Here is a 115,343-nt window from a genome sequence, read left to right as displayed (position 1 = left end):
TCTCAGCAAGGCAAAGGGCCAGCGATGTGTCATCGCTCCATTCTCCGGCTTTTAAACCGTGAGGTCCTCCACTTCTAAAATCGGTTACGGGTTCAAATGTTCCGGAAGGCATAAATTCTATGGGAACACCTAATGCATCGCCTACTGCAAGTCCGATTAGGCAGCCGCGGAACCTGTCTTTTAATGAGTTATTCTCCATTTTTTCCACCAATTATTATCTTTATTTCCTAAAAATAAAAGTTACTTTTCATATCTGAATGTCTAAAAGTATTAAAAAGGTAATTTAGGCCATATTATTTAATAGTAATTAATATTATTATTAAATGAAGCAATAAAATTAATGATAACATGATATACACTATAGGCCATAGCAATATTACTCAAGAATCATTTATTGAGTTACTGAAATCATTTGAAATCCAATTAGTTGTAGATGTGCGTAGTTCGCCCTATAGTAAGTTTGTTCCTCATTTTAATCGTGATAATATCAAAAAAACACTAAAAGAAAATAATATTGATTATACCTTCATGGGAAATTATGTAGGTGGAAAACCCAAAGATGAGAAGTATTATACGGATGGAAAAGCGAATTATGATTTAATTGCCGAAAGTAACCATTATAAAGAAGGGATAGACAAAATAATTGAATTAAATAAAGATAAAAACTTAGTTCTTATGTGTAGCGAAGAAGATCCTAAAAGCTGCCATAGACATAATCTAATAACTCAAACTCTAATTAAAAAAGGTTTAAAAGTAATTCATATAAGAAAAAAGGGTAAAATAGATAAAGATATCCAAATAACCCTATTTTGATAGAATATGATAATTTATACAATTGGATTTACTCGGAAAACTGCAGAAGAATTCTTCAAAATACTTGAAGACAATAAAATAGAGCAGATAGTGGATGTTAGGCTTAATAATACTTCCCAATTAGCTGCATTTACTAAAAAACGTGATTTGGAATTTTTTTTAAAAAAAATTGCTGGTATTGACTATTATCATTTTGAATTTCTAGCTCCAACTAAAGAATTAAGAAAAAAAGTAAAAGATTGGGATGCTTATTCTAAAGAATATTTAGAGCTCTTAGAAAAAAGAAAAGTGTTAGAGAAACTGGATAAAAACTTTTTTAAAAAGAGAACCTGCTTCCTTTGCAGTGAACCTTCAGCAGAAGATTGTCATAGAGGCATTTTGGCTGATTATCTAAAACATAATTGGGGCATAAAGGTGGTGCATCTTTGAAAAACTCTTCTGAAATCATAGAAAATAAAAATTATGAAAAATATTCCAATAACAATATTGGTAATAGATTTTTTCCTAATGATGGAGTAATATTAACAATAACTGATGTAAGCCGTATGAAAGGTGATAAAGTTTGTATATTTGGTTTTGATAGTGAATTAAACCATATAAGGCCTATAATTCCTTATAAAAATGTTCATGAACGTTATCTTTTTGATATTGAAGGTAATAGAGTAGTTAAACCTTTTGCAAAGATTGAATTTGATTTAATAAGACCTTATCCAATTTCTCCACATACTGAAGATTATTTATTGAATCCTTGCTCTAAACCAGTTTTAAAGGGTAGTCTAAACGAAAAAGAAAGTAGGAATTTCATTGAATCAATAATAGATCCTGATATAAGTAGTATATTTGGAACAAAGATCATTAAGAATCAATATATTCTTAAAAACCATGGGAACCGTTCTATAGGTACTATAAAAGCTAAAAAAGTTAATAGAATTAAATTCATTAAATGGAAAAAACAGCATAGAATATTATTTTCTGATTTATCAGGAGAAGAATACGATTTACCAATTACTGATTGTGCTTTTCATAAATATTTCAATACTCATCTTGATAGAAATTTAAATCCAGAAAAATTAAACTTTCATGTTGAATATTTACTCAATAAAAGCCTTCTTTATCTTAGAATAGGATTATCTCGTATTATTGGAGAATATAAAAACCATTATCTTTTAGTAACTGGTATTTATAGTTATCCTGATTATAAAAAACAGATTATTCCCTGAAAAATCAAGTTTGGTGGATAATGTTAACTACCGATGAAAAAATTGAAAAAATACTTGAAAATCTCAAATTTGATAAGAATTTCATTGATAAAATCGAATACATAGACCAAAGACCATCTAAAAAAGGAGAATATTGTTATTTAGAAGATTTAAATCCCAGATTAATTCAATATCTTAATAAAAATAATTTTAAACTTTTTAAACATCAATGCAGAGTTTTTGAACTTGTAAAAGATGGAAAGAATGTAATAATAACAACTCCTACAGCATCTGGAAAAACTTTAGCATTTAATTTGCCAATTTTAGATACTTTAGCAGAGGATAAAAATGCCACTGCCCTCTATATTTACCCTGCCAAAGCCTTAAGCAGCGACCAGCTTCTTAAGATTAAAGAGTATGAAAAAGAAACTCAAATAAAGATTAATCCTCATAAATATGATAAAGATATAGACAGTGTAGAAAGAGCATTAGCGCGTCTAGAGGCCAGGATCATAATTACAAACCCTCATATGATTCACCAAACGCTTTTTTGGCATTTTCAATGGTGCCGATTTTATTCAAATTTAAAGTATATTGTTATTGATGAAGCACACAAATACAGAGGCGTTTTTGGATCCAATGTTGCACTATTAATTAAGCGTTTAATGAGAATATGTAATTATTATGGTTCAAATCCTCAATTTATTCTATCTTCTGCCACATTAGCCAATCCAGTTGAATTTAGCGAGAAATTGATTGGGAAAAAAGTTGAACTTGTTGATAAAGATTATTCAAATAAAGGGGAAAAAACTTTTGTATTTTTTAATCCATTTAATGTTAAAGATAATTCCATTTTATTTGATACACGTGATTTAATCTCAATGTTTGTTTTAAATGATATTCAGACCTTATGTTTTTCTAGAACTAGAAATATGGCAGAAACCATAAGTTCAAAAGTCAAAGAGTATCTTAAAGATAAAAATAAAGATATATATAATTCTATAGCTCCTTATAGGGCCCAATATCCAGTTAAAGAAAGAAGGGAAATTGAAAGTGGTTTAAAAAATAGAAAATATTTAGGAGTTATAAGTACTAATGCTCTTGAATTAGGGATAGATATAGGTAGTTTAGATGCAGTTATAATTTCAGGATATCCTGGAACTTTAATTTCAACTTGGCAGCAATTAGGAAGGGCAGGAAGAGGTAATAATAGTTCAATAGCTGTTTTGATGGGTACAAATGATCCTTTAAATCAGTTTATTATGAAAAATCCAAATTATGTTTTAAAGGGTTCTAATGAAAATGCAACATTAGATTTAGATAATGAAAAAATAATAGCTAATCATCTTATATTTGCTGCTTCTGAATTACCTCTTAGTGATAACGATTTTAATTTTTTTAATGTTAATGAATCAGCAATGGATAAAGCAATAGCTTTAGGCTTACATAAAGGAATTTATGGCTGGGAATATACAAAAATAGGAAATAATGGACCTGATAATCCTTCCGTTGATATTCCCTTACAACAAATTGCTGTTGAAGAATTTAAAATAATATATAATCGAAAAGTATTGGAATCATTAAATAGAGAAGATGCCTATTTAATCTCTTTTAAAGGTGCTACGCGCCCATATCAAGGTAATACATATATTGTAAAGAATTTTGATCATCATAATAAAAAAATATTCGTTGAAAAACAAAATATTGAATTTAGAAAAAATTCTGAAAAACGAATTGATTTAAATATTATTAGAGTTATTAAAACTGAAAAAATCGGGTTTTTAGATTTATATTATGGAGAATTAGAATTAATTATTGATTTTTATAAATTTGAATATGATAAAAAACGTAAAATTAATTATGAAAAAATTGATGTTCCTACTTTAAAATTTAAAACTAAAGGAATCTGGTTTAATATTCCAGATTCAACTCTTAATGACTTAGAAAAATTATCTAAAGACCCTGAAATAGTTAAATATTCAATTTCAGGAGCCGAAAATTTACTTTCCACTATGCTACCTCTAAAGGTTCTTTGTGATAGATGTGACATTGGTACTTTTTCTACTGATTTCCATCCCTATACTAATACAGCAACTATTTTCATTTATGATTCATATGAAGGTGGTATAGGATTATCAGAAAAATGTGTTGACATTTTTGGTGATTTAACTAAAATTGCTCTTAATCTTGTTAAAAAATGTGGTTGTAAGAGAGGTTGTGGTCTCTGTATTTATTCCTTTTCATGTGGCGCCAAAATAAAACCAGCCCATAAAAAGGGTTCTGTTTTATTATTAAATAAATTATTAAATGAAATGGGAGAAAAAGAGATAATAGACATAACCACCGAATTTGATTCTAATGAGATATTTAGGTTAATAGAAGAAGGATTATCATTTGAATATAATGGTGACCATCATAAAGCAATAAAATCTTATGATAGTGCTTTAAAATTAGATCCACAAAATTCTTTAGCTCTTTACAATAAAGGAGTGTCGCATCTGAATTTAGAGGATTATAATGAAGTAATAAAGTGTGCTGTTAACTGTATTGAGATTAATTTAAAAGATTTTAACGCATGGTATTTACTTGGAGCTTCATTTCACTATCTTGAAGAATACCAAACGGCAATGTATTGCTATAACCGAGTTTTAGAGTTTTTCCCAGATCATGAAGAGGTAAAAGAATGTATAAATATTTTAAAAAAATGTAATCAAGATGAAAATTATGAAATTAGTGAGGAGCATCAAGAGATTGTTAATACGCTTCAATATAGTCTTCTTGGAAAAAAACGAGCTGATGCTGCATATAAATTGGGGAAAACTAAAAATCCATATTTTGTTAATGTCTTATGTGATGCCTTAAATGATGAAGATGGAAATGTTAGGCGTTTAGCTGCATCAGCACTTGGAAAAATTAAAGATCCTAAAGCAGTTGATTCGTTGATTGATCTTTTAAATGATGAAAAGCCCCAAGTTCGTCAATATGCAGTTAAGGCATTATCTAAGATTAATGATCCTCGAGCATTACCTTATTTAGAAAAAATTGAAAATGATCCTGTTTATTATGTTGTGAAAGCAGTCCAGATTGCTATTAAAAATATAAAATCATGAATTTAACTAATTAATTCTCCCAGTCTTAGCTTTTATTTTAGATTCTAAATAAACGCTCTATAATATTTTCTTTACCTTCTGCTTTTCTTTTACATTTCCGGCAAATATTATATTCAATTTTATTTTTTACAAATTTATGTTTTGGTTTAGTTTTTCCACAACCAAAACATTTCTTTTCTTTTTTGCAATCTATACAGTATTTTGATTCTTTTCCATTTATACGAAACTTTCGACGGGGTTTAAATTCTCCACAACTTCTACACATCTTCTTTTTAAAGCAATATTTACAAACCGGAAGTTCTTTTCCATTTTTATAAAATTTTCTACGAGGTTCTAGTTCTCCGCATTCTAAACATCTTTTTTCTTTTATACATAAATTACAATATTTTATTTTTTTACCATTTTTATAAAAGTTATAACGAGGTTTAATCTCTTTACATCCTTTACATTTCTTTTCTTCCATGCAGATATTGCAATAATCAGTCACAATTCCATTTATTACGTATCTTCTTAATGATTTAGTGTTTCCACAACTCTTACATCTTTTCTTTTCCCTACAATATCTACATTTTGAAAGCTCTTTGCCATCTTTAAGAAATTCATAGCGAGGCTCGAGATTATCGCATTTTTCACATCTTTTCAACCTAAGGCAAGAAATACAGTATTTTTGTTTCCTGCCATCAATAATGAATTCATGAGAATTCTTTAATTGTCCACATCCTAAACATCTTTTAGTTTTAGTACATGAATTACAGTATTGTTGTTCTATGCCATTTTTAATGAAATCACGTAGGGATTTGGTTTCTCCACATTTTAAACAAACTTTATCATCTACACAAAACTTGCATACAGAAAGTTCCATATTAAATGAAATAAAATTATATCTGGGCTCTATACGTCCACAAGTATTACATTTTTTCTCTTCCACGCAATAAATGCAGTAATCTCCTATTTTTCCATCTTTATTAAATTCACGCAATGTTTTAATCTTATTACAACCAATACATTCCTTCTCTTCGCTACAAAGATTACATATATCAGTTTCTATACCATTTTTTAAGAAACTATAACGAGGTTCCAATTCTCTACAAATACTACATTCCTTTTCATCAAAACAATATCTACAATATCTTTGTTCTATTCTATTTTCCATAAATTCATATATTGGTTTAGTATTTCCACAACTTGGACATTTCTTTTCTTTGCGGCAATTATCACAATAATCCTTTTCTATTCCGTCTAAAAAGAAATTATAACGTGGTCTAAGTCCATCACAACCTTTACATTCTTTATCTTCACGACATGATTTGCAATAATCTTGTTTTACCCATTCATCATTAATATAATAGCGGCTAATTAATCTTGCATTTTCAAGAAAATGATAATAAGGCTTAATTTCTCTACAACTTGGACATATTTCTTCTTCTAAGCATGATTTACAATATTTTTGTTCTAAATCTTCTCTAAAGAAGATGTAACGTGGTTTAAATTGATTGCATCCGATGCATTTTTTTTCTTCCATACAATAGGAACATTTATCGCTTTCTATACCATTTACAATAAATTCATATTTAAATTTCTTTTGTTTACATATTATGCATTCTTTTTCTTCTAAACAATCTACACAGTATTCTTGAACTTTTAAGTTTTTTATAAATTGGTAATGATGCTTTGATTCTCCACAACCTTTACATTCCTTATTTGATAAACACTCTAAGCAATATTCTTGTTCTTTTTCCATTCTTATGAATTTAAACAATGGTTTAATTTCATTACAACCTTTACATTTCTTTTCTTCAAGACATGATGTGCAGTATCTTTTTTCATTACCATTTTTAATAAAATACATTCGCGATTTGGTTATTCCGCATGCTGGACATTTTATTGTTTCTCTACATTTATCACAAATTGATCCTTCAGAATCATTTTTAATAAATTTATATCGAGGCTTAAAATCCTTACATATGTTACATTCTTTTTTTTCTAAACATGAAGGGCAAAATGTTTGCTCTAATCCTTCCATAATAAAATTGTAACGTTGTTTAAATTCACTGCAGCCTTCACATTTCTTCTTTTGTCTGCAACTTTCACAGTATTCATTTTCTATCCCTTTATCCATAAAGTTCAAATGAGATTTAGTCTCTCCACATCCTATGCATATTTTCCCTTCTGTGCATAAAATGCAATTAGGAAGTTCTATTCTGTCTTTAATGAATTCTCTCAATGGTTTAGTTTCTCTGCATTTTTTACAAGTTTTCTCTTTTAAGCAATATCTACAGGTAGATAATTCATAACCTTCTTTTAAAAACTCATAAATGGGTTCATATTCACCGCAAACTTCACATTTTTTCTCTTTTAAGCAAGAATAGCAATAAATGCTATTTTCATTAGGAAATTTATCTAGTGATTTAAAACTCAAACAACCTTTACATTTTATCTTTTTTTCAGGTTTAATTAGAGGCCCAATCTCTCCTAAAGGATGATTGCAATATTTTTCTTTCACATTTGCTATAAAATTCCTAGCTATACTTTCATGTTCATGATTAATTGGAGAAATTCCTTCTGGAATAAAACTAATAATATTTAATAGATTATAACTTATATAATCATTAATTGGTTCAATAGGCAATTTTAAATTAGTTTTTGAGGATTTAAATAACTTATGAGGCTTTTTATCATGTGAAACTGACTTTATACGAGACCAATTTAATTCAAGGTTCGATACATCAATTTCAGGTGGACTAAAATTCCCAAAATAGTAACCATCGTAATCTAATTCTAATTCCTCAATTTCACCACAATTCGGGCAGCTAATTTCATCAATAGAACAATAGACGCCACATTTTAGACATCTTAAGATTAGATCACAACCATGATTAATTAATAAATTAAAGGTTCAAATAATCATATTCTTAACCTCAATTTATCCTTTAATTGTATTTATTTAAAGTATTTTTCCATTTCTTTTTAATTGAATCAAAAAGATGAGTAATAGAACTTAAATATAAGTTAATAAGCAGATTTAAATTATTTCTCAATATAATCTAACCCCAATAGGGCAATGATCAGACCCCATAACATCAGAAAGAACATAAGCAGAACCAATATTATCTTTTAAGCTCTTACATACAAAAAAATGGTCCAGACGCATCCCTATATTCTTTTCCCTGCAATTGTGGCCATAAGCCCACCATGTAAAGTTTTCATGATCTCCATTAAACATCCTAAAAGTATCAATATACCCAAAATCCATTAACTTATTTAAAAATGCTCTTTCTTCAGGTAAAAAGCCTGCATTTTTTGCAGCATTTACTGGATTTACAAGATCAATCTCGTTATGGGCTATATTAAAATCTCCGCAAATTATTACCTTTTCATCCTTTAATTCTCTCATTTCCTCAAGAAAATCCTCATAGAATTTAAATTTGTGTTCAAGCCCTTCTTTTGTGCCTTGGGCTGATGGAAAATAAATATTATATAAAATAAAAATCTCAAAAATAGCTTTTAGTATTCTTCCTTCATCTTCATAATCAGAACTGCTAAGCTCTTTTCCACACTTTCTGGTTTTTCTTTAGTGTAATTGCAACGCCAGCAAAACCTTTCAACTTTTTTGAGGATTGAAAATAGGAATAATATCCTTCAATTTCTTTTAATTCTTTTGGTAGTTGTTCTTCTGTTGATTTTACTTCCTGGAAGCATAAAATATGGGGATTTAAATCAAAAACTTGTTTTAGATATCCTCCTTTAAATCTACTTCGCAGTCCATTAACTTTCCATGATAATATCTTTAATTTATTCATTTCTTCACCATAATCTGTTATATGGACTGGTGATATTTAAATTAATTCAAAATTAGATTAGAAAATGTTAATGCATGGATTTACAATGCACTCATCGCCTTCTGATATAAATGCCATCCAGTATCTGCTAAAACCAGAATATAGGATGTATCTTCTGAAAGAAACCATGTAGTACCGTCTACTTCAAATACTTTTACAAAGCCGATTTTTTCTATGTTGGTTTCTAATTCTTCGGGGTCGCTGTTTTCAATGGTATCAACCACTTTAATTTCAAACTGCATGTATCTAATGTGTTCATCTATAAATCCATCGTCAATATCATCCCTTACCATTGAACTGCCCCTTTTTCTTTTAATCTTAAAAAACAATAATTTTTCTTAATTAGCTATTATTCTGTGTGATATACATCAAATAATTATTCCCTAGATCCATTCGATTATAATTTTTAAAATTTTTAAGCTTTATGACAAGATGCCAAATATGCCTTATATATCTCTAATTCTATTGATTCGGATTTATTCTCATTAAATCCCTTAAAATAATTGAAGAACAGATTAATTCATTATCAGAAAAAATCAAGTCTGGAAGGATTAAAGATCCCAAAAATGAAGAAATTAAAATAAAGATGATTAGAGCCCTTGGATATCTATCTAAAACCTACATTGAATTAATAGAAGCCAAAAAAATGGAAGAACTTGCAGATGAAATAGAGGAAATTAGAGAATTCATTCAAAAGGAGTAATCAGAAAAATAAAAATAAAAAATATTTTTAAAGCTTCATTAATAATGCTTTAAATCGAAAATAAAGGCTCCTAAAAGCTTTCAGAGAATCCTTATCTGTCCCTTATCTGCACCTTAAAAAAAGTTGTGGTAGAAAATTATCCAACAAATAACCATTTAAATACAGAACTAGCAAAAAAATATGTACTTAAACATTCTAAATATGGTTAAGATACCTTAAATTTTAATATAACTCCTATAATGAAGAATAAAATATTTTTAAGACTATATTAAATCTTTATAATAACACAAGAAAAAACAAAATTTTACACTTGAAATGTATGTCTAAGTCTATATTTATTGATCCTACAATCAAATAATAGTTTCGTTTTTTTCCTAATAAAAAATAATATATCCAATTTTACTAAAAAATTTATTATAATAAATGATTAAATCTAAATCTTAATTATTAAGCTATTCTGCCCATAATAAGTTGATAAAATTGCTAAAAAAGAAAAATTTATCTTTTTAATCTTTAAATATGGATGTGAAAATTCCAATTACACTTAAAGCAGCAATAGCAACCAGTGACATTCTAAGACTCATAATCAGCCCTGGATAATTGGATGGCATAATCTGGGCATCTCCCAAAACAGCAGCGATAAATAACGTTACTATGCTCATTCCAAATATCTGTCCAATGGATCTCATATCGCTTAATGTTGCTGAAGCTACTCCAAAATACTTTTTATCCACTGCACTAAGAACCACCTTGGTATTTGAAGCATAGAATAAACCTATTCCTGCCCCAAAAATAATTAGAGAAATTCCCCCCAAGTATAGGGCATTTTGGAAATTTATCAACGTCATTAAAGCTACACCAATGGTTGTTAGAACCATTCCCACGGTTGATACATTTGCTGGGTCGATTTTATCCGATAATCTCCCTGCAAATGGAGATATGAGCACCATCATAATCGATTGAACAGAAACTATTAGACCAGCATTAAGGGGATGATAACCTTTTAGATACTGCAAGTAGAGGGTTAGAATAAACCCTACAGATACGAATGCGCCGTAATTTATAAATGCGGTGATGTTTCCAAAGGTGAAACTTTTACTTTTAAACAAGTCTAAATTAATTAAAGGAAATTCAACTCTTTTTTGAGCTAAATAAAATAATGATAGTGTGATTATTCCTCCAATTAAAAGGAATATGCCATATCTGTGGGTTAGATTCGAAATACCGTAAATTATGGCTATAATGGAGGCGCCCAAAAGAAATGAACCTATTAAATCTAATTTCTCTCCTTCTGCATCTACCCAATCATATTTAAATCGTGTTATGGCATATACTGCTATTATCCCTATTATGGTATCTAGGTAGAACAGGGTTCTCCATCCCACAATTTCTGTGATGGCCCCTCCAAGTATTGGCCCAAATATTAGGCCTACAAAGACTCCCATCGATGTTAATCCAAAGGCCTTACCTCTTTCATTTTCAGGAAATGCTGATGATATCATGGCATTCAAGTTAGCAAATATCATTGCGTTTCCTATTGCCTGAAAAATCCTGATTAAAAGGAACATTTCCCCAGATATGGAGAAGGCGGATATAAATGAGCTTAAGGTGAAAATTATTAATCCATATTGGAATATGCGTTTTCGCCCGTAGATATCCCCAATTCTACCAAATGGAATGTATAGTATGGCATTAACTAGCAGATATATTGTGGATATCCATGTTAAAAATAGGGCAGATAAATCAAATTCTACTGCTAGAGAAGGTAGTGCCAGATTAATGGATGATCTTACAAATGGTGTAAGGAATGAGACTAAAATTCCCACTATTAATAGATCTCTTTTTAGTTTATTATCCACTAAAGCATCCGCCCCTCTAATACCATATTAAAATTATATTACAATCTCAAAATATAAATTATGACTAGGTGATGGATGTTCAAAGTTAAAGCCCATGTAATAATTTCTGGAAGAGTCCAGGGAGTATACTTCCGCGGAAACACCAAAAACGAAGCCAAGAAGTATGGTGTAAATGGTTGGGTGCGCAATCTCCCCGATGGGCGCGTTAAGGAGACTTATGGTTTTGATACTGGCAAAAAAAATGAATATTCATTAGCAAGTTCTAATTTATAAATATCAAAATAATATATACAATCAATAAAGTTTTAATAATTCCATTACATATAGTTAAATGGTTAAAATGAACAGAAAAAGAATAGCTGAAGAGTTCTCAAATTCACTTGATTATCCTGAAATAGAAGAAATAATATTATTTGGTTCTGTTGCCCGTGGAGAGGATACAGATGATTCAGACATAGATCTTCTAATAATATCTGGTAAAAAAAGAGAAACAAAGAACAAAATCATGAAAAAAGTAAGCGAGGCACTGCTTGAGTCTGGTACTTATATATCAGCCAAAGTTATTTCTAAAAAAGAATATGAAACACTAAAAGATACCCATTTTATTTCTACTATTAAAAAAGAGGGTGTAGTGCTTGGATGAAGCTGGAATTCTAATGAAAAATGCATATGAAAAGCTTGAAGCAGCCAGAACTCTTTTTAAAAATGAATTCTATGGTGATGCGGTGAGTAGAGCATATTATGCAATGTTTTTTGCAGCCAAGGCTTTATTAGCAGAAAAAGATATTTATCCAAGGACACATAGAGGATTAATTTCACAATTTGGGCTTGAATTGGTTAAAAAAGGGGAATTTAAAAAAGAACTTTTTGATTTGCTAACAAGAGCTCAAGAAGATCGCGAAGAAGCTGATTATGGTTTATTTCCAAAATTAGATGAAGAAGAAGCAAAGATTATAATTGATGGTGCTGAATTGTTTTTAGAAGAATGTAAATCAATTTTATTATAATATTATCTAAATTGAGTTGGTAAATTGAAAGTTAGAGCCCATGTAATAATTTCTGGAAGAGTCCAGGGAGTATACTTCCGCGGAAACACCAAAAACGAAGCCAAGAAGTATGGTGTAAATGGTTGGGTGCGCAATCTCCCCGATGGGCGAGTTGAAGCTGTCTTTGAGGTTGAAGAAAATCAAGGATTTTCTGAACCACAAAAATCGAAGATTTTTGAGGGCGAAAAAGAAGCCGTGGATAAGGCTATTAAGTTCGTTAAAAAGGGACCTTCTTATGCCAAAGTAACTGACTTAGATATCAAATGGGAAAAATATACTGGAGAATTCAACGATTTCCGCGTTTTATATTAATAATTGAATTCTATTTACCGCAGCGAAAAAAACAATAATTTGTGAGCGATGCTTACAAATCTTTGATTTGTGCCCCCCGAAAATCGAAGCATGCAAATCTTCCAATTTGCTGCGTCAAAATTGAAAATTTTGACAGATTTTCGAGAGATCATTTTGATCAATCCGCTCAAAATTCGTAGAATTTTTGCGCCCAAAACACTCTGTGTTTGAGGACTTTTTTCAAGGAAAAAAGGTTGAGGGCGAATTTAAGGATTTCATGATACTTTATTAAGACAAAGATTTTTTGAATTAATACCTTACTAAATCCTTTAAAATTTGAATATTTAGCGTTTTTATCCAGCAGCTTTTAAGTAAAGCCAATGAATCATAATATTTCTAATAATACACTAATTCCTTTATGTTCATTCCTTAAGTGATCATTTTATCCCTTAATGGGCTTATGCATAACTTTTCTTTATTCAAAGGAGGATTAGCTTTTAGAGATAAATTCCATTTATTTTGTGTATAATTAGTTTTAAGGAACTATTTTCGATCATTTTTAAGTAAAAAGAATATTTTCGATTTAAATTTGAGATTAGGGATGAATTTGGGATAATTTATATATAGTAGGTTCGTTCATTACAATGTACCCAACATGAAGGAGGTGAGACATATGAAGAGATCAATAGCTTTATTATGTGCTCTAGCTATGTTGGTTAGTATAATACCTGCATTTGCAGCAAACAGTGACACACCACTTAAAACTCAAACTCAGCTCCAAAAACAGGTGAAGACACAAGATAGCAATTGCACCACAAATCAGACCAGAGATCAGAACAGAACAGGATCTCAAATCCAAAAGCAGTTGAAAGTAAAAGATTGTGATGGTACATCTGTTAAAAAACAGAACCAAAACAAGACTCAGCTTCAAAAGAAGTTGAAAATTAAAGATTGCGATTGTATGGCTGATAAAAAACAGAACCAGAAGAAAATTCAGCTTCAAAAAAAGTTGAAAGTAAAAGCCAAGACAACAAGTAAAGTTCAGCAAAAAACACAAAAACAACTGAAAAAACAAAATAAATCTGTTAATACATTGAAAAAACAGGATCAAACCCAAAAAAGGCTTAAAAATGGTTCATGCAAAGCAATTTAAAAAGCTGCAAAAATAGGTATTTACCTAAATACCTATTTAACTATTTTTTTTAGAGGCGAATTAGCCAAACCAGCAGATATATAATACCTGGCAATAAATAACTTAATATTACTCTTTAGTTCAGGCGGTAAGATGAATATCCATTTCTATAACTGGATCCTTTTAACAGGTATTGGGATTTCAATTTTAATAATCATATTTATCCTGTTCCCAAATTCCTCTTATTTAGGCACTCTTATTGTTCTTCTGGGTGCACTGCTGGGTTATTTAGTTGGAGAATCCCTCTATAAGAGTCACGTAGAAAAAAATAGGGAAACGTTTTTGCAAAAAATAAACCCCATTATTAGAGGTAATATTGAATTAGCCCAATTAAACATGGATATTATTAAAGATAAAACTGCAGGTAGCAAGTTGAAATTATTGAAAAAATTATGGGAAAAAGATAACCCTGCAAGGTTAGGTCTAAAAGAGGAGCTAACCAGAGATTTATTGGTTTTAAAAGAAAGCTCAGAAGAAATCAATAAAAACGTCCTTCATATTAACGATTTAAAGGTTAAATTCAATAAACTCAAAGATTCAGCTGAATTTAAAGATTTAATGGGAAGAATCATCAGTTTTGAGGATGATTTAGAGGTTAAATTGGTTGAATTTATTGAAAATTCTGAAAAAATGTCCATTGAGATTGAAGAAATAATTTCTGCAGAGTAAAAATATGTTAAAAGATTAATAGCATCTATTTCTTTTTATAATCAAAAATCTTAAAGTTTTTTCTGGTTTAAATTCTTTTTTTAAAGTTTTTGTATCTTAATTTATTTTAATTTGATTAATTCTATTTTATTTCCGTTTAATATAGTTACAAAAGGTAATAATATCTCTATTTTTAGTTCGCGACCTTTAAAATAAAGTTTTTTTAAAAAATTTTTTATAGGATTTCATACTAATTATTTATAAGGTATTATCGGAGGTGAAAATGTGAAGACAAAAATTGCTGTAATGCTATTTACCCTCATAATAGCATTAGGACTTACTGGAGCAATATCCGCACACCCAGTTGAAAAATGCAATACACATAAAGAATTTAAGTCCAAATACAGCGATAATAAGAATATAAAACATGATAAGGACCATAAATGGAATAAAAAATGTAGTTATAATTTTTTTAATTGTAAGCAAAAATGCCAAACAACTACACCCGTAAAATGGTTTAAACATGTAAATAAATGTAAAAAACATGTAAATCCATGCTTTAATAAAACATGTAACAAAACATGCCCACCATGTCCACCATGTCCACCATGCAATCAAACAAATCAGACTAACCAGACAAATCAAACAAATCAGACTAACCAGACTAATGAAACACCAAGCGCTGCTGGAGGTAAAGAGCCCCCTATTATTAATCCGGGAGCTGCTGGAGGTGAAGAGCCCCCTATTATTAATCCGGGAGCTGCTGGAGGTGAAGAAATCATTTCTGAAGAAATTGCAGCTGCTGGTGAAGAAGCACCCAGAGTAACTGTTGCTGCTGCTGGCGAACCACCAACAGTATCTGCTGCTGAAGTACCCATGCAGGAAACAGGAATGCCAATAAATTATTTATTAATAGCATTGCTAATGATACTGGGAGGATTATATAGATTTAGAAGATAAATCACCTCTTCTTCTTTTTTTGAGAGTTAAGAAAGACTTTAATATCTGCAAAAACTCTTTAAATTATATTATACAAAAAACAGCTTATTTATTGCATTTAAGCATGAATAAAGTCTATAATTGCGTTATTTACCAATCAATGACTAAAGCATATGTTTATATGGTTAACTATATATAACTAAATCATGGCAGTAAAAAATGATGAAATAAAGCATGCTAAAACCGTGGGGACTAAATTAACACCCCGCGAATATGAAGAAATATCAAACTTGATAGAAGCAGGAATCTTTCTTAGCATGTCTGATTTTATAAGAGAATCTGTAAGAGATAAATTAAAGGCCACGAAAGTAATTAAAATTCGTGATATTGACTATGAAGATGCTAAAAAGGAAATTTTAGGTTATTATAGAAGTTATGATGAAGCCTACATATCTGAAGTGGCTGAAGATTTAGAGCTTGATTTAGAATTAGTGCTCCAGATAACAGAAGAACTGGAAAAAGAAGGTCGTTTAAAAGGGATCTAAATGTCAAATGTTTACAAAGATATTGGAACTATCATAAAAAGAGATAGAATTATCGGAGAAGCCAGAAGGATATCTGATATCAAAGTTATTGTTAAATCTGGAAAACATAAAGCTCAAAGGGTTATTTTAAGAGATAATGCAATGTGTTTAGTAGATAAGAAACTCAAATTTATTAAATAAGATTCTGAATAATTTATTTTAAAGAACGTGACTATGGAAAAGGAAACCGCATATAAAAAGCTCGTAGAAAAGCGTAAAAACTATAAATTCCCTGAAGGACTTGTAAACCCCTCAAAAGTAGATAACGGATTATATGACCAGAAAACCCATATAGGGCCATGGTGCAGATGGCAAGGGAACCTGAATGCTGATATCATGCTCATTGGACAGGATTGGGGCACAGTCAAATACTACAGGGAAACAAAAGGCGCACATAAAGATAATACTCCGACAAATACCAGTTTAAGGATTCTTTTTAATGAAATAGGAATAGATATAGGTACTCCAAGTAAACCCAACCATGAAGCACCCTGTTTTTTCACCAATGTAATTTTGGGACTTAAGGAAGGTGAAGAAATGGCAGGGAAAATAAAAGCTCAATGGATAAAAGAAAACGCCGCAGAATTTTTAAAACCCAATATAGATATCATAAAGCCCAAAATCATAATCACCCTTGGAAAAAAGGCATACGATGCCATGGCCCATATTTACGGGTTAAGAAATGACCCAATGAAGAAACTGGTGACCCAGAATCCAATAAAGCTTTATGATGGAATTCTTCTTTTTGCGATGTACCATTGCGGAGGGCTTGGAATGGTTAATAGAAAACTTCTACTACAGATAGAAGACTGGAAGAAGATAAAAAATTATTTATGAGCTTTTAAATCCAATTTAAGCCTCAGAAAGGGATTTAATTTTTTTTAAAATGGAATCATAAATTATTTAGATTTAAAAATTTAAAAATATAGTTGGTGCACGCTAATGAAAAGTACCAAAAAAGGCATAAAGGACTCTAAATCAGGGGATGAATTTAAGGAAATATTCCTTAAATCCCCCATAGGAATTATTTTATTTGGTAGGGATGCAAATATATCTAATGCCAATGAATCCGCTCTTAAAATGTTGGGAACTCCAAAATTAGAAGATATAATTGGAAGAAACATCTTTGATTTCGTTCCTATTGCAGAAAAGAAGGATAAACTGCTTAAAGAGGGTCTTATAAAATTTCAAGCACCTTTAGATTTAAAATGGCTTAAAGATTTTGATTATTACCATCCCACTAAAGAAGGAGTTTTATTTTTAGATTTTACTGTTTCTGTTATTGATTCTGGTTTTTTGGTGCAAATTCAAGATATTACAGAACGTAAAAAAACTGAAGAAGCATTAAAAGATAGTGAAAATAGATTAAAAAATATAATTCATGGTTCGCCTGTTCTTACCTTTGTCATTGATAGGGATCATAAAGTTCTTTATTGGAATAAAGCCATTGAGGAATACAGTGGGGTCACTGCTGAAGAAGTTGTAGGCACAAAAAACCATTGGAAAGGATTTTATGAAGAAAAAAGACCATTATTAGCGGATCTGGTTATGGAAGAGAAGTTTGAAGAAATTCCCATTTGGTATCCTTCATACAATGCCAAATCCAAAATTGTGAAAGGAGCATATGAAATTGAGGCCTATTTCCCAACAATATGTGCATCTCCAGCAATTGGTAAAAAAGGAAGGTGGCTACGAGCTACAGCAAGTGCAATCAATGATCCTGAGGGAATAAGTGGAGCGGTAGAAATTCTTGAAGATATTACAGAACGCAAAAAAGCTGAAGAAGAGTTAAAAGAGAGCGAAGAAAAGTTCAGGATACTTGCTGATTCCTCCCCTGCAGCAATTGGAGTTTACCAAGATAAAAGAATTATTTATGCGAATCCGGCCTCTGAATCCATCTTAGGCTACACTAAAGAAGAACTATTCAAAATGGATTGGTTTGACATTGCACATCCAGATTACAAGAAAATTGCAAAAAATGCAATCAAGGCAAGAATGGCTGGTAGCAAAGAAAAATCATATAACGAAATGAAAATAATCACAAAAGAAGGAAAAGAGAAGTGGTTGGATGTATCATCGAATCTAATCCAATATGAAGGTTCACCTGCAGGATTATTAATTGGTACGGATATTACAGAACGTAAAAAAATGGAAGAAACATTAAGAAATGCCCGTGATAATCTTGAAGAACAGGTTAAAAATCGTACAAAAGAACTTGAAGAAGCTTATAAAGCATTGAGTGAAAGTGAAGAGAAATTCCGTGAATTATTCAACAATGCAGAGGATACTATAACATTAGGAGAACTGATAGATGGAAAACCAGGGAAATTTATAGAGGTTAATGAAGCTGCCACAAGAAAATTGGGTTATAGCAAAGAGGAACTGCTGAATATGACTCCTTTAGATCTTACACAAAAAAGCATTGAAGAATCACCAAAAGATGTATTTAAAATCTTAGAAACAGGCAGCGCTACATTTGAAAACGTTCATGTAGCCAAAGACGGGTCTAAAATACCTGTTGAAGTTAATACCCATCTTTTTAAATTGAAAGGAAAAGATGTGATTCTTGGGATTTCCCGTGATATTACAGAACGTAAAATGGCAGAAGAAGAACTAAGAGAAAGTGAGGAAGTATATCGTAAATTGCTCAGAGAATCATTTGATGCTTGGGGCATCCACTCTGATGGTATACTCTTAGCTGCCAATAATTCTGCAGCAAAAATCTTAGGGGGAGACATAGAAGATTTTGTTGGAAAACCAGTAATCGATTTTGTGCATCCTGACTACAGAGAAGAGGTAGAAAAAAGAAATTTAAAAATGTATGAAGAGGGAGGTTCAGAGCCCTTCGAACAAAAATTTTTAAAATTGGATGGAACGGTTATCGATGTAGAAGCTGTGGCCACATCACTAACTTATAAAGGAAAACCCGCAGTTCAGGTCGTTTTTCGTGATATTACAGAACGTAAACAGACCGAAAAAGCTCTTATTGAGTCAAGAAATTATCTGGATAAGATTATAAATTCCATTGCTGATCCCGTCTTTGTTAAGGATAATCAGCATCGTTGGGTGCTTTTTAATGATGCTTTTTGCCAGTTTATGGGATATCCACGAGAAAAACTTCTTGGAAAATCTGATTATGATTTCTTACCTTCACATGAAGCAGATGTCTTCTGGGAAAAAGATGAAGAAGTACTCAAAACTGGTATGGAAAATGTAAATGAAGAAGAAATCACAGACCCTGATGGTAATGTGCATTACATAGTCACTAAAAAAACCCTCTACACTGATATTACTGGAGAAAAATACATAGTGGCAATTATTAGAGATATAACTGAACTTAAAGATGTTGAAAAACAATTAAAAGAAACAATAAATGAATTAGAACGCTCAAATGAAGAACTGCAGAGTTTTGCATATATCACAAGCCATGACTTGCAGGAACCATTAAGGACTATGGGAAATTATGCTGGTCTTTTAAAGCGGCGTTATGAAGGAAAATTAGATGAGGACGCCGATGACTTCCTGGAATTTATGACTGGCGGAGCAACAAGAATGAAGGATATGATACAGGGTTTACTTGAATATTCACGTGTGGGAACCCGCGGCGGTGAATTTATGGAATTTAACGCCGGAGATGCTTTAAATGATGCCTTAATTAATTTGAAATCCGCAATTGAAGAGTGCCCTGCTGAAATAGTTTATGATCCTTTACCTGTAATTAATGGAGATAAAGACCAGATAAGCCGTGTTTTCCAGAATCTCATTGGTAATGCTTTAAAATTCCGCAGGGAAGGAGTGCCGCCTGAAATCCGCATTAAAATCAGTAAAGGAGATGATGAATATGTATTTTCTGTAAGTGATAATGGAATAGGTCTTGAAGAGGAATATTCAGATAAAATCTTTGAAATATTCAAAAGATTGCATGCAATTGGGGAATATCGTGGGGCAGGCATTGGACTTGCCATTGTTAAAAGGATTATTGACCGTCATGGTGGGCATATTTGGGTAGAATCCGAATTAGGTAAAGGTTCAACCTTTTATTTTACTGTACCAATAAAAGACGGCTCAGAAGTCAATGATAATTAATAAAAGAATTATTTTTAAGTTTTTGGCATTCTTATATTTTCTTAGATTTTTAATAAGGCAACTGTTTTATCCTACTAACATTAAAATAGATACAGAATTCTACTTATTTTAAAACAAGTGATTACATTGCAGGCCCATAGTAGTACAGAGTATGTGATAGATCTTAAAGAAAAAGACCTTCAGATTGAAAAAATTGGAGGTAAAGCATTTAATCTTGCTAAAATGTCACATGCAGGATTCAATATCCCTCCAGCATTCATCGTATCGGTGGATGCATATGATTTTTTTATTAAACAGGAATTAGAAGCTAAAATTTCAAAAATACTTGATAAGATTGATTTTAAAGATGAAAATTCTATATCTAAGGGATGTTCACAAATAAGAGGTATAATAAAAGGAGATAAGCTTCCAGAAAACCTATTTTTAGAGATTAATAATCAGATAGAGAGTCTCCCTGAAGGGTTTTATGCTGTTAGATCAAGTGCAGTGGCTGAAGATCTTCCTGATGCAAGCTTTGCAGGGCAATTAGACAGTTTTTTAAATATTAAAAAAGATGATATCCTGGAAAGAGTCATTGAATGCTGGGCATCTTACTGGAATGCGAGAGCAGTTAAATACAGACATGATTCTGCAATCAAGCAGCTAGATTCAGATACAAAAGCTGCAGGAATCGCTGTAGCGGTACAGAAAATGGTCAATGCAGATGTAAGCGGCGTTACATTCACTGCAAATCCTGTTAATGGCAATAATGACGTTGTTATCGAGTCTACATGGGGGCTTGGCGAGGCAATAGTCTCCGGAATAGTTACACCTGACATTTATGTTTTAAATAGAGATGGAAAGTTACTGGAAAAGAATATTAAAAGAAAAGAAAAAGGATATTTCCTGAAAGAGGGTAAAAACACTTTAAAAGATATAGATGTAGAACTTATAGAAAAAACAAGCCTTAATGAAGAAAGCCTCAGAAAATTATTAAAAACAGCAGTTGAGCTTGAAAAATTCTTCGATGCCCCTCAAGACATTGAATGGGCCATAGAAGATGGAAATGTTTATATCCTCCAGTCACGCCCCGTAACCACCCTCAAAGATGATAATGATGATATTTTATGGACCCGGGCGTATGGGGATGAGTACTGGGCTGATGCAACAACACCGCTCTTTTTTGATGTTATGGGTAAAATGCTCACAGATTATGTGAACCATGAAGGCGCCCGTATAATGGGATACAGGGAAATTACAGATTCTAAACTATTAAAACTCCATAAATCAAGGGTTTACTTTAATAGTTGGGTATTAGAGAAGGCTTTCTCATATTACCCTAAATTTGCAAGGTCTAAAGAGCTATTAAACTATTTTCCATTAAAGGATCAGGAGAGAATATCAAAGTATCCTTCCATATTACATAAAACCTTGCTTTCACAGATTTTAGTGGCTATCAGAGACCCTGATGGGATGATGCACAAGACAGATAAGGCCTATAGAAAATGGGCAAAGGGATTCATGAAAAAATGTAAATACTTCGACAAAAAAGACCTGGATAAACTAAGTAACGCAGAACTCCTATCGCTTTACAGGGATATTGAAAAATCAGGCATTAAACACTACCAATTAATTAGATACGGTATGGTTTCCCATTCAATAGCCACCAATCTGATGATTAAAAACTGGCTCCTTGATTGGCTGGATGATAATGACGGATCCCTCTATGCTGGCTTAATTTCAGGTTTAGATGACAATAAAACAGTCGCGATGAACATCAGATTTTCTGATCTGGCCAAAATATTAAGGAAAGATAGTAAACTGCTTGCAAAAATAAATTCAGCAGATTTAAGTTCCCAGGATGAATTAGAGATTAATGAATTAATTTCTTCCAATAAAAAATTTAAAAAAGAGTTTAAAAAATTCATTAAGGATTATGGGCACAGATCAAACACCCGCGAAATTCTATATCCGCGCTGGAGAGAAGATAAAGCCTATGTCTTGGAAGTGATTAAATTATTATCTTCTTCTGATCTGGATTTAAGAAAAAAAGAGTCAGAAAGCCGTTACAATAGATTTAAAACAGAAAAAGAAGTTTTGAAGGAAATAAAAAAACAAAAAGGCGGGTTCTTCAAGGCAAAAATCTTTTCCATTGTGCTTAATCTGGCTCAGACCTACCTAACTTTCAGGGAAAACCAGAGATTCTACCTGGATCACCTTCTTTTCCGCCAGAGATTAATGCTCCTTGAGATGGGAAGAAGACTGGTAACCAGAAAAGTTATTAATGAAGTGGAGGATGTTTTCTTCCTCTATGAAGCTGAATTATTTGAAATTTTCAATAAAGAATTAGATGAAAGTTTCGATATAAGTAATATGATTTCAAAAAGAAAGAAGGAATTCTACAGGTATAAATCATCCCTTCCACCAAAATTCATAAAAAATGGGATTGAATTTGATGATACTGTTATGGAATATAACCAGAATGCAGTTTATGGTGCAGCTGCAAGTCCTGGAGTATTTAATGGTGTGGCAAGGGTTGTTGAATCTATTGAGGAATTATCAGAGCTTGAAGATAATGAAATTCTTATTACCAGTAACACAGATCCTGCCTGGACATCAGTATTTTCAAAAGTTGGGGGCCTTATCACTGAAACCGGGGGAATATTATCCCATGGGGCTGTAATTTCCCGCGAATACAGAATACCTGCTGTAACTGCCGTTAAAGGCGCAACTAAACTATTTAGAACAGGTGAAGAGTTAGTTATAGACGGTAATAAAGGAGTTGTATATAAAAAAAGGATAAAGTGATTTTATGGATGTAAAAAAGCATGAAGAATGGAATGAAAGCTATTATTTTAATTTTCATGATAAAAATAATGAGTTAACCGCTTTTATGCGCATAGGAAACAAGGTCAACAAAAACGAAAAATCAGTGTTCTTCTATTTAATGTCTCCAAAGATAATAGCAGGAATTAAACTGGAAACCCCCTGTGATGAGAATCCATGGAGTATTGCAGGCCTAAATTATGAGGAAATCGAATCAGATAAATGGAAACTTAAATATGATGGTTCAATTTTTAATCCAATATCTAAAACAGAATTTAATGTCAAGATGGAAGTTACATGGCAGGCTTTAAATCCAGTTATGGATTATGTTGATTGTGTCAATCAAAAACAGGCTGAAATGTCATCTAATGTTGCTTCTGAACATTATGAACAGTTTGGAAGAGCCATTGGAAACATTGAAGTTGATGGAGAAGTGTTTGAAATTGAAGCACTTGGTGAGAGAGATTTAAGCCGTGGTGTGAGGGAATGGGGATCTCCCAAGATGTGGATGTGGATCAATTCTGAATTTTCAGAAGATGAAGCTTTTAATGTAACCAAACTTTCTGTTGATGAAGGAGATATTGATGCTGGATACTTTTACACAGGCTCAGTTAATGAACCACTTGTAAAATCAGATATAGATGTTGAATTTAGCAATGGAATCCCTTCTAAGTTCCAGATGATATTATTTGATAAAAAAGGGTCTGAATATTCAGTTTCTGGCGAGGTAATTAGATTTGGGATGATTCCGGTTGATGAAAAGATGAACCTCATAGAAACTCTTTCCCTATATAACTGGGAAGGTAAAGAAGGGTATGGTGTAGCTGAGTTTTTAATTCCAAATTTCTAAACCGTCTAGTTTCGCACTAAAGAGCAAAAACTGTTATAAATAAACTGAAACGATTAATGGAAGATTTATAATTCCACATGATATACTTGAATCATATATTTTTTATAGGAAGAACATGGATTATCATGTATGAATGTTACACTGGAACCATTAAGTGAGATTGAAACCGCATTAAAGAATTTTGATTTTATTGAAACAAGTAATCCACAGATCCCTGTTATGGGCAGAATCATCATTGGAACCATCTGGGATGAGCAATCAGAAAAATGGAAAATGATAGTACTTGAAATTGGATTGGAATCAGCGGGCGATGAATATGAATGGTACTGGGAAATCAGCATAAAGGATGATTCCACGACAGAAAGTGTCTCTAAAAACCATAATACTGGATTTAAGACCCAGTATAAGCCAAGCTGTAAGGCCTGCTCCATTATACCCATGAAATTTGATGGACGCACACTAAAAGACTTTTCAGGGCTTATAATTGAAGATATTACCAGAAATTTTAAAGATAACTAGATATTAATTTAGTTAAACAATTCTTTTTTATTAATTTAACCCATGTATATGGTAAAACTGTCTCATTTCCATTACTTTTACTGGTTTGTTTAAATAGAGCCTATTTTATATGGTTGTTATAATTTTAACTAAGATCATGCTTTAAATTCAATAAAAATCAAAACATAAATAATAAATGGGTTTGATATAATAATATTAATTAGTTATTAAAATGATTAAAAATCTATCCTCTTCCTCTAAGAGGGATCTATAATGGTTAAAAGGCATAAAGGGCTTGAAAAAAGAGAGAATAAGATCAAAGAGAAAATATCAGAAGATGAGTTAATCAATAAACTTCAAATTTTTGAAAACCTTTTAGATAGTACCGATGAAGGATTTGCCCTTTGTAAGATTATTCTAAATGAAAATGGCGAAGCAGTTGACTATATTTTTATTCTGATAAACAGTACCTTCGAGAAAATCTTAAAAATAAAAAAAGGGCAGGCAGCAGGAAAAAAGGCAAGTCAGTTATTTCCTGATTTTAAAGATTTCAGCCCCCAATGGCTTAAACTTTATGGAGAGGTTGCAATCAAAGAAAAACCTGCTAAATTAGAAGGATACTCTCCCCAGCTGAATATATGGTTTGAAGTTTCAGTTTACAGTCCAAAAAAGGATTATTTTATCGTTATTTTTAATGATATTACAGGACGAAAGCAGATGGAAGAAAGGCTGCATGAAAATGAAAATAACTTTAAAACAATATTAGAGGCTTTCCCTGAAGGTGCGTTCCTCATAGATCCACAAGGTAATATTATAGTAGCTAATGAAGTTTTAGCAAATAGATTTGGTAAGGACACAGATGAGATTATTGGCTTGAATATATACGATTTACTGCCGAAAGAGATTTCTAAAAAAAGAAAAGCAGTGGTAGAGCAAGCTATAAAGACATGTGAACCAGTAACTTATGTGGACAGAAGGGATGGATTATATATAAAAAGTTATTTGCATCCTGTTTTAAATGAAAGAGGAGAAGTTTCAAAGATAGCAGTAACCGCTGAAGATATTACAGATCGTAAAAAAGCCCAAATAGCACTTCGTGAGAGTGAGGCAGAACTGTCCAGAGCTCAGCATATTGCCCATATTGGAAGCTATAACTGGGATCTGATAACAGGTGAGGTTAAATGGTCTGATGAATCATACCGCCTCTTAGGAATGACTCCTGGAGAAGAAAAACCCTCATATGAATTATTTTTGAGTTTCATTGTGAGTGAAGATCGTGATAAAGTCAAAGATGCTGTAAAGAAGAGTATCGAAACTGGCAAGAATTTTAGCATTACTTATAATACTATTGGTAAAGATGGCATCCCCCGAATTATTTTAAGCGAAAATGAGGTAATTAAAGATGAATCGGGCAGGGTCATCAAGATTTATGGTACTAACCAGGATATTACTGAGCTTAAAAAAACTGAAAAGGCCTTAAAAAAGAGCGAAAAATGGTTTAGAAGTGTTGTGGATACTTCTCCAAGTTTACTGGTTATTTTAAATGCCGTTGGTGAAATCGTTTATGTAAGCCCTAATTCTGAAGAAATGACCGGTTACACTCCTGAAGAAATAAAAGAGAACATGTGGCGCGTGCATCCAGATGAAATACCCAGACTTCAGGAATTATTCACTAACGCATTTGCAAGAGGAGAAGGCACAAAAAGCATAGAATACAGATCAATTAAGAAAAATGGAGATGAATGGTGGACATCGACTACTTCAAGACCTATAAAAGATGAAAAAGGAGAATTTAAGGGCTTTGTAGTACAGCTTTTTGATATTACCGATATTAAAGAAACTGAAATAGAGTTATACTATTTAAATGAACGTTTAAATATAGCCTCTCGAGCTGCGAGAATTGGAATATGGGATTGGAACATTAAAACGGGCCATATTGAATGGTCGCCAGTGATGTTTGAACTCTTTGGACTTGAACCAAAAATTAAAGCTTCATTTGAGGCATGGGATAAAATATTACATCCTGAAGATAAAGAAATAGCCCATAGTCGGATTCAAACATCAATTAAAGAGCATAAAACCTTGGATAGTGAATACAGGATAGTGAGGCCTGATGGCCAGGTGCGATGGATTAATGCTATTGGTAAAACTGAATATGATGAAGATGGCAACCCACTATGGATGATCGGTATTTGCATTGATATTACTAGGAGAAAACATATAGAAGAAGCGCTGCGGGAGAGTGAAGAGAAGTTTAGAATACTTTCAGATGCATCTCCAGCCGCCATCTTTGTTTACAAGGATAAAAGACTTCTTTATGTGAACTTGGCTGCCCTATCCATTTTAGGATATACAAGAGAAGAGTTACTTTCCATGGATTTTATGGATTTTATACATCCAGATTACAAGGAAATAGCGAAGAAAGGTATTAATAAAAGAATGGAGGGCAAAAAAGGAACAGAAAGTTACGAATTAAAAATTATAACAAAGTCAGGTGAGGAGAAATGGTTAAATGTCTCAGCAGATCTTATCCACTATGAAGGTTTATTTGCAGGAATAGTAATTTGCACAGACATTACCGAGCAAAAACAGATTGCGGAAGAACTCAAAAAGTCTGAAGAAAAATCACGCCTGCTCATAAAATATGCGCCCAGCATGATCTATGAAATTGACTTCCGTGGCCCTAAATTTATAAGTGTTAACGATGTAATGAGCTTAACAACAGGCTATACCAGAGAAGAGCTTTTATCAATGAACCCTTCCGACCTCCTTGTAGATGAGAGCAAAAAAATTTTTGAAAAAAGGGTAAATAAATTTCTTGCTGGAGAAGAAATAGATGATTCACTGGAATATACTGGAAGGACAAAAGATGGCCAAATACGCTATGGACTTTTGAACATGTCATTCACCTATGAAAATGGAAAACCCGTTGGAGCATTAGTTGTTGCTCATGATATTACAGATCGTAAAAAAGCAGAGGAAGAACTTAAAAAAGCTTATAGATATAATCGTGGTCTTATTGAGGCCAGTGTTGATCCTCTGGTTACTATTGGTCCTGATGGTAAAATAACCGATGTTAACATGTCAACAGAATCCATTACTGGTTACTTCAGAGATGAATTAATTGGAACTGATTTTTCAGATTACTTTACAGAGCCTGAAAAAGCCAGAAAAGGTTACCAGCAAGTTTTCCGTGAAGGAATCGTGATAGATTATCCATTAGAGATTAAACATAAAAATGGGCATAAAACACCCGTTTTATACAATGCATCAGTATATAAAGACGAATCCGGTGAAGTAATTGGAGTATTTGCAGCAGCACGTGACATTACAGAACGTAAAAAAGCTGAAGAAAAAATTGAGAGGCATGAAAGATTATTAAACGGTATTAACATGGTTTTACGTGGATCATTAACCCTTGAAACTGAAGAGGCAGTTGCAGGTAAGTGTCTTGAAGTTGCAGAAGAGCTAACTGGCAGTGAATTCGGATTTTTAAGTGAAATTAACCCTGAAGGACGTATGGATGCCCTTGCATTTAGTCCCTCTGCATTGGAATCATTTAAAATCCCTCCAGATATGGCCAACAGAATGTTAACCAATATGGAGATTGCCAGTTACTGGGGAAGAACAATAAAAGAAGAAAAAAGCCAGATCGTGAATAAACCTGAATCCGACCCAGATAGAAGGGAATTTCCTGAAGAACATCCGAAAATAAACTCATTTCTTGGAGTGCCCCTCAAAAAAGGCATTGAAACTATTGGGATGATTGGACTGGCCAATAAAAAAGAAGATTATACCACTAAAGATGCAGAAAACATTGAAACTCTTTCTGTTGCTTTTGTTGAAGCTTTAATGCGTAAAAGAGCTGAAATAGAGCTAAAAGAATCATATGATATCCTGGAAAAAAAAGTTAAGGAACGTACAGTCGAACTTGAAGAAGCATATGGGGCGCTAAGTGAAAGTGAAAAAAGATACAGGTCAACTTTTGAAAATTCCAGAGATGCTATTAACGTTTTCTCCAAAGATAAAAGAATTCTAGATGTAAACAAACAATTAATTCAACTTTCAGGATATTCAAGGGAAGAATTACTATCAATGAAACTTGAAGATCTCTATCCTGAAACAGCAGGGTTCCAGACTGAAGAACGGATTAAAAAAATGCAGAAAAACATGGAAATTCCAATTTTTGAAGCTAATTTAAAAACAAAACATGATCAATCAATCCCTGTTGAAATAGGAGTTACACCACTAAAACGCAGCTATGGGGAAGATACAGTATTCTTAAGTAATATCAGGGATATTACAGAACGTAAACATGCCGAAAAACAATTAAAAGAACATGTTAGCCAATTAGATATATACAGTAAAGTTATTACTGCTGCAAATAGCTCTGAAGACTTACAAGACCTTTCTAAAAGAGTATTACATCTATTTTTTGATTTAATGGATTTTCAAGGGGGAGGAATATATTTAATTGATAAAAAAGAGCAGATTGCAAAAATTGTTTACTCTGAAGGCCTTTCTGAAGATTTTGTTCGTACAGTTGGTAATATTGATATTACCCTCCCACGCTACAGTAAAGTTTTAATTAATGGAAATTCATTATTTATGGATAAAATTGATATTTCTAAATCAGGAGTTGATCATCTTAGCAAATACAGTTTAATTGTTGCAGTTCCCATATATTCTAAAGATAAGATTATTGGTTCTTTTAATCTTGCAAGCAATAAAAGAGATTCCATCGATGATAATGAAAAAAGCATTTTAAAGTCGATAGGGAGGGAAATCGGAACTACAATTACCAAATTAAGTTATGAAAAGGAAATGCAGGAATTAATTGAGATTTTAAAGCATTCTAATGAGGAACTGCAGAGTTTTGCCTATATTACAAGCCATGATCTTCAAGAACCGCTTCGTACCATGGGTAATTATGCTGGACTCTTAAAGATGCGTTATGAAGGAAGACTTGATAAAGATGCAGATGATTTTCTGGAGTATATGGTAAGTGGCGCACAACGAATGAAAGAAATGATTCAGGGACTGCTTGATTATTCTCGTGTTGGAACACAGGGAGGAGAATTCAGGAAATTTAGCAGTGAAGAAGCACTCATAAATGCTTTATATAATCTTCAATCAGCAATTGAAGAGTGTCACGCCGAAATAACTCACGATAAACTTCCATTAATAATAGCAGATCCTGACCAGATTACATGCGTATTTGAGAACCTCATTGGTAATGCATTGAAATTCCGAAGGGAAGGAAAAAAACCTAAAATTCATATTTCAGCAAGAAAAGAAGATAACGAATATGTATTTTCTGTAAGTGATAATGGAATAGGCCTAGAAGAGGAATATTCAGATAGAATATTTGAGGTTTTCAAGCGATTACATGCAATTGGTGAATACCAAGGGGCAGGTATTGGGCTTGCCATTGTTAAAAGGATTATTGACCGTCATGGCGGTAAAGTTTGGGTGGAATCAAAATTGGGAAAAGGTTCAACCTTTTATTTTACTGTACCAATTAAAAAGTAATGACCTTTAAAATAATCATTGGGCATAATTTAATATTTTAGATTTCAATCCAGTATTATCTGTCCATTTAATATTATTATCATTTAATGGATTTTACTTCGTTAAACTGTAGTATGGCGAAATAAAATTATCCTTGATAACATGTAAAAATAAAATCATTAAAAAGAAGCAAAAATAATCCGGTACATATACACTGAAATGATCATTTACCCCCATTTCATTAATAATACATCTGGACACTGAATTATGCCTGATTACCAATTGTTATAACTTATAACTCAGACTATTTTTTAAAAGAAAAAAATTGAAACTTGGAGCACTAGTTCTTTCTCATTATAAATAACAGAATTTATAAAAACATACCCAGGAAAATATAATTTAAATCATATTAATTTTAATGGTGAATTTTATGGGAGCGATAACAGTATGTATTCCGGATGAATTGGAAATTGCATTTAGAAGGATCACAAGACATAAATATGGAGATAAGCAGGGACGTCTATCAAGAGGGGCCACTGAAGCACTCTATGAATGGTGCAGGAAAGAAGGATTTGAATATATTGAACTTGAAGATGAGGACAGAGTCTGTGAATAGAGGCATCCCATGAGTTCAATAAGTATAAACCAGTGCCTTTCATATAAAGAAGCTGATGGTTCAGTCAGGGATTGCATCAATAAATTAGGTGGGATTTCAAATTTTATCAATGAAAATGATACCGTTTTAATTAAACCCAACCTGCTTCTTGCAAAAAAGCCTGAAGAGTCCGTTACAACTCACCCAGCTATAATAGAAGCTATTATTAATCTAGTCAAAGATGAAGATGCCATACCGATTGTTGGAGATAGCCCCGGATGGCCTGTGGATGATTTAAAAAGATACTGGGAAACTTCAGGGATACTTGAAGTCTGCAGCCGCTTAGATACTGAAATAGTTAATTTTGAATCCGCCGGAGTCTATAGAAAGATACTGAATGGCAACCATTATTACATTGCAAAGCCTGTTCTGGATGCTGATTTTGTAATAAACGTCCCTAAAATAAAGACCCACTCCCTTACTATGTTTACCTGTGCAGTTAAAAACATGTACGGGACGGTTCCAGGGCTTAAAAAGATTGAATACCATAAAGAATCCCCAATACCTGCTGATTTTGCGGGACTGGTGGTTGATATATTCTCTCTATCAAAGCCAGGTCTTAACATAGTGGATGGTGTGATTGCAATGGATGGATCTGGCCCATCAGCCGGAAATCCCAAAGAACTTAACATGGTTTTAGCATCAGATGATGGTGTGGCTCTTGACAGTTATATAACCTACATTTTAGGAAAAGATCCACTGAAAGTACCCACAACTAAAATAGCATATGAAAAAGGAATAGGTGAGGCTGATATAAACAAAATAGAGATTCTTGGATATCATCCAGAAGTTAGAACTGATTTTAAATGGCCTCCTAATCTAGCTTCATCATTAAATTTACTGCCCTCATTTATAGCCAGAGGTTTGATGAAATTTTACTGGGCAAGACCTTCAATTAACTCTGATACCTGCACTAACTGTAAAACCTGCGCTAAAAGCTGTCCTGTTGGAGCTTTAAAAGCCAGAGCTAATATACCTGAATTTAACTATGATGAATGCATAAAATGTATGTGCTGCATGGAGATGTGCCCAGAAAAAGCAGTAAAAATAGAAAAAAGTCTTATTAACAGGTTGTTTTCCAGGAGTAATTAATTTAAGTTTTAACATTTTTTATAAAATCCATTAATTTTATGAAAATTATCCTTATTATCAGAGCATATACTATATTAAAGTGTTAAAATGTGTGCTTATGCCTATTTAATCTGTAAATGCAATGTTTCCTACAAAATAGAAAATAAAGAAGATATGGTAGAGTTCAGTACCTGTCAATGGGGTAATCCACTTAAATATCAAAATACAATTGAAGAATATATGAACGATGGAGAAAATAGTCAAAGTAGGGATTATGAATCTGAAAAACATTTTAATCCGTCAAATAATGATTTATTATTAATAATGAACACCCTAAAGGAAGATCATGAGAGAAAAGATGAAAATCACCTTCAAAGAGAACTTAATTACCATCTCAGGCATTTAAGGGAAATTTATATAGAAAAAGTGGAAATCTCCACAGAAAGCTATGAGTCTCCAGTTGCTAAAGAATTTGGGGATAATGATCTTAAAAAGATGAAAGAAATTTTATTAAATGAAATGGGGTTATTAAAAGAAGATAAAGAGAAGGGGTGATTTACATCAATCCCTGTTCCCTTTTACTGAATAGATACGCTGATGTAAGAACTGTAGCTGCAGAAAACCCAATTAAGACAATAAAATTAATATATAATGGCAGTACAGAGCTTTTAAGGATTGTGAACCTCAGAGCATCAACCCCATAGGTCAGTGGATTTAAATAAACTGCAAATTGAAGCCACTCTGGAAGTCCTGTTATTGGGAAAAGCGCGCCGCTTAAAAGGAACATCGGCAAGACGATGAAACTTAAAATAAGGTTGAATCCCTCCATACTGTCTGTAAATGATGCTATCATCAAACCCAAACCTGCCAATCCTAGGGATGTTAGGACTATAATTACTGTGCTAAGCAGGAAGCAGGGTATGGTCATCTGGATTCCGACGATAAATGATAATAAAAGCAGTATAACTCCCTGAATCAGGGATGCTGTGCTTATACCGAGGGCTTTCCCCATTACAACCGATGAACGCATAATTGGTGCTACAAGTATTTCTTTTAAGAATCCATATTGACGATCAATGATTACAGATACTCCTGAAAAGACAGATGTAAACAGGATGGTCTGTCCTATTATTCCGGGAAATATAAACTGCTGGTAGCCTCCATGCATTCCCCCGAACCTTACAGCTGCTCCCAAACCTGTTCCAAATATGATCAGCCATAAAAGGGGTGTTACAACAGAGGTTACAATTCTGGATTTGTAGCGTATGTATCTTTTGGTTTCACGAAGCCAAATTGTATATATTCCCTCTAATTCCGCCATTTACATCCCTCCTTTCATAGAGGATCCTGTGTATTTGATGAAAACATCTTCCAGGTTGGGATGGTCCAGTTCCACGGATTTAACTTCTATTCCATTTTCTCCTGCAAAATCCACCACCTTAGTAATGAGATTTTCTCCCCTTTCAACCATCAATTTGATTTCATTGTCAACTACGAATATATCCTTAATAAAATCGAGATCTTCTGCTTTCCTGCAGAATTTATCCATATCATCAACTGTTAGAGTGATGGTATCAGCTTTTAGTTGTCTTTTGAGGTTTTTCGGAGAATCAGTGGTAACAATTTTGCCCTGATTAAAAATAGCGATTTTATCGCAGAGTTTATCTGCCTCATCCATGTAATGGGTGGTTAAAAGAACGGTTACATCCTCTCTTTTATTTAAATCTTCAATGTATTCCCATATTTTTTCCCTTGTTTGTGGATCAAGACCTAATGTTGGTTCATCTAAAAAGAGGACCTTTGGATAGTGAATTAAGCCTCTTCCGATCTCAAGCCTTCTTTTCATTCCCCCGGAGTATGTTTTTGTATATTCGTCTGCTTTTTCTCCAAGGTCAATTAATTCCAGTATTTCATCGATTCGTTTTGATCTAACATCATGAGGCACTCCGTAAAGAGCAGCGTGCATTTCAAGATGCTCCCTACCTGTTAGTATGTCATCTAATGCTCTTGACTGGAAAACAATGCCTATTGAACCCCTAACCTCTTTAGGATGTTTTACTATATCATATCCGTTTACAGAAGCTGTACCTGAAGTTGGATGAAGAATTGTACAAAGCATTGAAATAAGTGTGGTTTTTCCCGCCCCATTCGGCCCTAAAACACCATATACACTGTTTCTTTCAACTTCTAAATTTACAGATTCAACCGCTGTAAAATCATCGAATTTTTTTGTAATATCATAAGTTTCTATAATATTCTCCATTTTAATCACTGATGGGTTTATATATCCGGAATTTTAATATTAAAACGATATAGTAATATTTTTATTATTAAAAAAGATATATTTCCTTTATTTTCTTATCCATCTATTATTTGTTATTAAAGAAATATATATTTAGTTGTATAAATCTAATTTTGTATGTTTAAAAAATGGTGATTATTTGAAAAAAGAAGATATTGATGTTAATTCAATTGTTGATGAGTACAAAATGAGCATGGGCGGATGCTTTTTCTCTAAAGTGCAGCCAAATGAAGATGATAAAGAACCAGAACAGTTTTTAATTGAAAATGTGATAGAAAACCATCTTTTTGAAGCAAATAAACTTTTAGATGTATATGATGGATTATCAGCTGATAAAAAGCGTGAATTATTCCTTAAAGTTGTGATTTCACTCATTAACTCTAATAAAAAATAATTACTTTAAAATTCCTATTTTTTAAGTGTAAAACCATTCTTAAACTATTATATCATTTAGGGCATATTTGCAGGAGATTTAAACTATTTTTGTCACTCTAGCCCATATTATTCACAAATTATATATGTTTTTTATTATAAAATAATAATAGAATTGCCCCCATTAAAGCAGGGATTAAATAAATATTTCATTAATTGCTTTAAATAAGCAAATGGTGGATATGATGATACTTGAGATAATTAAAAGCGAAGGATTAGCCCATAAATCATATTTTATAGGATCAAAAGGGGAAGCTGCAGTAATTGATCCAAGAAGGGATTGTGATTCCTATATAAATTACTCTAAAAAGCATGAAATGCAAATAACCCACATATTTGAAACTCACTGTAACGAAGATTATGTTATAGGCTCAATGGAGCTTTCAAAAAGAGTAGGGGCCCCAATATATCATAGTAAAAATTTAGATTTTAATTATGGGAACATTGTAGAAGAGGGAAACAAATTCCAGATAGGTGATATTGAACTGGAAATTATTGAAACTCCAGGACATACCCGTGAAAGCATATCCCTCTTATTAAAAGATAAAGCAGTTTCAGATGATGCATATATTATTTTTACAGGGGACACCCTTTTTGCAGGCGAAGTTGGCCGAACAGATATTTATGGAGATGATGTAAGAGAAGAAATGGCAGGGAAACTCTATGATAGCTTACATAAAAAAATCATCCCCCTAGGAGATCATGTTCTTGTATTTCCAGCCCATGGATCCGGCTCTGTATGTGGAAAAGATATCCGAGAAAGTGAATTTACAACGATAGGATACGAGAAAAAAACTAATCCAATGCTTCAAAAATCTAAGGAAGAATTTATTGAACATAAATTAAATGAAAAAATGGTTAAAGCCCCATACTTTAAAAAAATGGAAGTATACAATAAAGATGGTGCTCCCCTACTTTGCAGGCTTCCCTATTTAAAGCCATTGGGTATAACTGAATTTAAAGAACATATTGGAACTTCTCAAGTTGTTGACGTTAGAATGGCTGCCAGTTTTGCTGGAGGACATGTTTCAGGGACATTAAATATCTGGAAACGTGGATTAACCTATTTTGCAGGATGGATGCTCAATTACGAAGATCCAATCATTGTAATCGATGAAAATAACCAGTCTATAGATGAGATTGCAAGGTATCTGATAAGAATTGGATACGATAATATCTATGGATATTTAGCTGGCGGGTTCACCCTCTGGGCCAATAGTGGGGAAAAAATCGAGAAAATAGATACATGGTCTGTACATGACTTAAAAGAACGACAGAGTGATGAATCCCTATTTATAATTGACGTAAGGGAAATTGGAGAGCGTGAAGAGGGATATATTGAAGGATCACATCATATCTATGTGGGAGATTTAAAAGATCATTTAAAAGAAGTTCCAGATGATAAATACATTGTTGTATATTGTGATACAGGAAACAGGGCAAGTATTGCAGCAAGTGTGCTGAAAACTAATGGATATAAAGAAGTTGCCAATGTCCTGGGAAGTATACGTGCCTGGAAAGCCGCAGGATATCCTCTGGTAAAAGATTAACCTCATTAAGGAGATAATATATGAATTCCATTATAAATCTGGAAGATAGGATAAATGAACTTAAAGAAAAGGATAAAGATTCCTATAAATTATTTAAATCAATATTTCAGGTTTCAAGCGCCACAGGTAAGATGGAAATTCCCTATACATTTAAAGATAAAGTAAGATCATATTTTGGAAATAAAGATGAAGATGGAAACATTACAGAGACTGCAGATGAAGTAATAAAAAGAATAGAAACCCAGAAAGTAGTTAAAACATATAATAAATGGACAGGAAGCGGGTCTCTTTTCAATTCATTAAGGGCAAGCAGGCCAGGAATGAGACCTGATGAACTTCAAAACGAAAAAAAAGAAGTAAATGAGTATATTGAAAAATCAAAAGAGGGATGTGATTTCTGCGAGCCTGAAAAATACACACCTGAAGACATTTTGGGGCGGATTAAAGGCAAATATTGTGTAACCGGTGCAAATATTGCAAAATATGATGCATGGAGCAGCATGATTTTTTTTGAAAAGCACAATCCACTCGATTTTACCCTGGAAGAACTCTCTGATTATATAGATACTGGTTTTAAATGGTTTAAAAAAGTTAATAGTCATGATAAACAGTTTAAATATCCATTTTTCCTGTGGAATTGCCTTCCAAAAGCAGGAGCATCCCAGGTACATGGTCATGCCCAGATATTAATGGCAAAAGATGTTCCTTATGCAAAAATAGCTATTTTAAGGAAGATGTTCCTCAATTACATGAGATTAACCGGTAGAAATTACTTCAAAGACATTTACAATGCACATAATACACTGGGACTTGCTTTAGAAGATGTAAATGGCTTTGCAAGCCTTACACCTCTTAAAGAGAAAGAATTCATTATTATCTCTAAAGAAAATCCATCAAAAAAAGATGATATAAAAGCAGCGATTTACAGAGTTTTAAGATGTTATATTGATAAATTAGGAGTAAACAGCTTTAATATGGCAATTTCATGTCCCGAATCCCGTGAAACAATGTTTCCTTATGTGATACATATTGTTGATAGAGGAAGTATATTTAAATCTACTGCAGATATTGGTGCTATGGAACTATATGGTAGCAGTGTTGTCTCTGATGATCCTTTCATGGTGATAAACGCTGTGAAGGAGTTTAAATTATAAAGTAAGGAATTAAGGCCTGTAAATATATCTTTAAATGATATGATGTCCTCTGATATCAAAATTTTATTTTCAATTATCTATGCAGTGATTTTATTTAAATACTACAATTATTTAGTAAAATTTTTATCCTAATATGGTTTAATATATTATCAAGGTGATATCCATGAGCATTGTGAAAATTCCATCAATGAAAAAGGAAGAATATGATAAATTAATAAGTGAAAATCATGTGAGCCGAATTGCATTTAAAGGAGAGGATTATCCCTATATTGCGCCCTTTATGTATGTTTTTGATGAAAAAAATAAATTTATCTATTTCTTATCTACAAATTACGGTAAAAAGATCGGATTATTCAAAAATAATCCGAATGTAGCTGTAGAAATTGAAAAATATAACGAAGATATGTCCAGTTATAAATTCGTAACACTGCAGGGCCGTATTATTGAAGTTCAAGAACAAAAAGAGGTAGAAGAAACCAAAAAACAATTCGTAAAAATGATTCAAGAAAAACTATCCGGTAAAGCCCTTGCTGCCCTTGGATATTCCCCTGAAGAAACTCCCGAATCTCTAATTAAAGGAGAAAGAGCATTAGTCTGGAAATTAGTTGATGTTGAGAGTATTGTAGCTCTTAAAAACCCTTAATAAATTTTTATTGTAAAATTTAGTACAAAACTTAGAATTAAACATAGACTAGATAGAATTTGCTTTTTTTAAGCTTTTATATTTTATTTATTACTATTTTATCACTATTTATTCCGAAATTATTCAGTTATATTTATATTATTGATGCTAAACATTATAATTAGGGTATAGAGGGGATTTAGTGATGAAAAAGAAATATATGGAGATTATTTCTACTGAACAAGATTTTGATATTGCCGGAATGTATTTTTTGGAACATAATCTTCAAAAAAGTAAATATGTAGATGAAGAAGACTTGTTAGAGTATATATCTTCCATTATTGAAGTAGTTACCATAAGCAGTTGTATAGATGATGTTACTGATGAATATGTGGAATATATTAAATATAAAAGTCGGGAAATGATCTGGTTAGCTGCTAAATCAAGATTCAGGGCAAAATCTAATTTATATCTTTAACCTGATCTGAATTTTTTCACTTTTTAATTCTCTTAAAGCATCTTTTGCAATCCATTTAGCACTTTTACTCTCAGTTTTATTGATTTTTTCAGCCAATATAATTGCCTTCTTATTCAGATATAGGTTTCGTTTTCCAATTTGTCTCAAAGCCCAATTTACAGCTTTTTTAACGAAATTTCGGTTATCTGATGACTCTCTTAATATAATGGGGAAAAACTGTTCAAATTTAGAATCATCTGCTTTTTTATCATGAACTGCCAATGTTGCAATTAATGTGAAAGCAGCTCTTTTAACAAATTCTTCATCTCGCATACTCCATTCAAATGCTTTTTTATAGGCAAAAGGAGTTTTACGGAATAAGTTCATGCAGCACTGGTCGCAGACGTCCCATGAGTCAAATTCAACGGCCCATTCCTCCATCTGGGCTTCTGTGACCATTTCAGGATCATCAACTATGCTTGCAAGGATTCTGGTTTCCTTATATCCATGTTTTCATAGTTTTTCTGCAAGTTCATGATTTTTACCTGTCTTACGGGCCATAAGCCTTAATTCAGGCATTCTTACGCCGTATGCTTTTTTTGAGTTTATCCCAAATCTGGCCATCCCTTCAATGTCTTCTGGATTGGAAAGGGATTTGAGCTCCCCTATGATTTCTCTAAATTTCATATCTTAATACCTCTTCAAATTGAACAATTTTGCAGCATTTTCACCCAATATAAACTTTTTATCATTATTACTAATCTTTAAGCTTCTTATCCTTTAATATCATTTTTGGGATTAGCCCATGGATAATCAGAACCGAATAATATTCTTTCTGAGCCAATAGTTTTAATTAAGTCTTTTGCTTCTTCATCACAAAGAGCTTTTAATCATGTTTTAGATAGATTTACAGATTAGATTTATTTATAATGTTATTTTATGGATTTTTTATCAGAATAACTGCTTTTCATGATGTTAGCCAGCCATCGAGTTTCTTCAAAGTATTCAAGGTATTGAATTAAAATTAATGTTAAAGGTACTGCAAGGAAAATTCCTGTTCCCCCTAAAATCCATCCCCAAAAGAATACCGAAACAAAAACCACATAAATAGATAGTTGGAGCCCTTTTCCAGCTTGTCGGGGAAATATGATATTTTCTGCAATGGTGTTAACAACGGAAAAGATGACTAAAACCAGAAGAGCGCCATAAACTCCATATTGAACCCATGCAATTAACGCTGGAGGAATTGCCGCAAGAAGTAGTCCTATATATGGGATAAAACTTAATGCAACCGTTAAAACTCCCCAAAAAATTGAAAAATCAATTCCTAAAAGAAGTAGAATTATTGCAATTCCTGAACCAGTAAATATGTTCACTTTAAGCCTTATTACAAAATAATCAATGAAAGCATCAGCCGTTTCAAAAATACGGTTTAAAGAATCTTTATCATATCCTAAACTTCCTCTAAGCCTTGATTTTAACTTTGGTAGCTCATATATTAAAAATAATGTTGCAATAAGGACAAAAATTCCATCAGTGAATATATTTGCCAAATTTAAAAGATCAATATTTGTTGCCAGATTTCTAATCAGTGTGTTAACTATTTCATTATATTCTATGTTTACATTAACTACATAACTGGATATCTGGCCCTGTAATTGGTTTAAAGTGAAAAAAAGAAATACAATAAGAATTACGCCCACAACAGTGATTAAAATTATAGTAATTAGGAATGATAGTCTGTATGATAATCCTTTTCCTGTAAGCCACCTTAAAAATGGAGTGATAATTACTGCAAAAAAGATTGAGAGGAATATAGGCCCTATAACAGGAGCTATAAACTTTAATCCCGCAAGAACAATGATTATTATCGTTAAAATCAAAGTCTGGCTGAAGAATGAAGATTTTTTTAATTCCATCATTTTCTCACTAATTAAATAATTAATAATATATCTGTTTTAATTAATAAATAATTTAACTTAAAAATGATGGATTGCTGAATAAACAAATAAATTTTCTATTAATTTTTTTCTAATTTTCCATTTTTAAGATAAAATAAATTATCAGAATATTTAACTAAATCAGAATTGTTTGATGCAATTAAAACTATAGTTTTATGCCCCATATCCTTTACTAATTCCATTATTATGTCCGTACCATCCGAATCAAGTTCTCCAGTTGGTTCATCGGCTAAAATAAGTGAGGGATCATTAATCATTGCCCTTACAAGTGCAGATTTCTGCTGGTCTTCTATAGAAAGCTCTTCGGGAAATTTATTTATTTCAGTTATGCCCATGTTTTTTAGGAGTTCTAATGCCCTATTTTTATCCGGCGAAATCATTGGAAGCATTGTATTTTCTAAAATGTTCAAATAAGGGAATAAATTAGCTCTCTGGTAAATAATTCCAATTTCATTCATTCTAATCCTACTTCTTTCTGATTTAGACAAATCAGAAGTGTTTCTACCCTTTATTTTCACTATTCCCTTTGAAGGAGTATCTATTAAGCTTGCAATATTTAAGAGAGTTGTCTTTCCAGATCCAGAGGGGCCTAAAATTAGATTTACAGAATTTTTCTTTAAAGAATAGTTTATACCTTTCAAAGCGTTTATTCTTGTTTTTTCCTTACCGTAAGTTTTCCATACATCCCTGAATTCTAAGATGATGTTATTCATATCCGTAAAGCCCCCATAGGATCCTGTTTAGTATTATACCATACAGAAAATACTGCTATTGTTGCACTAAGTACTGAAGTAATTAATATAGTTCCAAATGGAAGCCATAACGGCATTACAATTGAAAGAAGCCCAATATTAATTACGTTAGATAAAATAGTTATTCCTATAATCACCAACACTGTACCAATTACGGCACCTATAAAACCCAGTAAAGAGGCTTCTAAAAGTAGACTTAACATTATCTGCAGCTCTGTAAAACCAAGAGACTTTAATAAGCCTATTTCTCTTTTTCGCTCAAGCAAATTAAGATCCATGGCATATGTTATTCCAAAAATACCCACTAAAAACACTATACTGGCCATCAAATCTATAAAAGAAATAATATTCCTTAAAATACTCCTGATACCATTTATAATCTGTGAATTAGAAAGTTCTGCACCTAATATAGAATTAACATAATTATTCATTGCATTTAAAGCATTACTAGCTCCCGTATTAGCTTTGTCATTTGAAATTGGTGTTCCACCAGCAGTTTGATTTTCACCAAGAAATGTATTAATCCCGATTCCTGAACTGACCAGTATTAAAAGTACAATTACGCCAAATGCTATTCGTAAAACTGTTGAAGTATTTCTCCACCAGTTTCGACGTAAGTTTTTGTAGGAAAGACTGTAAATGCCCATATTAGCTCCAGCATCATCCTTTTGAATTTTTAATTTCTTCCAGTTCCTTTTCTATTTTATCTAGTTTTTCTATAATATTTTTCATTGCTGCATTCTGTTTCTTAATTTCTTCTTTTCTCTCTTTTCTTAACTCTTCAATAAGAGAAGACGCTATCGCTGCAGTAACCCATCCTGTATAACCAATACCAATAATTATCGCTATTGCAGATACCAATGTACCTATACTTGTATAAGGAACTATATTTCCATAACCTGTTGTTGACATGGATACAATCATGAAAAACGCTGCACTATCGAGATTTGTAACTTGTGGATTAACTGGAGACTCTACCCAAAAGAAGATTAAAGATCCAAATATAAAAGTGCCCAGAAGAAGAAATGTAGCAATATCCAATTTTGTTTTCTCAGTGAATCTTATTATTGACCTTATTTTTAGTAAATATCTAATTAAAGCATAAATTCTGATTAAAAACAATGCTACTATGATTAAAGCAGGTTCTGATGATAATAATATTACAATAAATGCTACCGGTACCACTGCAAAAATATCTATCCAGTTTTTAATCAGATATTGCCTTCTATTTTTTTCCCTATTCATTCTTAATAAAACATGTAGAATTATTAGAATTGATACAATCAAATCATATCTAATGAATTCCAGCATGGATGGCCTTAAACTTAAAGCAAAATCTAAAGTAATAAAAATTAAAAAAACAACATCAATAAAGATAAAAATGAATAAAAAAACATTGAAGATTACTTTGAAATTTCTCTGCATACTATCATCTTAAGCTATTTATGGATTTAATTCTCTGTTTTTTGGTATAAAAATACTTGTAATAAATCCTAAAAGCAGTATTAATGTAAGTGCGTTGAATGTTTGTTTCATTGCAGAGCTTATCGTGGAATCAATAATTTGGGTGGCTTGCGGCACTAATTCTGAAGGTATTTGTGGCGGTTCTGTTTGCATTGTTTCCACATAATTAAAGAGACTATCCTGTATCTGTTCAGTAGTCATGTTTTCGGCCAGACCAGATGCTTCTATTCCGGCTGAAAGGCCGTAAAATACTCCAATTAAAAGTAAAACCCCAATTAAAGCTGTACCCATTGAATAACCCAAATTTTTAAACGCGTTCAGGAAACCTGAGGCATCTGTTTCTTGTTCAGTTCTTACAGCAGACATTGTAAGATTAGTCAGCTGTGAAAGTAAAAGACCTATTCCGACACCAAATACAACTGTACCTGGCACAATATCCACTATTTGGGTATTTAAATTGAATACTCCGCCTAATATGAAAGTTCCTGCTGCTGAAATAAGAAAACCAATCATTAAGATATATTTGGAATTTAATTTTGATGATAACTTCGCGCCAAGAAGTGAGAATAACAGTATAGTAATTGATGCAGGTAAAAGCGCGAGCCCAGTATTGAATGCATTTAATTTAGTCACCTGCTGCAAGAATACAGGAATTATAAAGAGAAATCCTGCAAGAGGGATTTGCTGAATAACCGAATTTAAATTACCCAACCCAAATAAACGATTTTTTAGAAGAGAAATATCAGATAAAGGCTCTAAATCTTTGTTAATTCTCCTTTTCTGCCATAACAAAAAGATTAAAAACAGAATAGATCCTGAAATTAGTAATGTTGCTACGTAAGCCCAGTATTCGGGTTTTGTTAGTAATAAAATTCCTAGGACAATTAAAATCAGAGAAAAGATGGAAAGCAACGCTCCAACAATGTCTAAATCTTTCCATTTCAATGCTGGTTTAGATTCAGTTAAATAATGCCTGAAAATTAAGATTAACGCAACAAATATCAGTTCTGAAGCAAAAACTAGCCTCCATGTTAAGTATGTAGTGAAAATTCCACCTACTATCGGACCTATCGCGGCCCCCACCGCTGCTATGCCCCCCCAAATACCAAAAGCAGTTATCCTGTCCTTACCTTTATAACTGGCCCCTACTATTGTTGTGGTTGCGGGCAAAATCATTGCAGCACCAATGCCCTCTAAAACAGCCCATCCTATAAGTAGCATCCCTGCATTAAGGCTTAAAGTGGCTATGGTTGTTCCAGTAGCGTAGATACCTAATCCTAAAAGAAAAGTCTTTTTTCTACCCAGGATATCCTGAAGTTTACTGCCTAAAAGCATAAATGAAGCGATTATAAGTGCATATAAAGCTATAATTGCTTGAATAACTGATAGAGTTGTATTTAATTCTACTACCAATGTAGTAATTGCTACATTCATTGCAGATGAATCTAAAACTATAATAAAAATCGCCATACATGCAACTATCACTACGCCCCACTTATTCTGGTTTTCTTGAGCCATAATATCACTTAATTATCATTTGAAATAATAAAGGGCTTTTTTGGCTTTAAAATTTATTCTCCTGGAACATTTAATTTCATTACTGATGGACTAACAAAAAACAGTGTTATACCATCTATGATTAACCAGATTCCTATTAATAAAGCCAGATAATATGGGTTCCATGCGTAAATAGCCAGTATAATGTATAATATACCTAAAATAATACCAAATCCACCGGCTCCTTTACCAGCAGTTCCTTCTTTGGTGAAGAATGACATTATACCTGAAATGATCAGGAAGAAACCTGCAAAGTAGAGCCAGAAGCTCGCTAAGAGACTGAATGCAAGTATACTGCCAAATAAACCAATTCCACCAATTATAGCAATGAGTCCAAGTATTAAAAATGCAATACTCGCTGCTTTACTTTTGCTCCATGTTCCAAAGCTTTGGGCCAGTAGCCAGATACCCAAAAATATTACGGCAAATCCTGCAAGCACGCTTGCTGTAAATACGCTGAATAATGGGAATGCAATCACTAAAATACCTAAAATTATTGCTAAAATACCTAATAAAACATTTCCTCCTTCTCCCATACTTTTCATCTCCTATACATTACTCAAAAAAGCCCTTATATAATATTTTAGTTTATTATTAATATTTATTACTATTAATTTTAAAATAAGCTATTTTCTTAATCTTTCTCCCTTTTCATTTCCTTTCTTTTTTTAAAAATATAGAAAATAATGCCTAAAATGATAATTACAGTTATTATATCAGTTAAGGCAGATAAACTGTTTACATATTTAATATATGCATTTCCAAGCTGCCAGCCGACAACTCCAAGTATGGTAGCCTGTATCATTGCCCCAAAAAATGTTATAACCAAATATTTCTTTAGAGGATATTTAACAAGGCCGCAAAAAAGATTTACAGCTATACTGGGTATAACCGGAATACATCTGGCAGCAAAAAGAAACAGATGTTCATATTGACTTTTTTTAACCCTTTTCTCCACATTCTGAACATCTTCAACAGAAACTCCCAAATATTTTCCTGAACGTTTAATAAATGGTGTTCCGATTTTATAAGATAAAGAATAGTACACCAAGGAACCTGTGGTTATTCCCAGTGCTGCAGGGATTACTACATTTAAAAATAACCTCCCCATAGCCCCTAAAGATAAAGGATTTCCCTTCATTATAAAAAAGCTTGAACCCAATACAACAATGCTTGATGGGATAGGGGCAACTATTTGTTCAAGTATGGAGCCCAAAAATACTCCTAAAGCCCCATAATTCATGAAAAAACCCTCAACAACAGTTATAAGTGAAAAAACTAACACCCCAATTAAATTTAATTATTAAATATTGTCCTTAATTTATTCTTTTTATTATACTTATTTATTTAATCTCATAAGTATTTTAAGACATTTTTTGCTTATTCTTGCGCCAAAAAAAGAAAAAAATAAATTAAAATCATATCTTACCTAATATATTATAAAAAATCCCCTATTTTTAGGATATTAACATGATTAGGGCTTTTAATTGAGAGAATAGTTCTGACCTTACAGAAAGATTGAATAAGTACTCCATCAACTTATTTTTTTATAACAATTTCTGATATTAAATAATTAAAATTATGAAAATATTTATTAATTATTTATGTCTCATTATATAATATGATTAATAAAAAACCCTCTTTTTTTAGCTTAAAGTCCGTTGTATTGTTTTTTATTTTATTCTTGTCAATTTGTTCAGTATGTGCACACCAGCCAAGAGTCGGAACAGGATCTAATACTTCTATCCAGAACCCGATAGATGTACAGAATCCTGAGATATCACAGGCATTTTACGGCCAGTTAAAAGGAAACCCTGATTACTACAGGATAACTTCAGATAAACCCTTTGAACTGTACATTAATCTATTAGTACCTGCAGGGCCTGGTATTGGGGGTAGTTTCCCCTCAGCAGAAGTTACTGATTCCTCTGGAGAAATAATATTAACATTAAATGGAACAAACAGCACATGGGAACCTTACTTTGAAGAATTTGGGGGCGACAATTATTTAAAAGGGCCCGAAGCAACAAAAAATGTCCCTGCAGGCACTTACATTTTAAAAGTCTTCAATTCAAATAATCAGGGGAAATATTCAATTGCAATTGGAAAAATAGAGGCATTTCCAGTTGATGAATCAATAAATGCCATAATAGCATTACCCATCTTAAAGGAACAGTTCTTTGGTAAACCAGTTACAAAACTCTTCTTTGAATTTGTGGGAATAATTCTGGCACTAGGATCAACAATGGTCCTGTTTATAATGTTGATAAAGGCAAGAAAGTCAGAAGAACTAACTCAACTAACCCTTAAAGTTAATGGAGCTCTAAGGCTACCCATATGGATGGGGATTATAATTATCACCGTTGTATGGGCTGTAGTAATGTTCCAGAATCCCCTGAACATACTTGGACTCTTAAATAGCCTTCTGCTTATAATATTAATAGTTTTAAGCTGGTATGTAGGCTCTAAAATGTCCAAAATTGAATTTAGAAAATTACCATTTGTCAGCATGACTGTTTATGTTATATTATGGTGGATATTCACTTTCCTGACCATAAATGTAATATAGATACTGGAAGAATATTTAACATCCTTTTGTATTTTTATTAAAATGACTATAATGAATATGGAAACTGTAACTGGAATTTTAGTGGTCTTTGGAACAAGTTTTCTGGAGCTGTGGGCTGGAATACTCATCGGATTAGCACTTAAAATTAATCCATTTATTATAGGAACAGTATCTGCATTGGGGGCAATTTCTGCTTCTGTTATAGTTTTGAGTCTTGGAGATAATTTAAGGAAAAAATTTTTCAAATGGTTTTATGGTGGGAAAAAGGATCTGAAAAAGGGAAAATATTATAAAATATGGAATAAATACGGCATAGTGGGATTAGGGCTTTTATCTCCACTTTTTTTCGGTGCACCACTAGGGTCAGGACTTGGAATTGTTTTAGGTGCTGAAAAAAGACCATTATTAATCTGGATGAGCATAGGGATTATTTTGTGGAGTATTCTACTTACAACAGCTGGTTATTTTGGCATTATGGTCTTTGAGTCTGCAGAGTTCTTTAATTTTTAAAATAAAATATTTATTTTAATTTTTTTCCATTTTTATTTATCTCCATATAAACAAAAAAATAATATATTAAAAGCCTAAAATTAAATTATAATAACTTTTTTAGTTGAATTTAAATAGTTATTAATTATAATACTAATCATAGGTTGATCGAAACATTTAATAGTATAATAAGCTAATTCTCTCTTAAAAGAGAATATAATAACTTGAAAAATAAAATAGAAATAGAAGAATAAAATAAAATTGTGATATTAATTTTATATAATATTGATAGGTACATCAACATTTCTAATAGTGTTTTAGAGGGTGTTACATTTGGAGAAGATAAAAATAGCAATAATTGGGCTTGGTAATTGTGCAAGTTCCTTAATACAGGGAATTCATTATTATAAAGATAAAAAGGGTGAAGATGCAATTGGTTTAATGCACTGGGACATCGGCGGCTTTAAACCAAGCGATATAGAAGTTGTAGCTGCTTTTGATATAGATGAGAGAAAAGTAGGAAAAGATATTAGTGAAGCTATTTTTGCAAAGCCAAATTGTACAACAGTATTTTGCCCGAAGATCGAAAAAACAGGCGTTAAAGTATCAATGGGTAAAGTTCTCGATGGAGTAGCCCCCCATATGGAGAACTATGACGATGATTACACATTTATAGTCTCCAGGGAGCCAGAATCTGATATCGTAGAGGTTATAAAACAAAGTGGTGCTGAAATACTGGTAAATTATCTTCCTGTAGGTTCCCAAAAAGCAGTTGAATACTATGCACAATGCGCCCTTGATGCCGGAGTTGCATTTATAAACAGCATGCCTGTTTTTATTGTAAGCAACGATGAATGGGCTAAAAAATTTGAAGAAAAAGGAATCCCAATTGTAGGTGATGATATAAAAGCCCAGATCGGGGCTACAATAACTCACAGAACATTGGCTAATTTATTCCGTGAAAGAGGAGTCAAATTAGAAAGAACATACCAGTTAAACACTGGAGGAAACACTGACTTCCTTAACATGCTAAATAGAGATAGACTCGATTCAAAAAAGGAATCAAAAACCGAAGCTGTCCAATCTGTACTTGCTGAAAGACTTGATGACCCTGACATTCATATCGGACCCAGCGACTACGTCCCATGGCAAAAAGACAATAAATTATGTTTCCTCAGAATGGAAGGAAAAACCTTCGGCGACGTGCCCATGAACATTGAATTAAGGTTAAGTGTTGAAGATTCACCAAATTCCGCCGGATGCGTAATTGACGCTATAAGATGCTGTAAACTGGCCCTTGAAAGGGGTATTGGTGGCCAGTTAACCTCAATTTCAGCTTACACCATGAAACATCCGCCACAACAATTCAAGGATGAAAAAGCATATGAAATGGTGAATGAATTTATAGAAGGAAAAAGGGAAAGATAAATTCCCAAAAAAACTTTTTTTGATTAATTAATATTTCTAAGTCTTACAAATGTTTCATTATAAGGTGTTCCATTTCCAAGCTCACTGATCATGTCTTTTGTTAAAACATTAACGCATTTATTGTATTTTAACCATCCCCCATTTTGTGCAAGGACATAATCTTTTCTAATTTCTTCATTTCCAATTAATTTAACAATAAGACGCCCAACAGAAGATTCAAGCAATGCTTCATCCCCATCATTGATATTCATCTCTTTTAAAACATCAGGATGCACTTGAAGTTCCAAAATACCATTTTTATGTTCATTTTCCGGAATCCCAGATAATATCCACTTTTTAGGCATTACTGAGATTAATCTAAGTGGAAATTCTCTATTAAAATTATCTTCATGCTCAAATTCTTTAATGAATTCAAATTTACCTGAAGGAGTTTTAAATTTTTTAGTTTCATAAGGTGTTTTTGGAGCTGAAGGTACTCTAATTGGTGCTTTTTGAAGATCTTCAAGTGAAAAACCTTGATTTATTAATGGTTCAGCAAGTTTTGAAAGCCATTCTTTTGGGGTTCCCTCCATTTTATCTTCAAATCCAAGTCTTCGAGCTAACTGTTGGAATATCCACAATTCAGATCGGGTTTTACCAAGGGGTTCTACAGCAGGGTTTATTGGGGTAATCCAATTACTTCCATAACTTCCAAGAAGATCTTCATCTTCAAGGAATGTTGTTGCTGGTAAAAATAAATCTGCAAGTTCTGTTGTATCATTCAAAACATGATCAACTGCGATTATAAAATCAACACTTTCAAATGCTTTTTTGACCTTTTTTGAATTCGGACTCATAGCAACAGGATTGCCTGCACTTATAAAAATTAGTTTAATCTCTGGATCTTTCGATTCAAAAATAGCCTTACCAATTGTTGGCATTGGTAGTTTTCTTGATTCATCTCTAAGTTCTGCTCCTTCAAGAGAATTATCAAAATATCCAAATTCTTCAAACCCCTGGCTAACCCCCCCACCAGAAATACCAATATTTCCAGAAATTGCAGCAAGTGCATCGATCATTCGAAATGTTTGATGACCCTTCAAATATCTATGCATTCCCCAACCTAAAATTATGCTGCTCGGGCCATCAGCATAGATTCGTGCCAGTTCTTCAAGTCCATTTATTGAAATATCGCATTTTTTTCTAAGATAATCTAAAGAAAATCTATCAATAATCTTTTTGTATTCTTCGAAGTTTTTACTGTGGTTATATATAAAATCAGAATCTATGAGGTTCTCCTGAAATAGAATTTTAGATAATGCCATTGCAAGAAACGCATCTGAGCCTGGAGACGGCTGATAAAATAAATCCGCTCTTTTTGCAGTGTCTGTTTTAACTGGATCTATTACAATAAGTTTATTTCCATTCTTCCTTGCTTCTTTAAGTATTCTCCATAGATGAATATCTGTTACTGCTGGATTTCTGCCCCAAATGATTATATTCTTACTGTTTAAATGATCAAACGGATCGTGAGAAATTCTTTCTCCAAAATCAAGTTCCTGACCTGCCTGGCCAATTCCTCCACAGACCGTACCATAGAGAGTTGAAACTCCTCCAAATGCGTTGAAGAATCTTCGGTTGATAATTCTAAGTGCTGTACGAGCTCCAAAGCCCTGATAGTAAAGAATAGATGTGCTCCCATATTCTTCTTTTACTTCTTTAAGTTTAAATGCTGCAATATCAAGAGCTTCATCCCAACTTATTCTCTTCCATTCTTCATTTACCTTTTTAAGAGGATTTAATATTCTTTTTGAACTATAAAAGTGATCTTTAAGGTAATTTTTTGTACTACCACATAAAAGTCCTGCTGTAAAATCATGTTCTTTGTTTCCTGTTAATTTAACCACTTTACCATTTTCTACATGGGCAATAACACTACATGCGCCAGGGCAATCACGGGTACAAGCTGTAACTATTGTTTTCAAAAAATTACCTCCAAATATTATAATTTATAACTTGAATATAAAAATAATAAAAAAATAAAAAAACTTTATTTAACTATTTTCAAGTTTTATGGCATCTTTTGGACATACATCAGTGCAAACTTCGCATAAACTGCACTCTTCGGTGCATTTTATTTCAATTTTATCTCCTTCAAGTACAAGGACTTCCATTGAGCAAACATCTGCACATTCTCCACAATCTGCACCATCGCATTTTTCATAATCTATTACAACTTTAGCCATTTGTTTTTCTCCTTTTTTATTCAATATAATCTTTAATCGCTTCTTTAATGGACTTTTGAGATTCAAGTATTCCTATACCTTTACTTTGAAGAGATTCTTTAGGTTCATCTCCAATTCTACTGCAAAAAACAGCATCACAGTCTTTTAGGGGTTTTAAAGATACAGTCCATCTGTCTGAATGTTCATTTATTTGTACCCTTGGTTTTTCTCTGAGTTCTAAAAAATTTACGTTATTTTCTTCTATTTCAAAGATTAGAAAAATCTCTGCACTTCCAAAGTGCAAATCTACATTTTTTCCATCACTTGTTGCAACTGCTATCTTCATTATCTTTAAAACTCCATAATCTCGTGACCTGATTCGTCATAGTAATTTTCAAGCATTATATTTGTAATTGTGTCAACCATTTGAATCCCTGCTTTGTAGCCAAGAATACTTATTCTTTGGGCCCCTAATCTATCATAAACTGGGAATCCCATCCTTAAAATAGGAATATTTTCTGCTTCTGCTATTCTTGCACCATAAGAATTTCCTATAAGTAGCTCTATGTCTTGGCATTTTACTTGCTGATGCAAATCGTATAAATCACATCCAGCTAAAACTACTGGAGAAACATTATTTTCTTTCGCAATTTTTTCCATATCTTCAACAAATCTGCTGCTTTGAACTCCAGTGCAGACTACTGAAGGGATCATTCCAAGTTCACATACAAAACGTGACAAACCAGTTACTACATCAGGATCTCCATACAATGCTACTTTTCTGGAATAATTGTAGGGATGGGCATCAACTATGGCGTCAATAATTTTCCCCCTATCCCTCTGTATTGATTCTGGAACTTCAATACTCCTCCTTTTGGTGATATAATCTATAAATTGGTCCGTGTTCCGTACACCTACTGGAAGAGGACCAGATATTGATTTAACTCCACATTTTTTTTGAAGGAATGCACCTGCAGAATCGGCATGTTTACTTAAGGATATTGTAGCTATGGAATTAGCAGATTCTCTTATTTCATCTACTTTAGTACCTTCACCCGGCAAAAATGATACATCATCAGTTAGAGGGGAGTTGAGGGATTCAGATGTATCTGTGATGAAAATACTTTCCATATCAAGTTCTTTTAAAATATCCTTAATTGCCATTATATCTGCAGGTGATATCATTCCAGGTATAACATTTATTTTATGATTATTTTCTTCAGGATGTGCTAAATTTTCAACTAATGATTTAACTGCTTTATCATATCCATCAACATGTGAGCCGGAATAGCTGGGAGTGCTGATTGGCACTATTGGTGGTAAATCTTCATCAGGATGTGAATTTTTGAATTTTTTTATAATAAGAGACATATCATCCCCTATTGTTTCAGTGAGGCAACTTGAGGTGACACCTATTAATTCTGGGTTGTATTCCTTCCAGATCGTATTAAGTGCTTTTAAAAGATTGCCTTCACCACCGTAAACCACTGTTCCTTCACTCATTGATGTTGATGAGACATTAATCGGCTCTCTGAAATGTCTGCAGAGCTGAAATCTCATGTATGTACTGCACCCTTGAGAACCATGAATAAGGGGCATTGCTCCTTTTACACCTAAAAGTGCCTGAACAGCCCCCATTGGCTGGCACATTTTACAGGGATTTATAACTGCAAATTTCTTATCTGTAACACACTGATTTTCTGTTTTTAGACTCATTGTATTATTTTGCATTTTCTTTTACTCCACTGTAATTTTTAGGTGTTAAATTCCACACCGGACTGGATACAGCTCGATCTACTTCTTTTGCAAAGTTTATGAATCCTTGAAATCCTGCAAAGGATGTTATTCTGTCATGATTAAAGTCACAAAATGGTATTCCGAGTTTTAATGATAAATATTTCTCCTTTGCTCCAGATACTATTAAATCTGGCCTGTATTTTTTTAGAAGCCGTGCAAGTTCCATTGAATTTGCATCATCCACCACAAGTGTACCATCTTTAACTGTTTCTCTAATTCTTTCATAGTCTTCAAGAAGTCCATTTTGAGTTCCTGTCATTATAACTTCCATTTCAATCTCTTCAAAAGCCTTAATTAATGACCATGCTTTATTACCGCCCACATAAACTGCTACTCTTTTTCCAGCTAACCTTTCTTTGTATTTGATGATTTCAGCTCTTAATCTTTCAGTTTCAGATTTTATAAGTTCTTCAGTCTTCCTAATCATTTCAGGATTATTGAAAAATTGTGCAACATCTCTTAGGGAATTTGAAGTTTCTTCTATTCCAAAGAAGTTTACCTTTAGAAAGGGTATTCCATATTTTTTCTCCATTTCCATTGCAAGGTGATTGGAAGATTTCTGGCATTGAACAACATTTAATTTTGCTCTGTGCGCTCTTGCTATGTCTTCTACTTTAGAATCGCCGGTAATTGCACAACTTACATTCACCCCTATCTTTTCAAATAGAGGTTTAATGCCCCAGAGATCTCCTGCAACATTGAATTCTCCTACAATATTAATATCATATTTTGTTATGGTTTCAGGCTCATCTGTTCCAATTAAATAGTCCAGCATTGCATCGCAGGCAAGCTGGTGACCAAGGGATTTATTTACAGCCCTGAATCCTTCTGATTGGACAGGGATGACTCTACATTTAGTTAATCTTTCAGCTTTTCTTGCAACACTTTTTAAATCATCTCCTATTAATCCAACAACACATGTAGCATATACGAATACTGCTGCAGGATTATATAATTTGTTTAATTCGATTATAGTTTCAAGAAGTTTCTTTTCTCCTCCAAATACTATGTCTTTTTCCTCTAGATTTGTTGAAAACCCGTTTTTATATAGATCATCAGAGGATGATCTGCTGCCCCTTATATCCCATGTACATGAAGCACAGCCTATCGGGCCGTGTACCAAGTGAATTGCATCGGTTATGGGCATGAGAACTACTCTTGCACCCCCATATACGCATGATCTTTGTGTAACTGTACCTGGAATTGAGGCTTTATTGCATGAGGGGTTTGAATTATCGCCTTTTTTAATGCATATATGATTTTTACGTGCTTCAAGGGTTTTAATGATAGAATCAGGGACATCAATATTTATTTCATTTGTCCCTGCATTCTGGATGTTTTGGAGAGATAAATGGCTTTTAGGCTTATTTTTTTGAATATGTCCCATCTTATTCCCATTTCTTTTTTTTTACTGCTGAAGCTTCCAGTGTTCAGCATCATAGTATTTTTCAAAGACCGTATTTGTTATTCTGTCTATGAGATTTATTCCACCATTGTAACCCACTATAGGAACTCTATGATACCCTACTCTGTCATATACAGGATATCCTACTCTTATAAGTGGAATATCTAGTGCTTTAGCGAATAATCTTCCATCAGAATGGCCAATCATGATGTCCACAGGATCTTCTTCTAGATGTGTTTCTAAATCTCTTAAATCACTTCTTATCAGTACATCTACAGGACCATCTGATTCTTTAGCAACTTTTTTCATCTCTTCAACGAATTCCCTGCTTTCAACACCAGTACAGACTACTGAAGGAACCATTCCAAGTTCACATACAAATCTGGCAATTCCAGAAGTTATTGATGGATCTCCAAATATTGCAACTTTTCGTCCAAACAGATATCTTGATGCTAAATCTGCCATGGAATCAATAAGCAGTCCTCTTTCATCCAGGATTGTGTCTGGAATCTCTAATCCAGTGAATTTTTTTAAGTTTCTCATGAACTGGTCAGTGTTTTGAACCCCGATAGGTATTGGGCCAACAGCTGCTGGAACATCATATTTTTTCTCGAGTGATGTAGCACCAGAGCCTGCATATCCACACAAAGAGATTGTACCAAGACTATTTGAAGTATCAGCAATTTCTTCTACAATAGTTCCTCCTTTTGGATAAAATGGTTTCATTTCGGTTGTAGATGGTCTAAGTGGTGAATCAAATGGATCTGAAATATCAGTTAAGATGATGCCTTCAGCACCCATTAAGCTTAGAATATGCTTTATTTCTCTTATATCTCCAGGATTTACCATTCCCGGAATTATATTGACTTTTTCGTTAGATTCACTTGGATCTTCAGCCAAATTATCAACCAGAGCTTTAATTGCATTGTCGTAGCCTTTGAAGTGGGTTTCAACAAAACTTGGAGTGCTTATTGGCACTATTTTTACTTTTTCTGCCTCTTTTTCTCCCATCCTCTGTTTCATTTCTTCCTTTGCCACTTTAATGAAACCCTCCATGTCATCTCCAATAATTTCACTTGAACATGTACTGATGGCTCCAATTAAATTTGGTTTGAACCTTATTGCGAGATTTCCAATACCAGATATGAGGTTTTTTCTTCCACCAAAAACAGCTGCATCTTCGTGGAGTGATGTCACAGCAATTTCTGATGGTTCACGGAAGTGACGTGAGAAGGAGTACCTCACAAATGTGGAGCATCCCTGGGAACCGTGGACTAATGGAAGCCCTCTTCTTATTCCTGCAACTGCATACATTGCTCCCATTGGTTGACATGTTACAAGAGGGTTGATTACAGAAGTTCTCTCTTTTTTAATTACATTTGCACAGCTCATCCTATCTGCTCCTCACTTTCGACTTCTTCTATATCTTCTTCAAATTCCAGCATATTCCACACAGGATTATAGATGGCCGCATATATATCCTGAGCCAGGTTTATAAATCCTTCAAAACCTATATAAGGTCCGTTTTCGTATGAATGGATTAAAACGCATGGTACTCCAAATTTATGAGCTATATATTTCTCTTTTATACCTGAAAGGATTATATCTGGCTTATAAACTTCAATGATTTCTTCAAGTTCAAGTGAATTTGGATCATCAAATATGACCGTTCCTTCATCCACTCTATCTTTAATTTTTTCATATCCATCTTCGTGCTCAAACATTGTTGATACTGCTACTGTTTCCATTCCAAGGTGTTCTTTTAATGGTTCAGGAAGGTGCCAGTTTTTAGGTCCTCCAGAAAATACCCATACTTTCTTTCCCTGGAGTTTTTCTTTGTAGAAATCTAATTTAGGTTGTATTTTTTTCATTCTACTTTCTATAACTTTTTCAGCTTCTGCTTCCTTGCCGAAATATTTTGCTACAGCCCTTAAGTTTTCTGCACAGTATTTGGGACCAAAAAAGTCCACTTTCATGTATGGAACACCATATTTTTCTTCAATAAGATCTGCAATGTATGTTGCTGACCGCTGGCATCTTACTAAACTTAATTTAGCCCTGTGCATCCAGCATATCTCATCGTGGCTGCAATCTCCAGTGAATTTAGAGAGGATATTTATTCCCATCTCGTCAAAGTATTTTTGTAGGACCCAAATGTCTCCATCTATGTTGTACTCACCTATAAGATTAATATCGTAAGGTGTTGTTTCTGGAGGTTCTTTTGTACCTACAAGGCGGTTGAATAGTGTCAGGTTTCCAACATGGTGCCCCTTTGATTGAGTAGGTCCTGAAAATCCTGGAGCATTGAATGCTACAACATCTTTACCTAATTCTTCAGATAATTCTTTTGCAACAGCATCCATATCATCCCCTATAAGCCCAGTAGTACATGTTGCATAGGTATAAATAGCATTTACAAATGGAAATTCTTTAGCTGCTTCTAGAATTGATTGTCTGAGTTTTTTTATTCCCCCAAAAACCACATCTGATTCTTTAAGGTCTGTACCCATAATATATTTCAGGTTAAACTGATCTACTGGAACTTTACTCCCATCTGGAAGATCAGGAGATGTAGGATATCTTTTACTTCCACAACCATATGTGGTACATCCTACTGGCGAATGTACTACATGGACAACGTCTTTTACAGCTCCAGTAATTACCCCTTTAACTCCTGCAAATGCACATCCACGTTCGGTCATACACCCCGGAATGGTTGTTGTATTACATTTAGGGATATGTTCTTTTGGATCCGCTGAATCTTTTATGTAAATAAATTGTTCTCTATCTGGAATCTCTTTATCAACTTCAAAAAGTTTAAAGGGCATATTTTCTCTCCTAATAACTATAAGTCTTTAAATACATTATTAAGCATTATATTATTGCTTCTTCTCCGCGTTCATCTGTTCTTACCCTTATTGCATCATCTATTGGGCAAACGAATAATTTTCCATCGCCTATTTGTCCGGTTTGATTAACCCTCATTATAGCTTCAACTACAAGAGAAGCGTCTTCATCAGGCACAACTAATGATATAAGTCTTTTTGGCACATATCTCATTGTCCCCTCTTCTTCAAGGAGTTCTGGCTTATTAATATCAAAGGATACCTCTCCAATTATTGCTTTTTGCCTTCCTCGTCCCATGACCCTGTATGCAGTCATTGCAGGGAATCCAAGGGCACTTAAAACTTCTTTTGTTTGAGCCATCTTATTTGGGCGTATAATTGCTATTATTTCTTTCATTAAGTACACCGATTAGTTTTAATTAAATTATAATCCTGCAGATCTTGTCCTGACTGTGTATGCTTCATCAACAGGGCTTACAAATATTTTCCCATCACCAAAGCTTCCTGTAAATGCAGATTCATTTATTATACTGATGATTTTATCAGTATTTTCCTCTTCTGCAACCAAAAGAAGCATTGTTTTGGGTAATTCATCATAATAAATTTTATCTATTTGAATTCCCTTTTGCTTACCTCTTCCAATGACATCCATTTTTGTAAGTGCAACATATCCTGCCTCTGCTAAGGAATCTACAACTTCTTCTGCTTTATCTGGGCGTACAATTGCTCTTATCATTTTCATTTTTTAATCTCCATAGTTTGTTTAATCAACTAACCCATACTTTACAACCAGTTCTTCCAGTTCTTCCATTGTCATTGGTTTAGGAATAACGAAATTTTCATTGTTGATTATTTTATCGGCCAGTGTTTTGTACTCTTCAGCTTGATTACAGCTTTCATCAAATTCAATTACAGATTTTTTGTTGAATTCTGCTTTTTGAACTATATTATCTCTTGGAACAAAGTGAATCATTTGAGTGCCAATTTTTTCACAGAATTCCTCAAGTAACTCTCTTTCACCATCAACATTTCGACTGTTACAGATTATTCCTCCAAGTCTTACTCCACTTTGTTCAGCATATTTTACCATACCTATACAGATATTGTTTGCCGCGTAAAGTGCCATCATCTCACCTGATGCCACAATATAAATTTCTTCGGCTTTACCGTCCCTCACAGGCATCGCAAAACCACCACATACTACGTCCCCTAAAACATCGAAGAATACAAAGTCTAAATCTTTTTCATATTCCCCATACATTTCCATTAAGGAAATTGCAGTAATTACACCTCTTCCAGCACATCCGACACCAGGTTCTGGTCCACCAGATTCACAACATTTAATTCCCTCATATCCAATTTCCACGACGTTTTCAGGAGTACATGCTTCTTCTCCTTCTTCCCTTAGTGTGTCCATCATGGTGGTTTGCATTTTACCTCCCAATATCAGACGAGTGCTGTCTGCTTTTGGGTCGCAACCGTGGATCATGACTTTTTTCTCATGAAAGTGTGCCATTGCGGCTGCTGTGTTCTGCTGGGTTGTGGATTTTCCAATTCCACCTTTTCCATAAATAGCTACTTTTCTTACCATGTTAGACCTCATAAATTTTTATTTATGTGGTTCGAAAACCACAGTTTTCTAAAGAATTTTTTATCGGAAATATGTTTCCTATTTCCGATAAAGAAAAAATGTATTTTTTGGTATATAAATGTTTCGAATAAAAAAAATCAAAGTAACAAAATTAACTAATTTTAATAAAAAATTTTTACATTAAATAACATAAATCTATACAAATTCTATAAAAAAATACTAATAAATAAAAAATGTCAAAATAATTACAAAAAACTATTAAATATTCAGTCAAATTTAAATGCAGTACATACCAATATTAATTTTAAATGATATTCCAAATTTGCTTTAGGCTCGAAAAGTGATTCAATGAATTTTAACAAATATAAATACAAAATATTACTATTAATTCCAGCAATTACAATGTTTTTTATAGCTTTAATACCTACGTTGAAATACCAGTGGCCATTAAGCTGGGATATAATTTACCATGTACAGTATGCAAAAATATATGCACACTATGGATTTGTATTAGAAAATCCACTAGTACATCCTTCACAGAAAATAGGTTATCCTCCTCTTTTCCATTTATTACTTGCTTCTTTAGCTACTGGATTAAAAATTGATTATTTCGATGTTGCAAAATTCCTGCAGCCCATTTTAGCGGCTTCAATTGTTTTATCAGTATCTTACATAGCAAAAGAATTTTATGGAAAAATTGCAGGAATATCTGCAGGATTTTTAATAATATCCAGCTATTTAATCCATCGAATTATCTTACCAATCCCTGAAAACCTTGCTTTAATATTTTTACCTATCTCCATTTATTTTTATTACAGGTCAATAAAAGAAGGTGTTTTAAAATACGCATTTATTGCAGGATTTATATTCGCAATAATAATCTCAATACATCTAGCAGCCCCTTTATGTCTCTTTTTAATCATAACTGCTTTTACATTGTTCGAATTAGTCTGGAATAAAAACATAAATGTTTTAAAAAATTATGGTGCTTTTCTTGTTATCCTGATAACTCTATCATTTGCGGCTGCAATTGGACTTGCTTTCCTGAGACCAGACGTATTTCACAGCATTATACAACAAGGGCTGAGTACAGTTATGGGCTACAGTACATCATTAACATATAATAAATCTATGAGCACCTTAGGATATTTTGGATCCCTCGGAGCTATGATATTGATATTTACAGCCATAGGTGGAATTACTGCACTTAAAAAAATGCAAAAAGAACATATGTTCATTTTTGCATGGATTATAACCATGTTTTTATTAAGTAAAGCATACTGGTTTGGTATAAATGTTATATCCTATAGGGTATTAATTTATTTGCTTATACCTCTCTCAATATTTAGTGGATTTGGCTTAAGCCATATCTATTATAAACTTAAATATCATAAGAGATTTTCCTCAACGCAGTTTAGATCTCTTTTTTTAATAAGTATATTTATATTATGTACTTTTTTTGGAGTTTTAACCATAGAAAATCCCAAAATTACAAAATTCGGAGCGCAAACTGAATTTGGATATATTCAAATTGCACCACCCCGCGCTTCAGAAGTAGATTTGATGGAGTGGTTTAATGAAAATGGAGATAGAAACAAATCAATTATTACAAACAACTTGTATTCTGGAATGCTAATTTCTTCAAAAACATTGATGCCATTGCATTATGGATTTATATATCTTAATAATCAGACCCCTCCTTCATTCTTTGAAAAAGAAAAAATAGGTTATATGGTTTTTGACAAGCGCCTAACTTTCCAATCAAAAAATGAATCCATATATCTGAAAAAGGTGCGTTCAGAATTTTATCCACTTTTCTATTTCAGTAAGGACATCAAATCAAATATTAAAGAGCTAATTCCAGAATATGCAGAAATAGTATATGAAAATAAAGATTTTATAGTATGTAAAATAGTTTATTAACCTTAAAAAACTCTCCATCTTTCGGATTTTATTTTTCAAAATCATTTATAAAGCCATTTCATCCTTATCATCAATTTAAGTATAATTAAAAGCTTTATCTGATTTTCTAAAATTCATTTTAAAGAGTATTACTTAAATAGTCATAGTTTATATATTGAGATAATTTATAAGGCAGTTAAGACTAAATATAGTGAGATACTAAATTTTTTGAATCTTATTGTGAGGGTCATTATGAAAAAGATTAAAATCATTGAAACAGCATTTCGTGATGCACACCAATCTCTCCTGGCAACAAGAATGAGGACAAGAGATATGTTGCCTATTGCTGAAGAGATGGATAAAGTTGGATATTTCTCAATGGAAGTCTGGGGCGGAGCAACATTCGATACATGCATACGATACTTAAATGAAGACCCCTGGGAAAGGCTAAGACAGCTTAAAGAAGAGATAAAAAAGACAAAACTTCAAATGCTACTTCGAGGTCAAAACCTGGTTGGATACAAACACTATCCCGACGATATAGTGCGAAGATTTGTCGAAAAATCCTATGAAAACGGAATTGATGTTTTCAGAATATTTGATGCCTTAAATGACATACGGAACATGGAATATGCCATAAAAGTTGCGCATGAACAGGATGCTCATGTTCAGGGAGTAATATCATATACAGTAAGTCCATATCACACATTAGAAAAATATGTGGAATTTGCAAGAGAATTAGAAGTATTAGGATGTAATTCAGTAGCAATAAAGGATATGGCAGGGCTTATATCTCCCCATGATACTTATGAACTCGTAAAAGCTCTTAAAGAAGAAACTGATTTGATTGTGAACTTACATTGCCATTGTACAAGTGGTATGACCCCTATGAGTTATTATGCAGCGTGTCAGGCAGGTGTAGACCTTTTAGATACTGCAATATCACCATTATCTTGGGGAGCATCACAACCACCAACCGAAAGTATAGTGGCAGCACTTCAGGGTACCCCTTACGACACTGAACTTGATCTAAAACTTCTTACACACATTAAAAAATACTTTGAGGGGATAAGGGAAAAATATAGCAGTATTTTAGATCCAATCGCGGAGCAAGTGGATACAGAAGTTTTAATTTACCAGATCCCCGGAGGAATGCTTTCAAATTTTGTTTCACAGCTTAAGGTTCAAAATGCACTTGATAGATATGAAGATGTGCTTGAAGAAGTTCCAAGGGTAAGAAAAGATCTTGGATATCCTCCACTTGTAACTCCAACAAGCCAGATAGTTGGAATTCAAGCAGTTATGAATGTGCTGGGTGGAGAAAGATACAAATCTGTTACAAAAGAGGTTAAAGATTACTTAAAAGGATTATACGGAAAACCTCCAGCACCAGTTAATGAAGACATCCGGAAAAAAATTATTGGAGATGAAAAACCAATAACCGTAAGGCCTGGAGATTTACTGGAACCACAGTTTGAAAAATGCAAAGAAGAAGCAGAAAAGCTGGGAATTATCAAAAAAGAAGAGGATATTTTAACTTATGCATTATATCCTGCCGTTGCCCCCAAATTCTTAAAAGGAGAGGCAGAAGAAGAACCTTTAGCACCCCCAAAATCTGCAGAAACACCTTCAGAACCATCAGGAGTTCCCACAGAATATGCTGTTGATGTTGATGGTGAAGTCTTCAATGTTAAAGTACTTCCTATTGGATATATGGAAATTGAAAGTGCTGGAAGCCTTCAAGCCCCATCAGGACCTGTTGAAGGAGGAGTAACTTCCACAATGCAGGGAATGATCCTTAAACTCAAAGTTAATGAAGGAGATAAGGTAAATGAGGGAGATGTAGTTGCTGTTTTAGAGGCAATGAAAATGGAAAATGATATTCATGCTTCAGGCTCTGGTACTGTAGTTGATATCTTTGTTGAAGAAGGAGACACTGTAAATGCCGGTGATACATTAATGGTTATTAAATAATCTCCTTTTTTTAATTATTTTTATGGTGAATAGATTTGAAAAGTAAGAAAGTTAAGGCTCATTTTGAAGAAGAAGCGGCAGAATTCGATGAACTCATTTTAAAATTGATTCCACAATATAAACAGATGGTTAATGCTCTGGTTAGTTCAATTCCTTTTAAAAATACGGATTCATTTAAAGTAATTGATCTTGGATGTGGTACTGGCACAATAACTAAATCCTTGAAGGAAAAATTCGAAAATTCAGAAATTAGATGCCTTGATCTTGCTGAAAACATGATTAAAATGGCTAAAATTAAATTAAATGATCATGATAATATCAAATATATAACTGGCGATTTTTATACCTTTGATTTCCCAGAAAAATATGATGTTATTGTATCATCATTAGCCCTGCACCATCTGGCAACTGATGATGATAAAAAGAGATTCTACAGGAAAATATATAATGCTCTAAATCATGGGGGCGTATTTTTAAATGCTGATGTGATTTTAGGCTCAAACGAATATTTAAATGATTTATACATTGCCAGATGGAAGGAATTCATGAATAGAAGCATCAGCATAGAAGAAATAGAAGAAAAATGGATACCTGCATCACTTGATGAAGATCACCCTGCAAAATTAGTTGATCAGATAAACTGGTTAGGTGAAATTGGTTTTAAAGATATTGATGTAATATGGAAATATTATGGTGTTGCAGTCTATGGTGGATTTAAATAAAGATTTTTTTTCCATTGAATACTTTTAAACTCCTAATTCCTTAAATATTGGATAAATACATAAAAAAAATAACCTTAAAATTTAATTTAAGTTGATTAATGGAAGAGTTATTTTGTTTATTTTCACTCAAATAAATACACCTACTATTAATCTATTTAATAAAATAGTTGTTTAAAAAAGGTGAATAAAACGTGGAGTTATTTTAAATTAGCTTTAATTAATATAATTAGTATTATCTATAATTTTAGCTTCCTTAAAAGCTCTTCTTCGCCTCATACATGATTCACAAACACCACAATGCTCTTTTTCACCTAAATAGCATGAATAGCTTAAATTCATTGGTGCATTAATTTTATCGCCCAGCTTAACAATTTCATTTTTATTTAACTCTATAAGTGGAGCTTTAATTTCCAAATATTCAAATGTTCCTATTTCTAAAACATTATTAAATGCATTTAAGAATTCTTTTGAGTTATCAGGGAATGTAACAGCTTCTTCAAGATCCCATCCAACAATTATTATTTCAGCATCTTCTGCTTCTGCAAATGAAGTAGCTATGGCTGTAAATACCACATTTCGTCCTGGGACCCACACTTTTCTGGCTGTTTCATCGCAAATTTCTTTATCATCCAGCTGTTCTGCTTTAAGTTTTGGAATCTCAGCAGCAGATGTTAATGCTGATTTTCCAAGCCTTTTAAGCCATGGGAGTTCTATTACTGTATTTTGAATCCCGAAAAAATCGCATATTGCTCTTGATGATTCTATTTCCATTCTAGCGCTTCTCTGACCATAATCAAATGTTATAGCATGAATTTCATATTTATCATTGAAATATGCTGTTGCTACTGTTGAATCGAGTCCTCCTGAGAGAACAGATATTGCTTTTGGCTTTTCATCCATGATATTCCTCTTTTAGTCAGAATTAACATAACTTATAAATCTGCATTCCTAATTTCATAAGAGCTTTTCTGAGCTTTTCAATGTCCTCCAATAACATCCTATCATATCTTTTAACCTTTGAAGATATGTCATAGGCCTCAATATTGGCATTTTTGTAATTTTCCCTGCTTTTTATATATTCATTTATTTTATTTGCCTTCATATCAATGTCTCTGATTTTTACAAAGAGTTCTGATTTTTTGATTTCATCAGGGAAAAGATCGACAATTATAAGCTCCCAGAAACCCACTTTAAGAGGCATCAAAGGCTCATATACTAATTTATTCCTTTTTGGACTATCAGAAAATTTATTATCTTCTATTAAATTAAGTTCTTTATCAAGAATATCCTGGTTATGCCCTAAAATCTGCAAATTATATTCTAACTCATTTTTAACTGCTCTTAACACTTTTTTTTCATTATTTTTTTTCTTAAATTCCATTGAGCCCCATGCAGTAAGAAGTACAATTACTGCAGTTAATAGAACAATAACTATACCGATAATAACATTAAATTCTCCTCTCCAAATTGTAATTACTGAAAGAACTATCAATACAGCTATTAATATGCCCATTATCCATTTAACGTGTTTAAGCAGCGATTTCATTATTAAACCATCCTTATTTTTATTATTCATCCAAAAGCTTTTTAAATGACTCATTAGCCTTTTTCATGACATCTTTTAGGGGTATTCCCATCTCATCAGCTATTTTTTTTGCATCTTCATATTCTGGACTATAATTTATTATTTCCTTGCCAATAGTTCCAACTTTAATCTGTATATCCTTTTCTATTCCACCAATTTCAATTTTTATCTCAATAATTTCTCTATTAACCACATTTCTATGAACATAAGGTAACACCCGTACCCCAAGGGTTCCAGTTTCCCTGATTATAGCTTCAGAAACCTTATCACAGTCTTCAGGTTTAGCAATTACCCTTAGAAGGTGTCCTGGCCTATTTTTTTTCATTAAAATCGGAATAATTGTGACATCTAATGCTCCGGCATCTAAAAATTTATTAAATGAATGTCCCAACACTTCTCCTGTGATGTTGTCAAGATTGGTTTCCAAAATACTGACATTATCAGTAGAAATGCTTGAATCAGCTGATATAATCCTGAAAACATTAGGAATAGGCAGATCCATACTTCCTGCACCATATCCAATCTTCTTACTGTTCATCAATGGATAAAAATTGCAGAACTCATCAACCATATTAACATATAGCGCAGCCCCTGTAGGTGTTGTAAGTTCATAACCTACAGGTCCGCCGAATACAGGAACATTTTTTAATATTTCAAGGGTTGCAGGGGCCGGAACACTGAGTTTTCCATGCATGCTGTTAATTCTACCCCCTCCAAGTGCAACAGGCATTCCATAAACTTTTTTGGTGTTGAATCCAAGTTTGTAAAAACAATATGCCGATCCAATAATATCTGCAACTGCATCGGCAGCTCCAACTTCATGAAAATGAACCCTACCTATTGATGTGCCATGAACCTTTGATTCAGCAACGGCAAGGGTATGAAACACCTTTTTTGCAAAATTTAAGATATTAACATTGGTTTTGAGGTTGACCCCATCTAATGTTTCAATTAACTCACTGTAGCTAATTTTATTTTGATCCTCGCATTTAATATCTACATACGTTGCCAGAATACCTGATTTTTGAATTTGACTTATATTAATATCAATATTTCCAAATGGAGATGCATAACTTTTTATAATTGAAATTACTTCATCAACATTTACATTCATATCTATTAATGCGCCTAAAACCATGTTTCCAGAAATTCCTGCATTTTGAGGGTCTAAAACTAACACCATTTTATCAAGTTCCTTATTAAAAAATTACATTAACTTTAATCTTAATCTGTTTTATCTCCAATATAAATATTTAAACTTATAAACCGATGATTAAGCAGTTTCAATCCATTCATTCGCCCATTTAATCTTTTTAAACCCAATTTAATATATTATTAAACATACTAACTATTTTAGGTTTATTTAAATATTTATATATGGCTTTAAACTATTCATATCCCTTAAATTTAGATTTTGGGAGATTTAAACATAAAGCATTATGTATTAATAATTATTTATAATATAATTTATATATCAAAAAAATAATAGTACCAATCAGATGAGTTAAAAACATGGAAAATGAAGCCATTAATAAACCAGTTGAAATTCTGCTTATAGAAGATAACCCTGCTGATGCACGTCTTGTATTTGAGGTCTTAAAGGATTCTAAAATCAAAAATAAGATGCATGTAATTGAAGATGGAGTTACTGCAATGGATTATCTTCATCAAGAGGGAAAATACAAAGACCGTTCTCGTCCAGATATTATACTGCTTGATTTGAACCTTCCTAAAAAGGATGGTCGTGAAGTTTTAAAAGAAATTAAGGAAGATCCTAAACTTAAATGTATACCTGTAGTTATTTTAACCACATCAAGCACTAAAGAAGATATAAATCAGGCTTACAGTAATCATGCTAATTGTTTTATCACAAAACCCGTAGATTTTGATCAGTTTCTAAAAGTAGTGAAATCTATTGAAGATTTCTGGCTTACGGGCGTTAGATTACCTTAATTTAAAAATATATTTAATTTTCTTAGAATAATTTTATTTAAAAAAATAGAAAAATTAAGCTGAAATATTCAGCTTTTCCAACCAGAAACTGTTATTTTTAATTTTTTCAATTGCAGATTTCCCTATGGAGTACTTTTTATCATTTACAACAATCTGGATATATTTTTCAGTATTTGTTTGAGCCTTTACTTTCTGAACATTATGAGTTATTTTTTTTGTTCTATGATTTTTTATAGGTATCAGATAAATATTAGAACCACGAATATGTTCTTTTCCATGAACAAGGCAAAAATCCATATCGCATCTCGTACAGTACCACATTCCTTCTGGATTGTGATATCCTGAACCCTGTTCATAGTTCAATGTTCCCCTGGAATGACAATTAGGGCAATAATTCTTAAATGTTGCTGTATGATAAGCATAGTCCATTTGCAGACTACAAGTACATCTTCCTGTGGCTTTTACATAATCTTCAGTTACCACAATATTATAAGCCCCAAGTTCACGGGCTGATACTGCCAAAGGACTTGCAATCAGTAGCACTGCTATTAATAGCAGTGCAAATTTCGTGCTAATTTTTATTTTTCCCTTAATTTAATCACACCCCATTTATTTTGGTTCAGATTGTTAACACTGCCACTAGGGTTAGGTACCCTGAACCAGCTGGAGCATAATTAACACCCCCATATGACAAAAGTATTATTTTTAATTTCTGTAATACTTTATATAAATATTTTATGAAATAATCTCCAGAAATACTGATGATTTTTGCCCTAATTTTACTTTTTAGAATAAAATTAGTGGAAATATTCCTTTTGAAAATTTTTATCGTATAAAAATCACGTTTATTTCAAAAATAAAAAAAATAAGCCTTTTAAATGACTTTAATTTTAAATTATATTATCAATATCAAAAATAGATTTCAATGATAATTATAATATAAAAGAGAATTTTATAATTATCCATATCTAAAATATAACATAAAATAAGTAAATAAAGGAATTAACTAGAAATAATATACAACCAAAACTTGATAAAAGCTATCCTTCTTTACTCTTTCCTTTACCAACAACAATTCTACGTATTGGAACTTCCAGTATAGTGAATTTTTCGCCTTCTAAAGCATCTGAAACTGATTCAACTATCTTATCAACCATTTCTTCATCTACAACGCTGCAAACAAGTATAGCATCCTGTGAATGATGTCTAATCATTTCTATGGCTGATTTAGGATCTTCCTTTATAGAAAAACCCCTCCAATCCTGAGGAGACATTCCTTTATACTCTAAAATATAAAAACCTGTTATACCAGCATCTGTAAGGGCGTTCATAGCTTTTCCTAAATTTTCGATCTCAACAAAGACCCTAAGATGAACTTTCATGCCATCACCTATTACTAAATATATCGATTCTATATATTATAATATTGGTAAATTAGAAATAAAAATCCCTGTTGCTAATCTATCAGTCTCAACTAAAAAATATCTAATTATAATTAGGAGTAATATGGTGATTTAATGAACACAAAAATCTGCATGGATGATGTTAACATTATAACATGTAAAAACACTTTTATAATTCAAAGAAATAAGGAATTTTTCGTATTTGGAAATTCAATTACCAATAATGGCTTTTATAATGCTAAAACACTGATAGATCATTTTATTGAAAATAGAATACATGTAAATCAAAAAGAATATGTTCAAAAACTCCTAGAAAACAAAGAAATACTTGGACCTGCAGCAGTAATTATAACGAACACCCCGCAGTATACTGTTAAAACTTTAAATCATGTGACTGCAGTGATTTCAGCCGATATTTCAGACATTAATGGCGCTGAAGAAGGAATTACGGTTGATAAGGGATCAATAAACATAATCTTGATTATAAACAAAAATTTAAGCCGTGAATTACTTATTAAATCGTATTCATGGGCAATTGAAGCAAAAGTAGCTGCTTTATGGGATTTGGATATTAGAAGTCATGAATATGATTTAGCCACAGGTAATGAATGTGATTCTTTAATTGTAGCATGTACTGGAGAAAGTAATGAAAAAGTTGATGAAAAAGAACTTCGAGCATTAATCGGGAAATGTGTAAGGAAAGCAACAAAGCAATCCATCTTAAACTGCGGTTATTCAAAGAGTGTTTTGGATTATATCGAAGAGATAGGGATTAAAATAGAAGATCTGGTTGAAGCAGGGATGGAACTTTGTGTTGGAGTTGAAAAAAGTGAAGAACTTTATGAAAAGCTCCACAAACAAATTCTTAGATCATTAGAAGATTTAAATGTCGTATCATTCATAATTGCAGGGATAAGGCTTGAAGAAGATTATAAAAAGCATAGGGTAGAAGGAATAAATGTAGATGATGATCCTGCCTATTTATACTCAGATGAAGTGTTTGGTATGTCTGTAGCCAATCAAATCGCTGGAACCAAGGCAATATTCAACTTTAAAAGGTATGATGAGGAAAAACCAGGTATCATAGGAGAGCTTGGCCCTGTGCTGGACGATATTTTTGCTGGGCTTATTGCTGGATGCATGTCAAAGATTTTTGAGGAATAATAATGGATAATAAAGAAAATTCACCTTCTTACCCTTTTAAAGGAATAATGGGATTAATTTCATTCTCTACAATTTTACCCCTAAATATTCACACAACCATCGAAGAAATGGCCGCATTCACATGGTTCTGGCCAATTATTGGTGGCTTAATTGGTATACTGACAGGTGGCATTGGCTACTTATCTTTAAACATACTCCATCTACCCTCACTAATTACAGCTGCATTAGTTTACAGTTTTGCAATATGGTTCACCGGTTTCCATCATCTGGATGGCCTTATAGACATGGGCGATGGATTAATGGTTCATGGAGACCATGAAAAAAAGATAAAAGTAATGAGAGACATGTCAATCGGTACAGGGGGTATTTCACTCTTCTTTATAATAGCTCTAATTACATTTTCTGCAATTAATGCCATTCCTGCAAACTTAATAGTTTCAGTACTCCTAATATCAGAAATAGCTGCAAAAATAGGTTTAATATCCTGTGCAACCTTTTCAAAGCCTTTTCCAAACGGCACTGGTAAATTTTTTATAGAATCAATGAACATACCCCTCATAATATTATCCCTACTATTAACTTCAATAATTGGATTTATAGCCATAGATATTGTTGGAATTCTAGGAATAATCGGAGGATTAACTGGAGGATGTATCATAGCTTTAGTGGCCAGAAAACATTTTAAATATGCAACAGGAGATATTTTAGGAGCTTCAAATGAAATAGGGCGAACAGCATCACTTATAGTGATGATTATTGCCTTAATTAATTTTTAAGGAATGATAACAGTGAAAATCAATGTATTAAGACTCGATCACAGACAAAAAAGAGATGCACGAATTACAACCCATGTTTGTTTAACAGCAAGAGCTTTCGGCGCAGATAAAGTGATATTAAGTGGAGATGAAGACACCAAACTAATGAAAAACGTTAGAGATGTTGTTAAACGATGGGGTGGTGACTTTAAAGTTGACTACAAAAAAAATTATGATAATTTAATAGATGAATGGAAAAATAATGGCGGTGAAGTAATACACCTTACAATGTACGGCTCACAGATTCAGGAAGTAGTGGATGATATTAGAGATTCACCAAAAGACAAGCTTGTTGTGGTTGGCGGGGCACGAGTCCCAACTAAAGTATATAAACAGGCAGATTGGAATGTTTCAATTACAACACAACCCCATTCTGAGGTTTCATCCCTTGCAGTGTTTTTACACATGCTATTTGAAGGAAAAGAGCTGGATAAAGAATTTGAAGGCGGAAAAATGAAGGTTATACCTACTGCAGAGGGTAAAAGAGTTATAATAAATGATTCAAAATGAAAAAAATAGAAATTATATCTCAGGTGCATAATATACTAAATAATACATTTTTAATCATTAAATAGGATCAAAACACAGTCTGGTAATTAAATTTATATATTACCATACATCAATTTTGATCATGAGACAAAATTATAATTCTATTATTTGTTTTACTATTTTATTAATCTTAATTGTCTCATCAGCCCAATTTAGCTTTTCAGCAAATTATAATAATACCCATAATAGAATATCTCAAGATTTAAACTATAATCATTCTGTTAACTCCGCTGAAGTGGAAACATTCATGGATAAAATTATTTCTGAACAGCTTGAGAAAAATAATGTCATTGGAGCCACGGTAGTAGTGGTTAAAGATGATAAAATCATTTTTGCAAAGGGTTATGGTTATTCTGATCCTGTTAACAAAACACCAGTTGTAGCTAACCAGACTTTATTCCATGTAGGCTCGGTAAGCAAATTATTTGTCTGGACGGCCGTTATGCAGCTGGTGGAGGAAGGTAAGATTGACCTTGATGCAAATGTAAATACATATCTTACTGATTTTAAAGTCCCTGATACCTACCCTGGGAAACCAATCACCATGCGGTATCTAATGACTCACACCGCTGGTTTCGAGGATACAACACGAGGCATGGGAGTAGAAAGTATAGATGAAGTCGAGTCCCTCGGTAACTTCTTAAAAGAAAATTTACCTGCAAGAGTAAGGCCTCCTGGAGAGACTATTTCATATTCTAATCATGGGACAGCCTTAGCCGCACATATCGTGGAAGAAGTTTCCGGCCAATCCTATGATGATTACGTGGAGGAACACATTTTTTTACCATTGAAAATGTATAATACAACCATTAAACAGCCAGGACCTGCTAATTTAGAATCAAGAACAGCGAAATCATATGCTTATCAGAATGGTGCTTACATCCCCATAGAATCTTATATAAATATGGCAGCCGCAGGCGCAATACGGTCTACCGGACCGGACATGGGACATTTCATGATAGCACATCTTCAGAATGGATCATATGAAAATAATAGAATCCTTAATGATTCCACATCTAAAGAAATGAAAACAGTACAGTTTACTGCTGATCCTACTAACAGCATGTGCCTGGGCTTTATGGAGCATAACTGGAATAACCAGACAGTACTTGGCCATCCCGGCGATTTAGGTACCTTCGCCAATTATATGTTATTAATTCCAAAGGAAGATACCGGCGTATTCATCTCCTACAATGGCGAAGGTGCTAAAGATTCCCGCATAGAATTTATAATAAAATTCATGGATTATTTCTACCCAACTATAGGTGAAAACACTTCCGCAGAAAGTTCATCTAAAAGTTCGGATATATTGTCAGGGACCTATAAACTCACTAAGTCTCCTTATACTACCATAGAAAAGTATTTAATCCAATCAAACATTTATTATAATGTTAAATTGCATGAAAACGGCCCCATATACATTACAGATGGAAACGGTCAAATTTCGGAATTAATACCTGCAGAATATACTCTAAAATTTAAGTGTATTAACGGCTCCAATTGGTTATTGGGCGATGTTTTTTTTAAAACCAATAAAGATGGCCAGATAACCTCTTTTTCAGGAGGAAACGTGTACATCTACACTTATGAACGAATTCCATGGTATGAAGATCCTTCATTTGCCAATACTTTGTTTTACTTTTGTATTTTGTTGTTTGCCTCTGTATTCATATGGCCCATAATGTGGTTAAAAGAAAAAAGAAATACAGAAAACCTCTTACCCAAAAAAGGTTCGCAATATGTCCTTTGGCTAGCAGGAACAGCTGTTTTACTCCAAATAGCTTTTATATCTGGTTTTTACTTCCTCTTAAATTACTCTGACACTTTTAACGCTTATTACACCCAATTACAGGCACCTCCACAATTAATGCTGTTATTTACAATTCCAGTTATTGCAAGCGTGTTCACTGTGGGTACATTTATATGCGCCATTTTTGTCTGGAAAAATAATTACTGGGACTTAAAAAACAGATTACACTATACCTTGGTTCTAGCAGCTTTAATTATCTTCATGTGGTGGTTAAATTTCTGGAATTTGCTTGGCTATAACTTTTAAATAACAAATGAATAATTCTTCATTATAGTTTTCATTTTTTTCTAAATTAAAATTCTTGTTCAACTTTTTTAAACAAAGTTTTTAGGTTATTTGCAAGTCTTCGATTTGCAACAGTAAAAAATCAAAGATTTTTTGAGCATATGAAATACATAGCCTTACATATCCCATATTTATAGTTTGGTATTAAATTGATTTTTTAATCTGATTTAAACATATATTAAATATTTATAAGTTACATTATTGTCATAAAAATGTTAAATTATAAAAAAGTTTGATTTAAATTGAAATATAAAAATTTAGATACAGTAAATTATAAATAATGTGTATTTTTTAATTAAAAATATGGCAAATACATAGATCTTGGAAAAACAAAGCGAAATCTTACATTTGAACAACTTTATCACAGGAAGCGATGTAATACCTCTAAACATTCAAAGAATACAAATATGACCTATCCCAATCTGAAAAAAAGCTATCTTAACTATCTTAACTGCCTTGAATGTATTTAAAAAACAAATTAGAAAAATATATCCTTTTTAATTAAATTATGTGAGGTTATCAAATGTTTAAAAAATATAAAACCGCTTTTATCGGGTATATAATAATGCTGGCCATCACCGCACTATTGCCCGTTATTCTTAATGTTGAAAAGCTTCAATCACTTGTAATATTTCCGATTATTTTAATACTGGTTCATTTAACTAAACTTAGCTTTAAAGAGCTTGGTTTAACTTCAGGAACACTTAAAGACTATGGAACTGCAGTATTATATCCTCTAAGTATTGCTGTTCCCATCATCATACTGGCATATTTAACAGGAAACCTTGGAACAATAAGTTACAACGCTGAAGTCCCTGGAAATGTGGCATTACTATTTTTTACAACACTTATTCTGGCAGTCGCCACTGAAGAAGGATTTTTCAGGGGCTGGATGTTTGGAATACTTGAAAGGGAAAAAGTTAACCCGCAGCTAATCATTCTATTAACTGCGGTTGCCTTCAGTTTATGGCACGCTCCTCTATTCTTCCTAGATCCCGGATTTGCAAGTAATATGGGAATGATCCCCTTATATTTAGGAGGAGGTGTCATTGCAGGAATGATTTTTGGGCTGTTGAGGTACCAATCAGGTTCAATTATTGTACCAAGCTTTTCCCATGCACTATGGAACACTACAACTTATACATTATTTGGAGTGGGCAGCGGCATAGGTTTACTGGGAATTCAAATGACAAATGTCTTTGACATGGAAAGAGGAATCTTAGGAATGGTTTTCAGCATTATACTCCTTGCAGCATTATGGTATTTCACATTCATAAGAGTAAAACCTGCAGAATCAGATGAAAAAATTGAAGCGCCGGTTTCAAAATGAATTGGGTAATTTTTACATTGAAAATTTACTGTAAAGGCTGATACTTCAAAAATGAAACATTTAAAGAATACAGATATTTCAAGCACTTCCTATACCTAATCCAATCAGGCCCTCCCCACGGACAGTCACATAAATGTTCCAACATGCACAAATCAATTATTATATCCAAAATACAGAGATCTACCTATACGGGGATTCGAAAGTACATGCCTTAATATACTAAATCATCCAGAGGGAGACTTTATGTTAAAAATAATTGATCATACCATTGTACAGGAAAATCTCACCAGAATAAGGGATAAAAATATAGATCGCGTTCAATTTCGGTCTGGAATTATTGAAATTGGAAGATTATTTGCATATGAATTTGCAAATACTTTAGAAAAAGAACATGTATCAGTAGAAACACCCCTTGGAACTGCTAAAGGGATTAAAATAAAAGATATGAAAGATATTGTGGTAGTAAGCGTTTTAAGGGCTGCAATTCCATTAGTTGAAGGAATATCCAAAGTATTTAAGGAAGCAGAATATGGGGTTATTGGGGCGTGGAGAAGCGAAGAACCTCCTTTTAAGGCAAAAATGGAGTATATAAAACTGCCTGATTTAGAAAATAAAATCGTGATAGTTGCAGATCCAATGCTTGCAACAGGAGGTACCATGAACTCAATTTTAGATGAAATTAAAAAAAGGGGTAAACCCAAAAGGCTTGTAATTTTTAATATCATATCTGCAGAACCGGGAATAGAAAAAATATTTAAAAATCACATGGATGTTGAAATCTATACCTGTTCAGTTGACCAAAAACTCAATAAAGACGGATATATTATCCCTGGTCTTGGAGATGTTGGAGATATATGTTTTGGAAGGCCTTGTTTATAAAAGTAATTCAATATAAAGATTTTCCATGAGCAACAGCCACAATTCCAGGAATTCCAACCACTTCCAACTCATAAATCGCTTCCATTCCCTCTTCAGCAAATGCAGCTACTTTCTTTGATTTAACTTTGCTTGTAAGAAGTGCTGCAGCCGGTGGAGTAACAACAAAAATAGAATCCTCTTTATCCAGTGCTTCAATGGTTTTTTCGCTTAAAGCTCCCTTACCAATATGAATTTTAACTCCTGATCCTGCCAGATAGGGAATGTTTTCTTCAATCTCTTCTTTATTACTTGTTGTGGGTGATATTCCTGCATCGCTCACTGCTGTGTGCATTATAGCAGATCCATTGATATCAATTAATTTTTTCCCATGCTTTAGTGATTTAACAAGTCTGGGAAGTGCAGCATCTCTGCCTGTAAAAATTTTACCATGGATAAAAATCTTATCTCCCACATCGAGGTCCCTAATTACATCATCAGTTACTGGCATGTTAATTACTTTCATGATAAATCATTCGTCCTGTATTGTTTTGTCAACTAATTTTAAATAAGCCTTTTTTTCACTATCTTGAGGCAACCCATCTGATGTGAGCTTTGAATGAATTTCATTAAGGGCATCCAAGAATTCTCTTGCATGTTCAATCTTTATGTGGGGCATTACCACAATTCTTATAGCTTCAGGATAAGATGAAACTGATACAGCCCATCCTTTATCTTCAATTTCCCTCACAATATCATCAATTAGTATTTTATCTGATTTAAATGCCACAATATTTAATTCAGGTTCCCTGATCAATTTAAATCCTGATTTTTTAATACCTTCCGCTAAAAATTCAGTTACTTCCATGCATTTTTGGGCAATTTCTGTATAACCATCTCTTCCAAAATATTTAAGAAGAGCCCATGCAGCTGCTGATGATGCCCCTGTTCTTGTACCTACAATTGTTGACTGTTCTTTTTCTGTTAAATAAGGAGTTTCTGTGCTTATACTTTTAAGATAACTTCTGTCTCTAAATAAAATGCATCCTGTTGGAATTGGTGCAAGACCCATCTTATGGGGATCAATAGTAATTGAAGACACACCTTCAAGTGAAAAATCAAATTCAGAGAGATTATAACCATTTTCTTTTAAAAATGGGATTGAAAATCCACCAAATGCTGCATCCACATGCAAATAAATATTCTTTTCTATACAAAGCTTTGAAAGCTCTTCTATTGGATCAATTACGCCAAGTTCAGTAGTTCCAGCAATACCCACAATAGCAACAGTTTTATCAGATATAAGCCCTTTAACAGATTCTATATCCACACAGTAATTTTCATCAAGTTCAGCTTCCCTGATCTTCAAACGTAACATATCTGCCGCTTTTTTAAAGGAAAAATGGGCAGATCTAGGGATTATTATCTCAGGGTCTTCCACATTACTTGAATTTCTTGCTGCCCGCATAGCCATTATGTTTGCTTCTGTACCTCCAGTTATTATATGTCCACAGACATCTTCTTTACCGAGAAGAGTCCCAAGCATCCTTATTACCTCTTTTTCCATCTGCTTGGTACCTTCAAAAAGGCCAGAATCACCTAAATTGGACTCTAAAAACATATAATAAGCTTCTACACCAACTTCATGGGGACATGTGCACATTGAACCTAATATTCTGCCAGATTTATAGGTCATGTCCTCTCTTTTAAATTCTTTAAGTCTTTCAGATATTTCCTGTTTTGTGATTCCTTTTCTATCCATTTTGATTCCCTAAAAACTAATTAACGTTAAATTAAAAACAGAATATATAAAAAAAATAAAAAAATAGAGTATTTATTCCTGTAAACGTTTACGTGCAGCTTTTAAGACAAGTTTCTTCTCAACTCTGGCCACAACTTCTCTTACTGTGGCAACTGCATCAGTGTTTGCAGATACACTTTCAATTCCTGCCTCGACAAGTTTTTCAACTATTTTAGGCATGCTTCCGGCCTGTCCACAGATACTGGTTTTGACTCCGTGTTCATTACAGATTCTTATAACTCGATCTATAAGTTTAAGCACTGCTGGATGTCCTTCAGTGTAAAGACCTGCTACATTTTCATTATTTCTATCAATTGCAAGTGTATATTGAGTTAAATCGTTAGTTCCAAAGCTCACAAAGTCAATTCCTTCAGCTATAAAATCTTCAATTATAAGAGCTGCTCCTGGCGTTTCCACCATTATACCAAACTCAATTGTCTTTTGAGGCTTTAAGCCGACTTCTTCAGCTATTTGTTTGGCTCTTCTTAGTTCGTCAGGATGCTGAACCAGTGGAATCATTATTCCAATGTTTGTGTAACCCTGCTCATGGAGTTTCTTAATCGCTTTAAATTCAGCTTTTAATATTTCAGGTTCATCTAATTCTCTTCTGATTCCCCTCCATCCAAGCATTGGGTTATGTTCGTATGGTTCGCCTTCTCCACCTTCAAGTGACTTAAATTCATCTGTTGGAGCGTCAAGAGTCCTGTACCATACTGGTTTTGGATAGAATTCATCTACAACCTTAAGGATGTTTTCAACAAGGATTTTTATGAGTTCGTCCTCTTTTCCATCCATTATGAACTTTTTAGGGTGCACTCCTGATGTTAACATCATATGTTCAGTTCTGAGAAGCCCCACACCATCAGCACCAGTTGCAGCTGCTTTTTTAGCCGCTTCAGGCATACTTACATTAACCTTAACTTCTGTAACAGTTAAAATTGGTGCCTGAGCCATCATAGTTGGTTGTTCTTCAACTGTTGCTTTTTTCTCTGTTTCTGCAATTTTTCCCTTGTAAACTGTTCCTTTGTTACCATCAAGGGTTACAATTTCATTTTCCTCAAGAATCCTTGTTGCATCGCCTGTTCCAACTACACATGGTATTCCGAGCTCTCTTGAGACAATTGCTGCATGACATGTTACTCCACCTTCATCAGTGATTATTCCATCTGCCCTTTTCATAGCAGGAACCATATCGGGAGTGGTCATAACTGTAACCAGAATATCCCCTTCTTCTATTTTGTCCAGTTCATCTGTGCTTTTTATAATCTTAACAGCACCTGAAGCCATTCCAGGGCTTGCTCCAAGTCCTTTAGTTACTATGGTTCTTTCTTCTTCTATACCCTCAATTTCAGCTTCATTACCCATATCAAGTGTTGTTACAGGTCTTGATTGGAGCATGTAGACTTTCTCATCTTCTATTGCCCATTCAGTGTCCTGTGGAGAGCCGTAATGATCGTGAATTCTTTTACCCATTTTGGTAAGAGCTAAAATTTCTTCATCGTTTAAAACCTGTTTATTTCTAAGGTCTTCTGGAACATCGACTTTTATTGTTTTTCCAGCTTCTGATTCCTTTATAAACATTATATTTTTTTCACTTATTACAGATTCAAGGACTTTTTCGGTCTTTTTGTCCACCCAATAAGTATCTGGTGTTACTGAGCCTGAAACAACTGCTTCTCCAAGTCCCCATGCTCCTTCAATGAGTATTTTTTCCTCACCTGTTGAAGGATGTACAGTAAACATTACACCTGCTTTTTCGGCTTCTACCATCTCCTGAACCACTACGGCAATATAAACTTTGGAATGATCAAAATTATGCTCTTCCCTATAAAATATAGCTCTTGATTCAAAAAGAGACGCCCAGCATTTTTGTACATACTTTAAAACATCTTCTGTACCTTTAATATTTAAAAAAGTGTCTTGTTGACCTGCAAATGATGCTTCAGGAAGGTCTTCTGCTGTTGCAGATGATCTTATGGCAACAAATGCATCTTCCTTACCAATTCTATGACACAATGCGTTATAAGCCTCTATAATAGTTGTTCTTATATCATCAGGCATATAAGAATCTAAAATAATTTTTTTTATCTTTGATGAGGCTTCCTGAAGTTCTCTTGTATTATTGACATCTATAGCATCAAGAATGTCCATTATTTCATCAAAGATACCGGTTTCCTTTATAAATTTATCATAAGTTGCTGCCGTAACAACAAATCCTGGAGGTACAGGAATTCCTGCATGGGTTAACTCCCCTAAATTCGCGCCTTTTCCGCCAGCAATTGCCACATCTTCCTTTCTAAGCTCTTCAAAAAATTTGACATACTTCATGCTAAACACTCTTTTATTTTATTAGTTCTTCACCTTTGTCTACAACGATCCTGCATGGGACTGGAAATTTCATAGATGCTCTCTTTAAAGCTGTTTTTGCATCATTAAAGTTTCTTTTATTGGTCCTTATTGTTAAAACCCTTTGATCTGCCTTTACAATTGCAACAGAACTTACAGGTTTTCCGAATGCTTTTCTCATTCCGTCCTGTACCCTGTCAGCACCCGCACCCGTTGCCATTGGATTTTCTCTTACAATATGATGAGGATAAACCCTTATTTTAAGATGGTAACCCATCCTACCTGCCCTTCGTTGCATATATCTGTTTGTAGCAATCCTTGCCGCCTCCAGTGAGTTATGTGATAACTGTGCTGGCTTTTTTAAGGCAAGACTTACTGTTAAAGGGAAATCTCCTGAAAGGTTCCCCATATCATACTGAACTATCCTGGAACCAGGAATTTTTCTTATGTATTCTTTTCTTGTGTATGCTCTAGTCATTAATAATCCTCCTGTATAAATTTTTGAGTCTATAAGTTAATAAACCTTCCTTTCTATATATACAAACATTAATACAAAATCATGAGAAATAGTAACTATTTCATTTGTAATATGATTATACAATAGGTGGAAGTTATGAAAATTGCCATAACTGGAAAAGGAGGGGTCGGTAAAACAACCCTTTCTGGAACATTAGCATGTATATTGTCACAACGTTATAAAGTATTCGCTATTGATGCAGATCCCGATATGAACCTCGCATCAAGTCTTGGTATAAATGAGCCAATCACCCCTATTTCAAATATGAAAGACCTGATAAAAGAAAGAACCGGTGCAGAGCCGGGATCATCATTTGGAGAAGTTTTTAAAATGAATCCAAAAATCAGCGATCTTCCAGAATCATTAGCCATAAGTTACGATGAAGAAGGGAATTTAAAGCTTCTTGTAATGGGTACTGTTGATAAAGGGGGTGAAGGATGCGTCTGTCCTGCCTCTGTCCTTCTTAAAGCACTTATGCGGAACTTAATCCTTAAAAAAGACGAAATCGTTATTCTGGACATGGAAGCCGGAGTGGAGCATCTGGGAAGAAAAACTGCAGAAGCTGTTGATCTTATGATCATAGTTGTAGAACCCGGGCTCAAATCCCTTGAAACTGCAGAACGCATAAAAAGGCTTGCTGCAGATATTGGCATCCCTAAAATTGCATGTGTAATAAACAAAGCATCCAATAAAACTGAAGAAAATTTTGTCACATCCAAACTGAAGGAAATGGGCCTTGAAGTTATAGGAATCATTCCACGGGATGAAAAGGTCATATTAGCTGATATGGAAGGAAAACCTCTTGTTGATTATCCAGATTCTGCTGCATTTAAATCAATAGAAAAAATTGCAGAAAATATTTTAAGTTAAAATTAGGACTAAATATTATGGAAGTCGAATCCACAATTATCTTTGAATATAAGACCAAAAAAGAAGCAGAAGTTGCATTGGCATCAATTAAACCAGATAATACTGATTCTATCAGATCCCATATTGAAGATAATAACTTAATATGTAAATTAGAGTCGAGATCGCTTCGAACAACTCTTGCAACAGTAGATGATATTCTATTTTGTGAGATGATGGCTGAAAAAATTATAGATTTTACAAATAATAAAGAATAAATTTTATTACATAAATTAGAAGGTGAAGAAATGAAATTCACACTTAAAGGAGAAATTACGTTTAGTAAAGATGCAAGTGATGCAGAAGAAGATATTAAAAAGTTTATAGATGAAGCAAACGAGGAAATATTTCTGAAAGGAGTTCCAGAAGACCAAGAACAGGATGCTTCCAAAATCACAGACTGGAATTTAAAAGGAGATACTCTAAAAGTTGAAATAGTGTCAGGAAGACGGGGACGTGCCCATGACGCAATATTAAGGATAAAAAAACCATTGACACAGCTTTTAGGTAAAAAATACCGTTTAGGTGTACGAAAAATACTTGTAACCGATTATAAAATCGAAGTACCTACAGATGAAAGGGTAGAACTAAAAGACGTGCCCTATGTGGAAAATTTTGAGATCAAAGATGATAGAATAATCCTTGAATTTAAAGGGTTAGAAGAAGGAGATTTAAGAAAACACGTTATCGACAGAGTCATTAAACATGTAACAAGCGAAGTTGCTACCCATATTCCCGAAGCAGAGTGCGGGCCTTCAGATATACTCACCAAGCAGGTTACAAAGGTAGAACCGGGGACAATTTTGGAAAAAAGCTGCATGCAGAAGTATTTCTTTGAAGGAGACCCTACAGAAGAAGCTGCTAAGCTTGGATGGGTTAAAAAATTCTCTGGAAGAGGACAGTGGTTCTACGCACCCCCTTTAGTTGCACTGCAGCGCGCATTAGAGGAAATTTTTGTGGAAAAGCTCATCCAAAAGCTCGACTTTGACGAATGCCTTTTCCCAAAACTAATTCCAATCCCAGTGATGGAAAGGATGAAATACATGGAAGGACTCCCAGAAGGGATGTACTACTGCTCAGCACCACGTAGAGACCCATTACTATTTGATAAATTCCGTGACGAACTCACAATCAAACGCGAAGTCCCCATCGAACTTCTAAAAGAAGGTTTAAAGGACCCTTCCTATGTTCTGGCGCCAGCACAATGCGAACCATTCTACGAGTTTCTAAGCCACCAAGTAGTTGATGAAAAAGATCTACCAATCAAATTCTTTGATAGAAGCGGGTGGACATACCGCTGGGAAGCTGGAGGAGCAAAAGGACTTGACCGCGTGCACGAATTCCAGCGAATAGAACTTGTATGGCTCGGAACACCAGAACAAACTGAGAAGCTACGGGATGAAACTGTTGATATTTCCCACGATATTGCCAATGAAATGGAACTGGACTGGTACACCGAAGTAGGTGACGATCCATTCTATCTTGAAGGTAGAAAAGTTGAAAAACGTGGCATAGAATTCCCTGACATCCCTAAAAAAGAAATGCGGCTTAACGTGCCCGGTCAAGAGAAAGGTGTTGCCGTAGTTTCAGCCAATATACATGGAACTCACTTTGTTGAAGGTTTTTCAGTAAAAGAAACCCACAACCATAGAATTTGGACAGGATGTACTGGTATTGGTCTAACCCGATGGGTGTTCGGATTCCTTGCACAGAAAGGATTTGACACTGAAAACTGGCCAGATGATGTGGCTGAGAAGTTTAAGGGTGTTAAAGTGCCGAAGATCTTGACATGGCCTTAATTACTCTTTAAATGATTTAAATTCTTTTTATTCTCTTACCTCTTTAAGTTTTTGAGATATTTTTTCACCACTAACCTTCTTTTTCTCTTTAATTTCTTGTTCTTCACCATTTATTAGATTATATACGGTTGAAGCTACAAAAAAAGAGGCAAATAAAATAAATAATCTTTCAACTGGATGTTCGCTTGGTGAATAATCTGGCCAATAACTGCGAACAACAATCCCAATTAAAACAATAACTCCAACAAAGGTTAAAATTCCCATAATTACAGCAATGAATTTCCTCCAGTTCATAAAAATCACACTAATTTAGTTATATCCGTATTTATAAGCTTTGAAAATGTTTTATATGCCATTACAACATCTTCTGGTGATATGTTGTCCCTATTTTGATTTACGGCATTACATGCTGCCAAAAATGTCAGTGTAAAGTTTTCACCGTTGCTAAAAGTACCTGATCCGCCAAATCTAACATCATTAAGGTGGTATAATATATCATACATTTTTTTATGGAGCTTTTTTCCTTTTTTATCCCATCCTATGTTTTTAAGCTTTTCATAGAATTCCTCAGTTGGAGGTTGGAAGTTCTGGGGTTTATCAAAATCATCTAATAAGGACATTAGTCGTTCGAGTACTGCATGTTGTTTGTCTAAATCGTTTAAAGATAATTTACGTTTTTTATAAACATAATTAACAAAACCTATTGTACCGGTGGTTGCAAGGTAATGCGAAAAAATAATATTATCAGTGAAAAGGTTAAGTGAAGGATTCTTCAAAACCTTAGAGGAGTATCTATCCTGCCTGTAATGATTCAACAAATATTCTATAGATGGTGGAGAAAAGTCTCCAATCTCTTCCTCTAAATTACTTGCTTCATAAACCTTTTCATAAATGTTTGAATCCATTAAAGACTGGACATCGTCTAAAACTTCTTTTAAGCCCTTAACATTTGGAAAATTTTTTAATATTTTTTCTGCACTTTTTCTGTTTTTCTCCTTTTCTTCTTCGATGTCCCATATAATTAATCCCATTGCTGTTTCTCCTTATTTCATTTAACCATTACTATAAGTTAATATTTTTATATTTTTATTCTACCATCCTATTTTACTTTTCATCCAGTTTACTCCAGAGGATATGGTATTTTTAACCGTATTTATTGCTTTATTAACAGTTTTAGAAACCTTTTTAACTATTTTTTTAGCTTTAGTTACAATTTTTGTTGATACATTTTTAATAACCTTCGTAACCTTTTTAACGACCTTAGATACTTTACTGGCAACTTTTTTAACAGTTTTAGTTACTTTACTGATTACCTTCTTAGCTACTGTTTTAGCAGTCTTTGCTACAGTTTTAATTACATTAGCTGCAGTCTTAACCACTATCTTAGCTGTTTCTGGAATTTTCTTAATTTCTTCATTTACTTTTTTGGCTGCCTTATAAACGCTGTGAAGTGCTGCATTCTTCTTAATAAGAGGGCTAACAACCCCATGAACATCTTTATAGAGATGTGTACTGGTTAATTTCTTAAGTCCCCTGAATATTCTCATTCTCCAGGGAGTAGTATGCACCCATTCTTTAACTGCAAGAGGAGTCATATCCGAAAAAATATTTAAAAGAGAACTAAATCCTCCTTTTGCACCTTGCCAGATTAGTTTAATGCCATCAGCAATTATAGTTGGAATTTCTTCAGGTAATACTTTTCTCCACAGCTTTAATTTATCAAAAACTGTAGTTACAAGTTTTGAACCATTGCGAGAAATCCATGAAGACTTAGAAAGTCCCTTAACAATTGTTTCAATCCATGTTTTAGGTGTCAGATTAATAATATCACTGATTTTCTTAATTACTTCTGTTATATCTTTTAATTTTATGTTACGCAAATATTTTGGTAGCTTTAGAAGAACAGATTGTCCCAACTTTGCTAAAGGATCTACCAAATAATTTTTGGCACCCTTGAGTATTGTTTGTACAGCACTATTTTTTAGTAAAAACTGCACAGCCGGGCTTTTCATTAAATATGCAGCTTTTGGTAAAAATCTAACCAGTAGTTTACCACCAATTGAAGCTACTCTTCCAATAGGAATAATAGTAGCTAAATTAAGCAGGAAATATCCTACAGACATGTTACCATTATTATCTATTCCAAAGAAATTGTCTAAAAACCACTTTATGTTTTCTCCACCCCACATATTATTTAAATTTTCGTAGCCGTAAAAATGATAAAATGGATAATCAAAAAAGTCCCATATGTCACCAGTCTTCCATGCTTTTAGAGCTGCCTCTGAAGCTTTATTGCCAGCATAATTGTTGAATGAAAACGGATTAAAGCGTGTCAGGTGTTGAAGTAAAGAATTTGAACCATACACCCAACCAATCATATCAAGAAAGAAAGAATTATCCTTAAGCTCAGAGGGCATATATTTACCAAAATAATGATTAAGTATTTGTGAAGGAGTTTTACCGAAAGGATTAAATCCTGAATTACCCTTTAAAAAAGAATTTGGCTCTAAACTCAAAGCAATCGAATCTAAAATAAATTGATCAATTTCATACAATATATTATCGCCAGAATATTGATTAAGGGTTCCTGAAAGACTTTTTATGTAAAAATCAAATATAGGGCTATAACTTGAACCATGGTTAGTTTGACCTGAAATACCATGATAATTCACATCATAACCAGAATTAGGGTTTTCATTTCCATGATTATTAGAATTTCCTGGTATCCAAAGACGGGGATACACATTTAAAAATACATTTGCATTATTATTTGTCATATTTTGGTCAATTTGATTTCCTGAAACTGTTGCAATGTTATTGATTAGCCCTGCATTTTCTAATTTACCAGTGATTTCTAAAGATATGGTTGAGCCACTTGTGAGTTTTCCTATATTCCACTGTCCAGTTAATAAATTATATGAATTAGAAGAAGAACTTAAATATTTTAGTCCAGAAGGCATCTGAAAAGTTGTTTTAACTCCATTAGCATCATATGGTCCATTATTTTTTACCGTTAAAGTTATTTTAATACTATCTCCAATGCTTGGAAAGGTGTTGCTGGTAGTTGCTGTGATTGAAAGATCTGCTACATTTGCCTTTACTTTTAAATCATAAAGAATTGGTGAATTTTTGCCAGATAGAATTTGAAAAGTAGTCCAGATTTGTAAATATCTTCCAGGTGCTGTTGATTTCAGTTCAATTCCATTCTGCACTTCTTCCCATATTGACCAGTTTATTTTATCATTGGAGCTTCGAACCTTAACATTTAAATCTGTACCTGTCGGTACAAAACTATTCCATGAAACTGTACCCCAAGGCACATTATTAACTTCTGAATCGTGAATTACAGTCCATGTTCCAAGTTTAGTGGTAATTGTACGTGATACAGCACCAGTCATATCACTGTAACCATAATGAAGACCGCCAGGAATTCTTTTTGATAGTTCTATTGAATTTGTAGCTGGATTAATTCTGTGAATATATTCATCCCCATAATTAACAACCCATACTTTGCCATCAGCATCCATCGATAAACCCGTTGGGTTGTTTCCAACATTAATCGTGGCTTTTAAGATCCCGTCATTTGAATATCGGCTTACAGTGCCTGCCTGTGAGTTTGCAACCCATACATCCCCGTCATCTGTAACTGTAATTCCTCTAGATTGTATTGGACAGCTTATTGTCCATTCTATTGCACCGGTTAATGTGTTTATTCGAGTAAGTTTAGAATCTGTCCATCCTGAAACAAAAAGATGGTTTTGCCGATCTATTCCAAGCCCGTAAACAAAATGTGGGATGTTTATTTTAAAGAATGAATTATCTTCAGGATTTAATCTTAGAACATTATTACCATCATGCCCTGAAGACCATATAACTCCATTTTCATCGATTATAGCCCCATAAGATTTATGGTTTACTGATGAAACATCTATAACTTTAATAATTTGTCCATTTGAACCATTTATGTAATAAAATTTCATTGTTGCATAAGTTCCGACCCATATATTGTTTTGAGCATCAACTGCTACTCCCCTTGGCCCTGGATTGGAAGAATCATTAGCATAACCTTCTGTGTATTGTCCTGGAATATAAGTACCTTCTTTGCCTGGAATCAAAATAATATCATAAAGGACACATTCATCCAAACCCCATGGAAGTAATTCATCCCCATCAATTATTCCATCGTCGTTTAAGTCCATGGATGTTTCTATAATTCCATTTAGGTTCCTATCTATATATCCTCCATTTTCATAGAGTCCAATTTTAACCACGGTCCCTGTTTGTCTATTTGCAACCCAGCAATTACCTTGCAGGTCAACAGTTGTCCTGGAAGGAGAACTATATGAAAATGGACTAACACGATACCGCCCTAACTCTTTACCAGTTTTTGTATCAACTTTAGATACTGTCCCTTCATTACTATTAGGAACCCAGATAAATGGAATTGTTGCAGGAGGATTAGAGATCTGCAATTGATTATGAGTGGTTTCATGTTCTAATCCAGTCATTGTTCCATTATCGAAGTCTTCATCAAAAGTATATGTTTGATTTAAATTTACCGCAACAGTAAAATTAGAAAAAAGTAATGCAACCAATGGAATAACTATAAACAATGTTAATAAGCGCTTCATAATGGATTCTCCATTTAATCACTTATTAATCAAATATCATACGGACATATAAAAATCTTTTCATTTAATAGCGTTTAAAAAGCTTTAAATTAGTAAATAACATATAAATAGTATCCATAAGGACATTATGTTTGTTATTTAACACTAAAAAACATTTTAAAGTCATATATACTTTAAATAATGAAAAAATTTAAAAATTATGGTTCTTATTTTTCAATGAAAAGTAATAAAACAATCAAACCATAATATTAAACTTTAAAATAAAAATATTAATAATATATAATAAAAAGAGTTGAATGTTTTGAAGAAAATACCGCTATTAGTTTTAATTGTAGCCTTAATTATAATTGGAATATCCGGATTCATCTATCTAAATACAAGCTCTCAGAAAAGTTTTTCTGATGGATCTATAACGTTTAAGTACCCTGGAAGTTTTCAAAATGGTACTTCTCATGAAATAATGTTTGAAGGTTGGATTCATGTAATCACTTTAAATCATGAAGTTACATTCATTTATGTTCAAAAAAATGAGTTAAACACAGATCCAGAAGATGCACGGCAAGCAATTTAAAGTTTAATTACAAATAGTAGTTTTTCAGGCGAAGTAGTATCGCACACAAAAGAAATTAATCCAAATGGAATAGAAATTTTCAAAGGCATATATACACTGATAGATCCCACATATAATGAAAAATTAAAGTACGTATATTTCTATTTCAAAGATAAAAAAGGCGTATTATACAACATAATAATCTATGATTATGAAAAAAATTACAAAAAAGTTTCCGATGTCGCAGATATCATTTTTAATTCATTAATTTTGAATTAAAACTTATCCTCATAGATTAAGGAAAAATATTTTTGAATTTTTAAATATTAAATTCATTTTATTATTGTTGGATAAACTAAATTAATGTATAGTTCTATTTAAGGCAGAATTTATCAGGAAATATAAGAAGTTCTAAACATGTTAAAATATTATTATTATTGAATATATCATGGTTATTACCATTAATTATTTCTCCATTCCTTTCTTGGATTCTTTTAAACTATTTTTATGTGAATGATATACTCAAATTAAATATCAGCGATATATTAGTATTTACTAACAAGAGTAATTAACTAATAGTGAATGCATGCAATTTATTTTTTTGATAAAGATAGAAAATATTATAAAAAAGATAAAATTTTTATTAAAGAACTATTTTTCTGTTATATTAGTTTTAATCTTTTATTTAAGACTTAAACACAATATTTGTTTTTATTTTTAAAAATAAAGTCATTTTAGCAGTAAATAATATATGGTATAAGTAATAAATAATATTTATAAATTATTACTAAAACGACCAATTACTTCTCATCCACATGATGAGTTTAAACGCATATTGGAGGTGAAAAAAGTTGAATAAAAAAATAACAGCCCTAACCCTACTATTCATGGCCTTTGTTGGATTTACAATTGCAGGGGCCATATCAGCAGCTAGTGAATTTCCTCCGCCACCTAATAATAACTATTTCAAAACAATAAGTAAGATAACGATTACATATCCGAATAATCCATCTACCCCTTGGGACGACCAACAATTTGAAATTAACAATTTCTATAAAACTGGTGATAAAAGTAGAGTATGGATACACATGAAATTATCATTAAAAGAAAGGACAAATAATCCCTATTATAAAGAAGGTTATTGGTGGAAACCTTTAAAAGAAAAAAATGGACAATTGGTGAATGTAGCATATAAAAAACATTGGTATAATCTAAGAAAAACTAAATTTGTTAGACAAGACATCACAACAACTACTTACGTTAATGGAATCCCTAAATCAATCAAAAAAGTCAAAGACTATCAAACTTCTATTAGTGCGTATGACTTTTACTGGAAAAACAGAGCATGGTATCAAAATAAAGAATATTTATAGATGATTCACTATTTATTTCTTTTTTAAAATTGATTATCTCATCTACTCTGAATTTTAAAAAGGCGTGTTGGGAGGTGAAAAAATTCAATAAAAAAATATTATCAATAACCATACTAATAATGGTTTTTACTGGTTTAAATTATATTGGCGCCGTTTCAGCTGCTGTAAGTACCTCATATCCACAAATTGTAAATAGAAACGTTTATTTCCCATCAATTGACCCCTTAGAATCTAAAATGATTGAATATCACACTAAAATTTATAAAAATAAAGATGTGATTGTAAGTGCAAAACTTTATATCCAAAGCAAATCTGCTTCTGGTGGTTATTACTGGAGACCTTTAATATACAAAGAGTTGACGATAAAAAGGAAAAATAAGAATAGCATTTCTTTGAAACGGTTATGGATAAAATATGATACAAATACTCAACCCAAAATTTTCGGCATAATTGATACGGTTAAATTATCAAAAAAAATGAGCATCATGGACTGGTACACTAAAAACTTCAAAATATATTTGAGCAAAGAAGCTCTAGAAAGTGATTACCTTAAAATAAAATAAAAATATCAGAATTTAACCCATCAACTTTCTTTCTTTAATTTAATTGAATTTTTCTTCTAATCAAGCATAAAGGGGGTGAAAAATTATGAATAAGAAAGCAACTGCAATAACCCTACTATTTATGGCTTTCGTTGGATTTACAATTGCTGGTGCTGTTTCAGCTTTGCCAAATACAGTTCCAAAACCATTTGAACCAAACAAAAACGCATATAAACCATTATTTAATGGTAATAAACAAAAATTCTATGAAAATAAAGAAGACGACCCATGGGATGACCAATTAATAGTTTACAAAACTTATAAAAACAAATTTAATGATGTAGCAATATTCTATGTAATATATAAAAAAGTAGAAAAAGATGATGATCCATTTTTTTACTGGCGAAATACTCTTTATGTAACTACATATATAACTAAAAACGGTAAATACTGTTATATTAGAGTAGCAAACTACGATCCTTCTGGAAAAAAAGTAAAAGAATGGGGAAAATTAATTATAAATAAAGATTCTTTAAAAAGCCCGTTATCCTACTACAATAAATACTGGAATTCCTTAATTACAAGATAAACCAGAATACCCTTTTATTTTTATTTTATTTGAATCCTTATCTCATGATGAGTTTAAAAGGCATATTGGATGTGAAAAAAGTGAATAAAAAACTAAAAGCAGCAACCATGCTCTTAATGGTTTTCGTTGGTTTTATGATAGTCGGTACTGCTGAAGCAGCATGGGTAAAAGTAGATCACGGTACTAAAATAGTAAATGACCAGGAACTGGGATGGATGAAGATAGAATGGAAAACTTATCAGTACAAATACAAAAATGGCAAATTAAATAATAATTTCTTAAAAACATATGCAAAATTTTACTTTAAAAGAAATGGAAAGTATGTTCTTGAAGAAAATCAAGTAATCACATTACAAAAAGTAACAAAATCATCAATTAAAATCACCATACTCCTTAAAGATAAAAAATATTCGCGACCAGGTTTTACATATAAAAGAACCAGATTAAATGCAGTCAAATATTATTGGAGAGTATTTAGATCCGAATATTTAAACACTTGAAAATATCTTAACCCAAATTGAGAATTTCAGACCATAAATTACTATAAATTCTTTATAGACTCCTACTAAATCATAAAAAACCGATATAATGCCCGTTTACAGGTTTAAGTTCGTTTTCTAAAAGGGTGAATGATAAGCATTTCACGAAATTTTATTTTTTTCTACATATATGCGGTACTCATGATGGTTGCAAAAAATTTGGAACTAAAATCAGGGAAAAGCCTTTAAATTAATTTTCTGAACCGTTAAAATTATGCTTAATAAAAATAATAATTTATATCATAGCGGGGATGGAAATTTTGAATGAAAAAGTTAAATTTGAAACTGGAAAAACGGTTGATGAGAAAAAACAAAAACTGATCAGGAGACTTACCATTCTTGTTGCAATATGGGGAGTTTTGAACCTCCTCTTCTCATCTTTCATATTTGGAGTAATTTTTATTCTCATTGCAATATTGATTCATTTATCTAAAAGCTTTATGGCCATATATACAGTTGGAGTTGTCTTATTTATCTTAGCATTAATACAATTACTATCTGGGACTGGAATTGTTAATATCGGATTTACAGAAGGTATGGTTCAAGGAACTGAGTTGATTATAATTGCAATTGCTAATTTTGCAGTTGGAGCATTTATTATTTATAGAACAAGGAAATTAGAAAAAGTTTAGATTAGAAAAAATAAATTTTAATTTGAGAGAAAGGAATTAAAGGGGGTTGTGGATTAAATGGAAAATGCTTTATTTTAATTCCTTCTCTCCATACTATGTTTTTAATCTATATATTTAAGTCTTTTGTAAAATAAATCGCTAATATGGATATTACTTACGTTTAATGATTTTACTCCCCTGATGTGTTATAAAATAACTCATCATATTAGTTATAATAACATTAAACTTTTTTTTAAACTGTTTAGATTCATTCATAAAATTTATATGCATATGTAATTAATTACTTAATATATTAAATAAATTGAAATACTGTTTTAATAACTGCGATAAATGTGGTAAAAGAGTTTAATTATATCATTTTTTTACTTAAATGCTCCCATATAACATAAATCGGCCGAATATAATAATTATAAACTTATTAGTAAGAAATATATACCAATAATGACAATAATAAATAACGAAATTAATTTGTTATTACTCACTTAAAATATTCAGTTCATCCCCCTACTGAATCTAAAAATAAGGAGATGAAAACGTGAATAAAAAATTCTTTGGAGTATTGGTTTTATTATTTGTAGTTTCTATGGGTTTAACTCTTTTAGAACCAGTAACTGCAACAAAATACACTAAAATTGATTCAGGTTCTAAAATTGCCAACAATGGAAATAATAAAGTAATCTGGAATACTTATAAGGCTAATAATAAAGATCTGGTTCAAGTAAATTTGAACATTAAAAAAAAGCTTGGAAAAAAATGGGTTTCAAGTACAATGGAAACAAAAAAATTAGGAAAGAGCGGTCTTAGAATACTTCTTTATGTCACAACATATCGCTATTACATTAACAGCGATGATAGCTTAATTCATATAAATACAATAAATAATTATAAATTGACCAATTTAAGTGCAGTTGAATGGTACTGGAAAAATATAAATTACTGTACTACACCATATAAAGGCATTTATTTTTACTAATCGTTCTTTAATGACATATACGGTTAGTCTTATTTTTTTTATTTCTATTTAAAACACTTTTAAGAAAATAATTTAAGCTGATTTGAATACTTCTCCTTATTAGTATTCACTAACAAAAATCTGGGATGACCGGAGACTTGCCTGGCAAGTTACACGCCCTAAATCTGGCCATATTTATGTAAGAGTAGAATTCCAAACCCGACAACAGACCACCAATACCTTCTATAAAGGCGGATGGTTATGGTTTACTACAAAATACAAAACCATGGATATGTGGAACGTGAAAAAATACAAGAAATTCTTATGGTGGAAATGGGGTTATAAATACTATGTCAGAATACATACATGGACTAGTGTTAACCAAGGTGGAACAATCAAACCAACATCAGACAAAACTAGGGAGGTAGAAACCAAACTTACTGCATGGCAATACTACTTGAAAAATAAAAACTCTCTGCTTACACTATAAATACAAGTAATCTTTTTATTTTTTTTAATTTTATTGAATTTTCATTCCCTGATGAATTTAAAAGTATTGGAATAGAAATAAACGAAAAAATAATTAATAATACTCATATCTATGACATAATAATCTTCTTTTTCTATTTAATGTTAAAATTTGGATTTATTATGGCTCTTCAATGTTTTTTGTCAGTATTTCCCAAATTCAGTATTCTTTGAGCTACTTCCTTAAATTTGGTTAAATCCATAGATACTCCAGTATTAAGATCAGGATCACCAGGATAGCTTTCATTTTCTAATGAAAAAGTTATCTGATTCTTTTCCACATTTATATATGCATAAATATTCCCATTTTCCCCTGATTGTATCAAATATTTATTACACATTTTAAACACCGCTATAATAGTTTTATAATATTATAGGGACCTAAATTGTTGCAATTATGACACTGTTACATATATTATATTGGTTATTTGCATATTAATTCTTTTCTAAATAAACCATGAAAAAATTTAATTAATTATTTTAACTATTTTGCCTGAATTCCCACTATTGTTAATTTAGATTAACCTTAATTTCTTTTACTTCCCCCAAATCTGTTTATAAAGCTTATAAACATTTTTAATGTATTAATAACAAATATACGGTGATTTTATGTCTTATCTTGTTTGCAATAAATGTGGAGGATATTAAGAGCTTCAAAAAGGAGAAAATCCGGATAATTTTTCTGGTAAATGTGAATGTGGCGGATCTTTAAAATATGTCCAGAATTTGGATAATCATGTTGTAGATGAAGTGGATCCAATGGATTGGATGAATAACTGTCCTAAATGTGGGGAAGAAAATAAAGTTGATACTAATTTTTGCCTTAATTGTGGCCATGATTTTAATATTGGAATTCCAGAGCCACATGATGGTTTGATAAAATTAGGTTATATTCTTGCGGTAATTGGGCCATACCTTATTCTTTATAGGGACAATCGCTGCAATCATTATTGGTATTATTTTATATGGTAAAAAAAATCCGAAAGACCGAAGAAATGGTAAATATATCCTTATTACCGCCATAATTGTTGCACTAATAATGTTTATAATAATCTCATTTACTATTCCTGCATTGATTATCTATAATTCATATTTTGGTTCACAATCATTTAACACTCAAGAAGATATTGTTACAACTAGAAATATTTCCAGATCTGCTGCTAATCATCTTTTAAACAGATACCTTTAGGAATTATTGTCAAACTGAATTATACTTGAAAAAGGGACTATAAGCTTATTTACAGTTTTTTCTATTTTTCAAGTAAAATTATATAGATTATTTGATTTTTATACCGGTTCTAGGGTCTTCATATGTATTATCTGAAAGCTTTGGCCTTTGCAAAGATTTAAAATTCTTTATATCATTGTATCCTTGATTATAACCATCTTTATATCCTTTTATCCATTTATCAGACTCATTTGTACTTGAAGGATCATCATTATATTGATCATTAGTATATGCATCATCTGCACCGTATTGGTATCCTGTATCATAACCTCTGCCATAATCCATACCCGAATTGCTTGATGAAGAACTGTTAGGATTATTTGAATTATTTAAAACAGTAGAAACATTGTTATTAGCCAGTGTTGTATTAGTATCTGGAGTTGTTTGATATATAGCTATGCCAAGAACTAAAAGTATAATTAGTATTAATATTCCAAATATTAAATAAAATAATTTCATGTTAATTCTTTTCTAGGCAAACAATAAAAAATTATGGTAATGAGTGATTTCCAATTAAAAATATATGTAATTTAAGACTATGCAATCCTATTATTTCGACTATATTTTGATATATATTATCATAATGTTTTTGGACCTTTAATGGCTCTTAAATCCTGACTATTTCCTGAGTTTAGTTTATAAGAAAGTCTAAAAAATAGTGTGTTCAGCAACAATTTTAAATGCCATTAGATTGCCGCTGAACTGTCCCGTTTTGCTCTTAGGAGGAATTTACGACGGGTGGCGTAGCTATATGGTGTTGAAACCCTTTGTTCTTCATCCATTAAATTAATCCATCTTCTTTATACCTTTAATTGATTCTGCCGTTAGTATATAGTAACTATGTTGTATAAATACTTATTGTGTGTTTTGTGACAGTATTCACCTTATTTTGACGTTTTGTGACTCCATTCACATTTAATAAAAGTTAATAGATATACAAAAGATTTTTACAAAAATTCAGAATAAGCATAGAAGATAATGATACTAAATTAATAAAAGTACATTTAATGTTTCAAATAAAAAAAAATAGGTATAAGACTTTAAAATGTCCTCCTGAATATTAATGATGTGGATTTATTGCATAGAAAATATGTATGTTTTTTTCTATTATTAATGCATGATTATTGTCATGATATGGAACCTAATTCCATTAATATAAATCCAGTGGCCATAATAAAACTTTTAAAAGAATTGAAGGGTTATTCTTCTATATTTAGTTGTTTAAGCTGAACCCTTTCCAGCCCTTTGGATAATTTGAGGCTTGTATTTAAATGATCCTCCATAAGTTCTCTTGCTAAGTCTTCATCATTAACATCTTCATCTGTTATATATCCAACAATAGCTAAAAATGAATTATACCATTCCTTATATTCCTTTGTAGCTTCAAATTCTTTTCTTATATTTTCATTGGCCATATTATCAATCCTTTTCATGTTTTTTTATTCCATCACAAAGGTTAATGCTGCATCTTAGCATATCTGTTATTATATCTTCTGCAATGGCTTCCTTTTCCTCATCAGGAACTTGTCTGGTTATTAAATCCGTTATATGATCTATAAGTCTATTTAATGCGTTATCCCAATCTTTTAATTCTTGAGATTTCATTAATCGATCAAATTCTTCTTCTGTTAATTCCATTTTTATTCAGCCCTATTAGTGTGAATATGCTTTTAATTATTATATAATTAAACAACAAACTTTAAAATATTTTCATATTGAATTCAGATTTGGAAAAAATGATATTTAAACAATAAAAAATGAGTGTGCTTATTTTCAGGATATCTTTATTATACCTAAAAACGTTTCATAGCTTAATCAAATCCTTCAGTATGCTTCTCTTTTCTTTATTTTTTAATCCATTCTGCGAATTTTCAAATGAAGATATATAATTCCTCTGCGATTCTAAAAGAATTTTGAGATCTTTAATTTCTTTTCTTAGCTCCTCTCTTTCGCCTTTAACCATTTTGATCAACTCTCCGATCTTTTCGAAATCTGATTTTCGGAGTACTTTAACAAATTCCCCTTCATCGAATGGGTTATTATCAGTTAAAGGAACAATGAACTTTTCAAATTTAATCGTCCTTGTTCTCATCTTCTTATCGATGACTGTGGACACATCCTCACATTTTCGAACCCTTGAATCAATCACGTCCATTTGCTTTCACCTGAGTATATCTAATGATTGAATTGTTTAATAGGGTTTGAGCAAGAGCGTTTGAAAAGTAATATATAGTAATAAAATAAATAATATTATTATTACTTACTTATGGTTACATGTGAATATATTGGACAATAACACAGGTAACATTGAAATATTACTGTTTGAGGATAATCCTGCTGATGAACGTTTAATAGTAGAAGTTTTTGATGGATTTACAATAAAAAAAGATTTAACTATAGCAAAGGACGGAGAAGAAGCAATGGATTATTTAAATAAAAAGGGCAAATATAAAGATAGAAATTGTCCTCCAATTATAATATTGGATTTAATTGCCTAAAAAGGACGGTAGAGAGATACTTAAAGAAATTAAGCAGCATGAAAATTTAAAATCAATACCTGTAGTCATTCTAACAACATCCGTGATGAAAATGATATTAAAAACTCTTATAGCAATTATGCAAGCGCATATCTAACTAAACCTGCTAATTTTGATGAATTTGTAGGATTAATAAAGTCCTTTGAATATTTTTGGTTTAAATGGGTAACGTTACCCCAATGTGTGGATTAAATTTTATAAATAATTTATATAGTTTTTTCTTTCATTACCCCAAATAAATGTTTATTTCATAAAAATTATGCTCCAAAGAGCCCTATGCAATTTAAAATTAGTTATTAATGAGTTTAATGCTGAAGTCACTTATGATGATTTACCCTATGTCATTGCTGACCCTAATCAAATGGTCAGGGTGTTTCAAAACCTTATCAGTAATGCTATTAAATTTAAAAAACCCCATTTTCCATCCAGAATCCATATTTCAGCACGAAGAGAGAATAATGAATATGTTTTTTCAGTTGAGGATAATGGAATAGGAATGGAAACTGAATATACTGATAAAATATTCGAAGTATTCAAACGATTACATCCTATTGGGGAATACGAAGGGACAGGAATAGGATTAGCAATTGTAAAAAGAATTATAGAAAGTCATGGAGGCCAAATATGGGTTGAATCAGAATTAGAAAAAGGTTCAATATTTTACTTTACATTGCCAGTTAAACTGTCAAAAAGGTCAATTCCGGGCAAATATGCTTGATTAAAGTTTATTCAAAGAATTAAAATAATTTTATTTAAAGAGATATAAAGAGGATTAAAGGTTATTTAATCCTATTAAAAAAGTAAGATGTTTATTCTTCTTCGGCTTCTGTTTCTTCTTCAGCCACTTTTTTCTCGAATACATCCACGAATTCGACTCTATTTATTCCCATATTGTCCCATATATCCCTTGCAATTCTGAATTTGGCGTATGTGATTTGATTATCGAATTTGGCCATTTCATTGAGGTATATCATTACCTTTCCATCTTCTATTTTGACTTCATGGTCTTTTGGGGCGATATTAGGGTTAGGGTACTGAAGTTCTATAATTCCATAAACTTTTTCAAGGTCATCTTCAATTATTTCCTTAACTTCCACGTCATATACAAGTGTTTTTCCTGCAAGCTCATGGTTAAAGTCAACTGTTACTCTACCGCCACTTATACTTCTTATTTTACCGTTATGCCCTTCTAATGTGATGTTCATGCCTACCTGTGGCCTGACATTTTGTCTTTTGAATTCACTCATTGGTATGAGTTGTATCGCTTTTGGATCTCTTGCTCCAAATGCATCTTCAGGTTTTACTTCAATTGTCTTCTTTTCACCTGCTTCCATTCCTGTTAATCCACTGTCAAGCCCTTTAAGAACATGCCCTACACCTACTGCAATTGGAATTGGGCCGTAAGTTTTATTTTCGGTTTTAAGACCAGCTTCTTCTGCTACTTCTTCGCTGGTGGTGTCAAATATATCACCGGTTTCCTTTACTTTCCCGGTATAATCGAGTCTTATAAAATCTCCTTCTTTTATTGCCATATTTCTATCCTCCTGTGGGGTATATTATTTTTAAAATTTTTAAGTGTATCTTTATCTTTATAGTTCAACACACGAATAACGGATGGGTATTTCTCTATATATTTAGAGACTGTTTTTTTATCTATTCTTGCTTCAAGAGATGATAAAACCCTTGTTTTGTAATGCCTGCTGAAACCGCGCGAAATACATTCCCCAATATCATGAATATTTTCAAATGGCCGGCCATTTATGAGGTTTAAAACTGTTTTATCGTCTAAAAGTGCAAGTGATTTTAAATAACTTTCCGATGACTGGTTTACAAGGTCAATTATACCTTTTTCATCCCGTATATTATGAAGAGGGGCTTTATTAATATCTATTTCCCTCTTTAAAACCTCGATGGTTTGTGAGGGCAGCATTTTTTCTGCAGACTTTAAATCCTGATTCAAAACAGCTTCTCTAATTATAGTGCCGCTTACGCCTTCAATGCGTTTTACGAAGATGAATTTATCCTTGAAATCAAAATTGACCTTTGTCAGGGATCTGGAAAGTGATACAATAACATAGTTATCTTCATGAAGTTTTCCTTCCATCAAAACTTCTTTTGTATCCATATCAATGATTTTATAGGGTTTTGGAGCTACTCCTCTCCCATCCGATATTCTCTGGAGTATTTCATTAAAACCTTCCAGTGGTTTATAACCCCTAGGAATATAGTCTGCATCCAATGCTTTAAAAATCTTTGCAAGACATAAAGAATACTGTCCAGAACCCATTATACCCATCGGAGGCCCTTCTATAACTATATCTGCTCCAACAGCCACTGCAGCATGAGCCCTTGCATTGCGGGTCATGATATAGGGGAGTCCCCTTCCACTGCGTTCAAAAAGTCCGGGAACTACTGCAACAAAGATTCCTTCAGGAATTTTTTCCTTTGCTACCCTCAAACAGTGCCTGTGGCCAATGTGTAATGGAGAATATTCTGTGAAATCTGCAATTATTTCTATTTTACCTTCGCTTTCTCCGTAAACAGGATCTTTGTCCGCATCTTCAATTAGAAGTTTTCTATCCTTTGAAATGAGACTTTTCACAAATTTTTCTTTTGAAGGCATGAAAATTTTTATCTATGCCTTAAAATAAATCCTTTTCGGAGATTCTGAATATTTAATTTTAAAGAATGATTATCAATCAAAATATGGAATTAATTTAAATAAGTATGTTCAATATAATATAAAGGAGGGGTATATTTTTGAAAAAGTACATTATTATAATTCTATTTTTAACTTTTATTGTCTCAGCATCCGGATGTATAGATATAGAAGATAATAATCAAACTCAAGGAAATACAACATATTCTATAACTGATAAAGACTCCAGCACTAAGCATTATGATGATAATGAGATTTCCTTCGATTATCCAGATACATGGAATCTATCCGCTGGAAAATACAGTGTTTCATTATTTAATGGTAAAAAACAGGTTACCATTGAGAAACCAGGATTAACAGCTGCTTATCAATCAGAAAATATTTCCACAAAGAAGGTGTCTGCTACTGTTCCATTGCCTGTAGAAATTGTATCCAATGAAACAATTAACGTGGACGGAATGAATGCTCAAAAAATTGTTTATAAATCAAAAGGAGACTCAGAACCATCAAGAATAGAAATAAGTGTTGATAAAAATGGAAAATTATATAAAATTTATTGTCATGCACCTCCAGATGAATTCAATAGCGCTCAAACAGATTTTAACATGATAATTAATAGTTTAGAACTAAAATAAAGCTTTATAATTCATGATTTAATTAATTTGGCTGATCAGATGTTTTGGTGGTAAAATTCATGGAATACAGATTATCCGGACGTTTGGTAGATAATAACAAAAAACCCCTTTCTAATCTTAATGTTAATGTCTTTAATATAAATACTGGATTTTTTTCAGATAATCAAAAATTAGGACAGACAGAAACCAATGAAGATGGTAAATTTGAGATTGATTACCCTACCAAAGCCCGGTCTGATGAAGATAAAATCAGTGTTAAACTTGATATTTTAGTGGAAGATGAAGCAATAATGTCCTTATCAAAAGAAAATGTTGAAAATACATTTGATTTTGGAGATATAGAGCTAAATAAAGGAAATATCGGTATTGAAGGTAGAGTCATTGATGAAAAGGGAAATCCGGTAGAAGGAATAACCGTTATGGCTGAAGATATTGATTTTGGGAAAATTAAGTTAAATGCACTGGATCTTCTCGAATCTAAGCTTAAATCAGTGAAATCATTTATAGAAAAAGATTCACGTTTAAATGGTCCAATTAAACATATGAAAAATTTGTCTGGAGCCTTATTTTCACTACATGATGATTTACTGGGAAGTACAACCACAGATGAAAATGGATATTACCGCATTATTTATCCTCCCAGTAGATATAGAGAAATTATAGATAAAGACCCTGATATTAAGGTTGTTGTTCAGGATAAACTTGGAGTGTTTGATATTAAAGAAACCTCGGTTTATGAAGATGTGAGCGACACAATAAAATCAATAGATGAAATTGTCATTAACCGTGCCTGGATAGATGGATGGTTTGTCACATTAAAAAATAATTATCCCTCTCGAATTTCATATAATAACAGTTATGAAATACTTATAGATAATGAAGATGTGATGGAAAGGATTGTTGAAGTTTTAGAGAATGCTGAATCTTATGTTTATCTGACCCAGTATGAATTTTACCCTGATTTTGTTCCAAGGTTTTTCTCCTCAGAGAGAGGGGCAGATGAATATAAATCTGATGATGTTCTTGTATCCAAGTTGTTAGAAGCTCAAAATAGAGGGGCAGACGTTAAAATCATAATTAATGAAAATACTATTGTTCCTGATAGTTTTGATGAGATTAATACCTATTTTAGAGATACGGATGTCGAGGTTAGAAGATTCTGGGCAAAGGGACCCTATGCCATGCATGCTAAAGTCATGGTTGTTGATGGTAAAGAAGGATTTATTATTGGATCACCATTTAATCAAGCTTACTGGGATACTAAAAAGCATTTAATTGAAGAAAAGCGCCGTTTAAATAAAAATGAAGGCCCTGTCCACGATCTTTCAATATATCTAAAGGGCAATGTTATTGAACATCTGGAAGAATTTTTCGTTGAGCTCTGGAACTATCTTTCAGACCAGAATTTTAATGGAAATGGCAAAATTATAAAAGAAACCACTCCAGATGCAGATAATTATTCTTTAAATATCGTAGAACAGGTTTCAACTGAATTAAATCCATTAAAATCATATAATGAACCCATACAAATCGTGAGGTCAATTACTCCAAATACGGTTAGTAAAGAAGGAGAAATGGGTGTTCTTGAAGCTTACAGACGTGCTATAACCAATGCTCAGGATTTTATTTATCTTGAAAATCAGTATTTCACCAATAAATATATTATTAATGCTTTAAAACAGGCGCTTGAATCAAATCCTGATTTACAGTTGATAATGCTTATCAATGAGATTCCTGATGTTCCAACCTACAGGAGCTGGCAGCACTATGGTTTTCGATTAATTGGATTAGACCTTGAAAAACTCTTAATTGAACACCCGCAAATTGGAGTTTTTGCCAAATGGTCCGGCTATTTTAAAAATGGGAAAAATAAATTAAGGCACTGCTATATTCACAGCAAGCTTGCCATTGTTGATGATGTTTGGACAACATTAGGCACTTCTAATCTGGATGGATCATCTTTAAGTGCTGCAGAGGAGTTTGGAACTCCTGACAGCTCTAAAAATTACCGCAATATGGAAATGAATGCCGTGTTTTCTGATTTTGACCAGCCAGGGAGAGGGACTTTGGAAAGGTTCAAAGAAGTGATCTGGGGTGAGCATCTTGGGATGGATCTAACAGGTTATTCACGGCCTGAAGACGGCTGGTTAGATCTATGGAAAGATGTTGCCTATGAGAATATCAGGAAATTAGAAAAGGAGGAAATTGCCCTTTATGGAGGTATATTGCCTTACAGTCCGGAAAGAAATGCAAAAGAACAAATTAAAGATTTAGTAGAGAGGTATCGAAGGATAAAAGGAAGATTTAATCTATAAAACTTATAGATTGATCCTAGTTCAGATCAAAAAATCTAATAGACATTAAATAAAATATTAAATAAATAATTCTATCTTATTCTTAAAAGGTGTTATATTGATTGATTTATGTTTAACTAACTGTAAACTCGTCCCTGAAAATAAGGAGTGTTCAATAGGAATTAAAGAGGGTAAAATAGTCTCTATAACTAAAATTCCCCCAGAAAGTGAAAAAGTAATTGACATTAAAGGAAAGCCTGTCTTACCCGGTTTGATTGACTCTCATGTGCACTTCAGGGATCCGGGACTTATACATAAAGAGGATTTTAGAAGCGGTAGCGAAGCGGCCGCGGCAGGAGGCTTCACTACAGTAATGGATATGCCTAACACAAAACCTCCAACAAATACCAGTAAAGCTTTTCTTGAGAAACTGGATATAGCCAGAAAAAAGAGTATTGTTGATTTTGGCTTGCATGCAGGGGTTGGTAATTTAGAAGAGATAAAAAAAATTGCTGAACTTAAGCCTGCATCTTTTAAGATTTTCATGGATCTGGTTGATAACAGCTTTTTAATGGAAGTTTTTGAGGAAATTTCAAAATTACCCCAAAAGAATGTCATTTCCATCCATGCTGAGGATGAAAATCTCACTAATTACTGTACTGAAATGGAAAAAAATGGAATGTATGAAAATCCTAAGATATACGCTAAGGCGCGTCCCCCAGTTTCAGAGATTGTTGCAGTGTCTACGGCCATTGCATTTTCCAGATTTTATGGCCAGAAAATCCATATATGTCATGTAAGTACAAAAAAATCCCTTGAAATATTGAATATGGCTAAAAATGATGGAAATAAAGTCACATCAGAGATAACACCACACCATTTGCTTCTAGATGACTCTTACTTTGATAAGTATGCCAATATTGTAAAAACTAACCCCCCTCTCAGGGATATTGATAATAAATTAGATATTTCCTACCTTAAAAATATTGATATTATTGGAACTGACCACGCACCCCACACAGTAAAGGAAAAGGAAAAAAATGTTTGGGAAGCCCCTCCAGGAATTCCCAATCTTGAAACAACTCTCCCCTTGCTTTTAACCAAAGTAAATGAAAATAAAATAGGTTTTAAAGACATAAAACGACTTTTATGTGAAAATCCTGCCAAAATATTTAATCTTGAAAACAAGGGAAAAATTGCTGAGGGAATGGATGCAGATTTTGTGGTCGTAGATATGAAAAAGGAATATATAATTAATCCCAATGATTTTAAGACTAAGGCCAAATATTCTCCATTTGAAGGTTTTAATGTTAAGGGAATGCCAGTTATGACGATTGTAAGGGGAAATATTGTTATGAAAGATGGAGAAGTATTTGAAAATAAAGGTAAATTTGTTTATGGAGAAACCTGAATATTATTAAAAGTAGAGGTGATAAAATGTGTGAATCAACAGTTTACTCAACAGATGGTGACATGATTATGGAAGATGTTTTATCCATTAAGATTGATGGTGAAAATATAGAGCTCATAGACATACTGGGTTCTAAAAAAGAGCTGAAAGGTAGGGTAGTTGAAATTGACCTGGATAAACATGGGATTTATATTAAAAAAACCAGTAAAATCTAATTTTAGATATAAATCTGGTTAATTTTTTAATTTAGAATAGATATGTGGGCAAAATCACATTTTTAATACTTATTTAATATTTGTAATATAAATTTTTCACAAATAAATTGAATTTAATATCTGAAAAATAAAGAACAGTATTATTTAGACCTATATTTCAAGTGTATTTCTTTAATTAAAATCACCTACTAAAAAAGACCAATATCAACCATTATTACAATATTAAAGTGTTAAAAGCCTTATTTTAGATATGAAAATTCAGATATTAAATTATTTTAGGAAATAGATTATTAATTAGTTTAAAATGTTTAAATTTAAAAATAAATACCCTCAAACACAGTTTACTGTGTTTGGGGCGCCGAAAATTCTGAGGGAATTTTCGAGCGTTTGGTGGAAAATCCACCTTAAAAATTAAAAATTAATTTATTTTAGAGATAATGCATCGTTTGGACAGAACTCAATACACTTGTCGCAGAGTACACAGTATCCTTTGATTGGTACTTTTGCACCTTCTTCAAGTGTCAGCATATCATATGGACATACTTCAATACAGTCTCCACATTCATCACATAGTGCTGGGCTGAATTCTATTCTGTCTCTTTTTACGATTTCGCCGTTGATTTCTTTGTCGATCTCTGTTACTTTTAGTGCGCCTGTAGGACAGATTGAAGCACATGCTCCGCATCTTGTACACATAGCGTAGGATTCACCAGGTACAACTTTTATAGCTTCAGTAGGACATACTTCTGCACATCCCCCATCCAGTACACAGACTTCTTCATTCCTGACAAGTCCAACTTCAGCTGCTGGTGTTGCAGGTCCAAGTTCGACTTCAAGGTTTATGGCCTCAACAGGACACATTTTTGCACAAAGTCCGCATGCTGTACAGACATCTGGAAGTTCCACTGAAAGATCTGCTGCCTTGGACTTAATAAAGTCTCCAGGACATGCTTCGACACAAACATTACATCCAATACATGCATCTTCATCCAGATCGAATGCAATGATGTCTTTTGCTCTTTTAACTGGTTCTTTACCAGATATGTATACTGCGTTCCATGGGCATGTTTGTGAACATACTCCGCACTTTATACATGCTTCTTCATCGATTTCTATTGGTTCACCTATTTCAGAAAGTGTAATAGCATCTACCGGACATTCTTCTACACACATTCCACAACCAACACAGTCTATAATGGCTATAGGGCCTGTAATGTCCTTTTCAATAGTTTTAGGCTCCTTAACACCCTCTACACCTATAACGTCTACTGGACATACATCTACACATTTCTGGCACATTACACAAAATCCTTGTAGTGGCATTGCTTGAACTTTTCCTTCTTCCAGTTTTAAGACGTTTGGAGGACAAACTTCAACACATTCACCACACTCATCACATAATGAAGGATTGAATACTATGCGAGTTTGTGTAGTACCTGATTCGTCCAATGTCATTTCTTCTGCTTTTAATGCACCAGTTGGACAAGTTGTCACACATTTTGGTTCACCAGCACATAAATCACAGTAAATAACATCTTCAGGTGATACTGCAATTGCTGCTGTCGGACATGTGCCTTCGCAAGCTCCGCATCTAATGCAGCCTTCTTTATTAACTACTATCATTTTTTCTTCACCTTAATGTCTTTGTTAAATTACTGAATGTCTTTGTTAAGTACTATTATCTTTTCCACATTTAAACTTTGTTTATTAGATTTCCTTGGCTATCGTATACCTCGAGAGTTGCAAGTTTCATTTGACTGTCAATGGTATGGGTTGCACATGATAAGCATGGATCGTATGCTCTTATTACCATCTCCATTAGGTTGAAAATACTGTCGTCTACTTCTACACCAGGTTTTATGTAGTCTTTAGCAACTTTTTGAATACCCATTTCCATGGATGGGTTGTTCTGGATTGTTGCAACAACTATGTTCGCTTTAGTGACAAGTCCGTTCTCATCTGTAGCATAATGGTGGGTTAATGTTCCTCTCGGTGCTTCAACAATTCCTACACCTTCACCAGCTACTTTTTCAAGAGAATCTTGCCATTTCTGACCAGATAAATCCTGTTCTAAAGCATCTGCAGCCATTTCAGCACATGCTACAAGTTCTATGAGTCTTGCCCAGTGGAAGAGTAGTGGTTCCTGTGCGTATCCAAATGTGTTTCTGAATTCTTTGAGATAATCTTGCGCTTTTGGTGCAGCATCTGGCATTTTGTCAACTACGTTTAACCTTGAGAGAGGTGCAACTCTGTAAACACCTTCTGGATATCCTATGTCCTTTATGTATGGGAATTTCAAGTAGGAGTATGGTTTTGTTTTTTCTGCAATGTAATCAACGTAATTTTCTGGTGCAAATTCCACATAAGGGTTACCTTCAGGGTCTTTCATCCTTACGTCACCGTGGTAAACATCCCATACACCGTCGTTAACAAGACCAGTGTGGTATGTTTTAACGTAACCAAGTTCCTTTACAAGATCTAAGTTTTCTTCAAAGATTGGTATTGCAGTTTGAATTGTGGCATCTGCAAGTTCAATGTTTCTTTGAGCTTTTGCAAGCAGATCTTTTTGGGTTTCGTCATCAAGTTCTGTGGATATTCCACCAGGTAAGTTTGATGTTGGGTGAATTGGCCTTCCACCAGTTGCTGTTACAATAGCAAGTGCATTTTTCCTGAGTTCTATAGCCTGTAATGCTAATTCAGGTGCATCTTTAATAATCTGGAAGACGTTTCTTGTTTTTCTGTCTTTACCTGCTATAAAATCAGGTGCAGCCAGGAAGTAGAAGTGGAGTGCATGTGAGTGCATATATGAACCCCAGTTCATAATTTCCCTCATTTTATATGCTGCTGGAAGAACATCTTCTTGAGTAAATCCAAAGACACCGTCAACAGCTTTTGTAGCTGCAAGGTGGTGCTGTACATCACAAATACCACAGATCCTTGGTACTATTCTCGGTACATCTTCAATCTGTCTTCCCTGTAAGAATTTTTCAAACCCACGGAATTCCATAACGTGGAGCTTGGTTTCCTGGACATTTCCTGCATCATCGAGCTGTACGGTAATTTTAGCGTGACCTTCAATTCTTGTTACAGGTTCAAGTGTTAATTTAACCATTTATTTTCCCTCCTTTGTCCTTAATTTCATAGGTACTAATGAAGCCGGGAGTGTAAATGTATAGAAAGTACCGACTACATCATCCAGTTGTTCAGCAACTGTTTCCGGATCAACAGTTTTATCCTGTTCAACTCCAAAGTCAGATCCTATTGCACTTATCATTTTTGCGCCCTGATCCATTACTTTTGAAGTTGGTCCGTAACATCCTCTACAAGGTACAGCTATGCTTGGACATTCTGCTCCACAGAGTGAAATTGTTGCAGGACCCATACATACCAGTCCCTGGGTTACTAAACATATATCTTCTTCTGGTTTTCCTAATTCAAATTGTCTTTTTATTTCGTCCATAGCCATTCCTTCTGGTGGCTTTTCTCTTGGACAAACTTCACAAAGGTTTGTTGTTGGTAATTCAATTGGTTTCCCTGTAAGTAAAGCTAAAATCGCTTCTGCTACAACATCTGATCTTGGTGGGCATCCTGGTATGTTTAAATCTACATCAATAACTTCTCCAAGAGGTCTTACCCTACTTTCAAAAGTTGGTACTTCTTCGCATGGAACTATACCTTCAGGGTTTACATTACTTGGGCAGTTTATATATGCTTCATTTAAAAGTTCTTCGTTGGTGCATAAGTTTCCGAGTCCAGGGATACCGCCGTATACTGCGCATGTACCGTACGCTATGACTAAACCAGCTTTTTCTCTGATTTTTTCAGCCATCTCGTGGTTTTCGTCGTTTCTGATTCCACCTTCGACGATAGCAACGTCTACTTCTGGAATTTCGTCATATTTTACATCCATTAAAACAGGGCTGTGTTCAAAATCTGCAAGTTCCATTACGTCGATAATCGCTTCGTGTATATCTGCAATGGATAGGTGACATCCTGAACATCCTGAGAGCCATGTTGTTAATATTTTGGCTTTTTTGCCTTCTTCTGCCATTTTTATGCCTCCGCTTCTTCGACTTCTGCTAACTGTGCTTTGAGTGGTGATGGTCCAAGATTTTTAACACGGTCTACCATCATTTTAACTGTTTCTGCGAATTTTTCTCCTTCTGATGCGGAGATCCAGTCGTGGTATACTCTTTCTTTTCCTATTCCAAGATCCTCTACAAGTTTGTAGATTAGTCTCATTCTTCTATCTAATTTGTAGTTTCCTGCATCGTAATGGCAGTCCCCGTGGTGGCATCCGGCTACAATAACGCCGTCAGCTCCTTCTTTAAATGCTTTTAGAACAAATTGTGGTTCTATACGTCCTGAACACATTACTCGTATTACACGTATGTTCGGAGGATATTGCATTCTAGCAGTACCTGCTGTGTCTGCTCCACCGTAGGAACACCAGTTACAACAAAACATAACGATTTTAATATCATCCTCAGCCATAGAGTTTCCTCCTTATGTTTCCTATGTACTCATATTAATATGTACAATATTGTGTACTATGTACACATACTATGTTTAAAGACGATTAATATAAAGGTTATTTATAAATCTAATTCGAAAAGTTTATATATAATAAACCGATTTTTGTAACTTCAAATACCAGATTTCCATGATTTAATTTTAAATTAAAAACTTTTAAATACTTTAAATAGCATATAATACTTATATATGGTTATAATTTTCCAAATAACTCCATTTACTAAATTAATTTTTTATAATAAAATAATAAGATAATGTGTGTAAATTATCTTTAATCTCAACATTTTAACAATTGTTAAATATGGGGAGCATTATAAATAAAATAATAAATAAAAACATGATTTCAAGAAAAAAAGAAAATTAAAGTCCTCAAACCCTTGTGTTTGGGATTTTTGCAAACATCGTTTGCAACCGTAAAAAACCAAAGGTTTTTTACATGCCGAAAATCCATAATTTCCGAAAATCCCTCAACAATTCGTAGAATTTTGGGGTCGAAAAAATCTTAAAAAATCGTAGATTTTTTATGCACAGAAAAATGCTCTACATTTTTCTCTAGCTTTGATTTTTTCAAGCTCGGATTTTTGAGAACTTTAAGGGAATTTTCGAGCACAATATTAAAAATGGTGGTGGTAAAACTGCTACTTGAAATAACTGATCTGGCTGTTGAAGTCAGTGGAAGAGAAGTTTTAAGCGATATAGATTTATATATAGGTAAAGGAGAGACTCATGTCCTTTTAGGGCCAAATGGATCCGGTAAAAGCACTCTTTTTAATGCAATACTTGGATTTCCTAAGTACAAAGTAACAAGAGGAGAAATTATATTTAAAGGAGAAGATATAACAGATTATACCACTACAGAACGTGTGAAAGCTGGTATAGGTGTTAGTTTTCAAAATCCCCCCGCAATTCGTGGGGTAAAATTAAAGAGTATTCTCCAAATGGAAAGCATGGGAGGAGTTACTGAAGATGAAGAATTAAGTCCTGAACTGATGAAACTGGCTGAAAAATTAAAAATGAACGAAAGCTTTTTAGAAAGGGATGTAAATCTTGGTTTCTCAGGTGGAGAGGTAAAACGTTCGGAAATTTTACAACTTCTTGCACAGAAGCCTGACTTTATAATGTTTGATGAGCCCGATTCTGGTGTGGATATCGAAAATGTGGAGTTACTGGCCGAAGAAATCAATGTATTGCTGGATAAAGATAAGAAACCAGGTATGAGAGAAAAATCAGGACTTCTCATCACACATTTAGGTTATATTCTAAATTTTGTTAGTGCAGATACAGCAAATGTACTCATGGACGGTAAAATAGCCTGTTCAGGTAGTCCCGCAGAAATATTAGAAGATATACGAAAAGAAGGATTTAAAGGATGTGTTGAATGTTGCAGAGTACATTAGAAAGGGCTAAAAAAGCCGCGGAAAAAAAGGCCATTTATGGGGAAGACATCGACCTGGAAAAATTCATTAAAGAAGAAGCTGGTGAACATGAAAGAGTAGATAAAGCCCATGAAGTTCCTAAAAAAGTTCAAGATACTCTACTTAAAGTAGGGGTTGACCCAACTGAAAAAGAAAGATCAGGTACATTTATTCAGGTAGATCAGAGCGGAGTCGTAAGTACAAGCTTTTCTAAAGATGTTGAGATAATGGGAATGAACGTGGCACTTGACAAGTATTCCTGGATTAAAGATTATATGTGGAAAGCCGTAGCGCCAGATACAGACAAATATACTGCACAAACTGCAATCAGAGAATCTGAAGAAGGTAGTAGCGGTTACTTTATTAGATCTTTACCTGGTTCAAAAGAAGTATTTCCTTTACAGGCATGTATGTTTATAGGTGATGAAAAGGTAATGCAAACTGCACATAATATCATAATTGCAGAAGAAAATTCAGAATTACACATTATTACAGGTTGTGCGACTGGTGAAGATGTAAGTTCAGCGCTTCACGTAGGGGTTTCTGAATTTTACCTTAAACCAGGATCTAAAATTACATTTACAATGGTTCATAACTGGGCAGAACAGGTAGATGTTCGTCCAAGAACCGGTGTAATGGTAGGGGACGAATCAACCTATATCAGCAATTATATACTTACAAGTCCCGTTAGAAGCATTCAATCATATCCTACAGCATACTGTTCAGGTAAAAACTCGAAAGTGTTGTTCCAATCCATTCTTGGCGGTCAAAAAGACTCCATTTTAGATATGGGATCCAGAGTTTTATTAGAAGGAGAAGGATCAAGCAGTGAAATGATTTCAAGGGCAGTTTCCAAGGATCAATCTCAGATTTACTCCCGTGGACACCTCGCAGGCAGGACACAACATGTTAAAGGACATTTAGAATGCCATGGATTGGTCTTATCAGACGATTCAATGATTTACGCTGTTCCGGAGCTTGAAGGTAGCGCTACTGAACTTGAAATGTCTCACGAGGCCGCTGTTGGTAAAATAGCTGAAGAAGAAGTTTTATATTTGATGTCAAGAGGACTTACAGAAGAAGAAGCGGCTTCTATGATTGTAAGAGGTTTCTTGAGCATGGATATTACTGGATTGCCTCCTGAGCTTGCTGAAGAAACCAAAAGAATGCTTGATATGAGTTTAAAAGGCATGTAATCATTGGATAGGACCTATTCAATGTTTTTATTTCTTTTTTTATTTATTAGTTATTTAGTTAATACATTATCTCCCTAAACTATTAACTATTTTAAGTACATAATAAATGAGGTATTATTATTATGTATTTAAACAGTGAAGCACGTGTCGGAGAAGGAGATGAATCTGCACATATAGATTTAATAATAGGAGATAAAGAAGGCCCTGTTGGACAATCATTTGCAAATGCCATTGCAATTCAAATGGAAAAACATACTCCACTTTATGCAATCATTGCCCTTAATCTTGTGGCCAAGCCAATAACAATTATTGCACCAAAAGTTACAATAAACAGAATGGTTGATGCTGTGAAGATTTTTGGACCTGCACAAAAGGCTGTAGCAATGGCTGTAATCGACTCTGTCTATGGAGAGATCATTCCAGAAGAAAAAGTTGAAGAACTGTGCATTATTTGCAGCGTTTTTGTACATCCTGATGCTAAAGATAAAGATAAAATTTATAAATATAATTACGAAGCCACTAAATTAGCAATAAAAAGAGCATTCACAAAAGAACCTTCAATAGATGAATTTATAAGTGAAAAAGACGTATTCAAGCATCCGTTCTATTACGGGCCTTAATTCTTAAAATTTATTCAGTTAAAATAAGATACTAAGAAGATAATGTTTGAATTATAATGTATTCAGTTTATGATTCTGAAATTATTATAAATTCACCGACTTTTTCAACTTTTCCAAATGGGACTAAAAGATGATCTCCTTTTTTCTTTGCGCCTTTAACGTTTATATTTCTACCTTTTTCAACTTTAATGACAACGTCGGTGATTTTACCTGTTTTGCCATTTATTATAAGTTCTTCTAACTCTCCTAATATTCTTGCATTGTTTGTTGCAACCTGATATCCTTTAATTTCGCTCCAGACCTTCTCTTCCCCTTTAATAAGTTTTCTCTCTTCAGTCATCACCATCACCCATTAGCTTCTTTAAAAGATTTATATCTTTACACGTATTAATGTTTACGGCAAGTTCTATTTTTTCTAATATTAAAACTTCCTCATTTTGTGTCTTGTTAGTACCCCTTAATATATTTAATCCCGAAGGCACAAGATCATTAAATACTGAAGTGGGTTTTAGATCATGTTTTTTAAAAAAATCCAGTGGAATTAAAACACTCATTGCTGGTTCTGGAGATTTTTCGTACTGATTAATAACATAATCAATAATATCTCCGGTTATAAGAGGCATATCTGCCGTAATTGTGAGTATAATGTCATTCAACTTGAAATTTGATAGTACAAATCCAAGATCATGTACATAATCTTTACCCTGAGTTAATATTGTCTTCATATTATTTTTTTTTAGAAATTCGTCTGTTTTTGGCGTGTTTTTACTGGTGGCTATGATTATATCATCCACTTTTTTTGAATTATGAAGTGCTTCTATAACATACTGAATCATTGGTCTGTTATTTATTTTTATAAGGGGTTTTTCGCCTTTATAATTCATTCTACTGCCCTTTCCACCTGCCATTACCAAAGCTGTGACCATTTTGAAGACTTCCTTAAATTTAAAGATAAATATATTGGCACAAAGTTTATATATATTGATCCTCTAATATTCTTTGCTAAAATAAAATTTATAGCAAAAAATTAAAGAAAAATAATACAAATATAAAACAGTGGTGATAACCAAATGTTTGAAAACCTTAAAACATTACTCTTATTTACCATATTAACACTCCTATTAATGGGCGTATTTGGTTTAATAGGATCCTTCTTTAAAATAGGCTTTTTAGGAGGAATATTAATTGGTTTTGTACTGTCAATTGCTATGAATTTTGGTTCATATTTCTATTCTGATAAAATTGTGCTTAGAATGTATGGAGCAAAAGAAGTTTCAGAAGCAGAGGCACCAGAACTTCATTCAATTGTATCTGAACTGGCACAAAATGCAGGTATAAATAAACCCAAAGTTGCAATAATTCAAAGCTCAACTCCAAATGCCTTTGCAACTGGTAGAAGCCCTAAAAAAGCCGTAGTGGCCGTAACTACAGGCATACTCAGTTTATTAAATAGAGATGAGCTTGAAGGAGTTATAGCTCATGAACTAGGACATGTTAAAAATAGGGATATCCTGTTAAGTGCAATAGCTGCCACCATTGCAGGAGCGATATTTATAATTGCTCATTATGCAAGATTTTTTGCAATATTTGGCGGTGGTGGAGATGATGACGGCGGATTAATTGGATTAATTGCAATGTCAATACTTGCACCAATAGCCGCTATGATGGTTCAGCTTGCAATAAGCAGATCAAGAGAGTATAAAGCTGATGAAAGCGGTGCAAGCATTTCTGGAAAACCATGGGCACTTGCAGATGCACTTAGAAAGCTCCAAATGGGTGTTAATGCAAGACCGATGGATGCTAATCCCGCTACAGCTCACATGTTCATAGTAAATCCATTTGGTGGAAAAGGAAAAACATTATTAAACTTATTTTCAACACACCCCCCAATGGATGAGAGAATTAGAAGATTAGAAGAATTAAGAACTTTCTAATTTTTCTTTTAACCTATAAATTTCAAAAAATTCGACCAATATATCCTGAAATAATAAGAGCTAAAATGACCAATCTTGCCCTAATTTCATTGAATTTAATCAACGAAGATAAAACGTAGATATAAATTAATAGAAGTAGTTAAAATAGAGTTAAAAAGAATAAATAAGATTAAAGCATTCCCTTTTGTTTCTGCAATCTTCTTCTCTGCCCTAATATACATGGACCGCCCTGCCTACCGCCAATTGGAATATGGGGCGTTCCAATAGAATTCATGCAACGAGCCATTACAGCCGCGCCCATTGCAAGGGCATCCGATACAAATAATGTGTCTTTAAAGCGATCCTTTGAATATTTCACGATAAGCTCAGGTTTTCTTCCAGTTATTCCTGCCCTACCAGTTATACCCAATGCAGAACCTTCCTCAATAACTCCTTCAGCAAATGCTTCATCAAGAAGTCGTTTTACAATCATTGCACTTACATGATCAAGTGTGGCAAATAAAGTGTGAATATCGCTTTCAGTGTAAATTTCATGACCCAGTTCTGTTAATTTAGGGATTTTATCTCCATTTTTACCAACATCACATCCAATAAGTGTTGTTCCTGCACTGTATGCAGCTTCGGGGTCTACAGGCACTGTTCCAAATCTTTTTCTGTTTTCTGGAACTTTTCCTATGTCTAAATATTCATGGGCACGCATTGCATATTCTTCCGCTTTCTTCCAGTCTGCTTTCTTTAAAATGTCCCTGGAATACAGATCTAAAGCTGCTCCTCCCCGTTTATCCACTTTTTCAGTACCTCGTATTATTGCATCTGATACTCCCCCTGCAAGTCCACAGAAATTCCCTATTGTTCTTGCATAGGGTTCCTGACCGTTTGTAATTCTTCCGGCAAGGGTTGTACCGAAGTCTATTGAAACACATGGATTTCTGTAATCAACATCAGTCCATTTGGCACCTACTTTTATACCGGCAGTTACAAGTTCCCCTTCCATTTCATTTGCAACTACTGCCCTTCCAGTTGGGGGAATTACACTAACAACTGCTCCATCAAACATAACCTTATCAATAAGGGTGAAATCCCTTAATCTTTTAGGAAAACTATCCATTGACATTGCAGGTGACATCTTCCTTGGTGGGATCCCTGCATCAAGGCATCCGTCAGCAAGAGCTATTATAAGCTGGCCTACTTCTTCAGGAGATCCAAATCCTGCAGTAACTCCTGTAGAACGCACAACAAAATCAAGATCTTTTTCTATATCTATTTTTGAACGTCTTACTGATTCTAAAATGGTGTCTCTAACCATTTCAGAAACTGATTCTTTTGTAAGTTCTACTTCCCATACAGTTTCACCAAAGACTTTTTCCCCTTTCTTTGGTGGTCTGATATCCCTGGTCATTTTAACCGTTTTATCCAGAAGATATGTTCTGCTGGTGTTCAAATTTGTAGCTGTTAAAATACATTTTGTGGTTGTATTTCCAAGTTCAACTGAAGCAACAATGTAATAAACATCGGGCCGCAGGTTTGTACCGTAACCCTGCCCTGCAGTTTTCTTTGTAAATGATGACATTTTTGCATCTTCAATTGTAATATACCTACTTTTTGCAATGACGGGTTTTGGTCCTCTATTCAATATTTTCCCTAACAATGACAATGAATTCCCTCCAAAATCCTCAAAAATTCTTAAAGAATTTTTGGGAGCCTACAAAATTTACAATTTTGTGGCGGAGAAAACTTTGTTTTCTCCAGTTAGAAAAATACTGTCAAAATTAAAATTTTGACGCAGCAAAAATTAGAAAAATTTTTGCATGCTTCGTATTTTTCTCAAACTATGTTTTTGGAGTTATCAAATGCGAAGCATTAGAGACATCGGAAGCAAAGCTTGCAAAAATTTCATTTTTGCATGTCAAAATCGTTGATTTTGACAGATCACGAATGTCCCAAAATTCATTCTGAATTTTGATAACCTCCAGAATTAAAAATCTATAAATTAATTTCTTTAAACGTGATATAAATCTTGTGAAATTATTTTTAAAAAGGGATTTAAAACAAAAATAAATTTTACTAATTATTAAAAAAATAAAAAAAATATTAGGCGAATAAACGCCTATATTTAGAGTAATTTTACTATTGGGTGTTCATCGATGTGTTCTGTTCCTATATCTCTGGCTGCTTCAGCCATAAATATATCTGCCATAGCACATGCAGGGAACGCCATTTTAGCGTTTTCAATAGGACCAATGAGCACGAAGTCACCACCAACAGATTGCTGGATCAGATTGGAACCAACGTCACAAACTGGCCATGCTTCTGGGTGGTCTTTTTTGTATCCTCT

Annotated in this window: 112 protein-coding genes and 2 pseudogenes (1 of these 114 running past the window's edge); 61 read left to right on the top strand and 53 right to left on the bottom strand. The window is 33.0% G+C overall.

The window, feature by feature from the left end:
- Positions 1–199: the 5' end (the start) of an ADP-ribosylglycohydrolase family protein gene (locus QMD61_00570; GenBank protein MDI6723117.1), read on the bottom strand. 743 nt of this gene lie to the left of the window's left edge; the window shows 199 of its 942 coding nt (coding positions 1–199); its start codon is at positions 197–199; its stop codon lies off the left edge, out of view.
- 149 nt (positions 200–348) lie between these two features.
- Here QMD61_00570 and QMD61_00565 point away from each other — a divergent pair, with 149 nt between their 5' ends.
- From QMD61_00565 to QMD61_00550, 4 genes are read left to right on the top strand one after another with little or no spacing between them, the layout of a single operon-like run.
- Positions 349–813 carry a DUF488 domain-containing protein gene (locus tag QMD61_00565; protein MDI6723116.1) on the top strand — a complete coding sequence of 155 codons (465 nt, stop codon included), beginning with the start codon at positions 349–351 and terminating at the stop codon, positions 811–813.
- A gap of 6 nt (positions 814–819) precedes the next feature.
- Positions 820–1,242: a DUF488 domain-containing protein gene (locus tag QMD61_00560; GenBank protein MDI6723115.1), complete on the top strand. Its 423-nt coding sequence runs from the start codon at positions 820–822 to the stop codon at positions 1,240–1,242.
- On the top strand, positions 1,239–2,033 hold the full coding sequence (locus tag QMD61_00555; GenBank protein ID MDI6723114.1) for a hypothetical protein: 795 nt from the start codon (positions 1,239–1,241) through the stop codon (positions 2,031–2,033). Before QMD61_00560 ends, QMD61_00555 begins: the two co-directional genes overlap by 4 nt.
- A 20-nt stretch (positions 2,034–2,053) precedes the next feature.
- Positions 2,054–5,122, top strand: coding sequence for a DEAD/DEAH box helicase (locus QMD61_00550; GenBank protein ID MDI6723113.1), 3,069 nt, complete (start codon positions 2,054–2,056; stop codon positions 5,120–5,122).
- Positions 5,123–5,159: 37 nt separating this feature from the next.
- On the opposite strand, the gene QMD61_00545 is transcribed toward QMD61_00550, so the two are convergent.
- The 5 genes from QMD61_00545 to QMD61_00525 all read right to left on the bottom strand — a co-directional run bounded on the left by QMD61_00545 (position 5,160) and on the right by QMD61_00525 (position 11,523).
- On the bottom strand, positions 5,160–7,541 hold the full coding sequence (locus QMD61_00545) for a hypothetical protein (protein ID MDI6723112.1): 2,382 nt from the start codon (positions 7,539–7,541) through the stop codon (positions 5,160–5,162).
- 615 nt (positions 7,542–8,156) lie between these two features.
- Positions 8,157–8,612: an exodeoxyribonuclease III gene (locus QMD61_00540; GenBank protein ID MDI6723111.1), complete on the bottom strand. Its 456-nt coding sequence runs from the start codon at positions 8,610–8,612 to the stop codon at positions 8,157–8,159.
- 49 nt (positions 8,613–8,661) lie between these two features.
- Positions 8,662–8,922, bottom strand: a complete 261-nt coding sequence (locus tag QMD61_00535) for a hypothetical protein (GenBank protein ID MDI6723110.1) — start codon at positions 8,920–8,922, stop codon at positions 8,662–8,664.
- 80 nt (positions 8,923–9,002) lie between these two features.
- Positions 9,003–9,254 (bottom strand): hypothetical protein, encoded by a 252-nt coding sequence (locus tag QMD61_00530; GenBank protein MDI6723109.1) that lies wholly within the window; start codon positions 9,252–9,254, stop codon positions 9,003–9,005.
- Positions 9,255–10,170: 916 nt separating this feature from the next.
- Positions 10,171–11,523 (bottom strand): MFS transporter, encoded by a 1,353-nt coding sequence (locus QMD61_00525; protein ID MDI6723108.1) that lies wholly within the window; start codon positions 11,521–11,523, stop codon positions 10,171–10,173.
- A gap of 75 nt (positions 11,524–11,598) precedes the next feature.
- Between QMD61_00525 and QMD61_00520 the strand changes: the two genes are divergently transcribed.
- The 18 genes from QMD61_00520 (at position 11,599) to QMD61_00435 (ending at position 32,254) form a co-directional block, all read left to right on the top strand.
- Positions 11,599–11,796 (top strand): acylphosphatase, encoded by a 198-nt coding sequence (locus tag QMD61_00520; protein ID MDI6723107.1) that lies wholly within the window; start codon positions 11,599–11,601, stop codon positions 11,794–11,796.
- Between the two features lie 67 nt (positions 11,797–11,863).
- Positions 11,864–12,166 carry a nucleotidyltransferase domain-containing protein gene (locus QMD61_00515; protein ID MDI6723106.1) on the top strand — a complete coding sequence of 101 codons (303 nt, stop codon included), beginning with the start codon at positions 11,864–11,866 and terminating at the stop codon, positions 12,164–12,166.
- Positions 12,159–12,530, top strand: a complete 372-nt coding sequence (locus QMD61_00510; GenBank protein ID MDI6723105.1) for a HEPN domain-containing protein — start codon at positions 12,159–12,161, stop codon at positions 12,528–12,530. The genes QMD61_00515 and QMD61_00510 overlap by 8 nt, the downstream gene beginning before the upstream one ends.
- Before the next feature lie 24 nt (positions 12,531–12,554).
- Positions 12,555–12,881, top strand: coding sequence for an acylphosphatase (locus QMD61_00505; protein MDI6723104.1), 327 nt, complete (start codon positions 12,555–12,557; stop codon positions 12,879–12,881).
- Between the two features lie 652 nt (positions 12,882–13,533).
- Positions 13,534–14,013, top strand: a complete 480-nt coding sequence (locus QMD61_00500; protein MDI6723103.1) for a hypothetical protein — start codon at positions 13,534–13,536, stop codon at positions 14,011–14,013.
- Positions 14,014–14,334: 321 nt separating this feature from the next.
- Complete coding sequence (locus QMD61_00495; protein MDI6723102.1) at positions 14,335–14,721, top strand: hypothetical protein; 387 nt, start codon at positions 14,335–14,337, stop codon at positions 14,719–14,721.
- 264 nt (positions 14,722–14,985) lie between these two features.
- Positions 14,986–15,660, top strand: coding sequence for a hypothetical protein (locus tag QMD61_00490; GenBank protein ID MDI6723101.1), 675 nt, complete (start codon positions 14,986–14,988; stop codon positions 15,658–15,660).
- A gap of 185 nt (positions 15,661–15,845) precedes the next feature.
- Positions 15,846–16,184 (top strand): hypothetical protein, encoded by a 339-nt coding sequence (locus QMD61_00485; GenBank protein MDI6723100.1) that lies wholly within the window; start codon positions 15,846–15,848, stop codon positions 16,182–16,184.
- Positions 16,185–16,364 carry a hypothetical protein gene (locus QMD61_00480; GenBank protein MDI6723099.1) on the top strand — a complete coding sequence of 60 codons (180 nt, stop codon included), beginning with the start codon at positions 16,185–16,187 and terminating at the stop codon, positions 16,362–16,364.
- Between the two features lie 33 nt (positions 16,365–16,397).
- Positions 16,398–17,060, top strand: coding sequence for a uracil-DNA glycosylase family protein (locus QMD61_00475; GenBank protein MDI6723098.1), 663 nt, complete (start codon positions 16,398–16,400; stop codon positions 17,058–17,060).
- Positions 17,061–17,165: 105 nt separating this feature from the next.
- On the top strand, positions 17,166–20,309 hold the full coding sequence (locus QMD61_00470; GenBank protein MDI6723097.1) for a PAS domain S-box protein: 3,144 nt from the start codon (positions 17,166–17,168) through the stop codon (positions 20,307–20,309).
- 117 nt (positions 20,310–20,426) lie between these two features.
- Positions 20,427–23,096, top strand: coding sequence for a PEP/pyruvate-binding domain-containing protein (locus QMD61_00465; GenBank protein MDI6723096.1), 2,670 nt, complete (start codon positions 20,427–20,429; stop codon positions 23,094–23,096).
- 4 nt (positions 23,097–23,100) lie between these two features.
- Complete coding sequence (locus QMD61_00460) at positions 23,101–23,964, top strand: hypothetical protein (protein MDI6723095.1); 864 nt, start codon at positions 23,101–23,103, stop codon at positions 23,962–23,964.
- A 129-nt stretch (positions 23,965–24,093) separates the two neighbouring features.
- Entirely contained in the window at positions 24,094–24,483 is a 390-nt protein-coding gene (locus tag QMD61_00455; GenBank protein ID MDI6723094.1) for a hypothetical protein, read from the top strand.
- Between the two features lie 252 nt (positions 24,484–24,735).
- Positions 24,736–29,994 (top strand): PAS domain S-box protein, encoded by a 5,259-nt coding sequence (locus QMD61_00450; GenBank protein MDI6723093.1) that lies wholly within the window; start codon positions 24,736–24,738, stop codon positions 29,992–29,994.
- Positions 29,995–30,403: 409 nt separating this feature from the next.
- Complete coding sequence (locus tag QMD61_00445) at positions 30,404–30,589, top strand: hypothetical protein (GenBank protein MDI6723092.1); 186 nt, start codon at positions 30,404–30,406, stop codon at positions 30,587–30,589.
- Positions 30,590–30,598: 9 nt separating this feature from the next.
- Positions 30,599–31,720 (top strand): DUF362 domain-containing protein, encoded by a 1,122-nt coding sequence (locus tag QMD61_00440; GenBank protein MDI6723091.1) that lies wholly within the window; start codon positions 30,599–30,601, stop codon positions 31,718–31,720.
- An 87-nt stretch (positions 31,721–31,807) separates the two neighbouring features.
- Positions 31,808–32,254, top strand: a complete 447-nt coding sequence (locus QMD61_00435; protein ID MDI6723090.1) for a hypothetical protein — start codon at positions 31,808–31,810, stop codon at positions 32,252–32,254.
- Position 32,255: 1 nt separating this feature from the next.
- Here the strand turns inward: QMD61_00435 and QMD61_00430 are convergent, their stop codons facing one another.
- Together QMD61_00430 and QMD61_00425 are read right to left on the bottom strand one after the other, a co-directional pair.
- A complete protein-coding gene (locus QMD61_00430; protein ID MDI6723089.1) occupies positions 32,256–33,020 on the bottom strand; it encodes an ABC transporter permease in 765 nt (254 codons plus the stop codon).
- Complete coding sequence (locus QMD61_00425) at positions 33,021–33,962, bottom strand: ATP-binding cassette domain-containing protein (protein ID MDI6723088.1); 942 nt, start codon at positions 33,960–33,962, stop codon at positions 33,021–33,023. It lies immediately after the preceding gene.
- A 178-nt stretch (positions 33,963–34,140) separates the two neighbouring features.
- Here QMD61_00425 and QMD61_00420 point away from each other — a divergent pair, with 178 nt between their 5' ends.
- The 5 genes from QMD61_00420 to QMD61_00400 all read left to right on the top strand — a co-directional run bounded on the left by QMD61_00420 (position 34,141) and on the right by QMD61_00400 (position 38,237).
- Entirely contained in the window at positions 34,141–34,395 is a 255-nt protein-coding gene (locus tag QMD61_00420) for a hypothetical protein (GenBank protein ID MDI6723087.1), read from the top strand.
- A 223-nt stretch (positions 34,396–34,618) separates the two neighbouring features.
- Positions 34,619–35,983, top strand: a complete 1,365-nt coding sequence (locus QMD61_00415) for an MBL fold metallo-hydrolase (protein MDI6723086.1) — start codon at positions 34,619–34,621, stop codon at positions 35,981–35,983.
- A 20-nt stretch (positions 35,984–36,003) separates the two neighbouring features.
- Positions 36,004–37,137, top strand: coding sequence for a hypothetical protein (locus QMD61_00410; protein MDI6723085.1), 1,134 nt, complete (start codon positions 36,004–36,006; stop codon positions 37,135–37,137).
- Between the two features lie 163 nt (positions 37,138–37,300).
- Positions 37,301–37,780 (top strand): pyridoxamine 5'-phosphate oxidase family protein, encoded by a 480-nt coding sequence (locus QMD61_00405; GenBank protein MDI6723084.1) that lies wholly within the window; start codon positions 37,301–37,303, stop codon positions 37,778–37,780.
- 184 nt (positions 37,781–37,964) lie between these two features.
- A complete protein-coding gene (locus QMD61_00400; GenBank protein ID MDI6723083.1) occupies positions 37,965–38,237 on the top strand; it encodes a hypothetical protein in 273 nt (90 codons plus the stop codon).
- Here the strand turns inward: QMD61_00400 and QMD61_00395 are convergent.
- The 8 genes and pseudogenes from QMD61_00395 to QMD61_00360 form a co-directional block, all read right to left on the bottom strand.
- Positions 38,226–38,903: pseudogene (locus tag QMD61_00395) on the bottom strand (DNA alkylation repair protein). The gene QMD61_00400 and the pseudogene QMD61_00395 overlap by 12 nt on opposite strands.
- A 245-nt stretch (positions 38,904–39,148) precedes the next feature.
- On the bottom strand, positions 39,149–40,138 hold the full coding sequence (locus QMD61_00390) for an AI-2E family transporter (GenBank protein ID MDI6723082.1): 990 nt from the start codon (positions 40,136–40,138) through the stop codon (positions 39,149–39,151).
- A 98-nt stretch (positions 40,139–40,236) separates the two neighbouring features.
- Positions 40,237–40,890: an ABC transporter ATP-binding protein gene (locus tag QMD61_00385; protein ID MDI6723081.1), complete on the bottom strand. Its 654-nt coding sequence runs from the start codon at positions 40,888–40,890 to the stop codon at positions 40,237–40,239.
- Positions 40,887–41,576 (bottom strand): FtsX-like permease family protein, encoded by a 690-nt coding sequence (locus QMD61_00380; protein ID MDI6723080.1) that lies wholly within the window; start codon positions 41,574–41,576, stop codon positions 40,887–40,889. The genes QMD61_00385 and QMD61_00380 overlap by 4 nt, the downstream gene beginning before the upstream one ends.
- A gap of 13 nt (positions 41,577–41,589) precedes the next feature.
- Entirely contained in the window at positions 41,590–42,354 is a 765-nt protein-coding gene (locus QMD61_00375; protein MDI6723079.1) for an ion channel, read from the bottom strand.
- Positions 42,355–42,372: 18 nt separating this feature from the next.
- Positions 42,373–43,911, bottom strand: coding sequence for an MFS transporter (locus QMD61_00370; GenBank protein ID MDI6723078.1), 1,539 nt, complete (start codon positions 43,909–43,911; stop codon positions 42,373–42,375).
- A 53-nt stretch (positions 43,912–43,964) separates the two neighbouring features.
- A complete protein-coding gene (locus QMD61_00365) occupies positions 43,965–44,486 on the bottom strand; it encodes a DUF308 domain-containing protein (GenBank protein MDI6723077.1) in 522 nt (173 codons plus the stop codon).
- A gap of 98 nt (positions 44,487–44,584) precedes the next feature.
- Entirely contained in the window at positions 44,585–45,193 is a 609-nt protein-coding gene (locus tag QMD61_00360; protein MDI6723076.1) for a VTT domain-containing protein, read from the bottom strand.
- Positions 45,194–45,634: 441 nt separating this feature from the next.
- Here QMD61_00360 and QMD61_00355 point away from each other — a divergent pair, with 441 nt between their 5' ends.
- From QMD61_00355 to QMD61_00345, 3 genes are all read left to right on the top strand, one after another.
- The gene (locus tag QMD61_00355; GenBank protein MDI6723075.1) at positions 45,635–46,519 is read left to right on the top strand and encodes a hypothetical protein; all 885 of its coding nucleotides are present in this window, start codon (positions 45,635–45,637) and stop codon (positions 46,517–46,519) included.
- Between the two features lie 51 nt (positions 46,520–46,570).
- Positions 46,571–47,029 carry a small multi-drug export protein gene (locus QMD61_00350; GenBank protein ID MDI6723074.1) on the top strand — a complete coding sequence of 153 codons (459 nt, stop codon included), beginning with the start codon at positions 46,571–46,573 and terminating at the stop codon, positions 47,027–47,029.
- A gap of 312 nt (positions 47,030–47,341) precedes the next feature.
- Positions 47,342–48,436 (top strand): inositol-3-phosphate synthase, encoded by a 1,095-nt coding sequence (locus tag QMD61_00345; GenBank protein MDI6723073.1) that lies wholly within the window; start codon positions 47,342–47,344, stop codon positions 48,434–48,436.
- Between the two features lie 23 nt (positions 48,437–48,459).
- Here QMD61_00345 and QMD61_00340 read toward each other — a convergent pair whose 3' ends face one another.
- From QMD61_00340 to nifH, 10 genes are all read right to left on the bottom strand, one after another.
- Positions 48,460–50,400, bottom strand: coding sequence for a molybdopterin-dependent oxidoreductase (locus tag QMD61_00340; GenBank protein ID MDI6723072.1), 1,941 nt, complete (start codon positions 50,398–50,400; stop codon positions 48,460–48,462).
- A gap of 69 nt (positions 50,401–50,469) precedes the next feature.
- Positions 50,470–50,661 carry a 4Fe-4S binding protein gene (locus QMD61_00335; GenBank protein MDI6723071.1) on the bottom strand — a complete coding sequence of 64 codons (192 nt, stop codon included), beginning with the start codon at positions 50,659–50,661 and terminating at the stop codon, positions 50,470–50,472.
- A 16-nt stretch (positions 50,662–50,677) separates the two neighbouring features.
- Positions 50,678–50,986: a NifB/NifX family molybdenum-iron cluster-binding protein gene (locus tag QMD61_00330; GenBank protein ID MDI6723070.1), complete on the bottom strand. Its 309-nt coding sequence runs from the start codon at positions 50,984–50,986 to the stop codon at positions 50,678–50,680.
- 5 nt (positions 50,987–50,991) lie between these two features.
- Positions 50,992–52,371: a nitrogenase iron-molybdenum cofactor biosynthesis protein NifN gene (gene nifN / locus QMD61_00325; protein MDI6723069.1), complete on the bottom strand. Its 1,380-nt coding sequence runs from the start codon at positions 52,369–52,371 to the stop codon at positions 50,992–50,994.
- Positions 52,361–53,824 carry a nitrogenase iron-molybdenum cofactor biosynthesis protein NifE gene (nifE, locus tag QMD61_00320; GenBank protein MDI6723068.1) on the bottom strand — a complete coding sequence of 488 codons (1,464 nt, stop codon included), beginning with the start codon at positions 53,822–53,824 and terminating at the stop codon, positions 52,361–52,363. Before nifE ends, nifN begins: the two co-directional genes overlap by 11 nt.
- Before the next feature lie 21 nt (positions 53,825–53,845).
- Entirely contained in the window at positions 53,846–55,234 is a 1,389-nt protein-coding gene (locus QMD61_00315) for a nitrogenase component 1 (GenBank protein ID MDI6723067.1), read from the bottom strand.
- Positions 55,231–56,670 carry a nitrogenase subunit alpha gene (locus tag QMD61_00310; GenBank protein MDI6723066.1) on the bottom strand — a complete coding sequence of 480 codons (1,440 nt, stop codon included), beginning with the start codon at positions 56,668–56,670 and terminating at the stop codon, positions 55,231–55,233. Before QMD61_00310 ends, QMD61_00315 begins: the two co-directional genes overlap by 4 nt.
- 46 nt (positions 56,671–56,716) lie before the next feature.
- Positions 56,717–57,085, bottom strand: a complete 369-nt coding sequence (locus QMD61_00305; GenBank protein ID MDI6723065.1) for a P-II family nitrogen regulator — start codon at positions 57,083–57,085, stop codon at positions 56,717–56,719.
- Positions 57,086–57,112: 27 nt separating this feature from the next.
- Complete coding sequence (locus QMD61_00300) at positions 57,113–57,430, bottom strand: P-II family nitrogen regulator (protein ID MDI6723064.1); 318 nt, start codon at positions 57,428–57,430, stop codon at positions 57,113–57,115.
- 21 nt (positions 57,431–57,451) lie between these two features.
- Positions 57,452–58,279, bottom strand: coding sequence for a nitrogenase iron protein (gene nifH, locus QMD61_00295; protein MDI6723063.1), 828 nt, complete (start codon positions 58,277–58,279; stop codon positions 57,452–57,454).
- A gap of 348 nt (positions 58,280–58,627) precedes the next feature.
- On the opposite strand from nifH, the gene QMD61_00290 reads away from it, so the two are divergent.
- From QMD61_00290 to QMD61_00280, 3 genes are all read left to right on the top strand, one after another.
- Complete coding sequence (locus QMD61_00290) at positions 58,628–60,202, top strand: hypothetical protein (protein ID MDI6723062.1); 1,575 nt, start codon at positions 58,628–58,630, stop codon at positions 60,200–60,202.
- A 231-nt stretch (positions 60,203–60,433) separates the two neighbouring features.
- The gene (gene oadA / locus QMD61_00285; protein ID MDI6723061.1) at positions 60,434–62,155 is read left to right on the top strand and encodes a sodium-extruding oxaloacetate decarboxylase subunit alpha; all 1,722 of its coding nucleotides are present in this window, start codon (positions 60,434–60,436) and stop codon (positions 62,153–62,155) included.
- A gap of 35 nt (positions 62,156–62,190) precedes the next feature.
- The gene (locus tag QMD61_00280) at positions 62,191–62,877 is read left to right on the top strand and encodes a class I SAM-dependent methyltransferase (GenBank protein ID MDI6723060.1); all 687 of its coding nucleotides are present in this window, start codon (positions 62,191–62,193) and stop codon (positions 62,875–62,877) included.
- A 213-nt stretch (positions 62,878–63,090) separates the two neighbouring features.
- Here the strand turns inward: QMD61_00280 and queC are convergent, their stop codons facing one another.
- The 3 genes from queC to larC are packed head-to-tail and all read right to left on the bottom strand — an operon-like array spanning position 63,091 to position 65,645.
- Complete coding sequence (queC, locus tag QMD61_00275; GenBank protein MDI6723059.1) at positions 63,091–63,777, bottom strand: 7-cyano-7-deazaguanine synthase QueC; 687 nt, start codon at positions 63,775–63,777, stop codon at positions 63,091–63,093.
- Between the two features lie 22 nt (positions 63,778–63,799).
- Positions 63,800–64,423, bottom strand: a complete 624-nt coding sequence (locus QMD61_00270; GenBank protein ID MDI6723058.1) for a hypothetical protein — start codon at positions 64,421–64,423, stop codon at positions 63,800–63,802.
- Positions 64,424–64,445: 22 nt separating this feature from the next.
- Entirely contained in the window at positions 64,446–65,645 is a 1,200-nt protein-coding gene (gene larC, locus QMD61_00265; GenBank protein ID MDI6723057.1) for a nickel pincer cofactor biosynthesis protein LarC, read from the bottom strand.
- A 329-nt stretch (positions 65,646–65,974) separates the two neighbouring features.
- On the opposite strand from larC, the gene QMD61_00260 reads away from it, so the two are divergent.
- Entirely contained in the window at positions 65,975–66,415 is a 441-nt protein-coding gene (locus QMD61_00260; GenBank protein ID MDI6723056.1) for a response regulator, read from the top strand.
- A 54-nt stretch (positions 66,416–66,469) separates the two neighbouring features.
- Here QMD61_00260 and QMD61_00255 read toward each other — a convergent pair whose 3' ends face one another.
- Complete coding sequence (locus tag QMD61_00255; protein ID MDI6723055.1) at positions 66,470–66,937, bottom strand: hypothetical protein; 468 nt, start codon at positions 66,935–66,937, stop codon at positions 66,470–66,472.
- A gap of 518 nt (positions 66,938–67,455) precedes the next feature.
- Positions 67,456–67,797 (bottom strand): MJ1244 family protein, encoded by a 342-nt coding sequence (locus tag QMD61_00250; GenBank protein ID MDI6723054.1) that lies wholly within the window; start codon positions 67,795–67,797, stop codon positions 67,456–67,458.
- Positions 67,798–67,932: 135 nt separating this feature from the next.
- On the opposite strand from QMD61_00250, the gene QMD61_00245 reads away from it, so the two are divergent.
- The 6 genes from QMD61_00245 to upp all read left to right on the top strand — a co-directional run bounded on the left by QMD61_00245 (position 67,933) and on the right by upp (position 74,650).
- On the top strand, positions 67,933–68,982 hold the full coding sequence (locus QMD61_00245) for a phosphatidylglycerophosphatase A (GenBank protein MDI6723053.1): 1,050 nt from the start codon (positions 67,933–67,935) through the stop codon (positions 68,980–68,982).
- A 2-nt stretch (positions 68,983–68,984) separates the two neighbouring features.
- A complete protein-coding gene (cobS, locus tag QMD61_00240; protein ID MDI6723052.1) occupies positions 68,985–69,758 on the top strand; it encodes an adenosylcobinamide-GDP ribazoletransferase in 774 nt (257 codons plus the stop codon).
- 12 nt (positions 69,759–69,770) lie between these two features.
- The gene (locus QMD61_00235) at positions 69,771–70,307 is read left to right on the top strand and encodes a tRNA (cytidine(56)-2'-O)-methyltransferase (protein ID MDI6723051.1); all 537 of its coding nucleotides are present in this window, start codon (positions 69,771–69,773) and stop codon (positions 70,305–70,307) included.
- Between the two features lie 286 nt (positions 70,308–70,593).
- A complete protein-coding gene (locus QMD61_00230) occupies positions 70,594–72,402 on the top strand; it encodes a serine hydrolase domain-containing protein (GenBank protein MDI6723050.1) in 1,809 nt (602 codons plus the stop codon).
- Between the two features lie 562 nt (positions 72,403–72,964).
- Complete coding sequence (locus QMD61_00225; protein ID MDI6723049.1) at positions 72,965–73,771, top strand: CPBP family intramembrane metalloprotease; 807 nt, start codon at positions 72,965–72,967, stop codon at positions 73,769–73,771.
- 243 nt (positions 73,772–74,014) lie between these two features.
- Positions 74,015–74,650 (top strand): uracil phosphoribosyltransferase, encoded by a 636-nt coding sequence (gene upp, locus QMD61_00220; GenBank protein MDI6723048.1) that lies wholly within the window; start codon positions 74,015–74,017, stop codon positions 74,648–74,650.
- Positions 74,651–74,657: 7 nt separating this feature from the next.
- Here the strand turns inward: upp and QMD61_00215 are convergent, their stop codons facing one another.
- The 4 genes from QMD61_00215 to rplJ form a co-directional block, all read right to left on the bottom strand.
- Positions 74,658–75,152, bottom strand: a complete 495-nt coding sequence (locus QMD61_00215; protein ID MDI6723047.1) for a fumarate hydratase C-terminal domain-containing protein — start codon at positions 75,150–75,152, stop codon at positions 74,658–74,660.
- 6 nt (positions 75,153–75,158) lie between these two features.
- Positions 75,159–76,388 (bottom strand): tyrosine decarboxylase MfnA, encoded by a 1,230-nt coding sequence (gene mfnA / locus QMD61_00210; protein MDI6723046.1) that lies wholly within the window; start codon positions 76,386–76,388, stop codon positions 75,159–75,161.
- Positions 76,389–76,460: 72 nt separating this feature from the next.
- Positions 76,461–78,755 carry a phosphoenolpyruvate synthase gene (gene ppsA, locus QMD61_00205; protein MDI6723045.1) on the bottom strand — a complete coding sequence of 765 codons (2,295 nt, stop codon included), beginning with the start codon at positions 78,753–78,755 and terminating at the stop codon, positions 76,461–76,463.
- 13 nt (positions 78,756–78,768) lie between these two features.
- Positions 78,769–79,251, bottom strand: coding sequence for a 50S ribosomal protein L16 (gene rplJ, locus QMD61_00200; GenBank protein ID MDI6723044.1), 483 nt, complete (start codon positions 79,249–79,251; stop codon positions 78,769–78,771).
- A 135-nt stretch (positions 79,252–79,386) separates the two neighbouring features.
- On the opposite strand from rplJ, the gene QMD61_00195 reads away from it, so the two are divergent.
- From QMD61_00195 to serS, 3 genes are read left to right on the top strand one after another with little or no spacing between them, the layout of a single operon-like run.
- Positions 79,387–80,160 carry an AAA family ATPase gene (locus tag QMD61_00195; protein ID MDI6723043.1) on the top strand — a complete coding sequence of 258 codons (774 nt, stop codon included), beginning with the start codon at positions 79,387–79,389 and terminating at the stop codon, positions 80,158–80,160.
- Between the two features lie 17 nt (positions 80,161–80,177).
- Positions 80,178–80,414, top strand: a complete 237-nt coding sequence (locus tag QMD61_00190; protein MDI6723042.1) for a KEOPS complex subunit Pcc1 — start codon at positions 80,178–80,180, stop codon at positions 80,412–80,414.
- Between the two features lie 30 nt (positions 80,415–80,444).
- Positions 80,445–81,995 carry a serine--tRNA ligase gene (gene serS / locus QMD61_00185; GenBank protein ID MDI6723041.1) on the top strand — a complete coding sequence of 517 codons (1,551 nt, stop codon included), beginning with the start codon at positions 80,445–80,447 and terminating at the stop codon, positions 81,993–81,995.
- Positions 81,996–82,022: 27 nt separating this feature from the next.
- Here serS and QMD61_00180 read toward each other — a convergent pair whose 3' ends face one another.
- Genes QMD61_00180 through QMD61_00170 form a run of 3 tightly spaced genes read right to left on the bottom strand, consistent with a single transcriptional unit; the run spans position 82,023 to position 86,626 of the window.
- Complete coding sequence (locus QMD61_00180; protein ID MDI6723040.1) at positions 82,023–82,289, bottom strand: hypothetical protein; 267 nt, start codon at positions 82,287–82,289, stop codon at positions 82,023–82,025.
- A gap of 5 nt (positions 82,290–82,294) precedes the next feature.
- Positions 82,295–83,026 (bottom strand): hypothetical protein, encoded by a 732-nt coding sequence (locus QMD61_00175; protein MDI6723039.1) that lies wholly within the window; start codon positions 83,024–83,026, stop codon positions 82,295–82,297.
- Positions 83,027–83,086: 60 nt separating this feature from the next.
- On the bottom strand, positions 83,087–86,626 hold the full coding sequence (locus tag QMD61_00170) for a hypothetical protein (protein ID MDI6723038.1): 3,540 nt from the start codon (positions 86,624–86,626) through the stop codon (positions 83,087–83,089).
- 301 nt (positions 86,627–86,927) lie between these two features.
- On the opposite strand from QMD61_00170, the gene QMD61_00165 reads away from it, so the two are divergent.
- The 7 genes from QMD61_00165 to QMD61_00135 all read left to right on the top strand — a co-directional run bounded on the left by QMD61_00165 (position 86,928) and on the right by QMD61_00135 (position 91,824).
- Positions 86,928–87,197: a hypothetical protein gene (locus QMD61_00165; GenBank protein ID MDI6723037.1), complete on the top strand. Its 270-nt coding sequence runs from the start codon at positions 86,928–86,930 to the stop codon at positions 87,195–87,197.
- Positions 87,198–88,027: 830 nt separating this feature from the next.
- Positions 88,028–88,549: a hypothetical protein gene (locus QMD61_00160; protein MDI6723036.1), complete on the top strand. Its 522-nt coding sequence runs from the start codon at positions 88,028–88,030 to the stop codon at positions 88,547–88,549.
- A 74-nt stretch (positions 88,550–88,623) separates the two neighbouring features.
- Complete coding sequence (locus QMD61_00155) at positions 88,624–89,112, top strand: hypothetical protein (GenBank protein ID MDI6723035.1); 489 nt, start codon at positions 88,624–88,626, stop codon at positions 89,110–89,112.
- A gap of 85 nt (positions 89,113–89,197) precedes the next feature.
- On the top strand, positions 89,198–89,680 hold the full coding sequence (locus QMD61_00150) for a hypothetical protein (GenBank protein ID MDI6723034.1): 483 nt from the start codon (positions 89,198–89,200) through the stop codon (positions 89,678–89,680).
- Between the two features lie 80 nt (positions 89,681–89,760).
- Positions 89,761–90,180, top strand: coding sequence for a hypothetical protein (locus QMD61_00145; protein MDI6723033.1), 420 nt, complete (start codon positions 89,761–89,763; stop codon positions 90,178–90,180).
- A 299-nt stretch (positions 90,181–90,479) separates the two neighbouring features.
- Positions 90,480–90,851 (top strand): hypothetical protein, encoded by a 372-nt coding sequence (locus QMD61_00140; GenBank protein MDI6723032.1) that lies wholly within the window; start codon positions 90,480–90,482, stop codon positions 90,849–90,851.
- A gap of 535 nt (positions 90,852–91,386) precedes the next feature.
- Entirely contained in the window at positions 91,387–91,824 is a 438-nt protein-coding gene (locus QMD61_00135; GenBank protein MDI6723031.1) for a hypothetical protein, read from the top strand.
- A gap of 638 nt (positions 91,825–92,462) precedes the next feature.
- On the opposite strand, the gene QMD61_00130 is transcribed toward QMD61_00135, so the two are convergent.
- On the bottom strand, positions 92,463–92,672 hold the full coding sequence (locus QMD61_00130) for a hypothetical protein (protein MDI6723030.1): 210 nt from the start codon (positions 92,670–92,672) through the stop codon (positions 92,463–92,465).
- A gap of 364 nt (positions 92,673–93,036) precedes the next feature.
- On the opposite strand from QMD61_00130, the pseudogene QMD61_00125 reads away from it, so the two are divergent.
- Positions 93,037–93,303, top strand: a pseudogene (locus QMD61_00125) (zinc ribbon domain-containing protein).
- Between the two features lie 304 nt (positions 93,304–93,607).
- Here QMD61_00125 and QMD61_00120 read toward each other — a convergent pair.
- From QMD61_00120 to QMD61_00105, 4 genes are all read right to left on the bottom strand, one after another.
- Positions 93,608–94,018, bottom strand: coding sequence for a hypothetical protein (locus tag QMD61_00120; protein ID MDI6723029.1), 411 nt, complete (start codon positions 94,016–94,018; stop codon positions 93,608–93,610).
- 740 nt (positions 94,019–94,758) lie between these two features.
- The gene (locus tag QMD61_00115; GenBank protein MDI6723028.1) at positions 94,759–94,992 is read right to left on the bottom strand and encodes a hypothetical protein; all 234 of its coding nucleotides are present in this window, start codon (positions 94,990–94,992) and stop codon (positions 94,759–94,761) included.
- Positions 94,979–95,197, bottom strand: a complete 219-nt coding sequence (locus tag QMD61_00110) for a hypothetical protein (GenBank protein ID MDI6723027.1) — start codon at positions 95,195–95,197, stop codon at positions 94,979–94,981. Before QMD61_00110 ends, QMD61_00115 begins: the two co-directional genes overlap by 14 nt.
- Before the next feature lie 166 nt (positions 95,198–95,363).
- Positions 95,364–95,714, bottom strand: coding sequence for a hypothetical protein (locus QMD61_00105; GenBank protein MDI6723026.1), 351 nt, complete (start codon positions 95,712–95,714; stop codon positions 95,364–95,366).
- Positions 95,715–95,844: 130 nt separating this feature from the next.
- Between QMD61_00105 and QMD61_00100 the strand changes: the two genes are divergently transcribed.
- Positions 95,845–96,057, top strand: coding sequence for a hypothetical protein (locus QMD61_00100; protein MDI6723025.1), 213 nt, complete (start codon positions 95,845–95,847; stop codon positions 96,055–96,057).
- A gap of 298 nt (positions 96,058–96,355) precedes the next feature.
- Positions 96,356–96,814, top strand: coding sequence for an ATP-binding protein (locus tag QMD61_00095; protein ID MDI6723024.1), 459 nt, complete (start codon positions 96,356–96,358; stop codon positions 96,812–96,814).
- A gap of 91 nt (positions 96,815–96,905) precedes the next feature.
- Here QMD61_00095 and QMD61_00090 read toward each other — a convergent pair whose 3' ends face one another.
- Together QMD61_00090 and QMD61_00085 are read right to left on the bottom strand one after the other, a co-directional pair.
- Complete coding sequence (locus QMD61_00090) at positions 96,906–97,628, bottom strand: peptidylprolyl isomerase (GenBank protein ID MDI6723023.1); 723 nt, start codon at positions 97,626–97,628, stop codon at positions 96,906–96,908.
- A complete protein-coding gene (locus QMD61_00085) occupies positions 97,619–98,719 on the bottom strand; it encodes a nucleotidyltransferase family protein (protein ID MDI6723022.1) in 1,101 nt (366 codons plus the stop codon). Before QMD61_00085 ends, QMD61_00090 begins: the two co-directional genes overlap by 10 nt.
- 137 nt (positions 98,720–98,856) lie before the next feature.
- Here QMD61_00085 and QMD61_00080 point away from each other — a divergent pair, with 137 nt between their 5' ends.
- From QMD61_00080 to QMD61_00065, 4 genes are all read left to right on the top strand, one after another.
- Positions 98,857–99,390: a PsbP-related protein gene (locus QMD61_00080; GenBank protein MDI6723021.1), complete on the top strand. Its 534-nt coding sequence runs from the start codon at positions 98,857–98,859 to the stop codon at positions 99,388–99,390.
- A gap of 59 nt (positions 99,391–99,449) precedes the next feature.
- Positions 99,450–101,705 (top strand): phospholipase D-like domain-containing protein, encoded by a 2,256-nt coding sequence (locus QMD61_00075; GenBank protein ID MDI6723020.1) that lies wholly within the window; start codon positions 99,450–99,452, stop codon positions 101,703–101,705.
- 97 nt (positions 101,706–101,802) lie between these two features.
- Entirely contained in the window at positions 101,803–103,095 is a 1,293-nt protein-coding gene (locus tag QMD61_00070) for a dihydroorotase family protein (protein MDI6723019.1), read from the top strand.
- Positions 103,096–103,121: 26 nt separating this feature from the next.
- The gene (locus QMD61_00065; GenBank protein ID MDI6723018.1) at positions 103,122–103,310 is read left to right on the top strand and encodes a CooT family nickel-binding protein; all 189 of its coding nucleotides are present in this window, start codon (positions 103,122–103,124) and stop codon (positions 103,308–103,310) included.
- A gap of 423 nt (positions 103,311–103,733) precedes the next feature.
- Here the strand turns inward: QMD61_00065 and QMD61_00060 are convergent, their stop codons facing one another.
- The 4 genes from QMD61_00060 to QMD61_00045 form a co-directional block, all read right to left on the bottom strand.
- Positions 103,734–104,933 (bottom strand): 4Fe-4S binding protein, encoded by a 1,200-nt coding sequence (locus QMD61_00060; protein ID MDI6723017.1) that lies wholly within the window; start codon positions 104,931–104,933, stop codon positions 103,734–103,736.
- 70 nt (positions 104,934–105,003) lie between these two features.
- A complete protein-coding gene (gene mvhA / locus QMD61_00055; GenBank protein MDI6723016.1) occupies positions 105,004–106,422 on the bottom strand; it encodes a F420-non-reducing hydrogenase subunit MvhA in 1,419 nt (472 codons plus the stop codon).
- Positions 106,423–107,361, bottom strand: a complete 939-nt coding sequence (locus QMD61_00050; protein ID MDI6723015.1) for a F420-nonreducing hydrogenase — start codon at positions 107,359–107,361, stop codon at positions 106,423–106,425.
- A 2-nt stretch (positions 107,362–107,363) separates the two neighbouring features.
- Positions 107,364–107,804: a hydrogenase iron-sulfur subunit gene (locus QMD61_00045; protein ID MDI6723014.1), complete on the bottom strand. Its 441-nt coding sequence runs from the start codon at positions 107,802–107,804 to the stop codon at positions 107,364–107,366.
- Between the two features lie 674 nt (positions 107,805–108,478).
- On the opposite strand from QMD61_00045, the gene sufC reads away from it, so the two are divergent.
- From sufC to fae, 3 genes are all read left to right on the top strand, one after another.
- Positions 108,479–109,240 (top strand): Fe-S cluster assembly ATPase SufC, encoded by a 762-nt coding sequence (gene sufC / locus QMD61_00040; protein MDI6723013.1) that lies wholly within the window; start codon positions 108,479–108,481, stop codon positions 109,238–109,240.
- Complete coding sequence (locus QMD61_00035) at positions 109,222–110,454, top strand: SufD family Fe-S cluster assembly protein (protein ID MDI6723012.1); 1,233 nt, start codon at positions 109,222–109,224, stop codon at positions 110,452–110,454. The genes sufC and QMD61_00035 overlap by 19 nt, the downstream gene beginning before the upstream one ends.
- A gap of 122 nt (positions 110,455–110,576) precedes the next feature.
- Positions 110,577–111,074, top strand: coding sequence for a formaldehyde-activating enzyme (gene fae / locus QMD61_00030; GenBank protein ID MDI6723011.1), 498 nt, complete (start codon positions 110,577–110,579; stop codon positions 111,072–111,074).
- A gap of 67 nt (positions 111,075–111,141) precedes the next feature.
- On the opposite strand, the gene QMD61_00025 is transcribed toward fae, so the two are convergent.
- Positions 111,142–111,420 (bottom strand): PRC-barrel domain-containing protein, encoded by a 279-nt coding sequence (locus QMD61_00025; GenBank protein ID MDI6723010.1) that lies wholly within the window; start codon positions 111,418–111,420, stop codon positions 111,142–111,144.
- Positions 111,407–112,000 carry an NTP transferase domain-containing protein gene (locus QMD61_00020; GenBank protein MDI6723009.1) on the bottom strand — a complete coding sequence of 198 codons (594 nt, stop codon included), beginning with the start codon at positions 111,998–112,000 and terminating at the stop codon, positions 111,407–111,409. The genes QMD61_00025 and QMD61_00020 overlap by 14 nt, the downstream gene beginning before the upstream one ends.
- Positions 112,001–112,144: 144 nt before the next feature.
- Here QMD61_00020 and QMD61_00015 point away from each other — a divergent pair, with 144 nt between their 5' ends.
- Positions 112,145–113,008, top strand: coding sequence for a zinc metalloprotease HtpX (locus QMD61_00015; protein MDI6723008.1), 864 nt, complete (start codon positions 112,145–112,147; stop codon positions 113,006–113,008).
- A 169-nt stretch (positions 113,009–113,177) separates the two neighbouring features.
- Here the strand turns inward: QMD61_00015 and QMD61_00010 are convergent, their stop codons facing one another.
- Both QMD61_00010 and QMD61_00005 read right to left on the bottom strand, forming a co-directional pair.
- Positions 113,178–114,662 (bottom strand): methanogenesis marker 14 protein, encoded by a 1,485-nt coding sequence (locus QMD61_00010; GenBank protein ID MDI6723007.1) that lies wholly within the window; start codon positions 114,660–114,662, stop codon positions 113,178–113,180.
- Between the two features lie 459 nt (positions 114,663–115,121).
- The coding region (locus QMD61_00005) for a tetrahydromethanopterin S-methyltransferase subunit H (protein MDI6723006.1) at positions 115,122–115,343 on the bottom strand (222 nt) is incomplete at its 5' end.

Origin of the sequence: Methanobacterium sp. (genome assembly GCA_030017655.1) — an archaeon.
In the GTDB taxonomy this organism is placed as follows: domain Archaea; phylum Methanobacteriota; class Methanobacteria; order Methanobacteriales; family Methanobacteriaceae; genus Methanobacterium_D.
This window is presented reverse-complemented; position numbering and strand designations above follow the sequence as displayed.

Bases quoted from the DNA above. Each gene is read 5' to 3' on its own strand.
- QMD61_00405 (MDI6723084.1), top strand. From the start codon at position 37,301: ATGAGCATTGTGAAAATTCCATCAATGAAAAAGGAAGAATATGATAAA.
- QMD61_00385 (MDI6723081.1), bottom strand. From the start codon at position 40,890: ATGAATAACATCATCTTAGAATTCAGGGATGTATGGAAAACTTACGGT.
- QMD61_00190 (MDI6723042.1), top strand. From the start codon at position 80,178: ATGGAAGTCGAATCCACAATTATCTTTGAATATAAGACCAAAAAAGAA.
- QMD61_00110 (MDI6723027.1), bottom strand. From the start codon at position 95,197: ATGGAATTAACAGAAGAAGAATTTGATCGATTAATGAAATCTCAAGAA.
- QMD61_00090 (MDI6723023.1), bottom strand. From the start codon at position 97,628: ATGGCAATAAAAGAAGGAGATTTTATAAGACTCGATTATACCGGGAAA.
- upp (MDI6723048.1), top strand. From the start codon at position 74,015: ATGTTAAAAATAATTGATCATACCATTGTACAGGAAAATCTCACCAGA.
- QMD61_00335 (MDI6723071.1), bottom strand. From the start codon at position 50,661: ATGGCTAAAGTTGTAATAGATTATGAAAAATGCGATGGTGCAGATTGT.
- QMD61_00480 (MDI6723099.1), top strand. From the start codon at position 16,185: ATGTCAAATGTTTACAAAGATATTGGAACTATCATAAAAAGAGATAGA.
- QMD61_00470 (MDI6723097.1), top strand. From the start codon at position 17,166: ATGAAAAGTACCAAAAAAGGCATAAAGGACTCTAAATCAGGGGATGAA.
- QMD61_00300 (MDI6723064.1), bottom strand. From the start codon at position 57,430: ATGAAAATGATAAGAGCAATTGTACGCCCAGATAAAGCAGAAGAAGTT.
- QMD61_00290 (MDI6723062.1), top strand. From the start codon at position 58,628: ATGAATTTTAACAAATATAAATACAAAATATTACTATTAATTCCAGCA.
- QMD61_00425 (MDI6723088.1), bottom strand. From the start codon at position 33,962: ATGGAGAATATTATAGAAACTTATGATATTACAAAAAAATTCGATGAT.
- QMD61_00150 (MDI6723034.1), top strand. From the start codon at position 89,198: ATGAATAAGAAAGCAACTGCAATAACCCTACTATTTATGGCTTTCGTT.
- QMD61_00175 (MDI6723039.1), bottom strand. From the start codon at position 83,026: ATGGGATTAATTATATGGGACATCGAAGAAGAAAAGGAGAAAAACAGA.
- QMD61_00195 (MDI6723043.1), top strand. From the start codon at position 79,387: ATGAAAATTGCCATAACTGGAAAAGGAGGGGTCGGTAAAACAACCCTT.
- nifN (MDI6723069.1), bottom strand. From the start codon at position 52,371: ATGCAAAATAATACAATGAGTCTAAAAACAGAAAATCAGTGTGTTACA.
- QMD61_00115 (MDI6723028.1), bottom strand. From the start codon at position 94,992: ATGAAAAGGATTGATAATATGGCCAATGAAAATATAAGAAAAGAATTT.
- QMD61_00305 (MDI6723065.1), bottom strand. From the start codon at position 57,085: ATGAAAGAAATAATAGCAATTATACGCCCAAATAAGATGGCTCAAACA.
- QMD61_00310 (MDI6723066.1), bottom strand. From the start codon at position 56,670: ATGCCCTTTAAACTTTTTGAAGTTGATAAAGAGATTCCAGATAGAGAA.
- QMD61_00260 (MDI6723056.1), top strand. From the start codon at position 65,975: ATGGAAAATGAAGCCATTAATAAACCAGTTGAAATTCTGCTTATAGAA.
- QMD61_00375 (MDI6723079.1), bottom strand. From the start codon at position 42,354: ATGCAGAGAAATTTCAAAGTAATCTTCAATGTTTTTTTATTCATTTTT.
- QMD61_00330 (MDI6723070.1), bottom strand. From the start codon at position 50,986: ATGAAGATAGCAGTTGCAACAAGTGATGGAAAAAATGTAGATTTGCAC.
- QMD61_00535 (MDI6723110.1), bottom strand. From the start codon at position 8,922: ATGAATAAATTAAAGATATTATCATGGAAAGTTAATGGACTGCGAAGT.
- QMD61_00360 (MDI6723076.1), bottom strand. From the start codon at position 45,193: ATGAATTATGGGGCTTTAGGAGTATTTTTGGGCTCCATACTTGAACAA.
- QMD61_00370 (MDI6723078.1), bottom strand. From the start codon at position 43,911: ATGGCTCAAGAAAACCAGAATAAGTGGGGCGTAGTGATAGTTGCATGT.
- QMD61_00550 (MDI6723113.1), top strand. From the start codon at position 2,054: ATGTTAACTACCGATGAAAAAATTGAAAAAATACTTGAAAATCTCAAA.
- QMD61_00380 (MDI6723080.1), bottom strand. From the start codon at position 41,576: ATGGGCATTTACAGTCTTTCCTACAAAAACTTACGTCGAAACTGGTGG.
- QMD61_00455 (MDI6723094.1), top strand. From the start codon at position 24,094: ATGAATGTTACACTGGAACCATTAAGTGAGATTGAAACCGCATTAAAG.
- QMD61_00400 (MDI6723083.1), top strand. From the start codon at position 37,965: ATGAAAAAGAAATATATGGAGATTATTTCTACTGAACAAGATTTTGAT.
- larC (MDI6723057.1), bottom strand. From the start codon at position 65,645: ATGGTGTTAGTTTTAGACCCTCAAAATGCAGGAATTTCTGGAAACATG.
- QMD61_00225 (MDI6723049.1), top strand. From the start codon at position 72,965: ATGTTTAAAAAATATAAAACCGCTTTTATCGGGTATATAATAATGCTG.
- rplJ (MDI6723044.1), bottom strand. From the start codon at position 79,251: ATGACTAGAGCATACACAAGAAAAGAATACATAAGAAAAATTCCTGGT.
- QMD61_00530 (MDI6723109.1), bottom strand. From the start codon at position 9,254: ATGGTAAGGGATGATATTGACGATGGATTTATAGATGAACACATTAGA.
- nifH (MDI6723063.1), bottom strand. From the start codon at position 58,279: ATGGTAAGAAAAGTAGCTATTTATGGAAAAGGTGGAATTGGAAAATCC.
- QMD61_00365 (MDI6723077.1), bottom strand. From the start codon at position 44,486: ATGGGAGAAGGAGGAAATGTTTTATTAGGTATTTTAGCAATAATTTTA.
- mfnA (MDI6723046.1), bottom strand. From the start codon at position 76,388: ATGGATAGAAAAGGAATCACAAAACAGGAAATATCTGAAAGACTTAAA.
- queC (MDI6723059.1), bottom strand. From the start codon at position 63,777: ATGGATGAAAAGCCAAAAGCAATATCTGTTCTCTCAGGAGGACTCGAT.
- QMD61_00120 (MDI6723029.1), bottom strand. From the start codon at position 94,018: ATGAAATTATTTTATTTAATATTTGGAATATTAATACTAATTATACTT.
- QMD61_00435 (MDI6723090.1), top strand. From the start codon at position 31,808: ATGTGTGCTTATGCCTATTTAATCTGTAAATGCAATGTTTCCTACAAA.
- QMD61_00095 (MDI6723024.1), top strand. From the start codon at position 96,356: ATGCTCCAAAGAGCCCTATGCAATTTAAAATTAGTTATTAATGAGTTT.
- QMD61_00180 (MDI6723040.1), bottom strand. From the start codon at position 82,289: ATGAACTGGAGGAAATTCATTGCTGTAATTATGGGAATTTTAACCTTT.
- QMD61_00250 (MDI6723054.1), bottom strand. From the start codon at position 67,797: ATGAAAGTTCATCTTAGGGTCTTTGTTGAGATCGAAAATTTAGGAAAA.
- QMD61_00045 (MDI6723014.1), bottom strand. From the start codon at position 107,804: ATGGCTGAGGATGATATTAAAATCGTTATGTTTTGTTGTAACTGGTGT.
- QMD61_00440 (MDI6723091.1), top strand. From the start codon at position 30,599: ATGAGTTCAATAAGTATAAACCAGTGCCTTTCATATAAAGAAGCTGAT.
- QMD61_00560 (MDI6723115.1), top strand. From the start codon at position 820: ATGATAATTTATACAATTGGATTTACTCGGAAAACTGCAGAAGAATTC.
- QMD61_00390 (MDI6723082.1), bottom strand. From the start codon at position 40,138: ATGATGGAATTAAAAAAATCTTCATTCTTCAGCCAGACTTTGATTTTA.
- ppsA (MDI6723045.1), bottom strand. From the start codon at position 78,755: ATGAAGTATGTCAAATTTTTTGAAGAGCTTAGAAAGGAAGATGTGGCA.
- cobS (MDI6723052.1), top strand. From the start codon at position 68,985: ATGGATAATAAAGAAAATTCACCTTCTTACCCTTTTAAAGGAATAATG.
- serS (MDI6723041.1), top strand. From the start codon at position 80,445: ATGAAATTCACACTTAAAGGAGAAATTACGTTTAGTAAAGATGCAAGT.
- QMD61_00105 (MDI6723026.1), bottom strand. From the start codon at position 95,714: ATGGACGTGATTGATTCAAGGGTTCGAAAATGTGAGGATGTGTCCACA.
- QMD61_00515 (MDI6723106.1), top strand. From the start codon at position 11,864: ATGAACAGAAAAAGAATAGCTGAAGAGTTCTCAAATTCACTTGATTAT.
- QMD61_00130 (MDI6723030.1), bottom strand. From the start codon at position 92,672: ATGTGTAATAAATATTTGATACAATCAGGGGAAAATGGGAATATTTAT.
- QMD61_00445 (MDI6723092.1), top strand. From the start codon at position 30,404: ATGGGAGCGATAACAGTATGTATTCCGGATGAATTGGAAATTGCATTT.
- QMD61_00350 (MDI6723074.1), top strand. From the start codon at position 46,571: ATGAATATGGAAACTGTAACTGGAATTTTAGTGGTCTTTGGAACAAGT.
- QMD61_00520 (MDI6723107.1), top strand. From the start codon at position 11,599: ATGTTCAAAGTTAAAGCCCATGTAATAATTTCTGGAAGAGTCCAGGGA.
- QMD61_00415 (MDI6723086.1), top strand. From the start codon at position 34,619: ATGATACTTGAGATAATTAAAAGCGAAGGATTAGCCCATAAATCATAT.
- QMD61_00060 (MDI6723017.1), bottom strand. From the start codon at position 104,933: ATGATAGTAGTTAATAAAGAAGGCTGCATTAGATGCGGAGCTTGCGAA.
- QMD61_00430 (MDI6723089.1), bottom strand. From the start codon at position 33,020: ATGGCGGAATTAGAGGGAATATATACAATTTGGCTTCGTGAAACCAAA.
- QMD61_00410 (MDI6723085.1), top strand. From the start codon at position 36,004: ATGAATTCCATTATAAATCTGGAAGATAGGATAAATGAACTTAAAGAA.
- QMD61_00565 (MDI6723116.1), top strand. From the start codon at position 349: ATGATATACACTATAGGCCATAGCAATATTACTCAAGAATCATTTATT.
- QMD61_00475 (MDI6723098.1), top strand. From the start codon at position 16,398: ATGGAAAAGGAAACCGCATATAAAAAGCTCGTAGAAAAGCGTAAAAAC.
- QMD61_00215 (MDI6723047.1), bottom strand. From the start codon at position 75,152: ATGAAAGTAATTAACATGCCAGTAACTGATGATGTAATTAGGGACCTC.
- QMD61_00245 (MDI6723053.1), top strand. From the start codon at position 67,933: ATGAACACAAAAATCTGCATGGATGATGTTAACATTATAACATGTAAA.
- oadA (MDI6723061.1), top strand. From the start codon at position 60,434: ATGAAAAAGATTAAAATCATTGAAACAGCATTTCGTGATGCACACCAA.
- nifE (MDI6723068.1), bottom strand. From the start codon at position 53,824: ATGGGACATATTCAAAAAAATAAGCCTAAAAGCCATTTATCTCTCCAA.
- QMD61_00025 (MDI6723010.1), bottom strand. From the start codon at position 111,420: ATGGTGATGACTGAAGAGAGAAAACTTATTAAAGGGGAAGAGAAGGTC.
- mvhA (MDI6723016.1), bottom strand. From the start codon at position 106,422: ATGGTTAAATTAACACTTGAACCTGTAACAAGAATTGAAGGTCACGCT.
- QMD61_00230 (MDI6723050.1), top strand. From the start codon at position 70,594: ATGGATAAAATTATTTCTGAACAGCTTGAGAAAAATAATGTCATTGGA.
- QMD61_00015 (MDI6723008.1), top strand. From the start codon at position 112,145: ATGTTTGAAAACCTTAAAACATTACTCTTATTTACCATATTAACACTC.
- QMD61_00075 (MDI6723020.1), top strand. From the start codon at position 99,450: ATGGAATACAGATTATCCGGACGTTTGGTAGATAATAACAAAAAACCC.
- QMD61_00500 (MDI6723103.1), top strand. From the start codon at position 13,534: ATGAAGAGATCAATAGCTTTATTATGTGCTCTAGCTATGTTGGTTAGT.
- QMD61_00050 (MDI6723015.1), bottom strand. From the start codon at position 107,361: ATGGCAGAAGAAGGCAAAAAAGCCAAAATATTAACAACATGGCTCTCA.
- QMD61_00315 (MDI6723067.1), bottom strand. From the start codon at position 55,234: ATGAGCTGTGCAAATGTAATTAAAAAAGAGAGAACTTCTGTAATCAAC.
- QMD61_00085 (MDI6723022.1), bottom strand. From the start codon at position 98,719: ATGCCTTCAAAAGAAAAATTTGTGAAAAGTCTCATTTCAAAGGATAGA.
- QMD61_00485 (MDI6723100.1), top strand. From the start codon at position 15,846: ATGGCAGTAAAAAATGATGAAATAAAGCATGCTAAAACCGTGGGGACT.
- QMD61_00065 (MDI6723018.1), top strand. From the start codon at position 103,122: ATGTGTGAATCAACAGTTTACTCAACAGATGGTGACATGATTATGGAA.
- QMD61_00035 (MDI6723012.1), top strand. From the start codon at position 109,222: ATGTTGCAGAGTACATTAGAAAGGGCTAAAAAAGCCGCGGAAAAAAAG.
- fae (MDI6723011.1), top strand. From the start codon at position 110,577: ATGTATTTAAACAGTGAAGCACGTGTCGGAGAAGGAGATGAATCTGCA.
- QMD61_00460 (MDI6723095.1), top strand. From the start codon at position 23,101: ATGGATGTAAAAAAGCATGAAGAATGGAATGAAAGCTATTATTTTAAT.
- QMD61_00450 (MDI6723093.1), top strand. From the start codon at position 24,736: ATGGTTAAAAGGCATAAAGGGCTTGAAAAAAGAGAGAATAAGATCAAA.
- QMD61_00270 (MDI6723058.1), bottom strand. From the start codon at position 64,423: ATGAAATCGCTGCTTAAACACGTTAAATGGATAATGGGCATATTAATA.
- QMD61_00170 (MDI6723038.1), bottom strand. From the start codon at position 86,626: ATGAAGCGCTTATTAACATTGTTTATAGTTATTCCATTGGTTGCATTA.
- QMD61_00020 (MDI6723009.1), bottom strand. From the start codon at position 112,000: ATGGTCACAGCTTTGGTAATGGCAGGTGGAAAGGGCAGTAGAATGAAT.